General features: G+C 63.7%; 95 protein-coding genes (2 of these 95 cut by a window edge). 31 read left to right on the plus strand and 64 right to left on the minus strand.

The features are described 5' to 3' along the window. The 10 genes from IRI77_RS19720 to IRI77_RS19765 form a co-directional block, all read right to left on the minus strand. On the minus strand, positions 1–582 hold the 5' portion of the coding sequence (locus tag IRI77_RS19720; protein WP_194446741.1) for a CheR family methyltransferase. 255 nt of this gene lie to the left of the window's left edge; the window shows 582 of its 837 coding nt (coding positions 1–582); its start codon is at positions 580–582; its stop codon lies off the left edge, out of view. Continuing rightward, on the minus strand, positions 570–1,739 hold the full coding sequence (locus IRI77_RS19725; RefSeq protein WP_228486218.1) for a protein-glutamate methylesterase/protein-glutamine glutaminase: 1,170 nt from the start codon (positions 1,737–1,739) through the stop codon (positions 570–572). Before IRI77_RS19725 ends, IRI77_RS19720 begins: the two co-directional genes overlap by 13 nt. A gap of 4 nt (positions 1,740–1,743) precedes the next feature. Continuing rightward, on the minus strand, positions 1,744–2,118 hold the full coding sequence (locus IRI77_RS19730) for a response regulator (protein WP_194446742.1): 375 nt from the start codon (positions 2,116–2,118) through the stop codon (positions 1,744–1,746). A 78-nt stretch (positions 2,119–2,196) separates the two neighbouring features. After that, the gene (locus IRI77_RS19735; protein WP_194446743.1) at positions 2,197–5,658 is read right to left on the minus strand and encodes an MCP four helix bundle domain-containing protein; all 3,462 of its coding nucleotides are present in this window, start codon (positions 5,656–5,658) and stop codon (positions 2,197–2,199) included. A 344-nt stretch (positions 5,659–6,002) separates the two neighbouring features. Then, a complete protein-coding gene (locus IRI77_RS19740) occupies positions 6,003–6,617 on the minus strand; it encodes a CheR family methyltransferase (protein WP_194446744.1) in 615 nt (204 codons plus the stop codon). Between the two features lie 219 nt (positions 6,618–6,836). Continuing rightward, positions 6,837–8,936 (minus strand): methyl-accepting chemotaxis protein, encoded by a 2,100-nt coding sequence (locus IRI77_RS19745; RefSeq protein WP_194446745.1) that lies wholly within the window; start codon positions 8,934–8,936, stop codon positions 6,837–6,839. Positions 8,937–9,005: 69 nt separating this feature from the next. After that, positions 9,006–9,521 carry a chemotaxis protein CheW gene (locus IRI77_RS19750; RefSeq protein ID WP_194446746.1) on the minus strand — a complete coding sequence of 172 codons (516 nt, stop codon included), beginning with the start codon at positions 9,519–9,521 and terminating at the stop codon, positions 9,006–9,008. Positions 9,522–9,525: 4 nt separating this feature from the next. Beyond that, positions 9,526–12,177, minus strand: a complete 2,652-nt coding sequence (locus tag IRI77_RS19755; RefSeq protein WP_194446747.1) for a hybrid sensor histidine kinase/response regulator — start codon at positions 12,175–12,177, stop codon at positions 9,526–9,528. A gap of 11 nt (positions 12,178–12,188) precedes the next feature. Then, the gene (locus tag IRI77_RS19760; RefSeq protein ID WP_194446748.1) at positions 12,189–12,683 is read right to left on the minus strand and encodes a hypothetical protein; all 495 of its coding nucleotides are present in this window, start codon (positions 12,681–12,683) and stop codon (positions 12,189–12,191) included. Beyond that, positions 12,680–13,045 carry a response regulator gene (locus IRI77_RS19765; protein WP_194446749.1) on the minus strand — a complete coding sequence of 122 codons (366 nt, stop codon included), beginning with the start codon at positions 13,043–13,045 and terminating at the stop codon, positions 12,680–12,682. Before IRI77_RS19765 ends, IRI77_RS19760 begins: the two co-directional genes overlap by 4 nt. A 412-nt stretch (positions 13,046–13,457) precedes the next feature. Here IRI77_RS19765 and motA point away from each other — a divergent pair, with 412 nt between their 5' ends. From motA to IRI77_RS19800, 7 genes are all read left to right on the plus strand, one after another. Then, positions 13,458–14,330: a flagellar motor stator protein MotA gene (motA, locus tag IRI77_RS19770; protein WP_194446750.1), complete on the plus strand. Its 873-nt coding sequence runs from the start codon at positions 13,458–13,460 to the stop codon at positions 14,328–14,330. After that, positions 14,327–15,169, plus strand: coding sequence for a flagellar motor protein MotB (locus IRI77_RS19775; protein WP_194446751.1), 843 nt, complete (start codon positions 14,327–14,329; stop codon positions 15,167–15,169). The genes motA and IRI77_RS19775 overlap by 4 nt, the downstream gene beginning before the upstream one ends. Before the next feature lie 33 nt (positions 15,170–15,202). Then, entirely contained in the window at positions 15,203–16,078 is an 876-nt protein-coding gene (locus IRI77_RS19780; protein ID WP_194446752.1) for an SGNH/GDSL hydrolase family protein, read from the plus strand. A 129-nt stretch (positions 16,079–16,207) separates the two neighbouring features. Continuing rightward, a complete protein-coding gene (locus IRI77_RS19785) occupies positions 16,208–16,969 on the plus strand; it encodes a tyrosine-protein phosphatase (protein WP_194446753.1) in 762 nt (253 codons plus the stop codon). A gap of 172 nt (positions 16,970–17,141) precedes the next feature. Next, on the plus strand, positions 17,142–17,609 hold the full coding sequence (locus tag IRI77_RS19790; protein WP_194446754.1) for a hypothetical protein: 468 nt from the start codon (positions 17,142–17,144) through the stop codon (positions 17,607–17,609). Between the two features lie 199 nt (positions 17,610–17,808). After that, on the plus strand, positions 17,809–18,636 hold the full coding sequence (locus IRI77_RS19795) for a PEP-CTERM sorting domain-containing protein (protein WP_194446755.1): 828 nt from the start codon (positions 17,809–17,811) through the stop codon (positions 18,634–18,636). A 224-nt stretch (positions 18,637–18,860) separates the two neighbouring features. Further along, positions 18,861–19,610: a YdcF family protein gene (locus IRI77_RS19800; RefSeq protein ID WP_194446756.1), complete on the plus strand. Its 750-nt coding sequence runs from the start codon at positions 18,861–18,863 to the stop codon at positions 19,608–19,610. Here the strand turns inward: IRI77_RS19800 and IRI77_RS19805 are convergent. The 23 genes from IRI77_RS19805 to IRI77_RS19915 form a co-directional block, all read right to left on the minus strand. Continuing rightward, positions 19,589–20,545, minus strand: a complete 957-nt coding sequence (locus IRI77_RS19805) for a GDP-L-fucose synthase family protein (protein WP_194446757.1) — start codon at positions 20,543–20,545, stop codon at positions 19,589–19,591. The two genes, IRI77_RS19800 and IRI77_RS19805, sit on opposite strands and share 22 nt — an antisense overlap. 11 nt (positions 20,546–20,556) lie before the next feature. After that, on the minus strand, positions 20,557–21,594 hold the full coding sequence (gene gmd, locus IRI77_RS19810) for a GDP-mannose 4,6-dehydratase (RefSeq protein WP_194446758.1): 1,038 nt from the start codon (positions 21,592–21,594) through the stop codon (positions 20,557–20,559). A 44-nt stretch (positions 21,595–21,638) separates the two neighbouring features. After that, positions 21,639–22,997 (minus strand): O-antigen ligase family protein, encoded by a 1,359-nt coding sequence (locus IRI77_RS19815; RefSeq protein ID WP_194446759.1) that lies wholly within the window; start codon positions 22,995–22,997, stop codon positions 21,639–21,641. A gap of 100 nt (positions 22,998–23,097) precedes the next feature. Then, on the minus strand, positions 23,098–24,573 hold the full coding sequence (locus IRI77_RS19820; protein ID WP_194446760.1) for an MraY family glycosyltransferase: 1,476 nt from the start codon (positions 24,571–24,573) through the stop codon (positions 23,098–23,100). A gap of 254 nt (positions 24,574–24,827) precedes the next feature. Continuing rightward, complete coding sequence (locus IRI77_RS19825; RefSeq protein ID WP_194446761.1) at positions 24,828–26,075, minus strand: glycosyltransferase family 4 protein; 1,248 nt, start codon at positions 26,073–26,075, stop codon at positions 24,828–24,830. A gap of 45 nt (positions 26,076–26,120) precedes the next feature. Next, positions 26,121–26,741, minus strand: coding sequence for an O-methyltransferase (locus IRI77_RS19830; RefSeq protein ID WP_194446762.1), 621 nt, complete (start codon positions 26,739–26,741; stop codon positions 26,121–26,123). 54 nt (positions 26,742–26,795) lie between these two features. Continuing rightward, entirely contained in the window at positions 26,796–27,839 is a 1,044-nt protein-coding gene (locus IRI77_RS19835) for a GDP-mannose 4,6-dehydratase (RefSeq protein ID WP_194446763.1), read from the minus strand. A 199-nt stretch (positions 27,840–28,038) separates the two neighbouring features. Beyond that, the gene (locus IRI77_RS19840; protein ID WP_228486219.1) at positions 28,039–28,965 is read right to left on the minus strand and encodes a glycosyltransferase family 2 protein; all 927 of its coding nucleotides are present in this window, start codon (positions 28,963–28,965) and stop codon (positions 28,039–28,041) included. Then, on the minus strand, positions 28,946–29,527 hold the full coding sequence (locus IRI77_RS19845) for an LbetaH domain-containing protein (RefSeq protein ID WP_228486220.1): 582 nt from the start codon (positions 29,525–29,527) through the stop codon (positions 28,946–28,948). Before IRI77_RS19845 ends, IRI77_RS19840 begins: the two co-directional genes overlap by 20 nt. 18 nt (positions 29,528–29,545) lie before the next feature. Then, positions 29,546–30,709, minus strand: coding sequence for a glycosyltransferase (locus IRI77_RS19850; protein WP_194446764.1), 1,164 nt, complete (start codon positions 30,707–30,709; stop codon positions 29,546–29,548). After that, entirely contained in the window at positions 30,685–31,821 is a 1,137-nt protein-coding gene (locus IRI77_RS19855; RefSeq protein ID WP_194446765.1) for a glycosyltransferase family 4 protein, read from the minus strand. The genes IRI77_RS19850 and IRI77_RS19855 overlap by 25 nt, the downstream gene beginning before the upstream one ends. Further along, positions 31,814–33,082 (minus strand): glycosyltransferase family 4 protein, encoded by a 1,269-nt coding sequence (locus IRI77_RS19860; protein WP_228486221.1) that lies wholly within the window; start codon positions 33,080–33,082, stop codon positions 31,814–31,816. Before IRI77_RS19860 ends, IRI77_RS19855 begins: the two co-directional genes overlap by 8 nt. Positions 33,083–33,136: 54 nt before the next feature. Beyond that, a complete protein-coding gene (locus IRI77_RS19865; protein WP_194446766.1) occupies positions 33,137–34,315 on the minus strand; it encodes a glycosyltransferase in 1,179 nt (392 codons plus the stop codon). Positions 34,316–34,320: 5 nt separating this feature from the next. Then, positions 34,321–35,685, minus strand: a complete 1,365-nt coding sequence (locus tag IRI77_RS19870) for a hypothetical protein (RefSeq protein WP_194446767.1) — start codon at positions 35,683–35,685, stop codon at positions 34,321–34,323. Between the two features lie 47 nt (positions 35,686–35,732). Next, a complete protein-coding gene (locus IRI77_RS19875; protein ID WP_194446768.1) occupies positions 35,733–37,130 on the minus strand; it encodes a lipopolysaccharide biosynthesis protein in 1,398 nt (465 codons plus the stop codon). A 15-nt stretch (positions 37,131–37,145) separates the two neighbouring features. Next, positions 37,146–37,958, minus strand: a complete 813-nt coding sequence (locus tag IRI77_RS19880) for a glycosyltransferase family 2 protein (RefSeq protein ID WP_194446769.1) — start codon at positions 37,956–37,958, stop codon at positions 37,146–37,148. A 48-nt stretch (positions 37,959–38,006) separates the two neighbouring features. Then, positions 38,007–39,386, minus strand: coding sequence for a protoporphyrinogen/coproporphyrinogen oxidase (locus IRI77_RS19885; RefSeq protein WP_194446770.1), 1,380 nt, complete (start codon positions 39,384–39,386; stop codon positions 38,007–38,009). Positions 39,387–39,447: 61 nt separating this feature from the next. Next, positions 39,448–40,341, minus strand: a complete 894-nt coding sequence (locus IRI77_RS19890) for an NAD-dependent epimerase/dehydratase family protein (RefSeq protein WP_194446771.1) — start codon at positions 40,339–40,341, stop codon at positions 39,448–39,450. Positions 40,342–40,353: 12 nt separating this feature from the next. Continuing rightward, the gene (gene rfbG, locus IRI77_RS19895) at positions 40,354–41,517 is read right to left on the minus strand and encodes a CDP-glucose 4,6-dehydratase (RefSeq protein ID WP_228486222.1); all 1,164 of its coding nucleotides are present in this window, start codon (positions 41,515–41,517) and stop codon (positions 40,354–40,356) included. A 5-nt stretch (positions 41,518–41,522) separates the two neighbouring features. Beyond that, complete coding sequence (locus IRI77_RS19900) at positions 41,523–42,254, minus strand: ferredoxin--NADP reductase (RefSeq protein WP_194446772.1); 732 nt, start codon at positions 42,252–42,254, stop codon at positions 41,523–41,525. A gap of 8 nt (positions 42,255–42,262) precedes the next feature. Further along, positions 42,263–43,585 carry a lipopolysaccharide biosynthesis protein RfbH gene (rfbH, locus tag IRI77_RS19905; RefSeq protein WP_228486223.1) on the minus strand — a complete coding sequence of 441 codons (1,323 nt, stop codon included), beginning with the start codon at positions 43,583–43,585 and terminating at the stop codon, positions 42,263–42,265. After that, positions 43,582–44,352 carry a glucose-1-phosphate cytidylyltransferase gene (gene rfbF, locus IRI77_RS19910; protein ID WP_194446773.1) on the minus strand — a complete coding sequence of 257 codons (771 nt, stop codon included), beginning with the start codon at positions 44,350–44,352 and terminating at the stop codon, positions 43,582–43,584. Before rfbF ends, rfbH begins: the two co-directional genes overlap by 4 nt. A gap of 104 nt (positions 44,353–44,456) precedes the next feature. Continuing rightward, positions 44,457–45,707 (minus strand): acyltransferase family protein, encoded by a 1,251-nt coding sequence (locus tag IRI77_RS19915; RefSeq protein WP_194446774.1) that lies wholly within the window; start codon positions 45,705–45,707, stop codon positions 44,457–44,459. 200 nt (positions 45,708–45,907) lie between these two features. Here IRI77_RS19915 and IRI77_RS19920 point away from each other — a divergent pair, with 200 nt between their 5' ends. Beyond that, complete coding sequence (locus tag IRI77_RS19920) at positions 45,908–46,630, plus strand: hypothetical protein (RefSeq protein WP_194446775.1); 723 nt, start codon at positions 45,908–45,910, stop codon at positions 46,628–46,630. A 15-nt stretch (positions 46,631–46,645) separates the two neighbouring features. Continuing rightward, a complete protein-coding gene (locus IRI77_RS19925; RefSeq protein WP_194446776.1) occupies positions 46,646–47,536 on the plus strand; it encodes a terminase large subunit domain-containing protein in 891 nt (296 codons plus the stop codon). Positions 47,537–47,787: 251 nt separating this feature from the next. On the opposite strand, the gene IRI77_RS19930 is transcribed toward IRI77_RS19925, so the two are convergent. Genes IRI77_RS19930 through nusG form a run of 4 tightly spaced genes read right to left on the minus strand, consistent with a single transcriptional unit; the run spans position 47,788 to position 52,046 of the window. After that, complete coding sequence (locus IRI77_RS19930) at positions 47,788–50,307, minus strand: polysaccharide biosynthesis tyrosine autokinase (RefSeq protein WP_194446777.1); 2,520 nt, start codon at positions 50,305–50,307, stop codon at positions 47,788–47,790. Between the two features lie 45 nt (positions 50,308–50,352). Then, positions 50,353–51,285 (minus strand): polysaccharide biosynthesis/export family protein, encoded by a 933-nt coding sequence (locus IRI77_RS19935; RefSeq protein WP_194446778.1) that lies wholly within the window; start codon positions 51,283–51,285, stop codon positions 50,353–50,355. Beyond that, the gene (locus tag IRI77_RS19940; RefSeq protein ID WP_194446779.1) at positions 51,285–51,542 is read right to left on the minus strand and encodes a ribbon-helix-helix protein, CopG family; all 258 of its coding nucleotides are present in this window, start codon (positions 51,540–51,542) and stop codon (positions 51,285–51,287) included. Before IRI77_RS19940 ends, IRI77_RS19935 begins: the two co-directional genes overlap by 1 nt. After that, entirely contained in the window at positions 51,543–52,046 is a 504-nt protein-coding gene (gene nusG, locus IRI77_RS19945; protein WP_228486224.1) for a transcription termination/antitermination protein NusG, read from the minus strand. 398 nt (positions 52,047–52,444) lie between these two features. On the opposite strand from nusG, the gene IRI77_RS19950 reads away from it, so the two are divergent. Further along, entirely contained in the window at positions 52,445–53,416 is a 972-nt protein-coding gene (locus IRI77_RS19950) for a tetratricopeptide repeat protein (protein ID WP_194446781.1), read from the plus strand. Here IRI77_RS19950 and IRI77_RS19955 read toward each other — a convergent pair. From IRI77_RS19955 to IRI77_RS19995, 9 genes are all read right to left on the minus strand, one after another. Next, the gene (locus tag IRI77_RS19955) at positions 53,413–54,834 is read right to left on the minus strand and encodes a sensor histidine kinase (protein ID WP_194446782.1); all 1,422 of its coding nucleotides are present in this window, start codon (positions 54,832–54,834) and stop codon (positions 53,413–53,415) included. The two genes, IRI77_RS19950 and IRI77_RS19955, sit on opposite strands and share 4 nt — an antisense overlap. After that, positions 54,827–55,510: a response regulator transcription factor gene (locus IRI77_RS19960; protein ID WP_194446783.1), complete on the minus strand. Its 684-nt coding sequence runs from the start codon at positions 55,508–55,510 to the stop codon at positions 54,827–54,829. Before IRI77_RS19960 ends, IRI77_RS19955 begins: the two co-directional genes overlap by 8 nt. 18 nt (positions 55,511–55,528) lie before the next feature. Then, the gene (locus IRI77_RS19965; protein WP_194446784.1) at positions 55,529–58,621 is read right to left on the minus strand and encodes an efflux RND transporter permease subunit; all 3,093 of its coding nucleotides are present in this window, start codon (positions 58,619–58,621) and stop codon (positions 55,529–55,531) included. 7 nt (positions 58,622–58,628) lie between these two features. After that, on the minus strand, positions 58,629–59,891 hold the full coding sequence (locus IRI77_RS19970) for an efflux RND transporter periplasmic adaptor subunit (RefSeq protein ID WP_194446785.1): 1,263 nt from the start codon (positions 59,889–59,891) through the stop codon (positions 58,629–58,631). Next, positions 59,888–61,123, minus strand: coding sequence for a TolC family protein (locus IRI77_RS19975; protein WP_194446786.1), 1,236 nt, complete (start codon positions 61,121–61,123; stop codon positions 59,888–59,890). Before IRI77_RS19975 ends, IRI77_RS19970 begins: the two co-directional genes overlap by 4 nt. A gap of 102 nt (positions 61,124–61,225) precedes the next feature. Then, positions 61,226–62,617 (minus strand): tyrosinase family protein, encoded by a 1,392-nt coding sequence (locus IRI77_RS19980; RefSeq protein WP_194446787.1) that lies wholly within the window; start codon positions 62,615–62,617, stop codon positions 61,226–61,228. Next, on the minus strand, positions 62,614–62,940 hold the full coding sequence (locus tag IRI77_RS19985) for a hypothetical protein (protein ID WP_194446788.1): 327 nt from the start codon (positions 62,938–62,940) through the stop codon (positions 62,614–62,616). The genes IRI77_RS19980 and IRI77_RS19985 overlap by 4 nt, the downstream gene beginning before the upstream one ends. 36 nt (positions 62,941–62,976) lie before the next feature. Continuing rightward, positions 62,977–65,961 (minus strand): protein kinase domain-containing protein, encoded by a 2,985-nt coding sequence (locus tag IRI77_RS19990; protein ID WP_194446789.1) that lies wholly within the window; start codon positions 65,959–65,961, stop codon positions 62,977–62,979. Then, the gene (locus IRI77_RS19995) at positions 65,939–66,514 is read right to left on the minus strand and encodes an ECF-type sigma factor (RefSeq protein ID WP_194446790.1); all 576 of its coding nucleotides are present in this window, start codon (positions 66,512–66,514) and stop codon (positions 65,939–65,941) included. Before IRI77_RS19995 ends, IRI77_RS19990 begins: the two co-directional genes overlap by 23 nt. A 199-nt stretch (positions 66,515–66,713) precedes the next feature. Here IRI77_RS19995 and IRI77_RS20000 point away from each other — a divergent pair, with 199 nt between their 5' ends. The 6 genes from IRI77_RS20000 to IRI77_RS20025 all read left to right on the plus strand — a co-directional run bounded on the left by IRI77_RS20000 (position 66,714) and on the right by IRI77_RS20025 (position 78,128). After that, positions 66,714–68,246: an acyl-CoA carboxylase subunit beta gene (locus tag IRI77_RS20000; RefSeq protein WP_194446791.1), complete on the plus strand. Its 1,533-nt coding sequence runs from the start codon at positions 66,714–66,716 to the stop codon at positions 68,244–68,246. Positions 68,247–68,266: 20 nt separating this feature from the next. Beyond that, positions 68,267–70,255 (plus strand): acetyl-CoA carboxylase biotin carboxylase subunit, encoded by a 1,989-nt coding sequence (accC, locus tag IRI77_RS20005; protein ID WP_194446792.1) that lies wholly within the window; start codon positions 68,267–68,269, stop codon positions 70,253–70,255. A 142-nt stretch (positions 70,256–70,397) separates the two neighbouring features. After that, complete coding sequence (locus tag IRI77_RS20010; RefSeq protein ID WP_228486225.1) at positions 70,398–73,811, plus strand: TonB-dependent receptor; 3,414 nt, start codon at positions 70,398–70,400, stop codon at positions 73,809–73,811. A gap of 215 nt (positions 73,812–74,026) precedes the next feature. Then, on the plus strand, positions 74,027–74,377 hold the full coding sequence (locus IRI77_RS20015) for a PadR family transcriptional regulator (RefSeq protein ID WP_194453734.1): 351 nt from the start codon (positions 74,027–74,029) through the stop codon (positions 74,375–74,377). Continuing rightward, complete coding sequence (locus IRI77_RS20020) at positions 74,377–77,019, plus strand: ABC transporter permease (RefSeq protein ID WP_194446794.1); 2,643 nt, start codon at positions 74,377–74,379, stop codon at positions 77,017–77,019. Before IRI77_RS20015 ends, IRI77_RS20020 begins: the two co-directional genes overlap by 1 nt. 104 nt (positions 77,020–77,123) lie before the next feature. Then, positions 77,124–78,128, plus strand: coding sequence for a YncE family protein (locus IRI77_RS20025; protein WP_194446795.1), 1,005 nt, complete (start codon positions 77,124–77,126; stop codon positions 78,126–78,128). 3 nt (positions 78,129–78,131) lie between these two features. Here IRI77_RS20025 and IRI77_RS20030 read toward each other — a convergent pair whose 3' ends face one another. The 5 genes from IRI77_RS20030 to IRI77_RS20050 all read right to left on the minus strand — a co-directional run bounded on the left by IRI77_RS20030 (position 78,132) and on the right by IRI77_RS20050 (position 85,966). Continuing rightward, the gene (locus IRI77_RS20030; protein ID WP_194446796.1) at positions 78,132–78,380 is read right to left on the minus strand and encodes a metal-sensitive transcriptional regulator; all 249 of its coding nucleotides are present in this window, start codon (positions 78,378–78,380) and stop codon (positions 78,132–78,134) included. Further along, entirely contained in the window at positions 78,377–80,536 is a 2,160-nt protein-coding gene (locus IRI77_RS20035; RefSeq protein WP_194446797.1) for a heavy metal translocating P-type ATPase, read from the minus strand. The genes IRI77_RS20030 and IRI77_RS20035 overlap by 4 nt, the downstream gene beginning before the upstream one ends. Before the next feature lies 1 nt (position 80,537). After that, positions 80,538–80,747, minus strand: a complete 210-nt coding sequence (locus IRI77_RS20040; RefSeq protein WP_194446798.1) for a heavy-metal-associated domain-containing protein — start codon at positions 80,745–80,747, stop codon at positions 80,538–80,540. 134 nt (positions 80,748–80,881) lie between these two features. Then, positions 80,882–84,193 (minus strand): TonB-dependent receptor, encoded by a 3,312-nt coding sequence (locus IRI77_RS20045; RefSeq protein ID WP_194446799.1) that lies wholly within the window; start codon positions 84,191–84,193, stop codon positions 80,882–80,884. Positions 84,194–84,490: 297 nt separating this feature from the next. Then, positions 84,491–85,966: a tetratricopeptide repeat protein gene (locus IRI77_RS20050; RefSeq protein ID WP_194446800.1), complete on the minus strand. Its 1,476-nt coding sequence runs from the start codon at positions 85,964–85,966 to the stop codon at positions 84,491–84,493. 70 nt (positions 85,967–86,036) lie between these two features. Here IRI77_RS20050 and IRI77_RS20055 point away from each other — a divergent pair, with 70 nt between their 5' ends. The 3 genes from IRI77_RS20055 to rpiA are packed head-to-tail and all read left to right on the plus strand — an operon-like array spanning position 86,037 to position 91,115. Continuing rightward, a complete protein-coding gene (locus IRI77_RS20055) occupies positions 86,037–87,662 on the plus strand; it encodes a CRTAC1 family protein (protein WP_194446801.1) in 1,626 nt (541 codons plus the stop codon). 41 nt (positions 87,663–87,703) lie between these two features. Continuing rightward, entirely contained in the window at positions 87,704–90,379 is a 2,676-nt protein-coding gene (locus tag IRI77_RS20060; protein ID WP_194446802.1) for an outer membrane beta-barrel protein, read from the plus strand. A 31-nt stretch (positions 90,380–90,410) separates the two neighbouring features. Then, positions 90,411–91,115, plus strand: a complete 705-nt coding sequence (rpiA, locus tag IRI77_RS20065) for a ribose 5-phosphate isomerase A (RefSeq protein ID WP_194446803.1) — start codon at positions 90,411–90,413, stop codon at positions 91,113–91,115. On the opposite strand, the gene bshA is transcribed toward rpiA, so the two are convergent. The 5 genes from bshA to IRI77_RS20090 all read right to left on the minus strand — a co-directional run bounded on the left by bshA (position 91,112) and on the right by IRI77_RS20090 (position 96,747). Continuing rightward, positions 91,112–92,215 (minus strand): N-acetyl-alpha-D-glucosaminyl L-malate synthase BshA, encoded by a 1,104-nt coding sequence (gene bshA, locus IRI77_RS20070; protein WP_194446804.1) that lies wholly within the window; start codon positions 92,213–92,215, stop codon positions 91,112–91,114. The two genes, rpiA and bshA, sit on opposite strands and share 4 nt — an antisense overlap. Positions 92,216–92,225: 10 nt before the next feature. Continuing rightward, positions 92,226–93,191, minus strand: coding sequence for a glycoside hydrolase family protein (locus IRI77_RS20075; protein ID WP_194446805.1), 966 nt, complete (start codon positions 93,189–93,191; stop codon positions 92,226–92,228). Then, positions 93,188–94,345, minus strand: coding sequence for a sensor histidine kinase (locus tag IRI77_RS20080; RefSeq protein ID WP_194446806.1), 1,158 nt, complete (start codon positions 94,343–94,345; stop codon positions 93,188–93,190). The genes IRI77_RS20075 and IRI77_RS20080 overlap by 4 nt, the downstream gene beginning before the upstream one ends. 22 nt (positions 94,346–94,367) lie before the next feature. Then, positions 94,368–94,916, minus strand: a complete 549-nt coding sequence (locus tag IRI77_RS20085) for an SAM-dependent methyltransferase (protein ID WP_194446807.1) — start codon at positions 94,914–94,916, stop codon at positions 94,368–94,370. Between the two features lie 61 nt (positions 94,917–94,977). Further along, positions 94,978–96,747, minus strand: coding sequence for a hypothetical protein (locus IRI77_RS20090; protein ID WP_194446808.1), 1,770 nt, complete (start codon positions 96,745–96,747; stop codon positions 94,978–94,980). Between the two features lie 292 nt (positions 96,748–97,039). On the opposite strand from IRI77_RS20090, the gene IRI77_RS20095 reads away from it, so the two are divergent. From IRI77_RS20095 to IRI77_RS20105, 3 genes are all read left to right on the plus strand, one after another. Beyond that, positions 97,040–97,840, plus strand: coding sequence for a FecR family protein (locus tag IRI77_RS20095; RefSeq protein ID WP_194446809.1), 801 nt, complete (start codon positions 97,040–97,042; stop codon positions 97,838–97,840). Positions 97,841–97,941: 101 nt separating this feature from the next. After that, positions 97,942–98,421, plus strand: coding sequence for a hypothetical protein (locus tag IRI77_RS20100; protein WP_194446810.1), 480 nt, complete (start codon positions 97,942–97,944; stop codon positions 98,419–98,421). A 187-nt stretch (positions 98,422–98,608) separates the two neighbouring features. Further along, on the plus strand, positions 98,609–99,379 hold the full coding sequence (locus IRI77_RS20105; RefSeq protein WP_194446811.1) for a PIG-L deacetylase family protein: 771 nt from the start codon (positions 98,609–98,611) through the stop codon (positions 99,377–99,379). Here IRI77_RS20105 and IRI77_RS20110 read toward each other — a convergent pair. Continuing rightward, the gene (locus tag IRI77_RS20110) at positions 99,347–100,600 is read right to left on the minus strand and encodes an MFS transporter (protein WP_194446812.1); all 1,254 of its coding nucleotides are present in this window, start codon (positions 100,598–100,600) and stop codon (positions 99,347–99,349) included. The genes IRI77_RS20105 and IRI77_RS20110 overlap by 33 nt on opposite strands. A gap of 108 nt (positions 100,601–100,708) precedes the next feature. On the opposite strand from IRI77_RS20110, the gene IRI77_RS20115 reads away from it, so the two are divergent. The 3 genes from IRI77_RS20115 to IRI77_RS20125 are packed head-to-tail and all read left to right on the plus strand — an operon-like array spanning position 100,709 to position 103,305. Further along, entirely contained in the window at positions 100,709–101,425 is a 717-nt protein-coding gene (locus IRI77_RS20115; RefSeq protein ID WP_194446813.1) for a hypothetical protein, read from the plus strand. A 30-nt stretch (positions 101,426–101,455) separates the two neighbouring features. After that, entirely contained in the window at positions 101,456–102,538 is a 1,083-nt protein-coding gene (locus IRI77_RS20120; protein ID WP_194446814.1) for a sensor histidine kinase, read from the plus strand. Then, on the plus strand, positions 102,535–103,305 hold the full coding sequence (locus IRI77_RS20125) for a LytR/AlgR family response regulator transcription factor (protein WP_194446815.1): 771 nt from the start codon (positions 102,535–102,537) through the stop codon (positions 103,303–103,305). Before IRI77_RS20120 ends, IRI77_RS20125 begins: the two co-directional genes overlap by 4 nt. Positions 103,306–103,320: 15 nt before the next feature. On the opposite strand, the gene IRI77_RS20130 is transcribed toward IRI77_RS20125, so the two are convergent. The 7 genes from IRI77_RS20130 to IRI77_RS20160 all read right to left on the minus strand — a co-directional run bounded on the left by IRI77_RS20130 (position 103,321) and on the right by IRI77_RS20160 (position 109,483). After that, the gene (locus tag IRI77_RS20130; protein WP_194446816.1) at positions 103,321–104,040 is read right to left on the minus strand and encodes a polysaccharide deacetylase family protein; all 720 of its coding nucleotides are present in this window, start codon (positions 104,038–104,040) and stop codon (positions 103,321–103,323) included. Positions 104,041–104,065: 25 nt separating this feature from the next. After that, on the minus strand, positions 104,066–105,313 hold the full coding sequence (locus tag IRI77_RS20135) for a mandelate racemase/muconate lactonizing enzyme family protein (protein ID WP_194446817.1): 1,248 nt from the start codon (positions 105,311–105,313) through the stop codon (positions 104,066–104,068). A gap of 137 nt (positions 105,314–105,450) precedes the next feature. After that, positions 105,451–106,422, minus strand: a complete 972-nt coding sequence (locus tag IRI77_RS20140) for a molybdopterin-binding protein (protein WP_194446818.1) — start codon at positions 106,420–106,422, stop codon at positions 105,451–105,453. 139 nt (positions 106,423–106,561) lie between these two features. Next, complete coding sequence (locus IRI77_RS20145; RefSeq protein ID WP_194446819.1) at positions 106,562–107,095, minus strand: N-acetyltransferase; 534 nt, start codon at positions 107,093–107,095, stop codon at positions 106,562–106,564. Next, the gene (gene argB, locus IRI77_RS20150; protein ID WP_194446820.1) at positions 107,092–107,874 is read right to left on the minus strand and encodes an acetylglutamate kinase; all 783 of its coding nucleotides are present in this window, start codon (positions 107,872–107,874) and stop codon (positions 107,092–107,094) included. The genes IRI77_RS20145 and argB overlap by 4 nt, the downstream gene beginning before the upstream one ends. Next, the gene (gene argC / locus IRI77_RS20155) at positions 107,871–108,878 is read right to left on the minus strand and encodes an N-acetyl-gamma-glutamyl-phosphate reductase (RefSeq protein WP_194446821.1); all 1,008 of its coding nucleotides are present in this window, start codon (positions 108,876–108,878) and stop codon (positions 107,871–107,873) included. Before argC ends, argB begins: the two co-directional genes overlap by 4 nt. Before the next feature lie 107 nt (positions 108,879–108,985). Next, on the minus strand, positions 108,986–109,483 hold the full coding sequence (locus tag IRI77_RS20160; protein ID WP_194446822.1) for a zinc-ribbon domain-containing protein: 498 nt from the start codon (positions 109,481–109,483) through the stop codon (positions 108,986–108,988). Positions 109,484–109,549: 66 nt separating this feature from the next. Here IRI77_RS20160 and IRI77_RS20165 point away from each other — a divergent pair, with 66 nt between their 5' ends. The 6 genes in view from IRI77_RS20165 to IRI77_RS20190 are tightly spaced (at most 54 nt apart) and all read left to right on the plus strand, a layout consistent with a single transcriptional unit that may run on beyond the window. After that, complete coding sequence (locus IRI77_RS20165; protein ID WP_194446823.1) at positions 109,550–110,560, plus strand: ComEC/Rec2 family competence protein; 1,011 nt, start codon at positions 109,550–109,552, stop codon at positions 110,558–110,560. Positions 110,561–110,614: 54 nt separating this feature from the next. Further along, complete coding sequence (locus IRI77_RS20170) at positions 110,615–112,024, plus strand: MBOAT family O-acyltransferase (protein WP_194446824.1); 1,410 nt, start codon at positions 110,615–110,617, stop codon at positions 112,022–112,024. A 9-nt stretch (positions 112,025–112,033) separates the two neighbouring features. Beyond that, the gene (locus IRI77_RS20175) at positions 112,034–113,425 is read left to right on the plus strand and encodes a GDSL-type esterase/lipase family protein (RefSeq protein ID WP_194446825.1); all 1,392 of its coding nucleotides are present in this window, start codon (positions 112,034–112,036) and stop codon (positions 113,423–113,425) included. Further along, a complete protein-coding gene (locus tag IRI77_RS20180) occupies positions 113,426–114,790 on the plus strand; it encodes a GDSL-type esterase/lipase family protein (RefSeq protein WP_194446826.1) in 1,365 nt (454 codons plus the stop codon). Continuing rightward, entirely contained in the window at positions 114,765–114,998 is a 234-nt protein-coding gene (locus IRI77_RS20185; RefSeq protein WP_194446827.1) for an acyl carrier protein, read from the plus strand. Before IRI77_RS20180 ends, IRI77_RS20185 begins: the two co-directional genes overlap by 26 nt. Positions 114,999–115,006: 8 nt before the next feature. Continuing rightward, positions 115,007–115,343: the 5' end (the start) of a 3-oxoacyl-ACP synthase III family protein gene (locus tag IRI77_RS20190; protein ID WP_194446828.1), read on the plus strand. 596 nt of this gene lie beyond the right edge of the window; 337 of the gene's 933 nt are visible here — the first part of the coding sequence; the start codon lies at positions 115,007–115,009; its stop codon lies off the right edge, out of view.

Raw genomic sequence — 115,343 nt, forward strand, 5'->3', positions numbered from 1 at the left:
GATCTGGTCGTTGAGTTGCCAGTCCAGTGCGACACGGCGGAAGTATTTCAGCAGCAGGGACACGGGCAGACCGCGGTTGACCTCAATCTGGAGGTATTTGCCCTGACGCGCTTTTTCGACGACGTGGGAGGTGAGGTCGGTGCCAAGAATCTGAACATTCCACCCGCCGAAGCCCTCCTCCATCAGGAGTAGCGCGAGGCTGTAGGCCTCCTGGCCGGTGGATGAAGCCGCGGACCAGCAGTTCAACTTGCGCGTGGCGTGGCGCAGCTCCTTCACTTCCGGCAGCAGGACGCGGGTAATGGCGTCGTACTGGCCGGGTTCCCGGAAGAAGTAGGTCTCATTGGTGGTCATCGCCTCGATGACCTGTTTGCGGACCTCGTCTCCTCCGGTTGCCCTGATGAGCGAACAGAGGTCATTGATCGACTGCAAGCCGCGGGCGCGGGCGACAGGAGACAGGCGCGACTCGAACAGGTAGTGCTTCTCGTGATCCAGGACAATGCCGGACCCGCGATACACGACGTCCTGGAGGAAGTTGTAGTTGCCCGGATCTATGCTGCCCAGGGCGGACGTTAATGTGGCCATGGGGCCTCCGATGGAGAAATCTGATTCTGGGCCGCCAAAGGGCGGCCGGTACGGGCGGTATGGGTAACCATTGCCTTGGGGATGAAGTCGAGCGGCAGAGTCTCATTGGCGAGACCGGCGTTGACCACTGCCCCGGCCATGCCCCAGACCACGCTGGTGGCCTCGTCCTGAGCGAGGATACACGCCCCCTTGGACCGTAGCGCGCGAGATCCGTTCAAGCCGTCCTGGCCCATGCCGGTGAGCATCACAGCCAGCACGCCGGCGCCGAAGACCGTGGCCATGGATTCAAAGAGCGCGTCGACGGACGGGCGGCAGGAGTTGAGAGGCGGTTCCTGATCCAGCCGGATCATGGCTCCCTGGCGGTGCGCTTCCACGCGCATGTGGTAGTTGCCGGGTGCGATCAGAACCTTGGGCTGGTCGAGCGGCTCTCCGTCGGACGCCTCACGAACCTCGAGCGGACACAGCGTGTTGAGACGTTCGGAAAGCAGATGTGTAAACAGCGGCGGCATGTGCTGCACGATGAGAATCGGGACGCCGAATCCGGCGGGAATGGCTGCCAAAACCTGAGCCAGGGCGGAAGGCCCGCCGGTGGAGACGCCGATGCCGACGATGCTGGATGTGGACGAAGAGAGCCGGACAGGTGAGTCCGGCCTGCCGGAGATAGAGGACCGGGCTACCACAGGAGGAGGCAACAGCCTGGCCGGCTGCGGCACCGGGGCGAAAAACTGCCGGATCTTGGGGATGAGTTCATCGCGCAGGCTGGCCAGCGAGCGGTCGAGACCGCCGGCATTGGAGGCCTTCGCCACATAGTCGTCGGCGCCCAGGGAGAGAGCCTCCAGAGTGGTGGCGCCGCCGCGCTCCGTGAGGGTGCTGAACATCACGACGCGCACCTGCGGATACTGGCGGCGGATGACACGCAACGCATCCAGGCCGTTCATTTCCGGCATTTCGATATCGAGCGTGACGACGTCGGGTTGGGTTTCCTGCACCTTCTCAATGGCGGCACGGCCGTTGGCGGCCACGCCGACGATCACCATATCCGCCGCCTCTTCCAGCACATGCGAGACCAGCCGCCGGATGACTACGGAGTCATCGACGATCAGGACCCGGATCTGCTGTCCCGGACGTAGCGTCTTGCGTAAAAGCGTCGACATCATGCCCCTACATCTGTATTCCGGCCAGGCGTAGTTTGTCGCGCAGCACGTCGGTGGTGAAGGGCTTCATCACGTACTCGTTCGCGCCGGCCTGTACGGCGGCGGCGACGTGCTCCATCTCGGTTTCCGTGGTGACCATGACGATGGGCAGCGAGTCGTAGCGGCGGTCCGCGCGGAGCCGCAGCAGAAGGTCCATACCGTTCATGCCTGGCATGTTCCAATCCACCAGGGCCAAATTGAAGTCGCTGGGCTGGCTATCCAGGATCGCCAACGCCTGGTTGCCGTCGCCGGCTTCCTGTACGTCGTAGCCCAACTGTCCCAAAGTACGTCCGAGGATCATTCGGATCGCCCGGGAATCATCCACGATTAAGGCCTTGCTCACGTTGCCACCTCTCCTTAAGCTTCCTGTGCTTTGGCGGAGGCCCGGCTGGGGATGCCGGCCGAGCCTCCACACCCGGTGTTAGAACCGGTATTTGCTGACCACGCCTTGCAGCTGCGCCGCCATCCGGCTGAGTTCCGCCGCGGCGCGCTGAGTCTCGGTGGCACCCTTCGTCGTGCTCTTGGCAGCTTCGGCGACCCCCGAGATGTTGCTGGCGATGGCGTTGGTGCCCTTGGCGGCTTCGTTCACGCTACGGCCAATCTCATTCGTGGTCACTGTCTGCTCCTCGACGGCGGAGGCGATGCTGTTCGAGATGTCGTTGATCTGGTTGATGATGGCGCCGATGTCACCAATGGCCTTGACGGCTTCCTTGGTGTCGGTCTGGATTGCCTCGATCTTGCCGCCGATCTCCTCGGTGGCCTTGGCAGTCTGCTTGGCGAGTTCCTTCACCTCGTTGGCGACCACCGCGAAGCCCTTGCCGGCTTCTCCGGCGCGGGCGGCCTCGATGGTGGCGTTGAGCGCCAGGAGGTTGGTCTGCTGAGCGATGGAGGTGATGACCTTGATCACCTTGCCGATCTCCTGGCTGGAGTCGCCCAGCTTGTTGACGGTCTCATTGGTTGTCTGCGCCGCACTGACTGCGTTGCGGGCCACGCGGGCGGCTTCGTTGGCGTTCTTGGCGATTTCCCGGATGGACGCCTGCATCTGCTCGGCTCCGGCTGCCACCGCTGTGACGTTGCGCGAGACTTCGTCGCTGGCGCTGGCCACGACGTTGGCCTGTGTGGCGGTCTCTTCGGCATTGCCGGCCATTTGATGGCTGACCGCCGTGAGCTCTTCGGCAGAGGAAGCCATGCTCTGGGTATTCTGCGAGAAGCTGCGGATGCTGTCGTGCAGATCCTGGGCCATTCGGCCGATGTCGTCCTTGAGACGCGCATGGTCGCCGCGGTAGTTGCCCTGGACGCGAGCGGTGAGATCGCTTTGGGCGATCTTGGCCAGCACGGCCGAGGACTCCTGCATGGGGGCGATGATCGCATCCAGCGTCTGGTTGACGCCTTCCACGATCTTGCGGAAGTCACCCTGATGGCGGGTGGCGTCGGCGCGGACGCTGAGTTCGCCAGCCACGGCGGCGGTCACCAGTTTGGTGCTGTCGTCCGTCACGGCCCGGATGGCATCGACCATCAAGGTGAGGCTGTCGTTGATCTTGGCGAACTGGGCCTTGGCTTCCGCGGTGAATTCGTCCGCATCCGCCAGCTTCATGTTCACTTCCATGTTGCCCTTGGCGATTTGCACCAGGTTGGAAGCCACGCGAACTACTTCGGTGTTGGTGTAGTCCTTGGCCTTGACGATGCCGGTGAGGTCCTGGACGACTTCCACGAAGCCGATATGCTCGCCCTTGCCGTTGGTCAGCCTGGACGATTGCTGCTTGCACTTCTGCCCGTTCCAGTCAAAGTATGTCTCGCCGACACCCTTGGAGAGCTGAACGAGGCCGCAGTTGTCGGTGTTGCAGATGTTGGCCCTGGCCGAGGAACAAGGCATGCCCGGCGCGTCCGCCCTGCTACGGATGATGTTGTTCTGCACCATCAGGACTTCAAACGCCTTGTTGAGGAAGACCCACTTCATGTTCTTGTCGATGACGTGAATGGGCGACGGCACAGCGTCGATGATGGCCTGATACCAGTTGACCTTGTCCACGACGACATCGAGTGTTGCATTGACACCTTCGACCACCTTCCGGAAGTCGCCGCGGTGTTTGCCTGCGTCGGCGCGGGTGTCAAACTTGCCATCCTCCGCCGCTTTCACGAGCATGCCGGCATCGGCGACCATAGCCTTGATGTTGTCGATGCAATTGTTGAGGTTGAGCTTGATCTCGTTGAAGTCGCCGCGGTAGTCGTCGGTAATCTTCGGCGGGATGTCGCCCTTCGAGATGCGGTCGACATATTCGGCCGCGACGTTGAGCGGACCGATGACGGCATCGAGGGTCTTGTTGACGCCCTGCACCACGCGGCGGTAGTCGCCCTGGTGCCTGGAGGCATCGGCGCGGGTGGCGAGACGGCCGTCGATGGCTGCCTCGACCAGCATGCCGGCGTCGTTGACCAGCGCCTTGATGTTGTCGATGCAGTTGTTGAGATTGAGCTTGATCTCGTTGAAGTCGCCGTTATAGCTGTCGGTGATCTTGGGCGGCATGTCGCCCTTCGAGATACGGTCCACGTATTCAGCAGCGACGTTGAGCGGCCCGATGACGGCATCGAGAGTCTGGTTGACACCTTCGACGATGCGGCGGTAGTCGCCCTGGTGCCTGGAGGCATCGGCGCGGGTGGCGAGACGGCCGTCGATGGCGGCCTCGACCAACATGCCGGCGTCGTTGACCAACGCCTTGATGTTGTCGATGCAGTTATTGAGGTTGTTCTTGATCTCGTTGAAGTCGCCGTTATAGCTGTCGGTGATCTTGGGCGGGATGTCGCCCTTCGAGATGCGATCCATGTACTCGGCCGAGACATTCAGCGGCCCGATCACGGCATCAAGAGTCTGGTTCACTCCGGCGACGATTTGCCGGTATCCACCCTGGAACTGTTCCGCGTTGCCGCGTGTGGCCAGTTGGCCCGCGATGGCGGCCTTGGCCAGCGAGTCGGCCTCGGCGATCAGCCGGCGGAGAGCGTCCACTACCTGAATGAAGCTCTTGCCGAGCAAGTCCTTATCTGAGCGGGCCGTCACCTCGACCGACACGTTGCCGGCGGCGATCTGTTGAGCCAGTTCGGCTCGCTCTTTCGTCACGGCGGCCATGGTGCGGAACGACCGCGCCAAGGCGCCCATCTCGTCATTGGTGTCCAAGTCGATGTGGACATCGACATCACCCGCGGCGAGCTGCTCGGCTGCATGCTGCATGGCCATCAGGGGCGTGCCGATGACACGAGAGAGGATCCAGCCCAGGAAGAGAGCAATCGCGATGCCTAGGATCACGATCCCCAACATCTTTTTCGTGGCGGCGGATGCGGCGGCCGTGGCCGCCTTCTGCTCTTTCTCTCCAATCTGGGCGTTGATATCGATGAGCTTCCGCAGCAACTTGCGGGTCTCAATCTGCGCGGGCTGCACCGGTCCCTTGAGGACCTCCCAGGCCTGGGCGTCCTGACCGGCGAGAGCGTGCTCGATGACCCGGGATCGCAACTTGACATACGTCGCGTAGCTGGACAGCATCAGGGGCAGCGTTTCCTGCTCTTCCTGCACCAGGACCGTCTTGGCATAGCCTTCCAGGTAGGATTCGATTTTCTTAGTTTCCGTCTCGATGACCGCGGCATGCTCACGGCGTTGGGCCTTGTCGGTTGTCCCCAACATCTGCCAGAGTTCCGTGCGGGTCAGCAGGAACGACGCGTTCGCGTACCCGAGGTCGCGGATGGGGACCAGCCGGTCCGCGTAAATTGTTTCGCTGCGGGCTTCAATCTCTTTCAGGCCTGAGTAACCGACCCAGCCGATAAGACCTGCGATGGCCGCGACGATCACGAAGCTGATCATGAGCTTCGTGCGAACGTGTTTATCATTGAGCCATTTCATAGAACACCTTCCCTAACCCACCGAAACTTTCTCCACGGACGCACCCGCGTCCGTCCTTGTCAAATCGCGCAGCCGCCCACCGGCCGCGCCAGCCGTCGCTGAACCTCGCGCTCAGCTACTTCCGCCATCTGGGGGCGATGACGCAGGCCCAGCTCTCCAAATCCGATCGGACCATGGCACCGTTGCCGGCAATGCCCCCGGGACACCGGGCCGCACCGGGGTTCCGGTGGCGGTGTACTGCAGCGCCTGGAGCTGAACATATTGCCCGGGCCCTCCGCGGGGCCCTTTGCACACAAAACTCGAATCACGTTTCCGTGCTGCGCGGCATGAGGCAGACCGGCGGATCATGCGCAGCCTCCCCGCTTCTGGAACACGGGCCCATCCGGCGACACGCGCTCAAAGAGAGGCGCCAGTTCGGCGGGCATCTCCTGGGTCTGCTCAGTGGCGAGGAGACCACCCGGCGCCAGCGCGCGGTGAAACATCTTCAGCACTTCGATCCGCTCAGCGAGCTGGAAGTGCAGCAGCACGTTTTTGCAGAGCACCACCGAGTAGCCCTGGCCGATCTCCTGGTAAGACAGAAGGTCGTGGTGCTGGAAGGTGATGCGGCGGCGCAGCTTCTCCGCGGCACGCAGCTGCCCGGGTTCCCCGCCCGGTTCAAAGTATTTCTCAAGGATCCCTGCCGGCAGGCGGGCGAGTTCGGCTTCGGGATAAAGCCCGGCCTGAACCGTCTGCGCAAACTGGCCGGTGGCCTCGCTGTCGGTGGCGTCGATGCGCAGGTTGCCGAAAGCGAAGTGCCCCATCTTCTCAGCGAACAGGATGGAGAGGGTGTAGGGCTCCTGTCCGGTCGCGGCGCCGGCATCCCAGATGCGGGGATGGCTGCGGCCGGCAATCCGGGGCAGGCTGTGCTCGACCAACTGGTTCAGCACGTGCAGATCGCGAAAGAAGAAAGTGAACGCCATGGTCAGTACCCCGCTCCCTGCCGAAGCGCCAGGAACAGGCGGTTGACCCGCCGTGACTCGCTGCCGGCGGCGAGGGCGCCCCGAAAGGGGAACCAGGCGCCCTTCAGCCCCCGCCAGCGATCGTGCCGTACTGCTGTTACTGCTTCGACGTTCACTGTCTTCACTTCTCTGTTCGGAACACCGGGCGTACACCCGGGATTTGGGTTGGCGCCGGCCGGATTACAGCCGGTACTTACCGACGATGGACTGCAACTGCGCCGCCATGCGGCTGAGTTCCGCCGCCGCGCGCTGGGTCTCCGTGGCGCCCTTCGTGGTGCTCTTGGCCGCATTGGCGACCCCGGAGATGTTGCTGGCGATGGATTCGGTTCCGCTGGCGGCGACTCCGACGCTGCGGCCGATCTCATTGGTCGTGACGGTCTGCTCTTCCACGGCGGAGGCGATGCTGTTGGAGATGTCGTTGACCTGGTTGATGATCTCGCTGATCACGCCGATGGCCTTGACGGCATCCCTGGTGCTGGTCTGGATGGCATCGATCTTGCCGCCGATTTCTTCCGTGGCCTTGGCGGTCTGCTTGGCCAGTTCCTTCACCTCGTTGGCGACAACCGCGAAACCCTTGCCGGCTTCTCCGGCGCGGGCCGCCTCGATGGTCGCGTTCAAAGCCAGCAGGTTGGTTTGCTGAGCTATGGAGGTGATTACCTTAATTACCTTGCCGATCTCCTGGCTGGAGCCGCCCAGGCGGTTGACGGTGTCGTTTGTCGACTGTGCCACGTTCACGGCGTTTTTGGCGACGCGCGCGGCCTCGTTGGCGTTCTTGGCGATCTCGCGGATGGAAGCCTGCATCTGCTCGGCTCCGGCGGCCACGGCGCTGACGCTGCGCGACACTTCGCCGCTGGCTCCGGCGACGATCTCGGCCTGGGTTGCGGTCTCCTCGGCGTTGCCGGCCATCTGGTGGCTGACGGCGGTGAGTTCTTCCGACGAGGACGCCACGGTCTGCGTGCTCTGCGAGAAGCTGCGCATGTTCTGGTGCAGGTCCTGCGCCATGCGGTTGATGTCGTCCTTCAGGCGGGCGTAGTCGCCGCGATAGGCGCCTTCGACACGGGCGGTGAGGTCGTTCTGGGCGATGCGGGCCAGCACGGCCGAAGCTTCGTTGAGCGGTTCGATCACCGCGTCGAGCGTCTGGTTGAAGCCCTGCGCTACTTTCCGGAAATCGCCTTTGTGCTTGTCCACGTCGGCGCGTTTGCTCAGATGTCCCTGAACCGCGGCTTCGGCCAGTGCGAGCGAATCCGCGATGAGGAGGTTCAGCGGAGTGACGATGGCGTCGAGCGTCGAGTTGAACCCGGTGACAATTTTGCGGAAGTCGCCGCGATGCACGCTGGCATCGGCGCGGACATCCAGCCGCAGGTTGGCGCCGGCGTCGGCGAGCTTGTCGACATCCACCATCAGCCGTTGGAGGTTGCGGCGAACTTCCTCAATGGTCTCGTTGATGAACGCCTTTTTGCCGGGGAAGCGCTCCAGGGACGCCTCAAAGTTGCCCTTGCCGAATTCGGCGATACACGCCATGGCCTTCTTCTTGACGGCGATGTGGCCGCCGACCATTTCGTTGACGCCGCGGGCCATTTCCAGGTAGGCACCCGCGAACTGATCTTCCGGGATCGCCACGTCGATGTCGCCCTTAATGTGCTCTTCCGACATGTGCTTCATCTCCTTGATGAAGCGGAAGAGCGGCTGGGCAATGGCGTCGAGAATGGCATTGACGCCTTCGATGCGAAGGCGGGCGACTTCGGTCGCTCCAGCCAGGTTCGTGTCCAGGCGGGTGGAGAGCTCCGAGCGCTGCTGGGCAGCGGCCACCCGGGCTACCTCCTCGTGCACCACGAAATCTTCCTCGGCCGACGGGTCGAAGATCTGGCAAACGCCGACGACTTCACCCGACTCGTCGAACCACGGGACTGAATGCACCTTCAGATGGAGGGCCCTGCCTCTCACCTGGGCGCAGGCGATGGTGGTCGCCGGCTGGCGGGTTCTCATCGCGTTTGAAGCGGAGCAGGTGCCCTGGCGGCAGGCGGGAATATCGAATAGATCCCAGACCTTTAGGCCAGCGCACTCATCCACTCTCCGTCCGCCCAGCCGGGCCGCTTCCTGATTGATGATCTGGATCGTGTGGTATTTGTCCGCCATGACCAGCGGAAGCGGAAAGTTATCAAAGAACACTCGCTTCGCTGCGTCGGTGGCCGCCGCTTCCGGCCTGGTTAGTACCGCGGAACCCGTTTGGCCTCCAAACTGGTTGCCGAGACTTCTACTATCGTCAAATGCTCGTTCCATTACCGCTCTCCTCCACTCCTACTTCGTGGCTTGCGACCTCGAACTGATTCTCCAAATCAGGGGCACCGGCTATGTCAGCGCCTCAGAACTCCGTTTGTGCGGACCCATCACGGCCACGGGGCCGGATGCAATTTCCACCGTCTTCTCGGTGTCAAGGATCAGCAGAAGCCGGCCCTTGAGTTTGAACACACCCTGGATCAACTCCCGGGCCTCGGGGGCCAGGTTGTCAGGCGGTTTCTCATAGGCGGACTCTTCCACTTCCAGGACGTCGCCGATCTCGTCGACCAGCAGGCTGACCGCGCCTTCCTGGACGCGCACCACCATGTTCATGGCTGTCTGTTCATCGGCCCGCGAGGGCAGTCCCAGGCGCCCGCGCATGTCCACCGCCGTCACGATCTGGCCGCGCAGGTTGATCAACCCCTTGACGACTCCGGGGGCCAGCGGCACGCAGGTCAATTCCTGGTGGCGCAGCACCTCCTGCACATTCAGCACGTCAATGCCGAAGAACAGGCTGTCGACAAAGAAGGTTGCGAACTGTGTTCGGGTGAGCGTGCCCGCGGATGAATTCGATGCTGTTTCGTGCATGGATCTACCTCCTCACTCCGGGCCCAACCTCTTCCAGTTCATTCAGTGCCGCCGCGAGCCGGGCCACGGACCGCACCATCGAGGGGCTGTCGAACTTCTTCAGGCACTCCTCGAAGCCGCAGTTTCCATTGCCGCCGGCGGGCGGTTCGCCCGGGGTGAGGGAAAGGAAGGGCAGTGTTTCCAGCCCGGGCTTCTCGCGTACGGCCTGCAGGAGCGAGCGTCCGCCGGAGGGAGGCAGGTCCATGGAGGCCACAATCACGTCGATGCGGCGTTGATCCAGGGTGCGCAGCACGTCGTGCTCGTTTTCGGCCTCGACCACGCGATAGCCGGCCGACTCGAGGTCGGACCGCAACAGCGTGCGGGAGAAGGCTGAACCGTCGGCGAGCAGGACGATCGGCATGCTGGCGGAGGGCTTGCTCTCCTCGAACCAGTCGGAGCAGGTCAACTCCAGAATCGCGTGCAGGTCCAGGAAGTCGGTGACGTTGTTGCCGACGACGGCCGAGCCCAACAGGCCCATGCGGCCGGCGCGATGCTGAATCACGGCCGAGTCCTCGACGATGTCGATGATCTGGTCGACGACGACGCCGACACTGCGGTCCCTATCGGTGAAGACGATGGCTTGCACGGGATCGCGGGAAAGCGAGTCGTCGGGCATGCCGGGCTCCAGGATGGAGGCCAGCGAGACCAGCGGCAGAATGGAGTCGCGATATTGGATGACCTTGTGGCCGCCCGTATTCTCGAGGGCCGAGGCGCGGAACTCTTCCAGCCTGGCGACGAGAGTAAGGGGTACGGCGATGCGCTCCAGCGAGCCGGCTTTGAACAGGACGAGCCGCTTCAACTGGGAATCGGCGGCCGCCTGGCTCTTCTGGGATTCGCCGTGATTCTGTTCGGCGGAACCGGTGAGCACGCCGGACCGCTGGCCGATGCCGACGACATCCAGGATGAGGACGACTTTGCCGTCGCCCATGATGGTGGCTCCGGCGTAGGCGGTGAGCCCCTTGAGCTGTTTGCTCAGCGGCTTCACTACGATTTCCTGCGTGTCGCTGATGCCGTCCACCACCAGGCCGAACTGACGGTCTTCCGCCTGGAGCACGACGATGTTGACCGCCTCGGGGTTCTCCGGAGCACGCAGTTGGAGCACCTCGTTGAGATAGGCGATGGGCAGCAGTTGCTCGCGCCGCCGGTACACCATCGTTCCGTGGATTCTTTCGATCTGCTTGCCGCCGGCATCGCCCTCCAGCCGGATCAGTTCGAGCAGGTTGACCTGCGGAATCACAAAGCGTTCGCCGCCGCTGGTGATGACAAGCCCCGGGATGATGGCCAGGGTGAGCGGGATCTTCAGGCGGACGGTGGTGCCGAAGCCCACGCGGCTGGTGACATCGACCAGGCCGCCGATCTTCTCAATATTGGAACGGACGACGTCCATGCCGACGCCGCGGCCGGAGACCTTGGTGACCTGCTCCGCCGTGGAGAAGCCGGGATGGAAGATCAGGTTCATCGCTTCGCGATCGCTGATCCTGTCCATCTGCTCCAGACGCAGGATGCCGCGCTCGACGGCTTTCTGCTTCAGGCGGTCCAGGTCGATGCCGGCGCCGTCGTCGCTGATTTCGATATTGACGTGCCCGCCTTCGTGATAGGCGCGCAGGAAGACGACTCCGGCCGGTTTCTTGCCGGCGGCCACGCGTACGGCGGGTGACTCCACTCCGTGGTCGCAGCAGTTCCGCACCAGATGGGTGAGAGGATCCTTGATCGCCTCGATGATGGTCTTGTCCAGCTCAGTGGAGGTTCCGTCCATCTCCAGCCGGATCTGCTTGCCGAGGGAATAGGCGATGTCGCGGACGACACGCGGGAGTTTGTTCCAGACCACGCCGATGGGTTGCATGCGGGTCTTCATGACGCCTTCCTGCAACTCGGTCGTGATCAGGTTCAGCCGCTGGGAGGTCGAATTCAGGGACGCGTCGTCGTTCTGCGTGTTGTATTGCAGAACCTGGTTCCGGGCGAGCACCAGTTCGCCCACGAGATTCATGAGCTTGTCGAGCAGGACGACATCGACGCGGATGGCGGAGTCGGCCACGGACGAGGAGTGCTCCTGCTGATCGGTGGTGGCGGCAGGCTCCATCTGCTCCGGCGCACTGTCCGCGTAGGACGGGGGTGCTGCCGGCATGGCCTCGGCGCTGGCCGGAGCTGCCTCGGGTGCTTTCTGCTGAGGAAGGGGCGGCGGCGGTGCTGCCACGGCAACCGGTGCTTTCGCTCCGTTCTGGGACGGCTCCTGCTGCTGGTAGACCTTCTTGAGTCTTTCAGTCAGGTCGGAATAGAGACAGTCGTTTTCTTCGCCGGTGACCTCGATGGCCGTCAGGATGGCCCGTACGGCGTCAATGACTTCCAGGATGAGCGAGATGATGTGGCCATTGGCATCGAGTTCGCCGGCGCGCAGTTTGCTCAGGAGGCTTTCGGCCGCATGCGTTACGGTTTCCAGATGTGCGAACCCGAGGAAGCTGCACGTCCCTTTGATTGTGTGAAACGTGCGAAAAATGCTGCCGAGCAGCTCCACATCCTTAGGCCTGCGCTCCAACTCGACGATCTCGTTGTCGAGCCTTGCCAGATTCTCGTTGCTCTCAATGAGAAACTCGCGAATCACTTCCTGGTCTTCCATCATCGGATCCCCCCCTATCCTTGGACTGGTTTGCCCAACATCAGAGTCAGGCGCCCCGCTGCGTACCCGGTAATGTCCGCCGAAACGTCGAAACGGAGAAGCGGAGCCTTCATCATCTGAAGGACATCGGCGGGTACGGAATTAAGGTCACTACACACTTCCGCGAGCACCACGCGGGCCTCGTCGTGGAAGCAGCGCGAACAGATGTTCAGGATTTCCCTGATCGTCTCCATGAGGTCGTTGTCCAGCTTCCCGGCCCGGATCGCAGTGGCGACGGCATAGGGCGGGAAGACCAGCATGGCGCCGGCGGCGTTGGCGGCGAACACGAGGTCGACGACACAGAGACAGATACGGCCGGTGGCGGCCTCGCGGTAGACGCCGAAGACTTTCGCCACTTTGGGTCCGAGGTCAAGGGGTGGCGCCTTGGCGACCACGACCTTCCTGCCCAGAATACCGGACAAAAGAGTCCCAATTACAGTCACATCCGGGAGTTTGGGTAGCGCACTCATGGCTTGAGCACCGTATTCAGGGCAATCTGGAAGTGTTCCGCGGTGAACGGCTTGCTGATCAGGTAGTCTGCGCCGGCATCCGCGGCTTCGAGCCTCATTTCGTTCGTGCATTCCGTGGTGACGAAGACGAACGGCAAGTACCTGCCTAGTTCGCGAATGCTGCGCAGGAGCTCGATTCCGGACATGCCCGGCATATTCCAATCGCAGAGCATCAGGTCTGGAACACTGCCTTTGACCATCTCGAGAGCTTCATGACCTGTTGAAGCTTCCAACACATTCTCACTGCCGTAACCGATCTGACGCAGGGTCCGGCGCACGATCATGCGCATCGCCTTGCTGTCATCAACAACCAAGATGTTCATCTTCTATCCTCATCCGCACTTGGTGAAGCGTGCGCGCGCTCCTACCCTGGGACTATCACTTGCCGGGCACTGGGTAGGTAAGTACCCCGATGCCATTTATTCGGCGCTCTCTGCAAATCTCATTAGGGTGGAACCGATAAATGTAGATTTTCTCATACACCAGCTCAGCAACTATACCGTATTGTCCTGATTGGTTTGCGCCTTATCTGTTGACTAGCTTGACTTTATGCAGAACGAGCTACCTCAGGCCATCTGTAGCCGGCATTACCTTTCAGGCTCGCCGCCCTAATGAAAACTCCTAGCGGTGCCGATCATATGACTTCAAGTCTCGAGGCAAGAAACGGCGCGTGCCGTCCTAAAGCGTCGCGGGCATATCGAGATGCCTGGCGAATACTATACGTGAAGGTATTCTATGTTTGTGATTATCGGCATCATTGTTGTATTTGGCTGCATAGGCGGGGGTTACTTTTTAGAAAAAGGTAATTTCATGGTTCTGCTGCAGCCGGCTGAACTCCTGATTATTGGTGGGGCGGCCGTGGGGTCGGTACTGATTGCCAATCCGTTGAGCATCTTAAAGAAGTTGGTAAGCAGCGGCCTGCAGGTCTTCAAAGGATCGCGCTACACCGCGACGGTATACCTGGACACGTTGCGTTTCCTGAGTGAGTTCTTCGACGCGGCGACGCGGCGCGGCCTGGTCAGCCTGGAGGACGACGTGGTGGATCCTTCGAAGAGTGCCCTCTTCCAGAAGCACCCCACGATTACCAAGAACCCCGAGGCGCTCTACTTCTTCTGCGACACGATGCGCAGTGTCCTGATTGGCGGCATCGCGCCGCATGACATCGACCACATCATGGAAGCGGACCTTGAGATTCTGCAGAAGAAGAGCAAGGCGCCGGCGGCGGCGCTCTCGACGATGGCCGACAGCCTGCCCGGGTTGGGCATTGTCGCGGCGGTGCTGGGTGTCGTCATCACCATGGGCGCCCTGGGCGGACCGCCCGAAGAGATCGGCCACAAGGTGGCGGCGGCGCTGGTTGGCACGTTTCTGGGCATCCTACTTTGTTACGGATTTGTGGGACCGATTTCGCAGAACATCAAGAAGCAGGTGGACGACCAGAGCGAGTATTTCTCGTGCCTGCGGATGGCCCTGCTCTGCTATGTGAAGGACATTCCGCCGGCTCTTGCGCTGGAGGCGGCGCGGCGCTCGATTCCGCACAACGTGCGTCCGACCTATGAGGCGATGGATAAGGCCTGCCGTGCGGCCAGGGGTGCGGGAGTCGCAGCATGAGTGGCCATGGCAAAGATCAGCCGATCATCATTATTCACAAGCATGCCGAGCATGACGAAGAACATGGCGGCGCCTGGAAGGTGGCTTACGCCGATTTCGTGACGGCCATGATGGCGCTCTTCATCGTGCTGTGGCTGCTGAGCTCCAGCGAGAGCGTGAAGAAGGCGGTGGGCGGGTATTTCCTGGATCCGACGGGCAAGGGCAAGCAGGTTGGCTCCAGCAATGTCGGCGCCGGTGAAGTGGCACGGTTGAACCGCAACGACATGCATCAACTGAAGGACAAACTGGAGCAGGCGATGAAGCAGACTCCAGCCTTCGAGAAAATGGAAAAGCAGGTAAGGATTACACAAGGCGCGGAGGGGTTGCGGATCGACCTATTGGAGACGCAGAGAGGCGTCTTCTTCCTGACGGGATCGCCCAGTCCGACCAAGGAGGGAGTGGAACTCGTCCAGATGCTCGCCTCCGAGCTCAAGAAATTGCCTCACAAAGTTGCGATTGAGGGTCACAGCGACTCGGCGCCGTTCGGGGAAGGCGAGTATTCCAACTGGGAGTTGTCCTCCGACCGCGCGAACGCCGCCCGGCGTATTCTGAGCGCCAACGGAATTTCGGACGACCGGTTCAGCCAGGTGCGTGGCTTTGCCGACCGCAGGCTGCTGCTGAAGAACGAGCCGATGAATCCGACCAACCGGCGCATCTCCATCATTGTCCGCAACATCGGACTGGATGAGATGGAGGAGATGGGGCGCGAGGTTCCACTCTCCGGCGCTGGAGCGGCCGTGGGTGAGAAGAAAGAGGCGGAAGGCGCCAAGAAAGAACCGGAAGCCGCGAGCCATCATTGACCGGGGCCCGGCCGGGCCATCGAGACCTGTAAGATGATCTTGATTCCCATGCCTCCGCGGTCTCTGTTCCTCGCTTCTCTCCCGCTCGTTTCCGTGCTGTTGGGCGGAACGGCCTTCGGCGCTCAACCGGGTGTGCCGGGCTACGACCGGCTGTATGTCTTTGGCGACAGCTACTCCGACTCGGGGGCGGGCTATATCGACGGCGATGGGCCGACCGCGGTGGTCTATCTGGCCCGGCACCTGGGCCTGAACCTGGTACCGGCCCCCAGCCGCGAGAATCCTCAATCCAGCCTGAATTTCGCGGTCAGCGGGGCGCGGACAGACCGCGGCGCGGGCCACCGGATCGAGGGAGCCCTGCTCGGCTACGGCATGCGCAACCAGATCGAGGACTTTGAGGCCGGAGTCCGAGCACACAGGATCGAGTTCAACCCGGGGCGCGCGCTATTCTTCATCGCCGGGGGGCTGAACGACTCGCGCCTGGCGACCACCACAACGATCGAGAACCTGAAGGAGGAGATCAGAATTCTCCACTCCGTGGGCGCGCGCCGCTTTATGCTGGCGCTGCTGCCCATGTCCCTGCCGAACTTCAGCCAGGTGGGGCGGCGCCTCAACCCGGACCTGGCGCGGATCCCGCAGGAGATCCGGACGGAGTTCCCGGACGTACAGATCGCACTGAGCAGTTGGGGCCTATTCATGGACTACGTGATGCGCGATGCAGTGGACTACGGCATCGAGAACACCACGTCGGCCTGTGCCGGCCGGGCGATCTTCCATGAAGACGCTACCCCCTGCCAGCAGCCGTCGACCTATTTCTACTACCACGCCGGGCATCCGTCGACCGCCGTCCACCGCATCGTGGGCGGCCAGTTGTACGAGGAACTGCTCAGCGCGGGGCCGAAACCGGAGTAGGCGGACGTTTGGGGGCCGGGCGGTAGCCAGCCGATCCACCATGGATTAGCCCCGCATTACAGCTGTATATCACATGTCACACCTGGTAATTCGAACTCAATGGCACCCGGCGGCTAGACTGAAATCGTGGTGGACCTTCACTCACATATCCTGTTCGGCATGGACGATGGGGCCCGCACGATCGACGACAGTCTTGCGATGGCGAAGATGGCGGTCGCGTGCGGAACTACCGACATCGTCGCCACTCCTCACGCCGACAGCCAGTACCGTTACGATCCAAAGCTGGTGGAGGAGCGGCTGGAGCAGGTCCAGAAACTCATCGGCACGTCCCTGCGGATGCACCGTGGCTGTGACTTTCACCTGAGCTACGAGAACATCCGCCTGGCGTTGGAGAAGCCGAATCGCTACTCCATCAACGGCCGCGGCTATCTGCTGGTGGAGTTCTCCGACACCCTGATTATGAGCTCCACGGAACAGATCTTCTCGGAACTCATGTCCGCCGGCCTGGTCCCGATCGTCACGCATCCTGAGCGCAATCCGCATCTGGTCAAGGACATAAAACGCCTCACCCGCTGGGTGGAGCGGGGCGCCTTCCTGCAGGTGACGGCGCAGAGCCTGCTGGGCAAGTTCGGGCCGGCCGCACACCGCTGCTGCGTCAGCCTGCTGGATGCCGGGCTGGTGCATTTTGTCGCCAGCGACGCCCATGATACCCAACGGCGGCCGCCGCGTCTGGATCTCGCCCGCAACTACCTGATGCAACGCTACGGCCCCGAGTACGCGGAACTCCTGCTGGAGATCAACCCGCGCAGCGTACTGGACGGCCGGGCGCTGGACCCGGGCCCCCTGGTCCTGCCGGAAGCGCCGAAACGCTGGTACCAGTTCTGGCGTTAGACCTTCGCGCGGAAGTCTTTCATTTGACGGAGCGGGCCTGTCTTACGCTCTCCCGTATGACATATGAAGGACACTAAAGTCTTTAGAATCTGCAATTTATAGCTTGCAGCAACCCCTCTCTGAACGTAAGATTGAGTCTGTTGTTGATTTCTTCTATAAGGAGGACGTGTCGATGCGCAATTGGGCAGTACTGGTACTGCTATCGGCCGCTGCGGTGATCGCACAGGCGGCGGCTCCGGTCGCAACGGCGTCTAGCGGGGAAGATTTTTCGCTGAAAGGCGCGGCGGCTCCGGTCGCTGGTGTGCCTTCGTACCCTGTCATGGCAGGTGATGAGATCCAGGCAGGCAGCGCTTCCACCGTATTGAAGTTCAAGGATGGCAGCACCGTCACGCTGGCTCCGCACGCCAGGGCTCGCGTGGAAGATGGCGGTTCACAAGTGGCTGTACGCCTCCTGTCCGGCGGCGGCACTTACTCATTCAGCCAGGCGGGTTTCGTACAGCTCTACGCCGGCAGCAAGTCCGTGCCGACACCTGGATCCACCGGGCAGTTCGCGCTGGAATCAGCGCGTGTTTCCACACCTTCGGCTCGCATCGCGGAACCCTCGTTGGTGACTCCGCCCGCCATCAGCCGTCGACGCTAGTTCCCGTCGTTCGCCCGGCTTTCCCCAGCCGGGCGGCGGCCAACCCTTGAAGCGGCAATTACAAAACACAATCGCAGTTGGTCGAGAGCGTTAGACGGGCCCAAGGGACATCGAATCCCGGGGCAATCCAGTCGGCGGCCGGCCAACACAGCAACAAGCAATTGAGGCTTGGAGATTTCTGATCGGGAGGAGTGAATTCATGATTCGTTTCGCTTTGGCGTTCCTGCTTGCCCCCATGGCCATGATGGCCGCAACCATTTCCGTGAACGTCTACGCTGCGCTGGGCCCGAGCCCTTACCCCGGCGAATCGCCCTCGTATGGCACCGCTTATCCGCAGGCCGGCACCTATGCCACCACGGTACAGGACGCATTGCAGGCGGGCGGAACCGACAGCGGAGACATCAACACGTCACCGACGGCGTTCAACAAAGTCACTTCGGTGAATGCGTCGGAGATTCTGACCAGTGCCGGCGCTTACAACATGTGGCGCGGCAACCTGAATCCCACCGGCAATTTCGCGAACGAGACGGGCACCTTCCTGTTCTTCCCGTTTTCGATCACCGTAACGGGCGGCCAGGTAGCGCTCTCGGATATTACGTTTACGCAGACCTTCAGCAACCCGACGCTGCAGGCGGCTTACGGAGTGAATTACGTCTACTCCGCCGCCGATATTTACTCGTTTGAAGAGATGGGCTTCGTGAACCCCAGCACGTACTTGACCGGCGGTGAGGGCGCCAGCACACCGGTGGATGGCATCTTCAATACCGGCGGATTCTTCGCTTTCGCATATAACGCCACCGCCAACGGCGGCGTAACGCCCAATCAACAGGTCGCCAATACGCTGGCCGCCATCGCGGCCTTCGGCAACTACACGATCAAGACTTGCGTTTCCGTCGGCACCCAGGCTTCGAGCTGCGCGGAGGTCGCGGTCAACGCGCCGCCCCAGGCGATCCCGGAACCGGCCTCCTATGCGCTGATGGGCGCAGGACTGCTGAGCCTGCTCGCTTTCCGCCGCAAGCGCGCCTAGCGGGCGGTTGCCGACCGGAAGGGTCTTCACCTTCCGGATGTCCGCCGGACGATCCCACCAAGGGGTGTCCACCGGCGGTGGCAAAGCGGCCTGGTCGATGCGAATCGATTCTCCCAAAAAGAAAGGGTCTGCCTTCCGGGGCAGACCCTTTTTTGTACCCTGAGATCGAGGGCGCGATCCCGCCCAGACTGTTACTTATTCCCTAAGACCCCGGAGGAGTCAGTTTGCCGCTCTGGACCCACAAGGTTCTGATAGTCCCCTTCCTGCCCCTCGGCTTCTGTTTCTGGACAGTCCTGCTGGGTCTCGTGCTCCGCCGGCGGTGGCTGGCCTGGATGGGCGCAGGGGTGCTTCTGCTGAGTTCGCTCGGCGTCGTGGGGGACCGACTGCTGGTCGCGCTGGAAGATTCCTACCCGCCGGTGAGTATCGCGAATTGCCCCGCGGCCGATGCCATTGTCGTGCTGGGCGGCATGGTGCGGCAGGAAGCTCCGGCCGGCGCCCTGGAGTGGAACGATTCGGCCGACCGGTTCGAGCGCGGGATCGAGCTCTTCCAGGCGGGCAAGGCCCCGGTGATCGCGTTTACTGCGGCCCGCATCGCGTGGCGGCCGGAGGTCACCGAGGGAGAGTTATTGCGCGGCGAGGCCTTGCGCCGCGGGTTGACCGCGGAGCAGGTCGCCGTCACCAGCGATCGGGTGGAGAATACGGCGGGCGAGGCTCGGGCGATCAAGTCGATGATGGGCCAACGCGGCTGGCGGCACGTCATCCTGGTCACCAGCGCCTTTCACATGCGCCGGTCGATGCAGCTGATGCGGAGCGCGGGCGTGGAGTGCACGCCCTTCCCTTCCGACTACCAGGCGCGGCGCCTGGCCCCGCCCGAGGCGGCGGATTTCCTGCCGCAAGCCGAGTCGCTGGCCAAGACGGAACGTGTGCTGCGGGAGTGGTTCGGGATCCTGTTCTACGCGGTACGCGGCAAATAGCCGGCTTGCTCCAGCAGCCCCTGGTACCAGCCGTAGGTCTCACGCAGCCCCTGCTCCAGCCCGATCTTTGGCGCCCAGCCGAGTGAATGAAGTTTCGAGCTATCCAGCAGCTTACGTGGTGTCCCATCCGGCACGGAGGTGTCGAACCGGATGGGCGCCGCGCAGCCCACAACCTGCCGGACCATTTCAGCCAGGGCGCCGATGCCGATCTCCTGGCCGCTGCCGACGTTCACTGGTTCCTCGCCGTCGTAGCTTCTCATCAGGAAGAGACAGGCGCTGGCGAGGTCGTCGACATGCAGAAACTCGCGCTTGGGTGAGCCGGTACCCCACACGACGACCTCAGTGGCTCCAGCCAGCTTAGCTTCGTGGAATTTGCGGATGAGGGCCGGCAGCACGTGCGACGCCTGCAGGTCGAAGTTGTCTCCGGGGCCGTAGAGGTTCGTGGGCATGAGGCTGATGGCGTCGAAGCCATACTGCCGCCGGTAGGCCTGGCACATCTTGAGGCCGGCGATCTTGGCGATGGCATACCACTGGTTGGTGGGTTCCAGCGGACCGGTGAGCAGATGCTGCTCCTCAATCGGCTGCGGCGCCAGCTTGGGATAGATGCAGCTGGAGCCCAGAAACAGGAGCTTCTTCACGCCATGCCGGCGCGCCGCCTCAATGACGTTCGTCTGGATCTGTAGATTCTCGGTCAGGAACTCGGCCGGGCGGGTATTGTTCGCCATGATGCCGCCCACGCGGGCGGCGGCCAGAAAGACGTACGCGGGCTTGCGCGTCTCAAAGAACCGCTCCACCGCCTGCTGATTGCAGAGATCGGTCTCCTGCCGCGTGGCAGTCAGGAGATTGGAGTGTCCGGCCGCCTGCAGGGCCCTGACAATGGCCGACCCCACCAGCCCGCGGTGCCCCGCGACAAAAATCGAATCAGTTGAGTTCATCTCTGTCCGCCCTATCCCAATACGGTCGCGCCCACATGGCCGGCCTGCCGAAGGGTCTCTTCGCGGCGGGCCAGTTCCAGGTCGTTGGAAGTCATCATCCGCACGAGTTCGCGGAAGTTCACGGCCGGTTTCCAGCCCAGGCGGGTGCGCGCCTTGGTGGAATCGCCGAGCAGGTAATCGACCTCGGCCGGGCGGAAGTAGCGCTGGTCGATCTCGACGACGGACTTCCAATCCATGTCCAGTTCCTCAGCCGCCGCGTCCAGGAATTCGCGGACCGAATAGGCTTCCCCGGTCGACACGACAAAATCGTCCGGCTGCGACTGCTGCAGCATCATCCACATCGCCTTCACATAGTCACCGGCGAAGCCCCAGTCGCGCCGGGCTTCCAGGTTGCCGAGAAACAGTTTCTCCTGCAGCCCCAGCTTGATGCGCGCCAGCGCCCTGGTGATTTTGCGCGTCACGAACGTCTCACCGCGGCGCGGCGACTCGTGATTGAACAGAATCCCGTTGCACACGAACATGCCGTACGACTCGCGGTAGTTCACGCCATACCAGTGGGCCGCCACCTTGGACACAGCGTAGGGGCTGCGTGGATGAAACGCCGTGCCCTCGCTTTGCGGAGGCGCCGCCGCGCCGAACATTTCGGATGAGCCCGCCTGGTAAAACCGTACGCGGCGCCCCGTATTCTCGCCGTAGTCGCGTACCGCCTCCAGCAGCCGCAGCGTGCCGGTGGCCACGACATCGGCGGAGTACTCGGCCTGATCGAAGCTCACACGGACGTGGGACTGGGCCGCCAGGTTATAGATCTCGTCGGGCATCGACGCCTCGAGTACGCGGCGCAATCCGGTGCCATCCGTCACATCACCGTAGTGCAGCTTGAGCCTCGAGCCGCCGTCGTGCGGATCTGAGTAGATGTGGTCCAGCCGCCCCGTGTTGAAGGTCGACGCCCGCCGGATCAAGCCCGAAACGTGATATCCGGCGCTGAGCAGAAACTCGGTCAGATACGATCCGTCCTGCCCCGTGATGCCCGTAATCAATGCTCTCTTCAAGTCGATCTCCTCAATGAGTTAGTGTCGAAGAACATCCAGCCTTCTCAAGAAGCTGTTCCTGGCCGGGAACGCAGGCCGGGGCTGGCCGCCAAACCGCACAGCCACCCCGCGACCAGAGCGTTCGCCGGAATGTACATATTGAAATCCACCAGGCTGTGCAGCAGCAGTGTGCTCAGTGCGCCGGCCAGGCCCACCGCCAGTTCCCAGTGGGTGGAGCCCGGTTCCAGCACGACCACCCGCACAAGGCCTGTCGCGATCCACAGCAGCAGTGCCGCTCCGATCGCGACGCCCACGGCGCCCAGTTCGGCGGTCGCCTGTAAATAGTCGTTATGCGCGAAGTCCACGGTCTGCATGGGCGCCACCTGCTTGTACCGCAGGAACGCCGTTTCGTAGGTACCCAGCCCGCTGCCGGTCACCGGGTAGGCCGCGATGAGGGTCCGGGTATCCCGCCATATTTCGCGCCGCGTGTCCTTGGAGATCTCATCCGTCTCGGCGAAGCTGGCGAACCGGCGGATCAACTCGTCCGTGGGCAGATAGACCGCCGCCAGCGCCGTACCCAGGCTCACAATGACGACAGGCGCCACCCAGCGCAGGCTGCGCTTCCGGCCGTACCCGGGCTCGGCGCTTGTACCCAGCACCAGCACGCCGGCCAGCAACAGGCCCATCAGGGAGGCCATGAAGCCCATGCGCGAGAGCGAAAACACCACCCCCACCAGCAGGCACGCCGCGACGCCAAGCAAGCCGCAGGCCGCCAGCGCCGGACCGGCCGGCCGCTCATGCCGCGTCTGTCCCCTGCGCCACACCGACAGGGCCCACAACGCGGCCAGGGGCAGCGCCATCTCCAGCAGCCCCGCGAAGTGATTGCGGTTGACATACGTCCCTACGGACGAATCCGCCACGCCGGTTTCGCCTCGCCCGATCGACCACTGCGCCAGCCCCAGGACGCTCTCCAACCAAGCCACCCCGATCACGGGTGCGGCCGCCAGCCACATCCGGTCTCTCCACTGCCAGCCCAACTCCCTGGCCAGGACAAAGGCGGCCAGGGCGGGCAGCATGTTCAGCAGCCACTCCCAGGTAGCCCGCGGAGCCACGCTCAACGGCAGCCAGCCCGTCACGCCCGCAGCCCGGGCGGTTTCCAACCGGGCGGGACTTAGGGCTCCGACAAAGCCGGGGGGCAGCGGGAGGATCTGGAATACCATCCAGCCCGCCAGCGCAGCGGAGAGGGCCAGAATGACTCCGCCGCCGGGCGCCAGGTCTCTTCGCGGGGTTGCCAGCAGGTAGACAGTGGAGAGTACGCCCATCGCGGCCGCACACCAGATCCACTGCGCCGGCCACACTCCGCCCTGCAGAAACACACCGGCCGCCAGCACTGCGGTCAACCCGATCAGCAGGACCAAGCGCATACACGCTCCCTTGCTCCAGCTTGAGCCCAATACGAAAAGGGCCCTCCCGGCGGGAAAGCCCATCGTAACAGGTCAGAACTTGCGTGGAATTCCGCCGACATCAGTCCGCGGCGATCTCGTCAATGCCGCCGACCACCGCCGCGCGAGCCCGGTGTTTGCCGGCCTCTACCAGCACCCGCACCCCTGGCCATTCGCCCACGGGGAACTGCCCCAGGGTGCTCCAGAGCACCTCGGCGAAGGGCGCCAGCAGTTGCACGGTCTTATCCGATCCATAGCCGTGCCAGATCTTCACCTCTCCTCGCTCACCCAGCGGCACCGTCACCCACCAACCCGGCTGATGGTCGACGTCGCTCATAAACTCCTGCCCATCGACGCGCAGGCAACTACCCTGGAAACCCATTTCCAGGCAGCTCGCCTCCAGTGCGACCCAGTACTCTCCGGCTGAGCGCGCGGACTCCAGCCGCAGCCGGGCCGACCGCAGCGCCAGTTCCGCATTCAGCACACGCCGGAACGAGCCACGAAACAGCAGGCGGCTGGCCATGTTCAGCTCGACGTAACCCAGGCTCTGGATGCCGACCCACGCCACGGCGCAGAACAGCACCAGCACCAGGCCGGCGAAAGGATTCGTACTGGTGCTGCCGATCAGGGCGCAGCCCGCACCGACGCCCGCCGCGCCATAGAGCACCAGGACCGCCCGGCGGGTCGTCATACCCATGTCCAACAATTTGTGGTGAATATGCCCGCGGTCTGCGCCGAATATCGGCTGATTTCTCAGGAATCGTCTGACAATCGCCAGACTCGTGTCCAACAACGGCACGGCGAAGGCCATCAGCGGAGCCGTGATCCCCAGGATGGTGGCCGCCTTCTGGCTCCACAGAATGCCGTAGCAGCCCAGCAGGAACCCGATGGTGTAGCTGCCGCTGTCACCCAGGAAGATCGAAGCCGGGTTGAAGTTGTAGCGCAGGAAGCCCGCCAGAGCGCCGGCCAGCGGTACCGTGGCCAGCACGAGGGCGTAGTTGCCCTGCATCAATCCGGCCGCCAGCGTGGTGAGGGTCGCGAACAGACCCACGCCGGTGGCCAACCCGTCCACACCGTCGATCAGGTTGAACGCGTTCGTGCAGAACACCAGCCAGAAGAGCGTCACCGGGATGCTCCACCACCAGGTATCCAGCCCCCGTCCGTGCAGCGCCATCACGCGCACACCGCCCCAGAAGGCGAGGCCCGCCGCCGCGAATTGCAGTGCGAACTTCGGCCACGGCTTCATGCCGCGCAGGTCGTCGTACAAACCAACGGCGAAGATCAACCCCGCCGCCGGCAGCAGCCGGATCACCTGCCACAGCTCGTTCCAGACGATGGCCCCTCCGTGGAACCGCAGCAGCAGAAGCGCGGAAAAGGCGACCAGGTAACCGAAGGCGATCGCGATGCCGCCTACCCTTGGAATGGCCTCTGTATGGATCTTGCGCCCACCCGTGGGCGAGTCCACCATGCCATTGCGCCGGAAGACGTCCCGCACCACCGGAGTGGTGAGCAGCGCAACGAGAAACGACACGACTGCCAGAAAAAGGATGGAGTACATTTTCTTGAAGAACCGCCGCCTGAGAAGTACCGCGCGGGTCTCCTCCGAGGCGCGGCTGCCGGGCAATCCCTAAAGAAACTATAACCTGAAAATCTTTAAATGAACCTAGTAAATCGAAGTAACCGGCACCGTATTTCACATTAATTCAGAGGCTCGTCTGTCACCTGCGTGACGCTCGTCATGCCGCCGTTCAAGTAGGCGGAAAGTCACACGGCGCAGGACAGGGATTCTCCCAACTGTGACACGCCGTACATCTAAACGAGCTCTTCCGGCTCCGTCACGGCGCTGATCAACTTTCGCCGTTCCGCTTCGGCCCGGATTTCCGCCTTCACGGGCAGCCCCAGGTAGTCCAGGACTCGCGTCACGCCGATGGGCAGGTCATAGTTGCGCTCGAATACCGCCCGGGCACGCCGGCCCGACGCTTCGACTTCCTCGGGATGCGCCTGCAGCCAGGCCAGCAACGCGGCCAGCGACGCGGCATCGCCCGGCTCCACCTGCCAGCCCACACGGTGCTCGGCAATGATCCGCGCGGGTGTCGCCGCCGCGGGCCCCACAAAGAGCACAGGCCGGCCGGCCGCCAGAATTCCGTAGGTTTTGCTGGGCACCACCGTCCCGCATGTCTCCGGGATCTGCGTCACCAGCCCGACATCGCTGGCGCCGAATGCAGTGGCCAGGTCGCCGCGCGCCGCATAGCCGCCGAACTGCACATTCGCGAATCGCCCTTGCGCCCAGTTGCGCAGCGCGCCCATGCGCGGGCCGCCGCCGCTGAAGCGAAAGCGGTACCGCTGCGGGAAATCGTCCTGCTCGCCGGCCATTCGCTCTACCGCCCGCTGGAAGGTGTCGAAATCGTGGGCCAGGCCGGCATTGCCGGAGTAGAACACCTTCAGCCGGCCGTCGCGCGCAAACTCCATCGGCCGGATCTCCGCGCCGTCGGCCCAGTTGTCCGCCTCAAACATCAGCGCCCGTGGAATCCCACGCGCCGCCAGCCGGTCCGTCATGCACGGGCCCAGCACCAGGATTCCGTCAGCCCGCCGCCGCGGGCCATCGGCGAACCAGCCCACCATGCGGTCGAACGCGCCGCCGGACCGGAACAACCCGAGGGAGGTCGCCACGTCAGGATAGACGTCCATCTCCCAGAGGAAGTGCCGCGAACCGCGCAGCCGTTGGGCCGCCCACCCGATGAGCCCCAGCAGCGGAGGCGTCGTCATCGTGATCACCACATCGGCGCGTGGACCGGACAGGATCCGCCAGGCGGCGCCGGCATAGAACCCGGCATAGCTGGCCAGCTTCTGCAGCTTGCCGTGGCCAAACCGCGAGGTGCCGACACGGACCACGTCGACACCCTCCGGCGGCAACCCTCGAGCTCCGCCATCGGGTGTGTAGCCGCCGGCCGCGCAGACGACGGAGACCCGGCCATCGACGGCCCGCACCAGATCCGTCAGAATCTGGCTCGTCGCTGCCTCATCCGGCCAGAAGAACTGATTCGCAAATCGGATATTCACTGTTTCGATCCCGCATCACGCCACCCGGCTGGACGGCGCAGGCGCTCACTTCTCGAACACAACGATGCTGGTCTCCTGCGCAAAGAACGATCCGGCGGCGTAACCGGGAAAGCGGAATACTCTCGCGTCCGGCAGCTTGTCCAGATCGCGGTCGACCTCCAGCAGATCGCCGCCATGCCGGTCCTTGTCCGTGTTGTCGATGATGGCGATCAAGCCCGGCCGCCGGCGCTCGAGCAGTTGCCGGTAGCAGGCCAGCCGGTGACGCCCGTCGACCGTGATGATGTCGAAGTAGTCCTTCTCGAACGCCCCGATCTTCTGGACGTAATCCTGGCCGGAGAGATGATAGAGGGAACCGCGCCGCAGCTTCTTCCTGACGATGTCCGCCCATTGCGCGTTGTCTTCGACCGCGTGCACCTCGAAGCCCTGCTGGTCATACCAGAGGGTGGACATCCCGCTGCCCCATTCAAACACCCTCATCCCGGGCCGGACCTGCTTCTTCAGGAACCGGAAGGCATCGCTCGTAATCCATGGCCGCACCAGCAGGTGCGAACAGACGACCCGGCTGATCGCCGTGCCCAGCGCGAACCCGGCATCGGTGACACCGCGCACCGACTGCACTCCGCACTGCCCTTTTTCGTCAAAGATCCGCCTGCGCAGATTCAGCATAGTTCCTCCATTTCCACTCCGTCTCGTCGACCCTCTTCGCCAAAGCAGACAACCCTACTTCGGGCAGCCCTTGCGGACCGGAACGCTGGCGGCGGACTGCCCGCACTGGTCCGCCAACGCCCAAATGTCCGCGGCACTGTCTTCCGACTCGATCTTCCATTGCCGGTACCACTCGACCGTGCGCCGGATCCCTTCGCCAAAACGCACCTTTGGCCGGTAGCCCAACATGGATTCCGATTTCCTCAGGTCGGCGTAGGTGATCGGAACGTCACCGGCCGGAACCTCCATCCGCTTGAGCTTCGCCCGCTTGCCCGTAGCCTTCTCGATCTCCGCCACCATCTCGTTCAACGTCACCGGGGAGGAATTGCCGAGATTGAAAACCTCGAAGCTGCACTCCAGTGAAACCGCGGCGCGAATGCCGTCCACCGTATCGGAGACGTACGTGTAGTCGCGGCCCATCGTGCCGTCGCCGAAGATCGGGATCTCCCCGCCCTCTTCCACCAGTTGGATGAACTTGCGAATCGCCAGGTCCGGACGCTGCCTGGGTCCGTACACCGTGAAGAACCGCAGGCACACCAACTGCATTCCATAAAGATGGGCGTAGACGTACGCCAGCTTTTCACTCGCCAGCTTCGTCCCCGCATAGGGCGAGATCGGCCGCAGGTCCGGATCGTCCTCCTGGAACGGGACGCGCTCTGTCACGCCATACACGGAACTGGACGAGGCCAGCACGAACTTCCGCGTACCCGCCCTCTTCGCGGCTTCCAGCAGCAGGACCGTCCCTGCGCAGTTCACTTCCGTATACAGCACGGCCTGCTCCAGCGAGGGACGCACGCCGGCGCGCGCCGCCAGGTGCACCACCGCTTCAGGCCGGAACTCCTCAAAGGCCCGTCCCACCAGCGCCGCGTCGCGGATATCCCCGCGGTACACGGCCGCATTGCCACTCCTCTGCACGATCGCCAGGTTTTGTTCCTTGAGGCGGGGATCGTAGTATTCGTTCAGGTCATCCAGAATGGCCACTTCCTGCCCTTCCTTCAGCAGGCGTTCAGCGACGTGCGACCCGATAAATCCCGCTCCACCAGTAATGAGAATTCGCATGGTCCTCAGCTTTGTTTTGATTTGAATGTCATCAACAACAGCGCACTTCTCACCGCATCTCCGCGTCCCCAAAACGCTGAGGTCAACAACTTCCTCCTCCGAGTACCCCGTCCCTCCTTCGTACCGCCCGTCTCCGAAGCCGCCCCGGCCCCAACCACCGGCGCAACGACCAATTGCGCCTGCTGACCGCCGCCGCCCGCTACCGTGCGCCGCCGGCCCTCAACTGCAGCTCATACAACTTCGCTCGTGCTTCCCGGATGTAGTTCGCCCGCAACTGGCTGGCGATCAGGCCGCGCCGGCCTTCCAGAAAACCCAACCGCACCACATAGTGATAGAGGAACCACATGGCCCCTTCGCCCGGCATGCGGATCACCAGCGACTTCACAAACCGCCGGAACTCCTGCGCGTTGCCGGTCGCCCGAGCCGCAATCGCCTGATGCCCCCAGCGGCCGGACTGCAGATACTGGTGCCGCACGGCCGCCTCCCAACTGGCGTAGTGCGCGTGCTTGAGCGAGTAGGCATCCAAGCCCTTGAAATCCTCGTGAATCAGGGGCGTGTGAAACCGGCCCACCGCGCCCTGCACGATCAGCCGCTCGTGCACCTCCATGTCCTGCGCCTTCGGCGGATTCGAGAGCAGATCCTCAAAACGCGCCTGCCCTCGCCTGAACAGCAGAACCGCCGAGTGGGAGAATCCGCCAAACCGGAAGCGCCGCCCCAGGAAGTGGAACTCCTTCTTCGCGAGGTAAGCCGTGGCCGGCGCCGCGGAGTTCATGGCCGCTCGAACCTCGGCCCACAGGGCCGGCGGCATCACTTCATCCGCATCTACCAGCAGCACCCACGGAGTCTGGATCCTGTCCTGATCCAGCACCCACTGCCGCTTCTTGGGATAACCGCCCGGATACTGAAACTGCACCACCTCGGCGCCCATCGCGGCCGCAATCCTCGCGGTGCCGTCGGTGCTGTTCGAATCCACCACCACGACATGCGCCGCCGGCGCCAGCGCTTCCAGGCAGCGGCGCAGGTTCGCCTCTTCGTTGCGCACGGCGATCAGCGCCGTCACCGGCAACTTGTCCGCCGCCAGCGAGCCCGCGCTGCTCTTCACTGCTTCAGTCCAGGTCATCTTCATACGCCCTCGCCTTGATCACGCGCGCCGGATTCCCGGCCGCCACCACCCACGGCGGCACATCCTTGTAGACCGACGACCGTGCCCCCACCACCGCGCCTTCGCCCACCTTGATCCCCGCCGTGATGAAGACATCCGCCGCCACCCAGGCACGGGCCCCGATCTCAATCGCGGCCGGCCGCAACGGCATCGATGATTTCGTGTGGTCGTGCGTAGCTCCGCACAGGTAGCTGTATTGCGACACGGTGGCGTATGCCCCGATGCGGATGCCGCCCACGTTGTAGCAGTCGACCGACGGCCCCAGGCAGGCATGTGGGCCCATCTCCAGCAGCCACGGCGCCCATACTTTGGCGGTGGGATAGACGTGCACCCCCGGCCCCAGCTTCGCGCCGAAGCAGCACAACACAAAACGCCGCCACCCATGCAGGATCTTCGGCGTCGGCCGGACCAGCAGGTGCCAGGCGACGCCCCACACCGCCCGCATCACCTTGTTCCGCAGGCCATGAGGACTCGGAAAGGGATCCTTCCCCGCCGTCCGCTCCATCTGTGGTGCAGCGCTGCGCACTGAGATTCCCTGCGGCACTTATGCGTCCATCACACACGCGGGCCGCGGGGCACGGCCCAGAATCCACTCATAGACACCCACCATCTCCCGCGCCACGCGCTGCCACGTGAAGCGCTGCTCCACCAGCACCCGGCCGCGCGCGCCCATCTGCGACCGCGACTCGTCGCTCATCTCCAGCAGTTGCTTCAGCCCTTCGCCTTCCGTGGTGATGCGCACGGCCGCGCCGGTTTCGAAGCCTTCCGTCAGGTTGCATTCGTCCGTCATGGCCACGGGCACACCGTACGACCAGGCCTCCAGCACAGCCACAGGCAGGCCCTCGCTGAACGACGGCAGTACAAATGCATCCGCGTTGCGGAAGGCCGCTGCCTTGGCCGCACCGAACGTCGGCCCCGCGAATGACACCCGGTCCGCTATGCCCAGCGACTCGCTCAACCGCCGCAACTCCGCCTCGTGCCCGTTCTGATCCCAGCCCGCCACCACCAACCGCCAGCCCGCCGGCCGTTCCCGCCCCCACATGCGCAGCAGGCCCGGCAGTCCCTTCTTCGCATGCAGGCGCCCCAGGAACAGGCAGGTCCGGTCGCCGCTGCCGTGCCTCGCCCCAGCAGTCGCTTCCACTTCCGCGGGGCTGCCCTCTTCCGGAGCATCGACCCCATTCGGAATGACGCATACCGGGTTCTTCAAACCGAACGACCGCATCGCGGCGGCCTCCTGCAGATTCAGGGCTCGCAGGCAGGTGGCATTCTCCAGGTGCTTCCGCTCGTAAAGCAGGGACACCAGTTGCTTCTTCCACCCCGAGTTCCTCACCGCCCACGGGTCCAGCATGCCGTGGGTCGAGATCACATAGGGCCGCCTCGTCCTCCGGTGCCACGTCAGGGCAGCCACAGACGGATACATCCATATCCCGTGGACATGCAGCAGGTCCGGATGCCAATCCTCCAGCCGCTGCTCCCACCCCGGGCTGTAGCCGAAAGACTTCGGCCCCTTCAGGTCGCTGGTAGCCACCGGAATCGTCGACCAGGCGGAGGAGTCCTCGCGCGAGAACTCGTCGGCCGTCGCCAGCACCAGCGTCTGCCACGGCTCCGGTGCGGCATGTACATACTCGGTCAGCCGCCTCACTGAGTGGTGCAGCCCCCCCGCGTTCCTCGAAATCGACGCAGTCAGTACCCCAATTTTTCGGCGCATATCAGCTTCGAAACCTCTTCCGCAAAGTGATCCGGCGTGAACTCCGCAATAATCTCCCTCGACCTCTGACCCATGGCGGCCCGCTCTTCCGGTGACAACTGCGTCACCGCCCACAACTGCTCAGTCAGGGCCTGTACATCCTCGGGGTTAAAGAGCCAGCCATTCCCGCCGGGCTCCACCAGGTCGTCCACACAGCCGCAGCGGTCCGACACGATCACGGGCAACCCGGCGGCCATGGCCTCGTTCACCACCAGGCCCCAGGGCTCGCTCATGCTGGGCAGCACGAAGCACTGCGCCCATGCGTAGCAGGGCAGCAGGTCGGCAGCCGGACGCGGGCCGAGGAAATGGACCGCATCGGCAACTTCCGACTGCTCCACCCCTTCGTGCAGGGATTTCGCATCCGGACCGCCGCCGACAATCACCAGCTCCCACTGCCCGCCGCCCAACCGGTACCGGGCAAACGCCGCCAGCAGCCGGATGAGATTCTTCTCCTTCGACAGCCGGCCGACGTAGAGAAAGTAGTCTTGCGGCAAGCCCTGCCCAGCCCGATCGCCCAGCCGCCGGATCCGCTCGCACCCGCTGGCGAAGAAGTCGTTGTCGACAACGTCATAGCGGTAACACATCTTGAAACCCGCACCGGCCAGGGTCCGGACATAGGCGGCGGCTCGCTTGCCGGCCACAAATCCGCCCGCGAACAACGCACGGACGATCGCGCCTTTCACACTCTCTTTCCAGCCCTCACGCCCCCGGTCCACTTCGGTGGAGTCGCTCATCAGCACCGCCGCCGCGCCGTTGCGTTTGGCCCACACTGCCGCCGTCAGGGCCGCCGCGTTTGAGTAGCCCGGCACCAGCACCACTTCGGGCCTCGCTTCGGAAAGCGCGCGCCACACGCCGGCCACCACGCCGCGGGCCACTCCGCCTTCCGCCACTCCGGGAAACACCGTCCGCACCGGAAGCCCCTCGGGCTGTACCTGCCCCTGCCATCCGCGCAGGCTCTCGCGATCGTAGAGTTGAATCGCGCTCAGCTCGAACACCCGGTTCAACGCCCACAAGCGGGCCACGTGGTAGGGACCGAACGTGCTCCACAACACGGCCAGCCGCCGCTTACCCAAGCAGGGCCTCCGTCAGCCGTTCTCCATATTTCGCCACCGTAAAACTCTGCGCCCGCAGCAGGGCCTGCTTCGACATCGATTCCAGCAATCCGTCATGCTTCATGAACTTCTCCAGCCGCCCCGCTATGGCGTTGCCATCGCGCACAGGCACCACAAACCCGTCCACCCCATCCCGCACCACGCTGCCCGCGTTCGGCGTGGTGATCACCGGCAGCCCCGCGCCCAGCGCTTCATAGCAAACCGTGGCCGACCCCTCGCACAGGCTTGGCAGCACAAAGACATCGGCCCAATCCCAATGCCGCTTCATCTCCGCCCGTGGCACGGAACCCAGCACCTGCACGTGCCCCGGCAGGCCGGCAAGACGGTCGGCGCTGACATCGATGGAGCCAATCAAACGGAACTCGCAACTGTCCGCGCCAAACAGTTCGGCGGCGGCCAGCAGATAGGGGACTCCCTTCCTCAACCCGACGGTCCCCACGAAGAGCACACGCAGCGGGCCACGCGGCTTCTGCCGCACCCGGCCCGGCGGGCAATCCACACCGTAAGGCACAACTACGCACTTCTCCCACGGGCCGCCCGCTTCGCGGATCCCTTCCCTGACAAATTCGGAGCCGCACACAATCACCTGGGCGGCGTTCCATTCGGCGGCTTCCAGGGCGCCAAATTCCCGCAGCAGCCCGTTCTCCTCAAAGCCGCCGGAACCCCATTGACCGTGCCGTGTCCACTCTTCCCGCATGAGCCTCGCTTCCACTTCCGTCGGCGCAATCGTCTGCTCCATCACGGCTCGCAGGCCGCGCTGCCGCGCCGACTCCAGCACGCTCAACCCAGCGGAGTTGAAGGTGTACACACCCCGGGCTTCACCCAGCCCCTGCCGCAGCACCAGTTCGTTGAAACGCGCGCCGGCCCACAGGTGTGCGGCGGTCATCTGCTCCGCGCTTCGTGCCTGCCTGCGCTTCTGGACGTACTCCCAGCCAAAGCCGGTAAACGAGGTCAACTGCTCGTGCGGCACGCCGCGCGGAATCCGGCCCTTTAGCCTTCGGACGCCCGGCGGCAGCACGCCGTTCGGCAGCCATTTCAGTAGCCGCGGCCAGCCTTGCACCGCGCAAATGTCCGTGAATAGCCGCGCCAGTTGCCCTTCCGCCGCCAGGATGCGCGGCACCGCATAGTGCATCCTCGCACCCAACTGGGCGACCACAAACGGAGCCCGCACCCTGCCCGCGCCTGCCGTCGCGCACGGCTCCGTACTCTGCGTTCGAATCATCGCTACCAGATCTCCCCGAGACCAATCGCTGCGCCGCTATCCAGGCCGCTCCGCTTAGCCGTCCACCAACACGGCTCGCCCCTTCGCGATGCCCGGCGCCGGCTGCGTCAGGCGGGTCAACACCGCGTCGGCCTGTGCTTCATACGCCAGGTCGGTGCTGGCCACGTGCGCCAACCGAGCGCGCCGGGCCGCCATCTCCGCATCCGGCACCCCGCCGATGCGCGTGATCCGCGACGCGATCTCCACCGGGCTGTAAGGATCCGCGACCTCACCCAATTGGTATTTCAGGGTGAGCAGTTCAAACCCCGGAAAATTGCTCGCGATCACCGCCAGCCCGCAGCGCAGATACTCTGTCAGCCGGCCTGGCGCCTGGTGAAAGTGCCCGATGCCGCTGTTGGGGTAGAGCAGCACACCGATGTCACTGGCCGCATAGAGCTTCAGCAACTCCTCAAAGGTCAGCTCCGGTAGCTGCAGGATCCGGCCCTCCAGCCCGATGCGCCGGGCGTGCTCAGCGCACTGCCGGCCCTCCCGGTCGTTCTCATCGCCTCCGCTGAAGATCACGCGATAGTTGAGCGGCATTCGAGCCAGGGCGTCCAACAATTCCGGAGACATCCGCCCCGGGCTGTACGGCCCGCCCGCCACAATCAACCGCGGCTGCTCCGCGCCGCGCAGGCCGGACTTCTCGATCAACTCCTGGCGGTAGGCTTCGTCCCGTTCGGGCACGGGCCACCAGCGGGGCAGCGCCGTCCGGATCACCTCGGTCATGCGGTTCAGCCGGAAGATGCTGGCCAGCGCCCGCCCGCGTCCGGGATCGTTGCTGATCACCCAGTCGCTGTTGCGCGCCATCAGCCGCTCGAACGTCTCATAGAACAGGTGCTGTCCCGGCCCGACGAAATCCTGCGTGTGATAGATGGTCGTCCGCTCGCCGTGCCCCAGCGCGAACCACAGCGCCATCGGTGTCTGCTGGGCGCCTTGCACATACAGGACAGCCGGCCGGAACTCCTTCAGCGCCCTCCGCACAGCCGCCAGGTAGCGGGGGACCGCAAGCGGGCCGCCCTTCGGCACCAGTTCGTAGCGGATCCGCCCGTCCTGCAGGGCCCACTCCGGAACGCTTTCGCGGCCCCACTGCACACACAGTACTTCGTGACCGTTTCTGGCAAACCAGAGCGCGGCCATATGATGATGGGGCGCCCGCACCCCATCCAGGGAGTAACCAAGAAACAGGATCCGCATTGGCTTCATGGGCGCACGGCACCCGCCAGCGCAGGACTGTGCAGCCCATTCGGCGGGTACAGATTCCTCGGCCGCCCCGCCCCTTCAGCCGGACGTACACGCCGCAGCGGACGCCGCACCGTGCAATAGCGGCAGGCCAGCCATAGGATGAGGAACTGCGGCACCTGCATCGCCAACCCCAGGAAGATCGCTCCATACGCAATGGCCGCCGGCACGGTCACCAGGAAGCACATGGCGATCACGGCCCGGCCGCTCTGCCGCTCGTTCGCCTGGTCTCGAATCCTCCGGAAGGCGGCACCCAGGCCGTACATCACCAGGAACCCCGCGAAGGAGAACTGCGAAAAGACGTCCGCATAGCCGTTCTTCGTCGTGTAGAACGTGACCGGGACTCCGTATACTTCCGCCACCCAGTCGTTGCTCACGCCATCGCCGATGCGCAGCTTGTCTTTCAAATCGTGGCCAATCAGCGATCCGGGCACGTAGAGTTCCACCAGGCTGTTGTAGATGGTCTCGTACCCCCACTCGTAGCGGCCGCGCTGATACCGCGCGCCGATCACCAGCATCGATTCCGCCACCTCCAGCACCTTGTCCTGCTTGCCGCTGAAGATCTCCTCGACAATCTCGCCCAGGGGCTTGTCGCTGATCGCCTGCGCCGCACCGCCCGCTTCGCTGAAGCGGTCCCTCCAGAAAGGGAATGCGTACACGACAACAAAACAGGCTGCCCCCGCCAGCACGAGCATGGAGCGCGGCGGCCGCACATGGCGGCGCTGCAGCATCCACGGAACCACATAGATCAGCGGCAGGACGATGGTGGCGGAACGGCGTCCGGCATTGATGATGGAGAGAAAAGGAAACACAGAGGCGCACAGCGCCATGACCAGTTGATAAGGACGCCGCGACCGCACAAACGAGATCACCATCAGGCTGATGCCCGGCAGCGCAATGGTCGACAACGTGTACCAGTAGACGGGCCAGCCGCGCCACTCCTTGATGTCGCCCATCCGGTAAAGCTGGAAGGATCCCAGCGATCCGGTGGCTCCGCACGCAAACCCGAGCCAGAACAGGCGGCGGTCCTTGATCTCCCAATACCAGGGCATCTTGCGGGGCGCTTTCGTCTTGCCGCCGTACCCGTAGTAGAGCGCCAGCGAGCACAACAGCACCATCACGCTATGCACCCAGAAGGCGTCATCCGGCACCTTCGTCGGGTTCGCCGCCGTCACATACATCTGCGGGCACAGAATCAGCACCATGCCCGTCGCATACAGGAACGGCGCCTCGATGATTCTGCGGGTGTCGATCAGCCCCCAGATGATGCCCCATGCGGCGAGTCCGCAAATCAGCACCAGCCAGGCGAGTCTGTCAGGTGGCACGGCGGCACGCCTCCAGGGTTGGAATCCACGTCATGGAAATCTCGCAATTACGCATTGGTCGGCTTCGCGGAAAGGCGCCGGGTGGCCCGCCCGACCTGATTCTGAACATCCCGCAGAAAACTGCGGCCATCCACCCACTGGCTCAGGTAGTCGGCAAAGCGATGCTGAAACCGCGAACAGGTGATCGCCGCCAGCATCGCGGCCGTGCAGCATTCCCAGGCCACAACGCCCAGTGCGGCGCCTGTCAGGCCGCCGATGCGGCCGCCCAGTCCCACCGCGGCCACCGAGACCAGCGCAGTGCCGATCAGGGGCAGTATCGCGAAGTGGATCTGATTGCCGGCCTGCAGCAGAACCGCGAAGGAGGCGCCCACCACATAGGGCAGCAGCGATGCCAGCAGGATCGCGATCACCGCCGCATCGTAGGGAGCATTCGGCCCCAGCCACCAGCGGAAGATCCGGCCGCCCTCCGCGCTCATGAAGAGAATGCCTGGAATCACGACTAGGAAGCCAATCTGTGTGTTGCGCACCAGGATCCGCTGGATCAGCTGGCTCTTCGCCTGTCCCAGCAGGGCGGGCACTTCCATGGCGATCGCCGTCGACAATTGCCCCAGGATGCTCTTGATCCCGTTCACCACCACGCGCATCGTCTGAAACGCGCCCACCGACGCGGAGCCCAGCACCACGCCCAGCACCAGCAGCACACCCTGGTTCTGCAGGGCGTTCACCAGCGGCATCCCCGCGTGCCCCAGTCCCGGGACGATATACGCCCGCACTCGCTGGAACGACACGCCATGCAGCGACAACGTGAACGCCGGCATCACGCGCCGGCTGTCGCGGCACAACACACAGAACCACAGGAACTGCGTTGCCAACTGGGTGAGCAGGCACTGCAGCGGCATCGCGCCAAACGTCAGGGCAGCGGCGCCCGCCGCCAGGCTGAGCGCCGAGCCGATGCTGACCATCAGGCTCCAGCGCGGATTCTGCCCGGCGCTGCGATAGATACCCGATAGCAGGAAGCCCTGCTGCGCCACGAAGATCTGCATGCACGACCAGCCGATGACGGCCGTTGCCGTCGCGTGCGGCAGCGTCTTGACGCCGAAGATGCGCCAATCCACCAGCCACGCCACGCCCCAGCCGATGCCTACGAAAGTGCAGGCCGCGCAGAGCAGCACCAGCCACGAACTGCGGTAGAGGTACACGGCCTCCTGCTCGTCCCCTTGCGCGGTCAGGAACGCCATCCGGTTCACCACCGCGCCGGCCAGTCCAAAGTCAGGAGCCATCATGATGTACGCCGGAATGGCCGTCACAATCAGCCACTCTCCATACACGGCCATCCCCCACGCGCGGATCATCAGGGGAACCACCACTAACGGACCAATCGAACCCACCACGCGGCCCAGGATGCCGCTGAGAAGATTCCCGGTAATTGCCTTGGCGATCTGCATCTCAGGGTTCGCCGGCTACAGGTAGTTGGGCAGCAGCCGCAGCGTTTCCTTGAACACGCTGCGGTCCTTCGCCGTTCTTCGCAGCATCCGCAGCAGGTAGAGGTACTTCGCGGTTTGGATGCTCAACGACTTATATCGCCCGAACAGCAGGTGCATCTCGCGGTAGTTGCGCAGGCCATCCGTATTCGCCGCCGTGCTCGACTCGGGCCACACCCGGAACGCACAGCCCACGTCCGGCAGCAGCGTGAACCCGAAGCGCATCTGGGCATCCATCGCGAACATGTAATCCCAGATGTAGTTCACGTTCGCGTTATAGGGTCCAACGGTCGCCCACACCCGCCGCGTGAACATCGTGCAGGTGGGCGCAATGGCGTCGACGATGTCATACTTCTGCCGCCAGGTGAGCTCGCGATCGGCGTTGGCGGTATAGCGCCCGCTCCACTGCAGTTCGCTGGTCTCCACAAACGCCTTGTCCCGGATGCGCAGGAACGGATGCCGCTCCAGCGCCGGAATGCAGCCCGCCACCAGACCGGGGTGCATCAGGTCGTCATCACACAGCGGCTTGATGATGTCGCCCGACGCCCACTCCAACGCCTTGTTGAAGTTCATCGGCATCGACACCCGCTCGGCATTCCGCTTAAACTTCAGCCGCGGATCGTCAAATCTGGGCCGCAGCCGCTCTTCCAGCGGTATGGCGCTGGCGTTGTCCACCACCAGCACTTCAATGTCCGTGTGCGTCTGGTCCAGCGAACACCGGATCGACTCCGCCAGTTTTTCCAGCCTGATCTCTGAACTGCACAAAGTGGGAATGCAAATACTGACAAGCATGGTTGGTTCCTGTCCGCTCCGCGGCTCTCTGTTCTCGTCGACTCTTTGCTACTGAAAACGCCCGCTTCGCACCCCGGCGGCCAGCGCCTGCCCCCGCAGCACGCAATCGTCGCTCCAGTAGTACTTCCACTGGCCGAAGCGGCCCGCGAGGATCAGCTTTGCCTTGCCGGCGACCGGCCGCTCCTCAATGCTCCAATCGGAGAGAGGATGCAGGTCGTCCGGCTCCCGCTCCAGCCCATAGCGGGTCATCCACTCGAAGATCGTGTCTAGCGCGCCGCGCTGATTGTGGTCAAACAGCACGTTCGCCCATTCCACCCACTTGGTCGAGACGCGTACCTTCGGCACGGCCTCCTGCAGAATGAGGCCCATCTGCACCAGCTCCTGCAGCACCCGCTGCCGCATCTCCTCGATGCTGCAGTCCATCGCCTTGTACTTGCTGAAATAGACCTCAACCTGAATACCCGTGCAGCCCTCGGGCGCGTTCTGGTCCGACATTCGTTCCGTGAAGTGCACGCGGGTCGTCAGCATGTCGCGGTCATAGACATAGAGCCAGTTTTCGGGCCGCTGGGCCGGGTGGGGCACCTCGAAGCTCAGCAGTAGCAACTGCGTGCAGCACAACTGGCTGGCCGCGGCCGCTACCTCGTCGGGCACCTCGCCGCAGCGCCGCACGAACTCCGGCAGCGGCATCGTCGACACCAGCGTCGTGTACGGGAAAACTTCGCCGGTGTTGCACTCCACCGTCTGCTCGGCCAGGTTCACCCGCTCCACCTTCCGGCCGTACAGGATGTTCGCATCCTGGGCCAGCAGCTTCCCGAACCCTTGGTACCCGCCCGACCGCGGATACCGCACCTTCGTGATGTAGTGCGTCTTCTTCGGCAGCGGACCCACCGCGCCTTCCAGCACATCGGAAACGGCCGGACGAAAGACGCGGGAGCCCACCCAGTCCACCGACAGCACCTCCGGCTCCGCCGTCCAGTACTTCCTGGTGTATTGCGCCGCAAACTCCTCCGCGAAGACTGCGCCGAAGGCATTCGTGAGCCACTCGGCGTAGTTCTCCGGATTCGCGCCATCGGCGTCCGCGCCGCGGCTCTTCAGGAACGCTTCGACGCACGCGCCGCGCAACGGCTCCGGCACCTGGTAGAGGTTCGACTGCGCCGGATGGTCGATCCACGCGCCCTGGTAGTAGTTCCCCACCAGTACCTCGTATTCACAGAAGGCCTGCCCCACGCTCTGCGCGAACAGGTCCCTGACGTACTGGTGTTTCGTGAACGAGACATGGGGGCCTTCATCCCACGTGTAGCCGCCTTCCATCACAGAGGCCACGTGGCCGAAGGCGTGGTCCTTCGCCTCCAGCAGGACGCACTGCTCGCGCCCCGCGTGATAGGAAACCGACAGGCCCGCCAGGCCCGCGCCAAGAATGACAATCATACGTTCCGTCTGCTCCGGCTCAAGCGAATCACTCCCTCGCCACCCCGCGTCCATCCCCGCCTCATTGCGCCGCCGCGCAGACGGCGGCCTGAATGGTCTGGGTTAATCCGTCTTCGAGTCGGACCCTTGGACGCCACCCCAACTGCCGCAGGGCCGCGGTGTTGCTCTCGGAGCACATGAGCTCATCGCCCCGGTAGGGCACCGTGCCGAAGCGGAGCTCCGTTCTCGCCTGGCACAACCGGTGCACCAGTTTCACGACCTCCGCCAGGGCGGGCGCCTCGCCTGTACCCACCTCGAACTCTTCTTCCGCCATCTGCCCCTCCGCGAACCTTTCACCCAGCAGCAGGAAGGCGTCGACAACATCCTCGACATAGACGAAATCGCGTCTCTGCCGCCCTTCCGTCAGGTCGAGTGACGCGGCGCCGCCCAGAAAGGCGCCGATCAGCCACGGGATGAACCGCGTTCCGTCGTCGCCAGGACCGTACAGATGCTCCAACTTCACGTTCACCAGCCGCGTCACACTATCCGCGGTCATGCGCCGGCCATACTCCAGGAACTGCTTCTTCGTCGTGGCGTAGTAGCTGAGCCCGCCCGGCAGCACCGTATCGGCGTTGAAGAACGCGCCCACCTGGAACTCGGCAGCCAACTCCAGCAGTTCCATCGGCAACAGCAGGTTCGTCCGCAGGATCTCGCTGGGCCGCTCACCCCGCCGCCCATACGACGTCGCCGTGTGAATGATGCTGTCCACTCTGTGTGCCTCGAAAATCGTCCTCAATGGAGCCCCATCCGCATCGTGGAGGGTGATTTCGGGGAGGAGTCCCCGGAGCCTCGCCAAATCTGACCCGGCCCGCTTGAGCACAACCACCCGCTGGCCGGCCCTGTTCAATGCCCTGGCCAGGTGGCTGCCCAGGAATCCAGTGCCGCCGGTGACCAGGACAGTCCTCGCGGAGCTCATGATCCCGCCTGCTTATACATGTTCGTGGACGGCCCCTGACAGACTGAGTTGCGGGCTGAACTCGGCCAGGTCCGCCCTGACCAGGGCCCGCGCCGGCAGTCCGAGATGCGCGCTACGATACCACGCCGCCGTCCGGCCGACGGTCTCTTCAAAGCCCCAGCGGGGCGCCCACCCCAGCAGATGGAAGGCCTTGTCCCACACCAGGTTGAGCAACCCCGCCTCATGTGGCGCGCCGGGATTGTGTGAGTCTTCCCACTCGCCCGGCCAGTGCAGCAGCAGGGCGCGCACCAGGTCGGCCACGGGCCGGTTGGAGCTCAGCGCGGGTCCAAAATTGTAAGCCGAGCTGTAGCGCGACAGTCTCTCGGCGTCGCCAGCCGCCAGCGCTTCGAACTGCTTCATCCCCAGCAGCAGGTAGCCGCTCAAGGGCTCCAGCACGTGCTGCCACGGCCTCGTCGCCCGTGGGTTCCGCACCCGAATCACTTCCTCGCGGGAGAGATGCCGGATGCAGTCCGGCACGATCCGGTCCAGTGCCCAGTCTCCGCCGCCGATTACGTTGCCGGCGCGTGCCGAGGCGATGCCCACCCGGCTGGCGCCCCTCGCCCGCGCCGCCTGAAAGAACGACTGCCGGTAGGATGCGATCGCCAGTTCCGCCGCCGCTTTGCTCGAGCTGTAAGGATCGTGTCCGCCCAGCGGATCCTCTTCGCGATAGCCGTGCAGCCACTCCTTGTTCGCATAACACTTGTCCGTGGTGACCATCACCGCCGAACACACCCGGCCCGGGCCGGCGGCGTACTCCCGGTTCAGCCGCTCCAGCGCCTCCAGCACATGGACTGTGCCCATGACGTTCGCCTCGTAGGTCCCCACGGGGTCGGCGTACGAAAGACGCACCAGCGGCTGCGCCGCCAGATGAAAAACATAGTCAGGCTGCACCGCCAGCATCAGGTCCAGGACGCCCCGCCGGTCCCGGATGTCCAGGACATGGTGCTCCAGCCGGCTCTCCAGGCCCAACTGATCGAACAGCGCGGGCTCTGTATTCGGCGGCAGGGCCGCCCCCACGACTTCTGCTCCGAGCTCCAGCAGCCACTCCGACAGCCAGGCGCCTTTGAACCCCGTATGCCCGGTCACCAGCACCTTCCTGCCGCGGTAAGCCTGTGCCCACAAGGGAGTCTGCATCATCGTCTCTACTCCCACGCGTCGATCACCACCTGCGACGGCTCGGCCCGGAACTCCTCGATCAGCGTCCGCTGGAAGCTCTTGATCATCGCCATCGGGCCGCTCAGGAAATACAACATTCCCTGGGCCCCGCCTGTCTCACGCACAATCTGCTCCACATTCAGCCGCCCGGTCCGCACGTCTCCGCCGCCGCCGCGCTCGGCCATCAGCTCCATCCGGAAGCCCGGCAGCTCCGCCGCGCACCGGCGCGCCAGTGCCTGGTAGATCAGCAGCTCCGGCGTCCGCGCCCCGTAGTAAAGCGTTACCTCTTTCAGCGGCAGCACCCGCTCGTGTAGCGCATCGTCCATAAAGGCGCAGAAGGGCGTAATCCCGGTCCCGCCCGCGATCAGCACCGCCCGCTCGCTGCCGTTCCGTCCGTCGATGCTGAACTCGCCATACGGCCCCTTGCCCCACACCGTGCCGCCGGCGTGCACCTCGTCCAGAATCCGGCGCGTATAGCGACCCTGCCGGCTGATGGTCAACTCGAGCGTCCGCCGGTCCGCCACGGCGTTGGCCACCGAGAACACGCGGCTCTCCGGCCAGAAGCCTGACGGGTCGTACTCGTCCAGCGTCAGGTGAATGAACTGGCCGGGCGTGAACCGCGGCAGCCGCTTTTCAGAGATCAGCCGGAAGCTCGCCACATCCGCGTCGTGCTGCTCTACGCGGTCCACGACAGCCTTGAAGTGCACTGGTTGCGCCATGGCTGTGTCTACCCCGCGACCCTCTGCATCACGTCCACCACGTGCGCGATCATCCCGGGCGTCAACCCTGGATACACACCCAGGAAGAAGGTGTTGCTGGTGATGACATCCGTGTTTGTGAGGGAGCCCGCCACCCGGTGCTGGATGGCCTCGTACGCCGGATGGCGCAGCAGGTTGCCGCAGAAGAGGCTGCGCGTCTCGATCCGCTCCCCTTCCAGCGCGGCGACAACCGTGTTCCGTGTCAGGCCGCATTCGGGCCTGACCGTGATCACATAGCCGAACCACGACGGATCGGCGCCCTCTGGGCACGTGTGCAGGATCAGCTTCTCCTCCAGGTTGGCGAGGCCGGCGGCCAGCGAGGCGTGGTTGGCTTTCCGCTGTTCGATGAAGCGCGGCAGCTTGCGCAACTGCGCCGTGCCCACCGCCGCCTGCATGTCGGTGATCTTTAGGTTGTAGCCGATGTGGCTGTAGACATACTTGTGGTCGTAACCGAAGGGCAAGCTGCCAAACTGCTGGCTGAACCGCTTGCCGCACGTGTTGTTCTCGCCACCCGAGCAGTAGCAGTCCCGGCCCCAGTCGCGGAAGCTCCTCGCAATGCGTGCCAGGCCGTCATCGTTCGTGGCCACCGCGCCGCCTTCGCCCATCGTGATGTGATGCGCCGGATAGAAACTGAAAGTCGCGAGATCGCCGAACGTGCCCGTCAATTGCCCGTCATAGCGGCTGCCCAAGGCATCGCAGTTGTCTTCCACCAGCCACAGGCCTCGCCGTTCGCACAACTCCTTCAACTCGCGCAGCTCGAACGGCACACCCATCGTGTGCGCCATCATCACGGCCTTCGTGCGGGGTCCGATCGCCGCCTCAATCTTCTCCAACGCGGGCACATAGGTGCCCAGCTCCACATCCACAAAGACCGGCACGGCCTGGTTCTGGATGATGGGATTTACGGTCGTCGGAAACCCGGCCGCCACCGTGATCACCTCGTCGCCCGGCACAATCCGCCGGTCCTTCAGCGCAGGGCTCGTCAGCGTCGAGAACGCCACCAGGTTCGCGGATGAGCCGGAATTCACCGTGAGCACGTTCTCCACGCCCAGGAACTCGGCCAGGCCGCTCTCAAACGACTCGGTGTAGCGTCCGGCCGTCAGCCAGAAATCCAGCGACGAGTCCACCAGCGTGCGCAGTTCGTCGGCGTCGAATACCCGGCCCGCATAGTGGACCGTCGAATGCCCTGGTGCGAAACCAGCCCGGCCTGATTCGCTCGCCTCGTGGTACTCGCTGACCAGTTCGAGAATCTGCCGGCGGATGCCCGCCTTATCGCGTGTCTGTACGTTCACCAGATTTTCCAAGGTGCCTCACCCTTCTGCCACAGCTCTTCCAGCAGCGTTTTGTCGCGTAGCGTGTCCATCGGTTGCCAGAATCCGTGATGGTCGTAGGCCATCAGTTGGCCCCGCGCCGCCAGTTCCGACAGCGGCTGCGCCTCCCAACTGATTCGGTCGCCTTCAATCAGCTCGATGCACTTCGGCGACAGCACGAAGAAGCCGCCATTGATCACGCCGCCATCGCCCGCCGGCTTCTCCTGGAAGCCGTCCACGCCGTTTCCATTCAGCTTCAGCGCGCCATACCGGCCGGGGGGCCGCACGGCCGTCACCGTGGCCCACTTCCCATGCTGCCGGTGGAATTCAATTTCCGACCGGATGTCGACATCCGCCACGCCGTCACCGTAGGTGAAACAGAACGACTCCTCGTCCTGGACATAGTCACGAACCCGTTTCAGGCGTCCGCCCGTCAAGGTCTCCTCGCCCGTATCCACGAGAGTCACCTTCCACGGCTCCGCCTTTCGCCGGTGGACCTCCATGGTGTTGTGCGCCATGTCGAACGTGACATCGGACATGTGCAGGAAGTAGTTGGCGAAATACTCTTTGATCAGGTAGCCCTTGTAGCCGCAGCAGATGACGAAATCGTTGATGCCGTGGGCCGAATAGATCTTGAGGATGTGCCACAGAATCGGCCGTCCTCCAATCTCCACCATCGGCTTCGGCTTCAGGTGGGTCTCTTCTGAAATCCGGGTGCCCAACCCGCCGGCCAGGATAATGGCTTTCATCGGCCGGCTACCACTTCGCGTTCAATTCTCGACATATGAGTCATCCCAATCCCTCCCGGGCGCCTGCTGCGCTCTCCTCCGGCGGCGGTTCTGCGCCGCGCCATTCAACTCGCAAGCTCGGCCCTGCGCTCCTGAACCCCGCTGCCCTTCACTGGCGCCATCGCCGGGAAGTGCCGTTTCAGGCGCAGGAAATGTTTCTCGATCAGATGCCACGACAGCAGCGCGATGCCGTAGGTGACCGCCACGCCCAGCGCCTTCGAGGCGCCCCACAACAGGACCTTGCCCTCCACCGGGAGCGGAACCGCCAACTCCATCAGCAGGCTGTTCTGCAGATTCGAAATTGGAAAATGGAAGACGTACGCCGCATAGGAGTACATCCCCAGCGACATCAGGAACGGCCGCCGGAGCTGGGTGGAAATCCAACTGCTTGATCCGGATTCGACATAGGCATGAAACACCAGGCACGCGTAGAGAATGCCAAAGGCGGTGAACCCGGCTGTGCCCATGAGCGCGGTGTCGTGACTCGGATTCCTCGTGATCGCCAGGACAGCCAGCAGCAGCGCGGCGCCGCCGGCCGCGATCTGCCCCAACCGGCGTTTCACCTTCGCCCGCCAGGCCTCGTTTCGAACCGCCAGCGCGGTCAATCCACCCAAGGCAAGAGGCTCGAGCCGGAAAGGAGTGAACCCGTAGAGAACACCCGGGTGCGAGGCATTGAAGGGCACAAAGGCGATCCGTAATGCGAACGACAGTGTCATGACTCCGAGGCAGACGGCCCACATCCGCTCCCGCTTCACCAGGAAGACGACAGCCGGCCAGACCAGGTAATACTGCTCCTCGATGGCCAGCGACCAGAGATGATTCAGCCCACTGTTATCTTTCCCGAGCGGGCCCAGCCAGTTCGCCGAATACAGCCAGTACCAAAGCTCGGCCGAACTGTCGGAGGTGAGCCACAGCCCCCGGCTGTGCGCCAGCGGCAGCACGAGGTGGAAATAGGCGAAGACGGCGATCAGGTACAGCGGGAAGATCCGCAGCGCCCGTCTGGCATAGAACGACGAGAAGTAGTTGGTAGACCAGCGTGTATCCAGCAGAATCCCCGTGATCAGGAACCCAGAGAGAACAAAGAACAGGTCGACGCCCGACCAGCCCAACGCGAACGGCCCGGTGAGGATCTTTGGAACACCTTCCGGCCGTGCTCCGAAATGCAGCAGCAGCACCATCAGGATGGCGATGCCACGAACCCCGTTCAGCTCCGGAACGATCCGTTCGCTGGCCCGGCCCGGTGCGCGCGGGGCGGCCTCTGCCTCGTTCGAACCCGATTGCCCTGCCGTCGTGGAGTTCAGAATTCTCGCCTGCATCCCGTGCCTGCCCTACTCCGCGCCGCCGTCCCCTGCCCTCGCCGGAAGGCCATTTGCCGGGCTCCGATTTGGCGGTCACCACAACTCAAAGTATTTTTTCTCCCCGCAACTAACTGAAAAACAAGAACCTGCAAAATCCAGAGCCGCTTCCCTGAGCCGATCTTTCAAAACGTGGTCTACCGTTTCGAGCGAGGTGAAACATGTTGAAACTGACGAGATCCGAACAGGCTCGAATCAACGGGGCGCGGTCGCGCGGCCCTGTCACGGCGGAGGGCAAGTCTCGTTCCGCCCACAACTCGTATAAGCACGGCCGCTACGCCAGGCCAGGGGCTGGAGCGGTCCACACGGTTCTGCTCGGCAACGAGGACGCAGGCGGGTTCAACGATCTCCTCGCCCGCCGCATGCAGGACCTGCTGCCGACCAGTTCCTTTGAGATCACTCTGGTCCGCGAACTCTGTGCCATCGAGTGGAAACTCGACCGCATGCAGGCGGTCGAAACCCGTGCGCTCAATCTGCAGATCACGGTCGAATCCGACGCCATCCGCAATGCCGCCGGCTCGCTCCGCGGAGTTGCTCCCATCGACACCATCTGCGCGGCCTATGCCGGGCTTCTTGGCTCTTCGCCCCTGCTCACGCACGCGGCCCGCGAGTTCACCCGCCTGCAGAAGGCGCGCCGCGATGCCCTGAATGCGTTCGTCTCGCTCAGGAAGCATCCGAAAATCTTCAAACAATCCCAGGAACCGTCTGTTTTTCAAGAACTTGACTTCTGGAACGAACCCGCCAATCAACAGCTCGAACCCACTGCGCAGCAGCCGGCTGCGGCGCCGGGCCCTCTCGAACCCGCGGCTGGAACCATGGCGGACACCCCGCCCGCGCGGAGCAGTGCTGAACCGGGGCGGATCGAAGGGAGCCCGGCCGCCTGACGCGGCCGCCTTGGCATGCCCTCCTGGATACACCTGACGCAAAACGTGGAGACGGCCGGACAGGCCCGGGATGCTGTCCTCAGGCGCTTCCACACCAGGCCGAAGCATGGCCGGAGTGTGTCTGCCGCCAACCCCGGCAGCCTCATCGTGCCGCCCGCCAGCCTGACGCAATGGGCTACGGAATCGCTCGGCTTCCAACCCTTCCCGGCGCAGGCCGAGATCCTGGACTGCCGCGATTCGCACGTCATGCTCTGCTGCTCGCGCCAGTTCGGGAAGACCACGCTCACCGCGCTGAAGGTCGCGCACCACGCGCTCACCACACCCGGGACCAGCGTGGTCATTGGGTCGCCCAGCGAGCGGCAGTCCGTCCTGCTTGTGCGCAAGGCCGTGAACTTCCTCAAGACCGCGCAGGTCGCCACCAGGAGTGTAGGCGGCGGCACATACGGGGTCCGCCTGCCCAACGGCAGTTGCATCTTCGCCTTGCCGATGAAGGAGGTCACCACTCGTGGTTTCGACGCGGTCTCGCTGCTCATCTTCGAGGAAGCCGCCTATGTTCCGGATGTCTTTTACCATATGGCGACGGCCTTTCAGGCCATCGTGCCCAATCGCATTCTTTGGCTTCTGTCCACGCCCGCGGGACAGTCCGGCTTCTTCTACGAGGAATGGGCAGACCAGGCCCGTACCCATTGGCGCCGTTTTCTCGCCCCCGCCTCGCAATCGCCGCTGATTGACGCGGAGTTTCTCGCCAGGGAGCGCGTCCGCAAGGGCGACGCGGTCTTCCGCCGCGAATATGAGTGCGAGTTTGTGGCCGACAGGTTACAGATCATTGGCCGGGAACTCTGGGATAGCGCGCTCGATCCGGACGACACACCGTTCAATGGAGGTAGACCGCTGTGGCCCGACTGAAGTGCGTCCGGCAGTCCGGGCCGGAATCCTGTTGCGCCATCCAGGCTGCACTTGGCCTGGCATGCGACCAGCCGCTGGTGCCGGCCGGTCTCGTTCAGCGCGCGCCGTCATGGTGCGAGAGGCACGGTCCATCGGGGACCGCCTCCTGCGCGCCTCGGCTACCTGGCCCTTGCGCCTGTTGCAGGCTGCCTCGCCGGAAACGTGCGGCGATGCCCTTACCGGGTCAGATCGGCAGCGCGCTATTGGCCTCTCTACGCGCTCTCGCCCTCGGTCGTCGGCCCGTAGTAACGCTTGTAGTACTTGCCGTAGTGGCCGTCGTAGTAGCCGTAGTAGCCGCCCGGGGACTGCTTCGGATTCCAGTCGTTCAGCACCGTGCCCACGACATGGATACCGTCATCCCGCAGCCGGCCGCGCGCCGCAATCGCAGCGTCACGCGTCGTCTGGTTCGCGCGCACCACCAGCACAACGCCGCTGGTCAGCCGCCCGATCACACGTGCATCCGGGATCTGCAGCATCGGAGGCGTGTCAATGAAGATCATGTCGAACTCGTCCTGCAGGTGCTCCAACAGCTCCGGCAGTTGCTGGGAGTACAGCAGGTTCGTCGCGCCGGCCACCCCAGGTCCGCTTGGCAGGACGTACAGCCCGTCCACCTTCGTCTCCACGACCATCCCGCTCAGCAGGGTCGCGAGTTCGCTGCTCAACAGCGCCGGCTTGTGGCCGCCGGCTCCATTCAGGGACTGCTCATCGCCCGGCAACTCCGTGGCAACTTCCCTGTGCACTTCACCAGTGAAGGCGCTCGCCGCGACGCCATTGGTCCTGCCGTTGCCCCGCGAATCGCCATTCCGGTAGGGACGGCCATAACGCGACGCGGTGCCGTTATGGTTGTTGCCCCGCAGGATCGTGGTCAGGCCTCGCTCGTTCACCAGCCCGAAGATGGAATGGATACGCGGCTTCCTCGTATCGGCGTCGATCAGCAGCACCCGCTGCCCCGTCTCCGCCAGCGCGATCGCCAGGTTGGTCACCACCGTTGTCTTGCCTTCACCCGGCGAGGGGCTTGTCACCACCAGCAGTTTCGGTCTCCGGCCATCCTGCCCCGTGAAGAGAATGCTGGTCAGCGTCGCCCGGAAGCTCTCCGCCAGCAGACTCGGCTTGCGCTGGTAGGTGACCAGTTCCAGTCTCTGAATGTCCTCATCGCCCGTGTCGTCGGAGCTGTCGTCCTTCTTCTTGTCGCTCCGTCCGAAGTACTTCATCCGCTTACCCGTCATCGACGATTCGGCCGGGATCATGCCCAACTCGGGGACGTTCAGGTAGTACGCGATGTCCGCCGGTTCAGTCAGGGTCCGGTTAGCCCGGTCCGTCATGACGACGAAGGCCACGCCCAGAAACAGGCCGGTCACCAAGCCCAGTGCCGCGTTCGTCGCGAAGCTGGGCTTGTAGGGCTTGGTCGGGATCTTGGCCGGATCGACCACGCGCACGTTGCTCGCCTTCAGGGCGCTCGAGATCGCGCTCTCCTTCACCCTCTGCAGCATCGAGTCGTAGAGCTGCCTGTTGGTGTCAGACTCACGCTTCAGGATATTGTAGGTGATCGCCTTGTCGCCCTGGTCCGTCACCAGCCCCGCCTGCTGCCGGTAGTCCGCCTCCAGCAGCTTTTCGCGGCGCAGCGCCTCGTCGTACTCGTTCTTGATGCGCTTCAGGATGTCGGTGCGCTGCCGCTCCAACCGCCTGGTCACAGTGACGATCTGCGCTTCCACCCGCTTCACCTTTGGATTGTCCGAGGTGTACGTCTCCTCAAACTCGGCTTTTTGCCGCCGAAGGTCCGTCAGCCTCGTCTCATACTCCTGCAGGGTCTTGTCGTCCAGTACATCGGGGAGTGTGTCCGATGGAGCAGTCGTCGCCATCTCCCACCGGCTCTGTTTTTGCACCCTGTCGGTCTGGGCTTTGGTCAGGGACTCCTGCACCTGCTTCAGCTTGTCGGTCGTGACGTTGGTCTTGTCGTCGGAGAACAGCAAGCCGTTCCGCCGCGCGTAGACCTGCAGCGCGTCCTCGCTGCGTTCCAGCTTGACCCTCATCTCGTCAATCTGCTTGGACAGGAACTCCCCGGTACGTTGCGACATCTTCCACCGGGCATCCATGTTCTGCTCGATGTACTCCTGGGTCAGCCTATTGGCGAAATCGGTCGCCAGCCTGGGATCCGTCGAATCCACCAGAATCTCGACGATGCGCGTCTGCCCGCTGGCACGAACCTTCATGTCCCGCTGAGCCATCTTGAGAGCCGCGGACTGGGCATCCGCCCCGCTGGGCTCCGGCAGGTTCAGGGCCCGGCGCCAAGCCGAGATCCGGCTCTTTCCGCGCCCCAGGTCAGACACTTCCTTTGCCTTGAACGACGCCACCACCCTGTCGAGCAGGCTCTCGCTTTGCAGGATCTTGATCTGCGTCTGGATGTCCGTCATCAGGTTCGACGTCCCGCCGTCGGCCACCTGCTGGACGTTCTTCATGTTCATGAAGTCCTGGTTCAGTTCCAGAATCTCCAGTGTCGTTTTGGCCTGGTAAACCGGCGTCTGCGGCAATGTCACCAATACCGCCAGCAGCAGCCCCAGCCCGGAGATCAGGATCAGAGTCCCTTTCCTCCGGCGCAGGATGCGCCAGTATTCGATCAGCCCTCCGTGGTCCGGCTCTTCCATCTCCGCCGGATAGCCAGTGTGTTGGAAACCCCGATCCCCCGCCGAATAGCCGGAGGCGTCGATTACCTGTTGTCTTGCGGGAAGGTTCATGCCACCCCGTCCTGTAGTGAATTCGCGATTCTGATCTTCCATCTGTTACCGCCGGTAGATTGCCAGGCCGGTGCCGATGCCGATTGCCGCTTCGGCCGACCGGGCCATCACTTTCTTCGTGCCGCTGACTGGGACAAACAGGATGTCATCCTGCTCCATGGCCACGTCTTTCTGCTTACCCTCCAGGATCTTGCCCAGGTCCAGGGCAATCTCCAGACGCTGATCCACCGTGTCGGTCTTGCGCAGGATCTTGGCGCCGCCCCGCTTGGCGAAGTTGTCGCACCCTTCCGCCATCGAAAGCGCTTCCAGTACGGTGGTCTTCTCCTTTTCACCCAGGACAAAACCTCCGCTCTTCTTCACCGCGCCCATGACATAGACCATCTGCCCCTTGGGTACTGTCACCACATCCTGGGGCTTGACTGGAATGTTCTTCTCCGGCGAGCGGGCTTCCATGATCTCTTTCACCCCTACTTCCGCCACCCAGTATTGGCCCGTCTCGTCGAGCTTCGCGCCCGGCAGCGGGATGGGACCCCACTCCTTCCTGCGCGCGATCCTCACCGAGTAACCAGCCTCTGGCTGAAGTCCGCCGGCCAGGCTCAGCACTTCCAGCAGGCTCTTCTGTCCCTGCAACTGGTGGACACCGGGGTTGCGTACGGAACCCAGCACACTCACCGGCTGGCTCCGCATCTCATGCAGGGTTACCGACACGTCGGGCTGCTTGATGTAGGCTTTCAGCCGGCCGGAGATCGCCTCTTCCAGTTGCTCCACCGTCATGCCCTTGGCTTGAATCCGGCCCACCATCGGCAGGTTGACATTGCCGCGCATGTCGATCTGGAAGGCGTCCTTCGACATCTCTTCCATATCCAGCACGCGCACCAGAATCTGGTCGCCCGGGCCCAGCACGTAAGTGGAGCGCTCATCGATCTCCTGCTGGCCCCACAGCATGGCGGACAACAGCAGCAGCAGAATGACTCTCATCACGTGCCTTCCACCATCTGCGCCAGCCGGTCCAGGCGCGCCTGCAGACTCGTCAGTTTCTGGTCCAGTTGCTCGATTCGCGATTCCATCGGCGCATGTCCGTTGTGCGGCATGTCTACCAACCGGTGCATCGCCTCACGGGCCAAGTCGCTGATACTGCGCGCCCCCGTGGCCTCACACACTTCACGCAGCCGCCGGAATTCGTCGTCCGACAGCCGGATGCTCACCATCTTGCTTCGCTTGTTGAACAGGGTCATCTACGTCAGGGCCTCAACACTTTCCGGGTCTATTTCAACCTCCACGCTCCTTTGCAGCATGTGTACCGACAGCCTCAGCCGGTATTGGTTTTTGATCTCAATCAGCCGTCCCTCCACGCCTTTCATCGGCCCGCTCCGAATCCGGACCAGGGCGCCTTCCTTCAGGTATGGACAGGGCGACGCCGGCAGCTTGCTCTTCACCAATTGCCTCACCGCTTCAATCTCAGCCTCAGGAATTGGAGCGGGCGCGCCGTCGAAAGACACTACATGAACCACTCCAGGCGCACTAAGAACGGGCACCATTTGAGTGTCATCAAAACGACAAAAGACGTAGCCGTCGAACAAAGGCACATCGACCACCTTCACCCGGTCGCTCCAGCGCCGCCGCACCTGGTAGAGAGGCAGGAATTCCTCCAGGCCGGTTGCGCTCAGGTATCTGGACACGACTTGCTCCTGTCTGGATCTGGTGCGAATGGCGAACCAGGAAATAGGAAGAATTGGCATGCGGATTATAGGGCAGGCTTCGCCCCCTTCAGTCCCAATCTCAAATTGAGACAGGCGCGAAGCGCAAAGGGGAACTCAACGGGGGTTCGGTATATCGCCGCTCTGTTCATTGAGAGGTGATATCCACCGAAAGCTACAAGACGATGCTTGTTCTCTGATGCAAGAAACTTAATAATGGACTAGTGTCAGGCGACTGTCAATCAAAAAATCGCCGTCAATTCGGTCAATCATCCATGAATTCCACCTCTCCTTCGCGGCCATTTTCAGTTCGCCTTATAGTCCCTTCGATGCTCGTCATTACAGCGTCTGTAACGCTTCTGCAGGACCTCGGTAAACTGCCCCCTATTGCAGTACTATGCGGAATTGGATTTTGCCGTGAGGACCAATCACATTCCGGGTTGTCATACACCGCCCTGGATCCCGCAAACCCCTACAAATGGGCAGCCTACGCCGAATCGCTGGACAGTTCAGGCGACACTGGCGGCGCCTCAAAGGCCTTCGATCGGGCACTTGCGCTGGGGCCGGCCATTGCCCCCGTTCACATGCGCGCCTTCAACTTCCATCTCATTCATGAACACTCGGGGCAGGTCCTGGCTCTCGGCCATCGCATACTGGAGCTGACAACGGCCTACAACGACCTGATATTTGCCGATTTTATCGGCACTCCAACATTGGATATCCTGCGAATAGGAATCCCACCCCAGTCCGTACCCGCCTACCTTGCCTGGGCCCAGGGCGCGCGTCCGACTCGAGAACTGCTGGAGATCTGGCGATGGATGAGGGAGCGCGGCCTTACCGGCGCCAGCAGCGCCAGCAGCCTCACCACCACGCTGTGCAGGCGCGGAGAGTATGCGGCCGCGGCCCGCCTCTGGGCGGACTGGCTGCCCGCGCAGCGGCGGGCCGGGTACCTGGAAGGGAACTTCCTCAGCAACCCGCGTTTCGCAGAGCCATTCAAGACACCGCTGGACTGGTCGCTGGACTCCGCGGGCGGCCTGGAGAGCCTTCAAAAAGAGGGCCTCATCGTAGCCTTCCCCGGAACAGACAACCTGGCATACAGAAATGTCAGACAGCTGTCTTATGTAATTCCCGGGCGCTATATCTTCTCCGCCGTCATCGAAGGTGTCGGAATTACGACAAATGAAGGCCCATTCTTCCACGTGTTCGATGCGGACCATCCCGACCGGTTCGGAGTGGCCACGGAGCAGGTTCGCGGCACCTCGGCGCGGCGGACTGTCGAAGTCCGCTTCGTGATCCCTCCGGAGACCAGGGCCGTTGTCACGCAGTTGGAGCGCAACGTCTCCGACCGGCTCGACAACAAGATCGCGGGCACGCTCAAGGTGTATGAGGTATCGCTGCGGAAGGACAACTAGGAGAACGACGCGGGCAATGTCGCGCAGAATACAGTTCCGGCCGGACTTGTAGCGTCCAGGCGCAGTTCGCCGTGGTGCATTCCGGCGATCCAGCGGGCGATGGACAATCCCAGGCCCGCGCCGCCGGAAGTTCCGGACGAGCGGCTTCTGGCGGTATCGGCGCGATAGAAGCGGTCGAAGATGAGTGGCTGGGCTTCGGCTGGGATACCCGGCCCCGTATCCTCGACGAAGATATCGTAAAGGTCCTCGCGGCGCTTCAGCCGGATCGTGACGCGGCCACCGGGCAAGGAGTACTTCACGGCGTTGTCCAAGAGGATCATCACCATCTGGCGCAGCAGCGATTCATCGGCGTGGCAGAGGGACTCCGCCATATGGTCTAGCTCCACCCTCACAGAGAGTTTCTCGCCCAGCACGCGGGCGGCGGTGGCGGTGTCCGCCAGGAGTTCGTCCAGGTAGAACTTACTCAGCCGCAGGGGGACGGCGCCAGAGTCGGCCCGGGCCAGCAGGAACATATCCTCCACCACGCGTTTCAGGCGGCGCAACTGTCCATCGATGATCTGGAGGGCCTCCCGATACTCGGCCTCGGTGCGGTTCGGCTTCTCGAGAGTCACCTCCGTGGCGGTGTGGGCTACGGAGACGGGGGTCCGGAGTTCGTGCGAGGCATCGGCCATGAAGCGGCGCTGCTGGTCGAAGGCGTGCCCCAGGCGCTCCAGGAGGCGGTTGAAGGTCTGGGCGAGGAGCCCCAATTCGTCGCCGGGGTTCAGAATGGGGACGCGCCGGTCCAGGTTGCGCGAGGTGATGGACTCCACCGTCTGCGAGATCAGGACGACGGGGGCCAGGCTCTTGCGCGCGAGCCAGTAGCCGCCCAGCGCCGACAGGAAGACCGCAATGGGTACGCCCAGAAGGAACGACTGCCGGAGTGTGGTGACTTCGCGCTCAGTATCCAGCTCCGATTCGCCGGAAACAAACAGGTACGCGCCGTGATTCGGTAATGACAGCCGCAGCGCGGAGTAGCGCCAGCCATGGCCGGACCAGCGGGCCGGATTCGATTGGAGGGTAAGCCGGGCGGACTGCTGAACGGCATCGGTGGCAACGGTGCGGGCCTCCGAATCGGGCTTCAATCCGACGATGCGATCGCCCTGCACGATCGTCACGGCTTGGGCCGGGAAGGTGAGCTGGTGGATGCTGACCAGCACCGACCGGAAGGAGACTTCGCCGGGCTCCTTGCCCTCGTGTTCCTCGATCTCATGCTTCAGTGAGGCAGCCAACACTCGGCCGGCCAACTCCAGACGTGAGTCCAGCCGCTGGTAGCGGCTTTCCACCAGCTGCGAAAAAACGGCGAAACCGGAGACGGCCAGAATGAGGCTGAAGACGGCGACGTACCAGAGGGTCAGGCGGGCGCGGATGGACTTAATCATCCTCGTCACGCCCCCCAATGCGGTAGCCCTCACCGCGGCGGGTGTGGATGAGCCTGGACTCTCCGGATGTGTCGACCTTGCGCCGCAGGCGTTGAATATAGACCTCGATCAGGTTGGAGAAGGGATCGTAGGATTCGTCCCAGACGTGTTCAGAGATCTCGGGCCGGGTGACCACCTCACCCTGCCGTTTACTGAGGTACTCAAGCAGAGCGTATTCCTTGGCGGTGAAGTCGATACTACGGTCGCCTCGACGGACAGAGTGGTTGCGGGTGTCGAGGGTCAGGTTGGCGACACGGAGCACGGGGTCCTGCAGGGCGGGGCCGCGGCGCAGGAGGGCGCGTATGCGGGCCGACAGTTCCCCGAAATCGAATGGCTTCGTCAGATAGTCATCGGCGCCGCTGTCCAGGCCTTCAATCCGGCTCCAAACCTGGTCCTGCGCGGTCAGCATGAGGACCGGAGCGACGGCACCCATGCGGCGCATCTCGCGGCAGATCTCGAAACCATTCCGGCCGGGCAGCATGATGTCGAGGATGACCAGGTCGTAGGTGTTGACGGACAGCTTCTCGATGGCGGCGTCGCCATCGAAGGCGATGTCCACGGCATAGGTTTGTTCCCGCAGGCCCTTTGCGAGCATGCGGGCCGCGTCCTGTTCATCCTCGACCAAAAGAAGCCGCATTGCCGCCAACTCCCCTCGTCATGATATTTCGACGGGCGCCATGGCAGCCACCGTTGCGTCAGCGGGCCTGGGTGGGGCAAACCAGGGGAAGACCACCGGGAGGACCAGCAGGGTGAGCATCGTCGCGGTGAACAGGCCGCCGATGACGACGGTGGCCAAGGGACGCTGAACTTCGGCGCCGGCGGATTGGGAGAGGGCCATGGGCATGAAGCCGAGGCTGGCGACCATGGCGGTCATCATGACCGGGCGCAGACGGGTGAGGGCGCCTTCCCGGATCGCGCGGTGCAAGGGCAAGCCGGCCTCCAGCATCTGGTTGATGCAGCTCACCATGACGATGCCGTTCAGCACGGCGACACCAAACAGGGCGATGAAGCCGACCATGGCCGAGAGGTTCAGGTTCAGCCCGCGAATCCAGAGCGCGGCGATGCCCCCGACCAGGGCGAAGGGGACCGCGCTGAAGATGAGCAGGGCCTGGCGCACCGATGAGAATGTAGCGAAGAGAAGCCCGAAGATGATGGCGATGGAGAGGGGCAGGACGATCATGAGGCGGCGCACGGCTCGATCCTGGTTCTCGAATTGCCCGCCCCATTCGAGGGTGTAGCCGGATGGCAGCTTGAGGGCGCGGTTGAGATGTTGCTGCGCTTCACTGACGAAGCTGCCCAGATCACGGCCGCGAACGTTGCACTGCACGACGATGCGGCGCCGGGCGCCTTCGCGGTTGATGACCTCGGGACCCTGTTCGACCGCGATGCGGGCGATCTGGTTGAGCCGCACGCGCTCACCGGCCGTGGACTGCAGTTGCAGGTTGCCCAACGCCTGGAGGTCATTGCGATAGGCCTGGGGCAGGCGGACGACAATCGGCACCTGCCGTTCGCCCTCGATCATTTCGGAGACCGTGGTTCCGCCGGTAGTCGAGTCCAGAAGGTCCCGGACATTGCGGACGTCCAAGCCATAGCGGGAGAGCCTGTCGCGGTCGACGGCGACGCGAAGCTCGGGCACGCCGGTGAGGATCTCGGCCTGCGAGTCGGCCGCCCCGGGGATGGCGCTGATGACCTTGAGGGCCCGATCGGCCAACTGCTCGAGTGTAGCCAGGTCGCTTCCAAAGATCTTCACCGCCACATCGGCTTTGATGCCGGAGACCACTTCGTCGAGGCGCATGGCCATGGGCTGCGTGAAGTTGCAGACCAAGCCGGGGATGCGCTCCATCCGTTTGGACATCTGGTCGACCAGCGCCTCTTTGTCGAGCCCCTTGCGCCATTGCTGGTGCGGCTTCAGCAGGACGTAAACGTCGGCTTCGTAGACGCCCATCGCCTCGGTGGCCAGGTCCGGGCGGCCCAATTTGCTCACCACGCCGCTGACCTCTGGAAACTCCATCACGGCCTTCTCGACGTGGCTGCTGATGGAGATGGACTCCGGCAGGCTGACGCCGGGCAGTTTGCGCGTCTGAATCAGGATGGAGCCTTCGTCCAGTTTCGGCATGAACTCGGTGCCGATGTACTTGAGAGAGCCGAGGGCCACAACCATGAGGAGGAGGGAGAACGCGACGATTGCCGTCCGGTGATGCATGGAGTAGTCGAGCACACGCGCATAGTGGTGCAGGATGACCTCGAACCAGCGGGCATGGCTCTCTTTGTCCGAAGCGCGCAGGCCGAACGTACTGGCCACCGGAACGACAGTTAAGGAGAGAACAAGTGCGCCCAGCAGAGCGGAGCAGACGGTGATGGCCATGGGCCGGAACATGCGGCCCTCCAGCCCTTCCAGGGTGAGGATGGGCAAGTAGACAGCGACGATGATCGCCACGCCAAAGACGATGGGGCGGCTCACTTCGATGGCCGCGTCGCGCACGGTGCGGCGCACGGGCTGGCCGCCGGACTCGCCGATGCGGCGCACTGAGTTCTCCACCATGACGACCGCGCCGTCGACGATCATGCCGAAGTCGATGGCGCCGAGGCTCATCAGGTTGGCCGAGACGCCAAAGGCCGCCATCCCGATGAAGCCGAAGAGCATGGCGACGGGGATCACGCAGGCGACCAGAAGGGCTGCGCGGAGGTTGCCGAGAAATACAAGGAGGACCACGATGACGAGGATGCCAGCCTCAAGCAGGTTGCGCTCCACGGTGTGGATGGTGCCGTAGATCACTTCGCTCTGGTCGTAGAAGGGGACGACCTTCACGCCCTCGGGCAGGTGCATCGCGGCAAGCTTCTGCTTGGACTTCTCGATGACATCCAGGCCGTTGGCGCCCTTGAGGGCGATGATCATGCCGGAGACGGTCTCCCCTTTTCCGTCGCGGAGCACCGCGCCCTGCCGGGGCATGGCTCCGGGGACGATATTCGCCACGTCGCTGAGGAGGACGGGGACGCCGGCGCGAGCCAGCAGGACGGTTTTGCCCAATTCGCCGAGGGAGGTGGCCCGCCCCAAGCCGTAGACCGTATATTGCTGGTCGAGGTGCTGGATGAAGCCGCCGCCGAAGTTCTCGTTGTTGTCCTGGACACGGAGGAAGACATCACGGAGTGTCAGGCCATAGCGCTGCAGGGCATCCGGGTTGACCTCGATGACGTACTGCTTTGTGTCGCCGCCCCAACTGTTCACCTCGTTGACTCCTGGAATGGTGCGGAGCTGGAAGCGGAGGCTCCAGTCGTGGAGGGTCTTGCGGTCCATCAGGGAGAGGCCATTGCCATCGACGGTGTACTGGAGCACCTCGCCGAAGGCCGTGGCCACGGGCCCGAGAGTGGGCTCCAAGCCCTGGGGCAGACGGGAGCGGGCCTCCTGCACGCGCTCATTCACCAACTGCCGGGCGAAATAGGTGTTGACCTGATCTTCAAAGATGACGGTGGTCATGGACAGCCCGAGCTTGGAGGTGGAGCGGATCTCGAGTGTTTTGGGGAGTCCCATGAGAGCGGTCTCGATGGGGAAGGTGACGCGGCTTTCGACCTCCAGCGGAGGCATGGCCGGGCACTCGGTGATCACGACGACCTGATTGTTGGTGAGATCAGGGAAGGCGTCGATGGGCAGGCGGAGCATGACCACCAGACCCACGATAATGACCGCGGCCAGGAGCGCGGCGACCAGGAGCCGGTTGTTCAGCGCGGCGTCGATGATGCGATTGAGCATGACGCCGTTATTCCCCCTGCAGCGAGCTCTTGAGGAGTTCGCTCTTCAGGGCAAACGCTCCGCGAGTGACGACGCGTTCCCCCTCGCTGATGCCGCCCGTGACCTCCACCATGCCGTTTGTGGTGGCTCCGATCCTGAGAGTGCGCACCTGGAAGCTGTCGCCGCCTGTCTGCACGAAGGCCACCTTCTGGCCGTTGACGTCTTCGATGGCGGATTCGGGGATGTACAATGCCGCGCGGCTGGCACCCTGCTCCAGATCCACCTGGGCGAACATCTCCGGCTTCAGGTTGCCCTGCGCATTGGGCAGATTGATGCGGACTTTGAGGGTGCGGGTGGCGGGGTCGAGCTCTTCGCCCAACTGGAGGACCGTGCCGGCGAAGGTGCGCTCCGGGAAGGCGCGGACACTGATGCGGGCCTGCATGCCGGGGCGGACGGCCGCCAGGTCGGCTTCGTTCACGCCGGCAATCACCCAGAGGCTGTTGAGGTTTGAGATGGTGAAGGCTTCCTGTCCTACTGAGAGGACGCTACCGCTGCTGACGAGGCGGCGCAGGATGACCCCGGCATTCGGCGCTTTGATGGGGACGGCATCGGGATCTTCCGTGGCGTCTCCAGCGTGTTTGGCCCCGTGGGGATCGATCTCCAGGAACTCGGTCATGTGCTGGGTCTCTTTGTCGAGGTCGGCGCGGGCCTTGACGATGGCGGACTCGGAATTGCGCACGTCGTTGGCAGCCTGATCGGCCTGCTCCTGGGAGATGGCTTCGACTTTCAACAGGCGCTGGGCACGGTCCGCCACGCGGCGCGCCATCTCCTTGTGCGCGATGGCCCGGTCGAGTTCCGCCTGCGCCTGAATGAAAGCGGCGCGGGTCTCGTGGACGGTGTGGCTGTGCATCAGGGCCAGGACCTGGCCCTGTTTGACGTGATCGCCGATGTTGGCCAGCACCTGGGTCACCTTGCCTTCGGCGAGGGCGCCCACATGCCAGGTTTCGTTCTCGTTGACGGTGATCTGTCCATTGGCGCGGATGGTGTCCTTTTCCACGCTGCTGGCGGCGAGCACCATGCCGAGGTTGGCTTCCTTCTGGGCCTGCGGGTTGAGGTGAATCACTCCGGCCGGGGCTTTGCTGCCGGTGGTCTCAGTGGCGGCCGGCAGGGGAGGAGCCTCGCCTTTGCGCGCGAGGAGGATATAAGCCGCCAAGGCGATCACCACGGCGGTGAGGGCTACGGCGAGCATCTGCAGGCGAGTTCTTTGCTCGACGAGCTCGTTTTCGGTCATGGGTTCGCTCCAGCGGCGACTTCGAGGGCTACGGCGCTCTGCTGGAAGTCGGCCAGCGAGCGGGTGTACATCAATTGGGTCTCGATGCGGATCCTTTCGGCGTCGAGCAGGCGGAGGACATCCACACCGCCCTCGCGAAACGCGAACTGGGCGATGCGGGCGGAGTCACGGGCGCGCTGGACCATGCTGGGCAGGTCGCCACTGACGAGTTTGCGTTTGAGCTCATAGTCGCGGAGGGCGGATTGAAGTTCCGCGGCAACCTGTGTTTCCACCGCGCGAGCGGTTTCCCGGGCGGCTCGCAACTCGGCTTCGGCGGTGGCGATGTTGCCCTGGTTGCGGTTTCGGACGGGCAGGTTGATCTGCACGCCGGCGATGACGGAATCGAAGCCGGCGGTGCGTTTGTAGCCGAAGAGGTAGTCCGGATCGGGCTTCGCGTTGGCCAGTTGCAGCTTCACCTGCGCTTCGGCCTGGGCGACGCCGCGGCGGGCGAGCACAACCTCGGGGCGGCGTTCGACCGCAGCGGCAGGCTCGGGAACGGGGACATCGCGTAGCGCCTCCAGTGCGTCACTGAACTCGACCAGCGGGGGCGGACCGACTCCGATCTCGCGATAGAGCTCCAGGCGGCTGCGGTCAGCATCCTGCTGGGCGACGGCGAGAAGCGCATCGACGCGCTGGGACTCGAGTTGGATGCGCAGGAGATCGGCTCCGGCCGCTGCGCCCTCCTTGACCCTGGATTCGGTGTAGCGGACGACCTGGAGGAGGTTCTGGCGTTCCTCATTGAGGAGGGCGACGACGCGCACGGCTCCGGCGGCGGCCCAGTAGGCGGCGGCCACGCGGGCGGCGACGTGACGGCGCAGCAGAGCCTGATCGGCTTCGACGCGCGCGGTATTGGCGGCAGCGTATTCGACGCGTTTGGCGAGTTTGCCGCCGCTCTCGACGGTGTAGCCGGCGTAAGCAAAAGTATCGGTATCCCGCCAGTAGACGAGTCCGGGGCTTTGCCAGAGGCGGGCATTCTCCTGCTGGAGGTACAGGCGGGGGTTGGGTTTCAGTCCGGCCTGCTGCCGCAGGCCCTGGGCCGCGCCGATGCGCTCCTGCCCGGCGGAGAGGTACGCGTTCTTATCGAGCGCCAGGCGGACGGCATCCTGCACGCCCAACCGAACCTGCGCCTCGGCCAACTGGCAGACAACTGCGGCGAGCAGGACGGGCAGGGTGAAGACTGGGGGCCATCGCATGAGGTGACCCCAGGATAGTCAAAGCGAGTTAAACAGAAGATAAATGCCCGGGTGCGAGGACGGCCGGCAACCGTGTGACTGCCGGGGAAGAGCTGACGTCCTTCAAAGGATGCTGGAAGCGAAGCTGCTGTTGATCCGGAGGCTGGCTCCGATTAGGACGAGATCGGTCCATTTGGAGTTGGCGGGGGCGCCGGATGGCCGGTAGACGAGGCGCAGGGTTTTCCAGTCGAGCTTCAGTTCGGGTTGTGCGAAGGCGCGCAGGGTGGCGAGCTTGAACGGGAGGGCGATTTGGAGGGTTTGCGGAGCGGAGTCCGCGCAGGCAAAGACTGAGAATGCGCCTAGGATGATCGGATCAGCGTTTCCATTCGCAGGCTTAATTGCCACCTGATAGAGGAATCCCGGGTGGGCGTCGGGCACCTGCACAGTCACTTCCAAGGGAGACAAAGCCTCCAACCAGGCAGGTGGAATGGTTACCGTGTCGATCGAATTGGAGAGCACGCTGATTCCCGAGGCCGCCTGTGCGATGACCCTGGCGACAGCAGGGGGCAACTCAAGGGAGCCATCGGACACGCGAAGTTGCGTCACGACGCTCCGGAACAGGTCGAGCGAGGGAGGTTTGTAGGTATAGCCCAACTTCTCAGTGGAGAGAAAGTCTTTCGCCTTGACCCGGACGTGGTTGGCATTCTCGTCGTAAAAACCGAAGACCTGTTCATCCCAGTTCTTCTGGAGTGCGGGGTCTGGCTGACTCTGATAGAAACTCCGCCACTGCTCCCAAAGACGGTCGACGTTTGCATGGTGGGCGAAGAAGAGGGGGTCGCGGGCCGCGGTTTCCAGATTGCCGAGATCGCCGCCCACCGCGGTGTGAATGCGGATATGAGGGCCATCAGCGGCCGCACCAGCGGTTTTCGGCCCGCCGCAGAACTCCGCGAAAGATGGGTTCCCTAACCAAGCCCTGACGCCGTCCCGATTGGCGGCTTCCTGAATCTTCGGGGGATCATTCCAATTCGCCTCTCCCCGCATGACTTGCGCTCCATTGGCGTATATGTCCGGAATCGTCTGGACGTTCTCCCAGTCCCAGACTGGAAGCCGGAAGTCCGGTTTCCCCAAGAGCTTCGCGAGGATACGTTCATGGAAGTGCAGGAATGCGCGATGCCATGGCAGGAAGGCCCAGTTGTCATGAACACCGAGTATTTTGCACGCGTGCCCATGGAGGGCGGCGGTGGAACAGCGGCCGCGAGCGTCCTGGCAGTCGTGCCAGCGCTGGTAGGCAGTCCGAAGATCGGTCAGATACTGCTTGTCCTGATCGCCAAGCTCAGACGCGAGCCGGCGCTGAAGCACGGCGAGCTTAGGAGGCGACTTGTAGCTCCTGGCCCGGCCTTCCGGCGGAGACGGCGCCAGACCAGGTTCCAGGCACACCTCTGGCGGTTTCGCCGACAGGCGCACCTGCGCCGCGGACCATGCCGCGGCGCCGAGGAAGGCGCGCCGGCCGATCACGATGGAAGCTCCAAGGGCAAGCTATCCATGGCCTGGAGGATCAAATCGAGTTCTGCTCTCGAAGGGCAGGGGCCACCGCCATAGGGCCCCATCTCGGCAGCAAAAGCCTGCCGGATCGCCTGCGGATTGGTGTTCAGTTGTCCGTGGAAGATCAACTGGTTCCAGTTCACGCCGTTGGCCTCTGCCTCAGTGAGCGGTATGCGCGCCGCAACCGAATCCCTGATCTGGTCCGGTGTGGGCGCCGCGGATATAGACCGGCGCAGTTCTGAGTCGAATGCCAGCCCCATGGCGATGGCCAGGGCTTTGCCTTTGCTAAGTGCCATATTCACCTCTTGCGTTGTTGATTTTGAACGACGGACTTAATCCCAGCGGGGCAGCGACGGTGCGGAGAGGCCGGTTTTGCCCCGATCACGGTCTAGAAACTCACGTGCCTGGCGCACGAAGGCGATTTCGTTGTGATCCGCGTGGAGCCAGTAGTAGGCGGGCGCCGCGGCGAGGGCGGCCACCCAGCGGCGGGCCAGTTCCAGGGCTCCGGCGCGTACGGCGATCCGTACGGCATTGGCGGGCCAGGTCCAATCCCAGGGGTCGCGCAGATTGCGGACCAGTTCGAGCGCGGCGGCGTGACTGCCGCGCGCGGAGAGGATCTCTGCCTGCAGGCAGTGGGACCGATAGAGAAACACCGGCCATTTGCCGCACTCCGGCCAGCGGGCGGCCAGGGGTGAGTCCGGCAGCGGATTCAGACAGGCCTGGGCCGCATCAGGATCGCCGGCCCGGGCGAGCACGGCGCCGAGTTCCATTCGCAATTGCTGTCCCGGCTGTTCGGCCAGGGCCTGGAGGCACAGACGGCGGGCCTCGCGGGCGTCGCCTTCAGAGAGTGACAACTCAGCCAGCTTGCGCGTTTTGCCCAGGGAGTCGTCCTGCGGACGGCCGGTGCGGCGGTCGAAGTCGAGGCCGTGCTGGAGTGCGGCGCGGGCGGACTGGAGGTCGCCTCGCTCCGCGTGGAAGCAGGCCTGGAGCGTGAAGGCCTTGCTCTGGAACTCCTCGGAGCCGGCGCTCATTCGAGCGAGCGCGGCTCGCAGGGCGGCTGCATCCTGCCGGGCGAAGGCGAGGGCCGAGGAGAGCTGATCGGTCCAATCGCGGTTGAGAATGCGGCTTCCTGCCTCATTGCCGCGCTGGGCCTCGGGGAGCCGGTTGAGGGCGAGGAGACAGATGCCGCGGCCGATCAGGTAGGCGTAGGAAGCGGGCTCGATTGCGAGGGCACGATCATAGGATTCGAGAGCCTGCGGCCTGCGGCCGAGGCGGCTGAGGGCGGCGGCGCGATAGTAGAGCGGCAGGGCGTCGTAGGGGAACTCGAGGGCGTAGCGATAGAAGGTGCGATCAGCGGCATCGTTGTTGCCGGTGTCGAGCGCGAACAGCCCGCGCATCCGGTAGGACTCGCGATCGGAGAGATTCTTCCGCGAGAAGAGTTCGGCGGCCCTCAGGTAAGCGGCCATGGCGTCGTCGCGGTGCCCTCCCGCCAGAAGGAGGTCGGCGAGGCGACCGGCGGCCAGGGCGAACTCAGGATCAGCGGCGAGGGCGGCTTCGAGGTGGGCTTGGGCGGCGGCCAGGGGGGAGCGGTCGATCACCGGGTTGCGTCCGGACCGGGCGGCGGACCAGGCGTCCTGGGCGGCCATGTATTCCGTGAGCGCATTCCAGGAAGGAGTGGTGAGTTCCTCGGGCGTGGGACGAGGGACGGCCAGATCCTCGCGGCTCTCGCGGAGAACGCTGTTGCGCACCCAGAGGGCGGCCTGGCGCGCGATGGCGGAGGGGGTGGCGTCCAGCGGAAAGGACTCTTTCCAAATACCGGCGGGGGCCTGGGGTGAAGCGCCCATCAGCTCTACTTCAACTTCGAGGATGGGCCGGCCAGTGAACGTGGTGAGGCAGCGGCCGCCCAGCAGCAGCGCGGCGCCGGCGCGCATGGCCACCTGCCGGGCCTCGGCCCGGTCGCCCGGCGCGCCAGAGAGGCCCATGCGCTGCCTGACGGAGCTCACACGCTCCGGTGGCAGCAGGCGCAGGATGGCGGAGTTGTCGAGCTGTCCGGCGAGGAACAGGTCGAGGACTTTGGCCTTGCGTGCATCGGGTGCGTCTGTGATGGGAGTGAGCATCGCCTGAGGAGCCCTGGGCACTGGTGGGCTCTTGTCCTTGTAGCGTAACCAGAGGGCAAAAGAGGACAAAATTCCAGCCGAAGCGGTGCCGAGGACGAGCTTCCTGCGGGAGAAGACGCGCGGCCGGAGCGGCGCGGCGAGGCTGGAGTTCAGGGCATGCAGAAATGCGGAGGCCGAACGGATGCGGTCAGAGGGGGTGCGGGCCAGGGTCCTGGCGAGCAGATCGTCCCAGGGACGGGCCAAGTCTGGACGGGCATCCCCCAGGCGGGGCGGAGGCTCAGTGAGCCGGCGGACCGCGGTGCGGATGAGAGATTCCGTGGGCCAGGGGCGGTGGCCGGCGAGCATCTCGAAAAGTACGATGCCCAGCGCGTAGACGTCGACGGCGGGGGTTAGGGGCGCACCGCCGAACTGCTCCGGGGCCATGTACTCCGGAGTTCCCCCGATGGATGCGTCGCGCAGGGTGGGCTCCGCCAGGTGACCGAAGGCGGTGGCCAAGCCGAAATCGGTAATGACGACGCGTTGGCGCCCGGCGGCGTCGGGGATGAGGTGGATGTTGGCGGGTTTGAGATCGCCATGAATGATGGAAGCGTTGTGCGCCGCTTCGAGCCCGGAGGCCAACTGTGCGGCGATAGCGAGGACTTCCGGGCTGGGCAGGGCGCCGCGCTGTTTGAGGCGTTCCGCCAGGGTCTCGCCGGCCAGCAGCTCCATTGTGAAGAAGAGCAGGGGGCCTGACGGTCCCGCCGTGTGGGTGAAGACATCAAAGACCCGGCAGACATTCGGGTGGCTCACCTTGCGGGCCAACCGGATCTCCTGGCGGAAGCGCTCCACCATCTCGGGTTCCGAGCGCCAGACCGAGCGAACCAGCTTGAGGGCGACCTCTTCTTCGAGCAACTGATCGGAAGCCCGGTAGACTTCGCCCATGCCTCCGTCGGCGATGTGCGCGGTGATGCGGAACCGGTCACAGAGGAGGGATCCTGGTTCGAGCCGCGCCGCAGTGGCGAACGGCGCCGGCGAGGTCTCGAGGAAGGTGCCAAGACGGTCGAAGCCATCGAGTAGGCGGAAGACACTTTCGGCAAGGGAAGGGTCGGAGGAGCAGCGGTCGAGGACAAATTCCCGGCGAGCGCGAGGAGGCAGCTCGATGGCTTCGCTGAAGAGAAGTTCGGCTGACTCGTTCCGGCTAAGTGGCGGCCGGGGTGCCATCGATTGCTCCTTTGAGCCGGACTCGGGCCACCTGCCACTCCCGGCGGGCGGTGCGGGAAGAGATCCCCAGGACGGCGGCGGCCTCTTCGATGCTGTAGCCGGCGAAGTAGCGCAGTTCGACAATCTGGGCCTGGCGGGGCGCGCTGGCGGAAAGTTGCTCGAGGGCGCGGTCGACGGCGAGGATCGTATCGGCGTCCTGCTGGCGGGAGATCAGATTCTCCTGCATTTCGACCTGGACCTCGTCTCCGCCTCGTTTGGCGGTGCGGCGGGCCCGGGCATGATCGACGACGATGCGGCGCATGACGCGCGCGGCGAGGGCGAGGAAATGATTGCGGTTTACAATCTGCAATTCCGCACCAGCATTGAATCGAAGATAAGCTTCGTGAACCAGGGCGGTGGGACCGAGGGAATTGCCCGCACGTTCGGAGCGGAGGCAGGAGAGGGCGAGCTGATGGAGGCGTTTGTACAGCAGGTCGAAAAGGGTGCGCTCGGCGCTTTCGTCGCCGCGCTGCCAGTCCTGTATGAGCCGCGTGATTGCTGGATCCGACTGCATGTTTCCGAGGCGCCCGCCGTGTGTGATCGATTATAGCTAGGCCATTTGGACCGAACAAGCGACGGGGCAGATAAATGCGGCCTGGCTGCCGCCAGGAAACTACTGATCCATCAGGGATTTCCGCCGCCAGACAGGTGCGTGCGAGGCGGCCGGGCGAGTGCGGTTCATTCGAGCTATGGTTTTGGGGGAGAATTCCTGAATGGAAGATATCATTCGCCAGCTGGATCTGAAGCGGGCCGCAGCTCGGCTCGGCGGCGGCGAGGCCCGGATTGCGGCGCAACACGCCAAGGGCAAACTGACAGCACGAGAGCGGATCGAACTGCTGCTGGATCCCGATTCGTTTGAGGAGTGGGACATGTTCGTGGAGCACCGCTGCACGGACTTCGGGATGGCGGAGCAGCGTGTGCCGGGCGATGGCGTGGTGACGGGCTACGGCACGGTGAACGGGCGCGTCGTGTTCGTTTTCAGCCAGGACTTCACGGTGTTCGGCGGATCGCTGTCGGAGTCGCATGCGGAGAAGATCTGCAAGATCATGGACCACGCGATGAAGGCGGGGGCTCCGGTGATCGGGCTGAACGATTCCGGCGGGGCACGGATCCAGGAAGGCGTGGCGGCCCTGGGCGGGTATGCGGATGTCTTCCAGAAGAACGTCCTGGCATCGGGAGTGATTCCACAGATCTCGCTGATCATGGGGCCCTGCGCGGGCGGCGCCGTGTATTCACCGGCGATCACGGATTTTCTGTTCATGGTGAAGGACAGCTCGTACATGTTCGTGACCGGGCCGGACGTGGTGAAGACGGTGACGCACGAAGAGGTGACGGCCGAGGAACTGGGCGGGGCGGTGACGCATACGTCAAAGTCGGGTGTGGCGGACCTGGCGTTCGAGAACGATGTCGAGGCGCTGATGATGGTGCGGCGGCTGATCGGGTTCATTCCGTCGAGCAACCGGGAGAAGCCGCCGACGGTGCCGCCGTTCGATCCGACAGACCGGGTGGACCACTCGCTGGACACGCTGGTGCCGGACAACCCGAATCAGCCTTACGACATGAAGGAACTGATCGAGAAGACGGTGGACGACGGCGACTTTTTCGAACTGCAGCCGGATCACGCGAAGAACATCATCATCTGTTTCGCGCGGATGGACGGTCAGACGGTGGGCATTGTGGCGAACCAGCCGATGGTGCTGGCGGGGTGCCTGGACATCAAGTCGTCGATCAAGGCGGCGCGGTTCATCCGGTTCTGCGACGCGTTCCAGATTCCGGTGATCACGTTTGTGGACGTGCCGGGGTTCCTGCCGGGCACGGCGCAGGAGTTCGGCGGGATTATCAAGCACGGCGCGAAGCTGCTGTATGCTTACGCGGAGTGCACGGTACCGAAGGTGACCGTGATTACGAGGAAAGCCTATGGCGGGGCGTACGACGTGATGGCATCGAAGCACCTGCGCGGGGATGTGAACTTTGCGTGGCCTTCGGCGGAGATCGCCGTGATGGGCCCGAAAGGGGCGGTGGAGATCATCTTCCGCAAGGACATCGGCGATGCGGAGAAGATCGCGCAGAGGACGGAAGAGTATCGGGAGAAGTTCGCAAACCCGTTCATCGCGGGGCGGCGCGGCTTCATCGACGATGTGATTATGCCGCATGAGACAAGGCGCCGCATCTGCCGGTCGCTGGCCATGCTGAAAGACAAAAAGCTGGAGAACCCGTGGCGGAAGCACGGCAACATTCCGCTGTAGTTGAAGGGACAGGACCAGCCATGTTTACAAAGATCCTAGTAGCGAATCGCGGCGAGATTGCATGCCGCGTGATGCGGACGGCGAAGCGGATGGGCATCCGGACGGTGGCCGTCTACTCGGAGGCGGACCGGCGCGCCCTGCATGTCAAGATGGCCGACGAGGCTGTACTGATCGGGCCGGCTCCGTCGAAGCAATCGTACCTGTGCATGGACCGGATTATCGCGGCATGCAAGGCGACGGGTGCCGGGGCGGTGCATCCGGGATACGGGTTCCTTTCAGAAAACGCGGAGTTTGCGCGGCGCCTGGAGGAGGAAGGCATCGTCTTCATTGGCCCGAAGGCGTCCTCGATTGAGGCGATGGGCGACAAGATCGCTTCGAAGAAGCTGGCAATGAAGGCCGGCGTGAGTACGATTCCGGGCTATGCCGGCGTGATCCAGGATGCGGACGAAGCCGCGGCGATTGGGGAGCGGATCGGCTATCCGGTGATGATCAAGGCATCCGCCGGCGGCGGCGGCAAGGGGCTGAGGGTCGCCTGGAACGCGGAAGAGGCGCGCGACGGGTTCGTTTCGTGCACGACGGAGGCCCGGAATGCGTTTGGCGACGACCGCGTGTTCCTGGAGAAGTTCATCGAAGACCCGCGGCACATCGAGATTCAGGTGCTGGGGGATGCGCAGGGGCAACTGGTGTACCTGTGGGAGCGCGAGTGCTCGATCCAAAGAAGGCACCAGAAGCTGATTGAAGAGGCGCCTTCGCCGTTCCTGGACGCGGCTACGCGGCAGGCGATGGGCGAGCAGGCGGTGGCGTTGGCGCGAGCGGTGAACTACCAGAGCGCAGGCACGGTGGAGTTCGTGGTGGGCCGGGACCGGCAGTTCTATTTCCTGGAGATGAACACGCGGCTGCAGGTGGAGCATCCGGTGACGGAGAAGGTGACGGGGCTCGATCTGGTGGAGTGGATGATCCGCGTGGCGGCCGGCGAGCCGCTGGGTTTCAGGCAGGACCAGATCCGGATGGATGGCTGGGCTATGGAGTGCCGGATCAATGCGGAGGACCCCTTCCGCAACTTTCTGCCGTCGGCCGGGCGGCTGGTGAAGTACAGGCCGCCGGCGGATTCAGCGGGGGGCGTGCGGGTGGATACCGGCGTCTATGAGGGCGGCGAGATTCCGGTGCACTACGACTCGATGATCGCGAAGCTGATCGTGCATGGAGCAACCCGCGCAGAGGCCGTGGGGAAGATGCGGAGCGCGCTGAACGCGTTCTACCTGAGGGGCGTGTCGACCAACATCGCGTTCCAGGCTGCATTGATGCAACATCCGCGGTTTCTGTCAGGCGACTTCCACACGGGGTTTCTGGCGGAGGAGTATCCACACGGTTTTCACGCGGCGGATGCGCGGCCCGAGGATCCCGCGTTTTTGGCGGTGATTGCAGCGGTGGCGCGGCGGCGGTACATCGACCGGGCTGTGCAGATCAGCGCCCAGACTCGCGGCCTGCAACGGCGGGTGGGCACGGATTGGGTGGTAATGATCCAGGACGAGAGCTATGCCATCCATCTGAAGCCCGTGGACGGGGGCTATGAGGGACGATACGGGGACAAGACGTATGTCGTGCTGTCGGACTGGCGCTTTGGCAGCCCCGTATTCCAGGGGATTTGCAATGAGATACCGGTGTGCCTGCAGTTGGAGCGGATCGGACTGCGATTCCACATTGCCTACAACGGGGTGGCAGTGGATGCGATTGTGATGACCGCCCGGGCGGCGCAGCTTCTGTCGTTGATGCAGGCAAAACCGAAGCCGGACTTGTCGCAGTTTCTGCTCTCACCCATGCCGGGGCTGCTGACGCACCTGGCGGTCGAGGTGGGCCAGGAGGTGAAGGCGGGCGAGCGGCTGGCCGTGATCGAGGCGATGAAGATGGAGAACGTGATCAAGGCCGAGCATGATGTGGTCGTGGACGAGATTCTGGCTCGCAGCGGTGAGAGCGTGGCCGTGGATCAGCCCATCCTGAAGTTCCGCTGAGAGCCCACGCGCACGATACGGCGATGGCGCGGAGGTCATGGATTTGAGATCCATTGACACCGGTGCTTACTCCTGTTAGGTTCCCTGTCGGCTGGGTGGAGGCGACTCCACCGGCCGGGGTTCGTACGGAGGCTCATCGCTTATGACAAGTTTAAGAGGTCGTAATCTCTTAATTTTGACGCTGGCATGCCTTGTTTTGCTGCCATCCACAGCGTCCGCGCAGGTCACGGCGGGAACGATCCTAGGCGCAGTCCGGGATGGGAGCGGCGCCGCGGTACCTGGAGCGACGGTCGTCGTGAAAGAGGTATCGAAGGGCACCAGTGTTGAGTATCAGACAAATGAGGATGGCGCCTATACGGCACCATTCCTTTCCCCTGGCACATACACAGTGAACGTGCAGAAGGCGGGTTTCAAGCCACAGGCGACGCCGCCCTTCGAACTGCAGGTGGATCAACGGGCGCGCATGGATTTCACGCTGAATGTGGGTGACGTCACAGCCACGGTGGAAGTGACCGCGGCGGCTCCGCTGGTGAAGTCGGACAGCGCCGAGTTAGGACAAGTCATCACGGAGCGCCCCATCCGGGAGCTGCCGTTAAATGGCCGCAACTTCGCGCAACTGGTGTATCTGGCACCCAACGTGACGCCGGGACAGCAGGGTGAAAACCTCTCGGGCGCGAGCTCTTTCAATCCGCGCGGCGCCTCGAACTTCAATGCACTGGGCAGCCAGGCGAACATGAACGCGTGGCTGATCGACGGTATCGACAATAACGAATACACGTTCAATACGGTGATCCTGCAGCCGTCGATTGAATCCGTCCGCGAGTTCAAAGTACTGACGGGCAGCTTCTCGGCGGAGTTTGGCCGGGGCGCCGGCGTGGTGTCGGTGTCGTCGAAATCCGGAACGAACGAACTGCACGGCAATGCCTTCGAGTTCCTGCGGAACGATGTCCTGGATGCCCGCAATTACTTCAATCCGAAGTCGCAGCTGAAGCCGCCTTACCGGCGCAACCAGTATGGGGTGGCGGCGGGCGGCCCCATTGTCCTGCCGAAGATCTATGACGGTAAGAACCGAAGCTTCTTCTACATGGATTACTTCGGGATGAAGGAGCGCAAGGGCCTGACGTTTGTGAACACGGTACCGACAGCGGCAAATCGCACAGGCGACTTCAGCGGCTTCACGGACACGAGCGGCAACCTCATCCGGATCTATGATCCGCTGACGACCAGGCTGAATCCGGCCTACGATTCCACCAAGCCGGTGAGCACGACAAATCCGCAGTTCCTGCGCGACGCGTTTGCCGGAAACGTCATTCCTTCGGCGCGGATCAATCCGGTGAGCGCCAACGTGGCGAGCATATTCCCGCTGCCGAATGGCTCGGGCAATTTCAATAACTACACGTCCAGTATTCCCCGCACTGTGGACGACGACGGCTTCAACGTCCGTGTGGACCACCAGATCACGGACAAGGACAATTTCTTCGCGCGGTATAGCTATGAGACCTACCGCCTGAGTGCTCCGCAGGGGCAGGCGAACTGCTGCCTACCGACACCAGCGGCCGCGGCCAGCAAGTTTGAGCTTGGACCATACGTGGCCGGCCTGCAGGTGACGGACCTCACTACGCAGGGCATGGCGATCAACGAGACGCACGTGTTCCGGCCGAATATCGTGAACGAGTTCCGCGGCGGGTTCGCGAAGACCAATCCGTTTACGCGGCAGTCTGACTTCGGACGCAACGCGGCGACGTCGCTGGGCATCACCGGTGTGAATGTGAGTTCCTACAGCTCGGGCATTCCGAACATCAACATCACCGACTTCACCGGCCTCAGCGGCGGCCCGTCGTTCCTGCCGGCCAATCCGCGGGAGACGCACTGGCAGGCGGAAGACGGAGTTTCCTGGACTCTCGGCCACCACCAGACCAAGTTCGGCTACCGCTATGTCCGGCGCATGACGTCGACCTATACGGGACCTTCCGGGGGCGGCCCGCGCGGCGACATGACGTTTGGAAAGAACTTCACGAACGATCCTGTTACCAATACGCAGGGCACCGGGCTAGCCACCATGCTGGTGGGCTACATCAGCGGCGGATCAGGGCGCAGTATCCTGCTGGAGCCCTACTATGCAACGGCGCAGGATCACAGCTTCTATTTCCAGGACGACTGGCGGATCAACTCGAGGCTGACCATCAACATGGGGTTGCGGTATGACGTCTTCGTGCCCGACGTGGAGATCCGGAACCGGCTGGTGAACTTCGACTTCACAAATTTGAAGCTGGCCTATGCAGGTGAGGATGGCATCTCCACCGCCGTCGGAAAGGTGACGCGGAAGGGCAACATTGGACCACGCATCGGCGTGGCGTACAACCTGGGCGGCGGGAAGACCGTCATCCGGGCGGGCTTCGGACGCACGTACTTCCCTGTAAATCCGTCAGGCTCCAACATGCTGGGCGAGCAGGTGCCGTACACCATCTCACAGGCGCCGTTCGGCAACATTGCAACTAATCCGGTGGATTACACGGTGATCCCCACCATCGCCAAACCGTTCCCGGCGATCACCGTGGTCAAGCCCAAGACCACGGCAGAGCTGAATGCAGCGAATCCTGTCGTGCTGGGCCACGGCTTTGCGAATGAGACACCCTCCATGAACACGTTTACGTTCAACATCGAGCGGCAGTTGACCAGCACGATGATGGCGGAAATGGCTTATGCCGGCAGCGTCGGCTCGCACATCACGTTCGGCTACAACGCGAACGAGATCCAGCCGGGCACCGGTTCGAACGCCTCGCGCCGGCTGCTGCAGCCGCTCTCGAACGTGGCCACGATCAGCATGTTCGACCCGCGCAACTCCTCCTCTTACAACGGAGTGTCCGGCAAGCTGGAGAAGCATTTCTCCCACGGGCTCCAGTTCCTGGCAGCGTATACGTATGCCAAGAGCCTGGACTTCGGCGGGTCGGCGGCCAGCGGCGGCGGGTCGGTGGGTGGCCCCCAGACCATCACCAATATCCGGGCCGGCCACGGTCCTTCGGGCTTCGACGTCAAGCACCGGCTGGTGGCGAACTATCTGTACGAACTGCCGTTCGGAAAAGGCAAGAAGTGGATCTCGAACGGGCCACTGACGTGGCTGGCCGGCGGCTGGAATCTGGCCGGCATCACCACTATTTCGACAGGCCGTCCGTTCTCGCTGTCGCTGGCGAGCGGCGTGAATAACGGTGCACCTAGCTGGCCGAACCGCCTCGCCAGCGGCAAGCTCGACAACCCGGACCGCGCGAAGTGGTTCGATGCCACTGCCTTCGCGGCCCCTGCGCCGAACACCTATGGCAACGTGGGACGCGGCGCGCTGTATGCGCCCGGGCTCATCAACTGGGATATGTCGTTCATCAAACGCACCATGTTTAAGGAGCGTTATGGATTCACCTTCCAGCTGGATGCGTTCAACATCACCAATACGCCCGCCTTCGGCTTCCCGAATGCGAGCATCGGTTCGCCGACCGTGGCCCAGATCACGTCGACGAACTCAGACAATCGGGACTTGCAGTTCGGAGTGAAGTTCCAGTTCTAGGGTCGAATGGCCAGGCTCCGGAGGCGTTTCCCGAGCCTGGCCCTCTCCATTTCTCTCCCGCCTCCACCTTCCTCATTTCCCATACTTGTAAACTCTTGCCGCGGACTGCTATCCGCTGCCTCACCTAGAACGTCGAGTGGAGTATGCTCTCACATAGAACTTCTAGGTGAAGGAGATCGCTGTTGTCGCAAGGTAAAAAGCCGGATAACCGGGAGATGGTACAAGGCACGCTGGATATGCTGATTCTGCGCACGCTTGTTGGTGGACGGGCGCACGGGCACACCATTGCGCAGATGATCGAGCAGTCGTCCGATGATGTGCTGCAGGTGGAACAGGGCTCCCTGTACCCTGCCCTGCACCGACTGGAGGATCGAGGCTGGGTGGCTTCGTCATGGGGAACGAGTGAGAACAACCGGACGGCACGCTTCTATGAATTGACGAAGGCCGGGCGCCAGCAACTGACGAAAGAGGCCGACCGTTGGCGCGCGATGGCCGATGCGATTGGCCGTGTGCTGGGTGACTTCGGCCAGCGGAACCGCCGTAAGCCGACGGAGAGCGAAGGCTGATGTCACTGCGCCGGTTCGTGCTCCGCAGGCGCTGGGACGAGGAACGGTCGCGGGAACTTGAGGCCCACATCGACCATCTCACTGACCTGCATGAGGCCCAAGGCATGAACCGCGGCGAGGCCCGGCGGCAGGCGTATTTGCGGCTAGGCAATCCGACACGAATCAGGGAAGACCTTTACGAGATGAACACACTGACACTGCTCGACTCCCTCTGGCGCGACTTCCGCTATGCGGTGCGCACACTCTCGCGGACGCCGTTTTTCGCGGCGATCGCGATTCTGGTGATGGCGCTGGGCATTGGCGCGAACTCTTCGCTGTTTACGGTAGTCCGGTCAGTCCTGTTGAAGCCGCTGCCGTTCCCGGAGTCGGAGCGGCTGGTGTCGCTCTATGGCCGCAGCATCAAGGGAGAGACAGTTTACAACGTCGTGGCGTCCGGCGATTTCCGTTCCTGGCAGAAACAGACGCACGGCTTCGAGAGTATGGCGATCTGGAAGAACCAGCGCTTCAACCTGTCAGGCCAGGGGAACCAGATGCCCGAGGTGGTGAATGCCATCGCGAGCTCGTGGGAGTTGCTGGCAACCCTGGGTGTGCAGCCCGCCTTGGGGCGAGGCTTTACGGCGGAGGATGACCAGGTGCAGGCCGCGCCGGCGGCGATGCTGACATGGAGCCTTTTCGAGCGGCGGTTTGGCGCGGATCCCTCGATCCTGGGACGTACGGTCCTGCTGGACGCGAAGAGTTACACGGTGGTGGGTGTGCTGCCGAAGTGGCTTGCCTATCCGGATGTGCGGACGCAACTCTGGGTGCCTTACTACCACGTGGTCTCACGAGATGACGCGGAAAGCCATGGAAACCATATGTCGTCGGTGGTGGCGCGGCTGAAGAGGGACGTGACTCCGCAGGCCGCCATCCAGGAGCTGAACGCGCTGCAGGAGCGGATCCATCAGCAGTATTTGACCATTCCCGTCTCAAACGGGGCGGATATGCGCCCGCTGTTGGAAGACCTCTCGGGGAATTTCAAGCAGCCGCTGTATGTGCTGCTGGCGGCTGTGGGCTGCGTCCTGCTGATTGCGTGCCTGAACGTGGCCAGCCTGCTGGTGGCGCGGACAGCGTCACGCCGGCGCGAGGTGGCGATCCGGGCGGCGCTGGGCGGCACACGCTGGCGTCTGCTGCGGGAACACATGATGGAGAGCCTGGTGATTTGCGGCGCGGGCGGAGCACTGGGTCTCGTTTTGGGCAGTTGGGCGACAACCTGGCTTCAATCGGAACGGAAGGATCTGCCGCAGATCAATGCCATCACGGTAGACCTTCCCGTGATCCTGTTCGTGCTGGGCATCACTGCGTTGACAGCGGGGATCGCGGGCCTGCTCCCGGCGCTTTCGGCCACCAGCGAGAAGGTGATGGATGCGTTGAAGGATGCCTCGCGCTCAATGGGCGCGAGCCGTGCGCGGACGACGCTGAGGAAGTCGCTGCTCGCCGTGGAAGTCGCGCTGACGGTGATGCTGTTGGTGGGCGCCGGCCTGTTGCTGAAGGGATTTCTGCACTTGCGCGGTGTGGACCTGGGCTGCGAAACGGACAACATCCTGACGATGCGCTACGCGCTGCCGAAGTCCGGCTATGGGGACCAGGACAGGCTTACCGCCTTTCATGCGTCCCTGCTCGGCCGGGTGCGGCAGATGCCGGGAGTCGAGTCGGCCTCACTGGTCTCCGTGGTGCCGGGCGGAGGGTACTGGGGCGACAACATGTTCGAGATTCCCGAGCATCCTCCGCTGGCGCAAGGCGATCACGTGTTTGCGCTGTTCCGCTCCATCGATCCGGCCTACTTTCGGACGATGCGGATTCCCCTCAAGAAGGGCCGTTTCTTTCGCGATGATGAACGCACCACGCACACGCGGGTGGTGATCATCAACGAACAGATGGCCAGCCAGCACTTCCCGGGTGAAGATCCCCTGGGCAAACACCTGCGCTTCCTGGACGATTCAGAACCGAACGGGCAGAAGGACTACGAGATTGTCGGTGTAGTGGGCAATACGCGGCACCGCCTGGGCGCCGACCTCAAATCGATGATGTTCTTTCCCGTGTACGCAGACACACAAGGCGACAACCGGTCAGTCACCCTGGTCATACGGGCGAGGCATAACGTGGAAAGCCTGGCGTTACCCGTGCAGAAACTGGTGACGCAGATCGATCCAAACCTTCCGGTTTCCGACGTGCTGACGATGACGCAGATCATTGGAGAGTCGACGACCACCGCCAGCTTCAACGCCATTCTGGTGCTCGCGTTCGCGGTGCTGTCGCTGCTGCTGGCCAGCGTTGGACTGTACGGAGTGCTGTCGTATCTGGTGGCACAGCGCAGTGGCGAGATCGGGATCCGCGTCGCGCTGGGGGCCGGCCGGCAACAGGTGCTGAGCCTGGTGCTGATCGACGGCTTGGGTCCGGCGGCCATGGGACTGGCCCTCGGCTTGGTGGGGAGCCTGGCCGGAGCACGCCTGCTGCAGTCGATGCTCTACGGCGTGAGTCCGTTCGATTCGGCCGTCTTCGGCGGGGTAGTGCTGCTGCTGGCGATGGTCTCGTTCGCGGCAAGCGCGGCGCCTGCATGGCGGGCGTCACGGCTGGATCCGCTGAGAGCGCTGCGGATGGAGTAGGGCGGCCTGACTCATGATGGGATTGTCCTGGACCGCCGATCCTGCGATGTTCAGTAGGGCGGCCCGCGCGACAAGCGCTCTCCCGTCCCGGGAAGGCGGCTCGTATGAGAGCGTTGGCGATTTTGGCGTACCTGGCAGTGACAGGCGGATTGACCGCAGCCGATTATCGAGTAGTGGATCGGATTGCCGTGGGCGGAGAGGGGAGTTGGGACTACCTCACCGTCGACCGGGATGGGCATCGATTGTTCGTCTCACACGGCACCCACGTCGCCGTGATCGACCTGCAGACCGGCAAGCCGGTGGCGGACATCCCGAATACTCCGGGCGTCCACGGCATCACACTGGCCCAGCCGCTGCAGCGCGGGTTCATCAGTTGCGGCCGTGCGAATCACGTTCTCATTTTCGATTTGAAGACGCTGAAGCCGTTGGGTGAAGTGTCCACAGGCGAGAATCCGGACGCGATCCTCTTCGACGCGGCATCGGGACGGCTGTTCACGTTCAACGGCCGCTCAAAGGACTCGACCGTGATCGACGCAGCCAGCGGCAAGGTGCTGGCGACGATTCCCCTGGGCGGCAAGCCCGAGTTTTCCGCAGTGGATGGGCACGGGAAGTTGTGGGTGAACATCGAGGACACCCATGAGATCGTCGAGCTGAATACGGCCAAGGCGACCGTGACGCGACGCTATCCGCTGACTGGATGCGAGGAGCCATCGGGCCTGGCGCTGGATGCGAAGAAGCTGCGGCTGTTCTCGGTGTGCGGCAACGAAGTGATGGTGGTCTCCGACATCGCAACAGGCAAAGTGATCGCCAAGTTGCCGATTGGAGAGGGTTCGGATGGTGTGGCGTTCGATGCCGAGCGCGGCATGGCCTTCAGCTCAAATGGATCGGGCACGCTCACCGTGGTGGCGGAGGCCGGTGCAGGCTACAAGGTGGCCGCCACGTTGCCAACCGAGCGCGGCGCGCGCACGATTACACTGGATCCCGGCAGCCATAAGCTGTATTCGCCGACGGCTCAGTTCGGCCCGGTACCGGCGGCCACGGCGCAGCAGCCCCATCCCCGGCCCCCCGCGCTGCCCGGCACGTTTCACTTGCTGGTGATCGGCCAGTAGGGCTCAGCGCCAGTGGCGCGTGATGAGTTGCACGACCTCATCGATGGCGTTGGGGTCGTGCTGCGCGCAGTGCTGCAGATGGCTGGTCAACAGGACCTTGGAGACACCCGAGAGCGCCTGCTCGACCGAGGCCACCTGGTTGATGATTTCGGCGCAGGGCCTGTCTTCTTCCACCATTTTCTGGAGACCGCGAACCTGGCCTTCGATGCGGCGCAGACGCTGAATGGTGGATTTCTTCGTATCGCAATTCATACAAGTTTTCTCCTGGCCAGGCGGAGGCTATTCGTCAGCACACTGACAGAGCTCAAGCTCATGGCGGCGCTGGCGAGCACCGGGTTCAAAAGACCTGCGGCGGCCACGGGAATGGAGACCGCATTGTAGACCAAGGCCCAGAACAGGTTCTGGCGCATGGTACGGACGGTGGCGCGGGCCAGCTTCAACGCGGAAGGGACCATCGCCAGGCCCTCACGCATCAGGGTGACGTCAGCGGCCGCGATGGCGACATCGGCGCCGGAAGCCATGGCGATGCCGGTGGCGGCAGCCAAGGCGGGCGCATCGTTGATCCCATCACCCACCATGGCGACGTGGCGGCCCTCGGCGCGGAGCCGCTGCAGGACTTCCAGCTTGCCCGCGGGCAGGACCCCGGCGATCACCTCGTCGATGCCCAGTGCTGTTGCGACACCGCGGGCGGCCGGCTCCTGGTCCCCGGTGACCATGAGCAGGCGCAGCCCCATCTGCTTCAACTCAGACAGGACCGCCTTGGCTTCGGCGCGCGGCTTGTCAGCCAGGGCGAACAAGGCGGCGAAGCGGCCGTCGACCGCGGCCCAGAGCGTCGTATGTCCCAGTTTGGCGTGTTGTTCATCGGACGGAGTCTCGATGCCGCGCTCCTGCAGGAGCGATTGACGGCCGATCAGCACCTGATGACCATCGACTGTCCCTTCGGCGCCCATTCCGGGCAGGGCCTGGAAGTTGGCGACCGGAGTGGCCGATTGGCGGCCCGCCGCGAACCGGACCAGCGCTTGCGCCAGCGGGTGTTCGCTGGCATGCTCGAGTGCCGCGATCAACGGCAGCGGGTCGGGCGAAACCGCGGGTTCGTAGGAGACCACCTCAGGGTGCCCTTCGGTCAAGGTACCGGTCTTATCGAAGACGATGGTGTCGACCTTGTCGAGCCGCTCAATGGCCTCGCCGCCTTTGAACAGCAGGCCCAGGCCGGCGGCGCGGCCTGTCGCGACCATGATGGCCGCGGGTACAGCCAAGCCCATGGCGCAGGGGCAGGCGATGATCAGCACCGCTACGGCCGCCGCGAACGAACTGGCGGCAGTCTGCCCCGCGGCGAAATACCAGGCAGCCATGGTGGACAGCGCAATGAGTACGACCACGGGCACAAAGACGGCGCTGACGCGATCGGCCAACCGCTGCATCGGCGCCTTTTCCCCTTGGGCGTCGCGCAGCAGGCGCAGCACCTGTTCCAACACCGTCTCGGAGCCCAGGGCGGTGGCGCGATAGCGGAGCCGCCCCTGTTTGTTCAGGGTCCCGCCGATCACTTTGTCGCCAGCGGTCTTGTCGATAGGGATCGGTTCCCCGGTGAGCATCGATTCGTCGACGCTGCTAAACCCGTCAATGATCAAGCCATCAGCGGCGATGCGCTCGCCGGGCCGTGCGATGAGAATGTCACCCTGCTCCAGATCCTCGATGGGCAGGTCCAGTTCCTGGCCGAGCCGTTCTACGCGCGCAGTGGCCGGCTGCAACTGGGCCAGAGCCTGCAGGGCGGCAGCCGTCTTGCGCTTCGCCCGGGCTTCCAGTGTGTTGCCGGCCAGGACCAGCGCCAGGATGAAGACGACCGCCTCGTAGTAGACGTCGTGCGGAGAGAACGCGGAGTAAAGGAACGCCGAGCCCGTGCCAAGGGCGATGAGCGTATTCATGTCCGAGGTCTTGTGGCGTAGTGCGGCCCATGCCTTGCGGTAGAAGCGATGCCCGGCCCAGATCATCACGAACAGGCTGGCGGCCATCTGGACCAGGTTCATCGCCGTGTGGGGCAGGCTGTGCAGAAACGGCATGAGGGCCATGAGCGCCGCTCCGATGCCGAGGCTGACAGCGGCGCGCAGGCGCAGGCCGCGGTACTCCTCATCGGCCTCGCGATCGCGCTCCAACTGCTCGTCCGCGATGGAGCGGCGTGCGATGGGCAGCGCCGCCTCGTAGCCCGTGTCGTTCACCGCGTCGACCAAAGCCTGGGGCGTCACCGACGCCGGGTCGAAGTCAACGGTGGCGTTGTGGAGCATCAGGTTGACGGTGGCGTCGCGCACACCCGGCTGGGCCTGCAGCGTCTTCTGGACGAACGACTGGCAGGCGGCGCAGGTCATGCCGCGCACCGGAAACGTCAGCTTGTTCTCCACCACCGCGGCCGCCATGTCAGTTCTGCCTGGCGTTAAAACCGATCCTGTTGACTGACTCGGCGATCTGCTCCGGCTGTGTTTTGGTTTCATCGAACTCCACCTCGGCCGAACCGATGTCGACTTGCTTCACCTCGACGCCTTCCACCTTCTTCAAGGCGTTGGTGACGCGGTTGACGCAGGAGCCGCAATGCATGCCGTCGATGGCGAGTTTGAGTGTCTGGGACATGTTGATATACCCTCTGGCCCTATCCTATATACCCCCACCCCCTATGTCAAGCCCCAAACTGGTCCTCTGAACGCACGAATGGCGGTGAAGCCGGGTGGGCTCCACCGCCGTTCGATGTTCGAACTCGGATTCGATTAGAAGCCGAGGCGCAGGCCGAAGCGGATCTGGCGTTCGCCAGAGGAGCTCAGGATGCGCATGAAGTTGCCGCTGGTCACGTTGCCGCTGGACACGCCACCGAAGTGGGAGGTGTTCGGCAGGTTGTAGAACTCAGCGCGGAACGCGGTGGTGATGCGCTCGGTGATCTGGAAGGTCCGGTTGACCATCAGATCGGTGTTCCACATGCCAGGAGCGCGCAGGATGTTGCGGCCCGACGTACCGAAGCGGTATACGCCGCCGGTGGTGGTAGTCGTGACGTTGGCGAAGGCCGACGTGTTGTAGTAGGTTGAGCCCGCGCCGATCGCACCAATGCGAGTAACGGAGCCAACCTGATCGGCCGTCGCGGTATTGCTGGCGGCATTCAGAGCGCCGCTGGAACCGGAGACGGTGAACGGAGTGCCCGTGTAGTTGGACATGATGCCGTTAACCGACCAGCCACCGAGGATCTTCGAGCCGATACCATTCGTGACAAACTGCTTGCCCTTGCCCATCGGCAGTTCGTAGACCCAGCCCATCTGGAGGACATGGGTGCGATCGTAGCCGGCGGCCGCGCGGTTGCGACGGAACACCGGTCCCCAGTTGAAGCCCACGCTCGCCCAGCCATCTTCGTCGGTCATGTTGATGGCCTTGGACCAGGTGTAGGCGCCCTGCAGCATCAGACCCTTGCTGAGAGACTTGCGGACGCTGGTCTGCAGCGAGTGGTAGTTGGAGCTGAGGTAGCCATCCCACATGTTGGTCGCGAGGTTGCGGCCGAACTTGGCGTAGTAGGGACGCCGCAGGGAGGCACCGGCGGAATCGCCCGGCGAACCCGCATTGATGTCACGGTCGGCCAGCAGGTGCACCGAAGAGGTGCCGACATAGGCGATCGTGGACAGGACATCCATCGGCAGCTTGCGCTCAATCGTGAAGTTCCACGACTGCGTGTAGCCGCGGTGGATCTGGCCCAGATAGGGGCTGCGCATGTCAGCATTGATCGGCAGCGGCAGGACACCGGAGGTCAGGTCCGGCAGCGGAGTGGCGGGAATGCCCTTCTCCAGCGTGCCGGCGACTTCGCTACCCTGTGCGGTCGCAGCAATGTTGATGGTCAGAGGATAGAAACCACGCAAGGGGCGGGAGAACGGCAGCGGATCGAAGTTGATGCCGTAGCCGGTGCGGATCACCGTCTTGTCGTCGAGACGATAGGCGATGCCCAGGGTCGGGGAGATCAGCTTGTGGCTGACGGTCACACCGACGCCGGTGGGGTTGTTGCCGCGGCCGCCCATATACACGAGGTTGGTTTCGGGATCCAGCCGCTCGATGCCCTTGCCGGTGGCGCGGGTCATCAGCGGGTACAGTTCATAACGCAGACCGAGGGTCATGGTCAGCTTGCGGCTGATCTGCCAGCGGTCCTGCGCGTACCAGCTGAACTGGAATTCGCGCGGCGTCATGGTGATGTACTGGAAGCTCTTCTGGACGCTATTCGACTGGCCGAGCAGGAAGGAGCTATAGCCATTGAAGTTATCCGTCGAGCCACCAGCCAGCGAGGTCGGCCCGCCGGTGAAATCGAACGAACCGCGAGGACCGGCACCGAGTTCCGGCTGCCAGTGGGTCATGCGGTAGTTCACGCCGTTGAACCCAAAGCGGAAGTTGTGCTTGCCCTTGGTCCAGGTCAGGTTCGCGCTGAGAGTGTAGTTCTCCTCAACACGGGTCAGAGGCATCCAGCCGGGAACACCAAAGCCGTCATATCCGTTGATGCTGATGTTCGGGAAGCCCTGCTGGCGAGGATCAGATCCGCCGATGCCGGGGATGCCCAGCGTCGTGGAGAAGTCCTTGCCGTAGTCCACACCACGCACGGTCTGGTCCTGGCGCTGATAACCGATCACGCCGTCGAACAGCAGGTTGGTGGTGATGACACGGTTAGTGCCGATGGACATGTTCTGCACGCGGGTGTCGCCGGTGCCGGGGTCAGCGCCGGGAGCCGGGCCAACGCCGTCGCCAAACAGGTTCTTGCCGACCACCAGGGCCTTCATGATGCCGTAGTGACCGAAGATCTGCTGCTTGTCGCTCATGTTGTAGTTGATCTTGATGTCGTTGTAGTCGCGGTTGAAGGCGGGAACGGCTGCCGCGAAGTAGTTCGACTGGTAGCCCGACAGGTTGGTGTTGGGAGCCGGATAGTAGTTCTGAATCTTCAGAGCGGCGGGGCTCATGCGAGAAGTCGGAATCTTGTTGCCGGCAAAGGCGGTGCGGCCCGTGCCGTCCGGGGATCCGGTCAGCGGGTCGTAGATGACGGTGCTGATGGCGCTGAAGTCGCCGTTCTTCATGGCTGCAGTCGGCACGGAGTAGGTGCCCTGGTTGCCGTCACGCTGGCGGGTGCCGTCAAAGCTGTAGAAGTAGAAAAGCTTGTTCTTCTTGATCGGGCCGCCGATGGTGCCGCCGTAGTTGTTGTAAATACGGAGGGGCTTCTTGAGAGCGGAGGCAGCAGCGGGCGTCGTGGCCGTCGCCTTGGTGAAGTAGTTGAAGGCCTTCAGATTCTGGTTGTCGTGGTATTCGAACAAGCTGCCGTGAATCTGGTTCGTGCCCGACTTGGTCAGCACGGTGACGGCGGCGCCGCCGGCCATGCCCTGATCGGAGTCGCCAGCAGCAGTGGTGACGTTAACGGTGTCGACCATTTCGGCCGGCATGACATAGCCAGCATGGTGCGGCAGCCAGAGGTTCACGCTGGCCGCGCCGTCAATACGGGTGACGTTGTTGTTCTTGTTCGTACCGTTGATGTTGGTCGCCAGCGAACGGCCGGGCGAATCGGTGATCGAATTCTGGAAGCCTGCGGGCGTCGCGCCCGGGACCAGATTGATCAAGCTCTGATAGTTGCGGAAACCAGGCAGCGGGAGATTGGCCACCTGCTTCGAGTTCAACTCGGTATGCGTATCGGCCTTGTCGGTCTGCAGCGCAGTGGCCGACGCTTCGACGGTGATCTGCTCAGCAATTGCGCCAACTTCCATGCGGATGTCGGTACGGCTGATACCCGCGGCCGAGACGCGGATGTCAGTCCGGTTCTGGGTCCGGAAACCGTTAGCGGAAACCTTCAAATCGTAGTCGCCGGGCAGGACGTTGGAGACGGTGAAACGGCCACCCTCATCTGCCTTGGCTTCGTAGACTTGACCGGTACCTTTGTTGGTCAGGGTGATTGCGGCTTGAACGATCGCGGCGCCCGAAGGATCCTCGACCTGACCGACAACCGACCCGTAAAGGGATTGGGCCCATGACGGCATGGACCAGCTGACGATCATGGCGAAAGCCAGGAGCGTCAACATAAATTTCGAAGAGTTTTTCATTCGTTACCCCCTGCTTGCCTGAACTAACTCGCCCAAGCCGGTCCCGGCAGGTCTGCAACTCGGGTAAAAGTCGCTACTGCCATGGCCGACGCGTCGTAACTCTATGTAATTGGGCCGATAGTCCAAGACCCCACTTGGTTGAAACGGAGTAGGTTTAATCTAAAGCCATTAGGGGGTCCATGTCAAGGGGCGCGGGCCGAGGGCCTGGACAGAGAGACCCGGCGCAACCGCTTGCAAACAGGCGAGAAAACTACAGATGTAACCGTTTATTCACCGTCACGGTTGAGGCGGCGCAATCTCAATCTCCGCTACGGCGGTAGACTTTCGAATCTCCTGGTAGGCTTTGCGTACCGCTGCTGCCTCGCCGGCCTGTCCGGCGTCCTGATAAGCCCTGCTTAGCTGGAAATGCAGGCTCCCGTCCGTGTCGGCAGGAAGTGCCGCCTTCAGATGCGGTATCGCTTCGTTCCCGCGACCTAACTGTAGGAAGACACGGCCCAGAACCGCATGCGCCGCCGGGTAGTCGCGCCTCAGTTGCACTGCTTTTTCCAGCGCCGGAAGCGCCTGTTCCAGGTGCTGCTGATTCACCAGCGAGTCACCCAGGATGAACTGCAGTTCCGGCACTTCGGGATCCCTCGCCAGCATGTCACGAGCATTACGTTCCGCGGCGGCGTAGTCGCGATTCACGTAAAGCGACGAGGTTACTTCCATCTCCAGGCGCGGGTCGCCGGGCGATAGGGCGAGCGCGGCCCGCCATTCGTTCAGTGAGTCGGAATTCCGGCCCTGGTTCCGGTACAGTTCAGCCAGCACCTGGTGCGACTCCACCGACGGTGGCAGCTTCTCCAGTTCGGAGAGGGACAACCGCGCCAGCTCGTTGGCCGCCTTCGACTGCCAGTAAAGCGACTCCAGCGTCTTGCCCGCCGAGGCCAGCGCCAGGGCCTTCTCAAACCGCCCCCTGGCGAACTCGCACGCGCTGGAAGGCACCGTACACGCTTGAGGCGGCAGGGCTTTCTCCTTCGCCAACTCTAACTGTGCCCAGTCAGGGTGATTCGTCCGCCGGTAGACTTCGGCCAATCCTGCATGGGCGCCTCGAAGCTGGGGCTGCTTCTCGATCACGGCCTTGTAGAGGGCGTAAGCGGCGGTGTTGCGGTTCAGCTTCAGCCGGACCTCAGCCGCCAGCATCAGCCACCAGGGCGAATCCAGCCCTTTCTTTTCAAGCTCATCGAAGGCCTGCTGGGAGACCGCTTCATACGCCTTGCCCAGGGCGTACCAGGGTTTCGGGTTCTGTGGAGTGGCGGCGGCCAGCTTGCGAAGGTGGGGAATGGCGGCCCCAAAGCGGTCGAGCATGATCAGGGCGTCCGCCAGCATGGCCCGGCCTTCCAGATCCTCCGGCGCCTGGGCCATGGCCTTCTCCAGCGGTCCGACAGCCTTGTCCGGATGGCCCAGCCGCATCTGGGAAGCACCCAGTAACATCAACGCCGGCAAGGTGTTAGGTTGCTGCTTCAGCACGAGTTCAAACTGCGGAACGGCCTTCTCGTCATTGCCCGACAAGTGTAGTGCCATGGCCAGGTTGAGGCGAAGACCGGGGTTGCCGGGCATCGCCTTCACCAGTTCTTCGTAGTACGGCACCGCGGCGCCATACCGGCCCGCGGCCATGTGGTCCCTGGCGCGGCGGGAGAGCTCGGCCGGATCCGGCGGCTGGGCGAAGACGGAACCTGCCAGTACGACGGTGCAGCACAGAATGGCGGTCCTCAATGTCATCACTTCCACAGTCGCTTTCCCTCGCGGACAACACCAGGCAGTGATCGTGCGCGATAGTATAATCATGCTACGTTCCGCTTGGGTGCTGCCGGCCTTTCTGTCGCTGGCGGCGGCTCAGGCCCCGCCCGTCCAATTCCGCAATGCGGCTGAATCCGCGGGGCTCAAGTTCGTCCTGGAGAACGCGGCTTCGCCCGAGAAGCGGATGATCGAAACCATGGCCGGCGGACTGGCCGCTTTCGACTACAACAACGACGGGCGCACGGACATCTTCTTCACCAACGGCGCGGCATACCCTTCCAACCGCAAAGCCGACCCCAAATACTTCAACCGGATGTTCCGGAACGACGGCAACTTGAAATTTACGGATGTAACCGCGGAAACAGGTCTCGCGGGCGAAGGTTATGGGATGGGCGCCTCGGCCGCCGACTACGACAACGACGGCTTCGTCGATCTGTTCGTCGCCAACGTGGGCAACAGCCGGCTGTACCGCAACCTCGGCAACGGCAAGTTCAAGGACGTCACCCAGGAGTCGGGCATTGTCGACAACGAGTGGGCCGTGGCCGCCGCCTGGTTCGACTACGACAACGACGGGAAGTTGGATCTGTGGGTCACCCACTACGCCAAATGGCCCCCGGCCACCGACAGGTTCTGTGGCGATTCCCAGAAGAACATCCGTGTCTACTGTCATCCGAAGTACTTTCAGGGACTGCCCAACCGGTTGTTCCACAACCTGGGCAACGGCAAGTTCGAGGACGTGACGAAAAGCGCCGGGCTGCTGGTGTCCCCTGGGCGCGGCATGGGTGTAGCCGTGGGTGACTATGACGCCGACGGGCGCATGGATGTCTTCGTGACCAACGACAACGAACCCAATTCGCTGTTCCACAACCTGGGCAACGGCAAATTCGAAGAGGTCGCGCTGATCGCCGGGGTCGCCATGATGGACAGCGGCAAGCCCGTGGCCAGCATGGGCGCCGACTTTCGCGACTACGACAACGACGGCTGGCCCGACATTGTCGTGGTGGATCTGTACAACGAAACGTTCCCCCTGTTCCGCAACACCGGCAAGGGCGGCTTCCGCGATGCGACCTATGCCAGCGGCCTGGCCCGGCTGAGTTCTAAGTTCAGCGGCTGGGGTCCTGGCTTGGCGGACTTCAACCTGGACGGCTGGAAGGACCTGTTCGTCTCCAGCGCACACGTCAACGACATCGTGGAGCAGTTTGAACACACGGAATACAGGCAGCCCAACCGCATCCTTCTCAATGAGAAAGGCATCTTCCGCGATGTTTCCTCGACGGCCGGAAGCGATTTCCAGGTGGCCCGCGCACATCGCGGCCTGGCGTTCGCCGACTTCAACCAGGACGGACTGCTGGACGCCGTGGTCTCTTCGCTGAACGATCCGGCCGAACTCTGGATCAACTCCACCATCACCGATGGCGAATGGCTGATCGTCCAACTGGAGGGCGTCAGATCGAATCGCGACGGCATCGGGGCACGCCTGCAGTGGGGCAACCAGTACAACGTCATGACCACGGCCATGGGGTACTCATCCTCCGCGCACTTTGGCGTGCATTTCGGAGCGCCCAAAGGCCAGGCTCCGGCGGCGCTGGAGATCCTATGGCCGTCAGGCAAGCGTCAGGCTGTGGCCACTCCGAAAGCCGGGCAAGTGATCAAGGTTAAGGAAGAACAGTAACCACTCAGGGGCCAACCGACCCTTATACTGAGAGTTCTCCCTTGTCACGAATCAGAACCAATCTCCCCAGCCTCCTGCTATCCTTACCCCTTCTGTTGCCGGCGCAACAGGCGGCGCCGAAGCCGGAGACACCGGAAGCGGCACAGGCCGCGACGCCCTCCAATGGGACCGCTCCGTCCGCAGCAGCCGCGCCCGCCTCCGCGCCATCACCGGCCGACGACACCAAGCGTGTCGAGCTCAACCTGCTGGGCAAAGTGAACAGCGCCGCCGGTGAGAGCCGCCGCAACGAGAACGTCCAGTTCAACCTCGTCGACAACAACGCCCTGAAGGAGCTGAATCTGCGGCTCGGCGTGGTCGCCACCATCGTCCAGGACTTCCGGGTCGATCGCGGCTACTTCGGCTCGGAGTTCGGCAATGCGCCGACGGCTGTCCTGCACGTCGCGCCCGCACGCTGGAACGGCTTCCACGGCAGCCTCTACTACACGCATCAGAACTCCGTCTTCAGCGCCCGCTCGTTCTTCCAGGTGGGCGGAGTGAAGCCGGCCCGCGAAAACGACTACGGCTTCCGCTTTCAGGTGCGGCCCTGGCGCGGCGGGTTTCTGCAGTTCGACGGCAGCCAGGACCGCATGCGCGGCAATGTGAACGGCAACGTGCTGGTGCCCAAGCCGGATGAACGCACTCCGCTGGCGACCGATCCGGCGGTGCGCGCCCTGGTGGCCCGCTTCCTCAGCGCCTACCCCACGGAACTGCCGAATCGCACCGACGTGAATGCCCGGGCGCTCAACACGAATTCGCCGCAGGTGATCAACAACAACAACGGCGGCATCCGGCTGGACCAGACCCTGAATACACGCGACCGCCTGGTGGCCCTTTACCAGTTCACTTCGCAGCATGTAGAGGCGTTTGAACTCGTGGCCGGCCAGAACCCCAATACGGACACGAAGTCGCACCGCTCGCGGCTCACCTGGAATCGCACGTGGAGCCCCACGATGGTGACGGAACTCTCCGCCGGCTTCGACCGCATCGGCTCGCTGCTGGTACCCGAGAAGAATGCCGTCGGCGTGATGGTCTCCATCTCCGGTCTTGAGACCCTGGGTCCGCAGGGCTCCATCCCCATCGATCGCGGGAACAACATGTTCCGCTACGCCGGCGCTCTCAGGCGTACCGACGGACAGCATCAGTGGTACGCGGGCTTCGGAATTCTGCGGCGCCAGTTCAATGGCGTCGAATCCGATGCGCACCGCGGGGTCTTCTCCTTCGCGAACGATTTCGGACGCGACGCCATTACGAACCTGCGGCTGGGCATTCCCACGCAGTACATCGTGTCGATCGGCGAAGTGAACCGCGGCTTCCGCAACTGGGATCTGCAGTTCTACGCCGGCGACAACTGGAAGGTCTCGAAGACGCTCTCGCTCAACTACGGCCTGCGGTACACGCCCGCCCCGGCTCCGCATGAAGTGTTCCATCGCAACCCGGTGCCCTACTCCTGCGACTGCAACAATTTCGCGCCGGAGTTCGGGTTTGCCTGGAAGGCTCCGGGCCGCCTGGGCATCGTGCGCAGTGCCTACGCGCTGCAGTACGGCGAGATCTATCCTGTGACGTTTCAGCAGACGCGATTCAGCCCTCCGGGCAGCGAGAAGATCGTGGTGCCCTCGCCTAATCTGCTCGACCCGTTGGGCGGAGTGACTTCCGTGGGTGGCCGGCCCGATGCGCTGGGCAACCTCTACCTGCTGGCGCCGGACCTGCGGACCCCTTACTCGCATCAGTACAACTTCTCGTGGGAGCCGGAGCTGAACAGCAACTGGAAGCTGCAGTTCGGCTATGTCGGCAGCCGTTCGCACAAGCTGCTGATCATGTGGTACCTGAACCGCGGGCAAGTTGTGCCGGGCATCCCGCAGACCTCATCGACGCTGAACCAGCGCCGAGCGGATCCAACGCATGCCGAGATCCGCTACGTCACAAACGGTTCGCGCGGCTACTACGATGCCTTCCGCGCTTCGCTCTTTGCGCCGCGTTGGCACGGCCTTTCGATGGACATGCAGTACTGGTTCAGCAAGGCGATGGACCTGGGCGCGGCCTATTCGAATACAGCGTACGACAACGACTCGCGCATCTCCCGCAGCCAGAACGAACACGAGACCCACGCCGATATGCGCGGCCGGAGCTCGTTCGACCAGCCGCACGCTTTCCTGTGGCGCGGCTCCTACGCCTTGCCGGGCTGGAATCAGAAGCCCCTGCTGAAGAACACCCTCGCCGGCTGGAATCTCGCGGGCGTGGTGCTGATCAAGCAGGGCACGCCGTTCACGGTAATCACGGCCGACGGTCCGGGCTTCGGGAATGTCGATGGCAACGGCAACGACCGGCCGAACCTGGTCGACCCCAGCATCCTGGGCCGCACGGTGGGCAACCCGGACGACTCGCGCGCGCTGCTGCCGAAATCGGCTTTCTCGTTCATCAAGCCGACCGACCCCAGCGGCAACCTGGGCCGCAATACCTTCCGCAAGGGCGTCATTCACAACGTGAATGCCAGCCTCTGGCGTTCGTGGGTGGTGACCGGCGAAAAGCGCCTCACGCTGCGCGCGGAATCAGTGAATCTGTTCAATACGCCACAGTTCGCCGATCCCGGCTTGGACGTCACGAATGCGAACTTCGCGCAGATCACCAACACGTTGAACGACGGCCGCACTTTCCGGTTCCAGTTGCAGTTCGGCTGGTAGCCGGGCGCATGATGGAAGCAGGGAGAGGGCCATGCAGCGCGAAAGCCAATTGCTGAAGCAGTTCCACTGGTCGGCGGAGATCGCCAACTACGAAGCCAAACGCCGTACGGCGGAACGCATCGCCAAGGAAGTGAAGGACGGCCAGGTGATCGGCGCCGGCAGCGGCTCTACGAGCTTTGTCGCGCTCACGACGCTAGCGGAGCGGGCTCAGCGGGAAGGGTTCCGCTTCAGCGCGATCCCAACCTCGCATGAAGTCGCGATGGCGTGCGTGGCGCTGGGCATTCCGACCCTGCGCCCCATGGATGCCGTGCCCGACTGGTATTTCGACGGCGCGGACGAAGCGGACCCGGCCGGCAATCTGATCAAGGGCCGAGGCGGCGCCATGTATCAGGAGAAGCTGATCCTGCGCAGCAGCCCGAAGACGTTCATCCTGGTCGACCGCTCCAAGCTGGTGGAGCGCCTGGGCACCCGCTTCCCCGTCCCCGTGGAAGTGCACCCGATGTCTGTCCGCCTGGTGGAAGCGGAGCTCCTGAGCCTGGGCGCGACCGAGATCCGCATCCGGACCGGTTCGGGCAAGGACGGACCGGTGATCACCGAGAACGGCAACATGATCTTCGACGTGCGCTTCGCGTCCATTGGCGCGGGCCTGGAGAAGGACATCAAGTCGATCACCGGCGTGCTGGAATCGGGCCTCTTCTGGGGCTATGGTGTCGAGATCGTCACACCCGACAGCTAGCGGGCCAGCACTTCCTGGTAGAACGCCTCGTACCTCGGAATGATATGCGAGGTGCAGAAGCGCGATTCGGCGGTATCGCGCGCGGCCCATTTCATGCGATTGCGCAGCTCCGGATTGGACAGCACTTCCACCACACGCTGGGCCTGCGCGGCGACGTCGGCCACCTCTTCCAGGAAGCCGTCCACCCCGTGCGTGATCACCTCCGGCACGCCGCCGACCCGCGTAGCCACCGGAATCACGCCGCATGCCATGCCTTCCAGTGCGGCCAGTCCGAACGACTCCATGCGGCTGGGCAGCAGCATCATGTCGCACTGCGGGATCAGCCGCTCGATGTGATCCTGCTTCCCCAGGAACTCGACGTGCTCGTGGATGCCCAGCTCGAAGGCGAGGCGCTCGGCGGCTCCCCGGTCAGGCCCGTCGCCGGCCATCCAGAGTTCGCAATCCACGTGCTCACGGACCAGTTTCAGGACCCGCACGCAATCCGTGATGCGCTTCACTTCGCGGAAATTCGAGATATGCAGCAGCCGCGGCCGGCCTTCGTGCGGCGTCTTCGCCATGCGGTAGAGGTCGCAGTTCACGAAGTTGTGGATGACCCGGACCTCGTTCTTCACGCCGAACACATCGAGCGTCTGCTGCTTCAGGTGGTCACTGATGGAGGTCACGCCGTCGGACTGCTCGATGGAGAACTTCGTGATGGGGAAGTACGAACGGTCGGTCCCCACCAGCGTGATGTCGGTGCCGTGCAGCGTGGTGATGTAGGGCAGGCGGCGCGTCGGCTGCGACATGGCTCGCGCCAGGTAGGCGGACGCTGAGTGCGGAATGGCGTAATGAACGTGCAACAGATCGAGATTCTGCCACTCGGCAATCTCCGTCATCCGCGAAGCCAGCGCCAAGTCATAGGGCGGGTACTGGAAGAGCGGGTAGGTGGAGACTTCCACCTCGTGGTAGTGGATGCGCGGCGTGCCCGGGTCCAGCCGGATGGGATTCGCGTAGGTGATGAAGTGGACCTCATGCCCCCGGACGGCCAGTTCCAAGCCCAACTCCGTGGCGACGATGCCCGACCCGCCGTAGGTGGGATAGCAGGTGATTCCAATCCTCATGACGCTCCGTTCAGGGCTTCCAGATTAGTTCGCCGTAGCCGAGTTGGCCGTGGACATTCTCGGCCGGGTGGGCCACATCACCGCCACCGTACCAGACCCGGACACGGTCCGGCTCGACAATTACCGTCGGGTCGCACATCACCTTGCTGTTCCAGGGCTCGCTGCCTTCGATGACCAGGCCGGTGCGCCTCCATTGCACCCCGTCGGTCGAGCGGGCCAACCCCAGCCGCCGCACCTCGTTCCGGGCGCGGCCCGTGTAGAGCATCCAGTAGCTGCCGTGCGCCTGCCAGACGGCCGGCTCGCCGAGCCCGTTTTCGTCGAAGGCGTTTTCTTCGCCCAGCTCCAGAACCGGGCTGGAGCGCAGCTTCGTCCAGCGGGTTCCGTCATCGCTCGCGGCAACGCCGAGGCGCTGGCGGCGCGCACGATCCTCGCCGAGATAGTACAGATAGAGGCGGTCGCCGGATATAAAGAGGTACGGGTCGGCCGTCGCGCGTTCATCCCAGGCGCCGCGCGGGCCGAAGTCGACGACCGGCGACGGGTCCTTCCGCCAGGTTTTCGCATCGTCAGATCGCGATATGCCGATGCGTGGTGGCGAGCCGGCCTGGTAGAGATACAGCAACTGGTTGCGCCAGAGGACGGCTGCTCCGTTGGCCGCGATGTAGTCCCCTTCCCAGGTCTTGGGGTCGGGCGACAGGATCCGTTGGGTGCCAGTCCAGGTCAGGCCATCGGAACTCGTGGCCGTAGCAGTGTGCCAGGTCTTGCCGTCATACACCGAGTACAGATTGAGCAGCGAGCCGTGCCACGCGAGGACACTGGGGTTGAGTGTATCGATGGCCTGTTCGCGGTAGATAGCGCCGGTGTGCGGAGACCACTCGTAATGCCCTGATTCCACAGGCCCGGCGGGAGCGAGTTGGAAGTCGGAGTAGCGGCCGCAGGCGGCCAAACCCAGGGCGGCCAGGAGGAGGGAGCGCTTCATATCGGCAGGCGGATCTTGAGTTCGGAACCACGGCCCGGGCGCGAAGAGAGAGCCAGGTCGCCCGCCAGTCCGCGGACCCGGCGCTGGATGCTAAGTGGTCCGATTCGAAGGAGTTCCAGCTCGTCCAGAGAGAACGTGCCGGCAAACGGGAAGCCGGTGCCGTCGTCCTCGACATCGATCAGCAGGGTGTTCTCGGCACGGGCCAGGCCGACGGCCACGCGCGAAGCGCCGGAGTGCTTGCGCACGTTGTTCAACGCCTCCCGCACAATCTGGACGACCTCGGTGGAGCTGTCAATGTCGTCGTGCATGGCGCCGGGATTCACCTTGAAGGTGGCCGGGATCCCGGAGTCTTTCTGGAAGAACCCAACGGTGGAACGGAGGGCGGCGGCGAGTCCGGCTCCATCGACTTCGACGGGCCGCATACTGCGTACAAAAGTACGGACTTCGGTCACCTGCTGGCCGCAGATCTCGCGCAGTTCCTTCAGCTCCGCCATGCCGGCGTCGAAGTTGCGCTCCAGCATTTTGCGGACGATCTCCAGCCGCATCTGGATGCTGATGAAGCTCTGCAGCGGGCCGTCGTGGAAGTCGGCTGCGATGCGCTCGCGTTCGGCTTCCCGCGCCTGCTGGGCCTCTTTACGATAGAGCACCGCCTGGCGCGACGTGTTCGAAAGGCGGTCGATCAGGCTCTGTTTCTGTAGCGCGACGACGCAGCCAAACATGCCTAGAATCAACAGCAAAGGCTCGAGCGTGTCGGCGTTGGGCGGCTGGGCGCTGATGACGAAGGCCAGGGACAGGACCGTGGTGAGCAGGACGTCGCGCCAATCCTGCAAGGTGGCCATGGCCAGGAACAGGTAGAGAGCGGCGACAGAGGCGAGCCACAGACTGTTGGCATCGCTCAGGGCGACACACAACAGGAACGTCACGACATCCAGGATCAGGTTGAAAATGTCCAGCCTGTCAATGCGTTCAGGCCAGCGCCAGAAGATCGACACCAGGCTGTAGATGGTGAGAACGACGACGAAGATGACCCAGGTGCCGGTCGCGACGGCTGTCGAGGCCAGTACGACCCACAGGCAGGCCGCCCCCACCAGCGCGCGCAGAAAGCTCAGGTAGCGGCGCCAGAGGTACGGCAGGACAATCTGATCGGAAACCACGGTAGCGAGCCTCAGCTACACCCTAGCGAATGTAGAGATACAACGTGTGGCTGCGGCCTTCACCGTCATCGGGGATGTGCTCTTCCTTGTCGGCCGTCCAGCCTTTGAACATGAAGTCGTGCGCGACGATCCGTGTGCCCTTCTTGAGCTGTTTCTCCAGCATCGGCCGGATCTTCTCGTTGGAATTCGGCAACAGATAGACGGTGAGGAGGTTAGCGCTGGAAAAGTCCTGCTGGGTGATGTCGCCGTTGATGATGTGCGCGTGCTTTTCCAGGCCCAGGGACTTGATGCGGTCCGTCGACTGCTTGTAGAGATCCTGGTCGAGCTCGATGCCCGTGGCTTCCGCCTTAAACTGCTGAGCCGCCATGATCACCACGCGTCCGTCGCCAGAGCCGAGGTCGAAGATCTTCTCCCCGCGTTTCAGGCCACCGAACTTCAGCATCCGTTCCACCACGCTATCCGGCGTGGGGTAATACGGCGCCAGCTTCTCGCCCGTCGGCTTCGGCGTGGCTTCCTGGGCCGAAACTGCCAGCATGAATACGGAAAGAACAAGGGGGAGTCGGCGGATCATGAGGGCTTCTCCTGATGTTATGGTACTTGCTTTCGCCTGGGGTGCGCTGCCCATTTCCGCGTCACTGCGCAACGTATAAGCGTACTCGATTGCTGGCTTTACCACCGGCCTCGATGGACAACTCAGAAGAGCCGGAATCAACAAACTCCGGCAACTGCACTTCGACCAGGTAGTAGCCGATGTAGCCGGGCGCCAACGTGGCGCGAACCACGTCAAGGGAAGTGCCGTCCAGCGAGGCCTGGACCCGGGCCAGGACGCGCGGAGCGTCTTCCAGGGGCGCGGCCATGCCGGTGGGCCAGTCAGGTTGGACACGGCCGAGGCCGCTCATCAGAACCTGGACCCGCATGCCAGGGCGTGCCGGATGCATGGCATCCAATTGAACACCGGAATCGGCATCGATCAGAACGGGCGTGCCGTCACGGTCGACGAGCACAGCGGGCGCGGTGCTCTGCAGCGGGAGCCCAAACACGACCGGGCCTTGTGCTGCGTTTAGAATGAGTTGCAAGGTGTCGCCGGAGACTTCGTACGGCACCTGGATCTGCGATTCGGCTTCGTTTGAGGAAAGAACGGGGACGGAGGTCCGGTTCGCGGAGGCCGTGCCGACGCTGGCGCCGAGCACGCTGAGCAAAGCGCCGGGCGCGGCGGCCCGCTGGCCGTAGTCGAACGTATGCACCACCCGGGGCTGGCGCAAACGGTGGGGCGCCAGGGCCGCATAGACTCCATAGCCGTCGACCGCTGCGATCAGCAGATTGCCATCGTCGTCCAGGCGGACGTCGCGGACCGCGGCCTCGGGCAGGCCGGCGCTGAGGGGCTGCCAGGCCGTGGGCATGGCCGGGGCCCGTAAGTCGGCCATCGTGTAGTAGATACCGCGGGAAGTGGCGAGATAGAGGGCACCGGTGGAGCGCTCGGCGGTTACGCCGTAGGCGGCGCCCTCGGCCAGATTTGCGGAGAGGTCGTCCCAGAAGCCGCCGCCGTTCAGAGTCCTCAACACGCGGGGCCCTGTGCCGGCACTGGAGAGTGCGGCCAAGGCAAACGAGCGGTCGGCGGGATCGAGCCAGACTCGCTCCACGGCGCCGGAACCAGGCAGAGCCGGAAAGAGCCGCCAGGAGCGGCCGGCGTCGAGGCTCGCCCAGAGGCGGCCGTCGGACGCGCCGGCATAGATGGCATCGCTGTAGGCGCCGGCGGCGGTGATCGTCGCGTTCAAACTGAGAGAAAGACTGCGCTTGAGCTCGGTCTCGACGGTAGCGGCGGCGTCTTTCACGGGCAGCCAGCCGCTGTTCTGGCCGGGCATCCATTCCAGGTCGCGCGGGGCGGGATCGGAGCCGGAGTCGACGGCGATGCGGACTCCACGGCTGCCGGAGGGAGCGGAGAGGATGTGGCGTACGGGCAGGTTCGGCAGGGCTTCGTTCAATCCCTGCCAGGAAAGTCCGGCGTCAACCGTGTACCAGACACCGGTGGCGGTGGCGGCCACCAGACGCTGGTCGTCGGCCGGATCGACCGCCAGATCCTTCACCTCCGAGCCGAGAAGAGACTGGGTGCGGTATTCGGTGAGGTTGTGCCAGTTCAGGCCACCATCTTCTGAGCGCCAGGCATTGCGACCGGCGGCATACACCACGGTACGGTTTGAATTTGCGGCGACGAGACGGGCGGAGGCTTCGGGCGCAACGGCGCCGGCCGGGGCCGCTGCAAACGCGGGCGGCTGGGCTGTGTCAGGCGACCACTGCTCCAAATCGGCCGTGGCATACACCCGTCCGTTCGACAGGCGAACCAGAATGCGGCCGTCCTGGCTGAACCAGACGCGATCCGCCGCGCCGCCTGCAGGCGAAGGCAAGCCTAACAATTGGCTGGAGTTACCAATCCTGCGCCAATCTAGAAGAGAACGGGAAGATTGAGCCGCGGCGGGCCAGGCAAAGGCGGCACACGCCAGCACCGTAACGGCTGTGGCGGTTCGCTTGGTCAGAATTGTGTACCGGCGACCCATGGCCTGCGTCTATTCTACCCTGAGAAGATCGACTACTCCTTGCAGTAAGTTCACGTACCCCGCTGATTTTTCAACTAAATTCGCAATCGGGCCACTACTTGCTTTGCATTTTTGGTGATAAAGTAGAGTCCTGTGGGTCTGTATGTTCGCTCGTAGTGGGTTGAGCTTCGGCAAGGTCATCACAGCGTTACTGCTGGCAACCCTTTCTCTGCCTGTTCTCAGGGCACAATCCCTCTTCCAGACTGACACCGCCGCCAAGGCCATTACCGTACAGGGGAATGTGTCGCTGGTGCGGGATACGGAACTCTGGGCGGTCAGCATGGGCGATTCGATCCAGGCGCGACAGGTGATTGTGACCGGCCCCGACGGGTATGCGGCATTCCGTGTGTCGGACGGCAGTACGTTCGAAGTTTTCCCCAATTCCCGGGTGACGTTCCGGGCGAATCCGGGCAACTGGCGCGACATGGTGGACGTTTGGCTGGGCCGCATCCGGGTTCACATCCAGAAACTGGGCGGGCAGCCGAATCCGAACCGGGTCCACACGCCCACGGCAGTCATTTCAGTACGCGGCACGATTTTCGACATTGTTGTAGAAGACGACGACGAGACCACGCGGGTTGCCGTGGAAGAAGGCCTTGTGGCCGTGGAGCACCGGCTGATGCCGCGCGATGGGGATCCCCGCCTGGTGGGCGCCGGCGAGGAACTGGTGGTCTACCGCAACGCTCCGCTAGCCGCGGAGAAGCGCCTCGACCGCGGCCGCATGATGCAGTATGTGGCTGACGCCATTTATCAGATTCTAATGCGCACGCCCCGCCTGGGTGGCAGCGGCACTGGTGGCGGAACCACTCCGCCCCCGACCTCCGGTGGTGGTGTTCCTGGCGATACAGGCGCGACTCCGCCTCCTCCTCCTCCGCCGCCCCCTCCTCCGCCTCCGGGCGATTAGCGTCGCATATTCCCACGCCAGAGTGCTGCTCCAGCTAAACTGTGAGTAGAGTGTCTCACGGCATAATCACGCTGCTACTTGCGCTCCAGGCTGCTGCTCCCGTGCCGAGCATCGCACCGGATTGGGATTTGAAGCCGAAAGTGCAGAAAATCGGTCCGGAGGTAGAGAAACTGCGCCCCGTCCTTGTGCAGTTGCAGCCTGAGAAGTGGACGGCCGCAGGCGCGCCTGAGGCGTACGAGAAGCAGTACAAAGATTGCCTGACGGCGATTGGGTATGTGCAGAACGCAGCCGGGCGGCTGGCGGAACAGCCGGCCAAGCTGTCCCTGGCCGTGGAGACGCTGGTGCGCCTGGAAAGCCTCGTCCAGATGGCGTCCAGCGTGAGTCAGGCAGTGCGGCGGTACCAGAATCCGGCGATTGCCGACCTTCTGGATGGGGAGATCAGCGCGGCTGGGGCCAGCAGAGACTGGCTGCGGCAGCACGTTACCGATCTGTCCATACTGAGGGAAAAGGAGCTATCCGTGGCCGAACAAGAGGCGCAGAAATGCCGTGCACAGACGTTGCACCAGGGGAACCGGAAGTGAGTCCACAGACCCCGACGACGACGTCGACGTCGAAGGCGCTGGCCTGCAACATCTGCAGGGAGCCTTCCCAGAGGATTTGCGTCTGGTGCACCAAGGACACCTGCAACAATCACCTGTGTGCCAAGTGCGGCCGGTGCAGCGACTGCTGCGAGTGTGAACAGATCAGGGAGCGCGGTACAAGCGAATCATGAAGAAGCGGATTCTTTGCCTCCATGCCCATCCGGATGATGCGGAGCTGCTGGCTGGGGGCACACTGGCGCTGCTGGCAGCGCGCGGCCACGATGTGGTGATTGCGACGATGACGGCAGGCGATTGCGGATCAGTGGAGTACGGTCCGCAGGAGATCGCCCGCATCCGGCAGGTGGAGGCCGCCAACGCGGCGGCGATCATCGGCGCCGAGTATCAGTGGGTGGGCTTCAGCGACCTGGCGATCTTTTCCGACGATGGGTCGCGGCGGCGGGTGACGGCCGCCTTGCGGCGCCTGCGTCCCGACATTGTCCTGACCGCCTCGCCCCGCGACTACCACTGCGACCACGAGGCCACTTCGGTCCTGGTGACCGATGCCTGTTTCGGCGCATCCGCCCCGAATTACCTGACGCAGGCCTACGACCAGTCCCCGGCCCTGCCGGCGATTCCGCACCTTTATTATGTCGATCCCGCGGAAGGGATCGACCGCGAGGGCAACACGATCGCCCCTCAATTCCTGGTGAATGTGGGCGGTGTGATGGAGCCCAAGCGGAAGATGGTGGAGGCGCACGAGAGCCAGCGCAACTGGCTGCGCAAGCAGCACGGCATGGACAATTTCGTGGAGACGATGGAGACCTGGTGCCGGTCGCGCGGAGCGTTGGCGGGCATCGAGTTTGGAGAAGGCTTCCGCCAATATGGCGGACACGCTTACCCGCGGACTCCCTTGCTGCAGGAACTGCTAGCCGACCTGGTGCTGCCCGTGCGCCGGTAGCGCGGCGTCGTTCGAGCCGCGATTGATCCAGAGCCAGCCGGAGTAGCCCACCACGGGCACCAGCGTGGCGCCCAGAAATGCGGCGTCCCACGAGCGTGCGTCCATGAGGTGTCCGAACCCGGGCATGGAAAGGGCGACAAAGGCCGACCACGAACCGGCGCCCAAGCCGGCGATCAGCCCGGCATTGGCGGTGGTAAACGTATGCGTGGCATAGCTGATGGCGACGATCACGTTGCCGCCAGCCACGAACATCGTCCAGAACAGCAGGAACAGCAGCACGGGGAACGACTGGATGCGCGCCCCCAGTGCCAGCGGCAGCGTCATCACCAGGGCGGCCAGCGTGAGGGCGCGATAGACGGGCATGGGATCGGGCCTGTTCTTCCGCAGACGGTCGGCAAACCAGCCCCACAGGAAGTAGCCGCACTCCCAGCCGAGCGGCGGGATCCACAGCACGTGCCCGATCTCGACCTGCGACTTGCCAAGAGCCCGCACGAAATAGATGGGCGCCTCGTAGAGGACGAAGGCCAGCGGCAGGCAGCCCAGGGCGTAGGAAGACATGAAGCTCCAGAGGCGGGGATCGGACCATTTCATGGCGGGCCGCGAGGCCGGGCTGGGGGTGGCCGGATCCACCGGTTGCGGCTGAGTGGCGCGAAGTTCCGGGCGACGGCTGATGAACAGCCAGGCCACCAGCCAGAGCGCTCCGACGAAGCCGGTGAAGAGGAAGGCCGCGCGCCAGCCATAGGCCTGATAGATGGGCGTGACGATGAGCGGCGTGAGCACGGCGCCCAGCGATCCGCCGCTGTAGGCGAGGGCCACGCCGCGGGAGCGCAGGCGATCGGGCAGGGTTTGGACGACGGTTCGCAGACCTCCGGGGAACGTGGCGCCTTCTCCAAAGCCCAGCGCGGCGCGAGCCACGGCGAAGCCCAGGAAGCCCGAGACGAAGGCGTGCGCCGTGGACGAAAGGGTCCAGAACGCCACGGCGGCCAGCATGCCCACGCGTACCCCCCAACGATCGAGCCAGCGGCCCCACAGCGGATTGCCGAGCATGTAGGCGACCGAGAATGAGGAGATGATCCAGCCGTACTGCTCCGCTGAAAGCTGGTTGTCGCGCAGGATGGTGGGCGCCAGCAGGGCCAGCGTATTGCGGTCGATGTAGCTGATGAGAGAGACCAGCAGCATCGAGGCGGCGGGGACCCAGTGTCGCCAGGGCGTCGAAGGCATTCCCCGTAGTGTATCGACTCGTCGCACCGCAGCGCCGCTTTGTCCGGTCATTCTCCGTTTCATCGGATTCCCGGTGCTTGCCGCGGCGCCACGCCGCACACTGGACCCATGAAGAAATCACTGTGGCTGACGTTTGCCGCGGGCTCGTTCGCACTGGGGTTGATGACGGCGCCCGGCCGCGGCCAGGATCCCAAACCAGAGGGACAGAAGGTCCGGTTCGATCACATCGTGAGGAACGACTTCTTCGCCGGTTTGAGCGGCGACCGGGAGGCGTTCGCGCGGGCCATGAGGGCGGCCGAGGAGACCATCAAGGAGAATCCGAAGCATGCCGAGGCGCTGGTCTGGCATGGCGCGGGGCTGTTCTCGCAATCGGGCCAGGCGTTTCAATCCGGCGATTTCCAGAGGGGGCAGGAGATGTGGGAGCAGGGTCTGGCCGAGATGGACGAAGCCGTGAAACTGCGCCCGGACACGGCGGCCACGCGAATCCCCCGGGGCTCCGCGATGCTGATGGCGTCACGCTTCGTACCGCAGGAACGCAAAGCGGCCTTGCTGGAGCGGGCCGTCGCCGATTTCTCGCATATGTACGACCTGCAGAAAGACTCGCTGGACAAGCTCGGCACACATCCTCGCGGCGAGCTGCTGATGGGCCTGGCCGACGGCTATGACCGCAGCGGAGAGAAGGAGAAGTCCAAGGCGCTGCTGGCGAAGGTCGTGAGCGAGATGGGCGAATCGGTGTACGGCAAGCGGGCGCAGAAGTGGCTGGAAACCGGCGATCTGCCGGCGGTGCAGCGCAACTGCATCGGCTGCCACACGGCGGGGCACTGAGCGGCGCCGTGAGTACACTGGAGTTCTGAGATGCAGTGGGTTTATTCCGACAAACCGGGCCTGACCTGGCGGCATGTAGGCATGGTGCTGCTGTTCAATGGAGCCATCGGCTTTGTGCTGTGCCTGTTGAACTTCGCCTACAATCCGCAGGCTCGCAACTCGCAGTTCGGGCTCTACCTGCTGGCCAACATGATCTACGCGCAGCTGATCGGCTGCACGGCGGCATTCACTATCCCCTGGCTGGCCGTTCGCATCTGGCGGCTGCCTAAGCTGGCCATGTGGCTGGTGTACGTCACGTCGCTGGTGGCGATCGCGGCCATCGGCACCCTGTTGGCGGTGGGCGGATTGCTGCTGGTGGGCATCATTTCCGCCCGCGAGTTCTGGCCGCAGTTCGTGGGCAGTGTGCGGACGGCGACACTGATTACGATCATCGTCGGCATCGCCAGTTTCGTCATCGAAACCCTGCGGCACCGGGTGGAGCACACCACGCTGGAGCTGAAGCAGCAGCAACTGGAACGGGAGCGGGCCCAAAAGCTGGTGCTCGAAGCACGGCTGAGCTCGCTGCAGTCGCGGCTGCAGCCGCACTTCCTGTTCAACACCATCAATTCGATCCTCTCGATGATTCGCGACGAGCCGAAGGGCGCCGAGGAGATGCTGCAGCGCCTGGCGCGCCTGCTGCGGTATGCGCTGGACTCGCAGGACCGGTCCACCGTTTCGCTGGGCGAAGAGATGAAGCTGGTGAGCGACTATCTGGAGATCGAGCGGACGCGCTTTGGCCAGCGCCTGGCGTTCTCGATCGATATGGATCACGAGGCGATGAATTGCGAGTTGCCGCCGTATGCGCTGCAGACGCTGGTGGAGAACTCGATGAAGTATGCCATCGCACCAAGGCGGGAGGGCGGGCGCATCGGGATCGTGGTGCAGCGCGAGAACGGCTGGCTGGAAGTGACCGTCCAGGATGACGGACCGGGGTTCAGCCATGACGACCTGAGCGAGGGGCATGGCCTGGATACGCTGCAGAAGCGGCTGGCGCTGCTCTATGGCGCGGCCGGCGCGCTTTCCATTGAAGGGAATCTCGTGCGCCTGCGAGTCCCGGTGGGGGTGCCGGCATGAGTTTGCGCGTCTATCTGGTCGACGACGAGGAACTGGCGGTGCGGCGCCTGGATCGTATGCTGCGGGAGACCGGCCGAGTGGAGATCGTGGGCAGCTCGACCGATTCCGTCCGCGCGCAGCAGGAGATCGAACTACTGGTACCGGATGCGCTCTTCCTGGACATCCAGATGCCCGGCATGACGGGTTTTGACCTACTCGCCAGCCTGAGTTTCCAACCGCTGGTAGTCTTCGCCACCGCCTACGACCAGTACGCTTTGCGCGCCTTTGAGGTGAACTCGCTCGACTACTTGTTGAAGCCGGTGGAAGAGGCGCAGCTCGACCGGGCCCTGGGCAAGCTCGAACGGATGGCCGGAGGCGAGATGCCGCGGCCCGCGCTGAAGACGCTGATCGATCAAGTGCAGGCGGCGCTGCAGGGACAGGCTCGCCAGGAGGGGTTGCAGCGCATCTCCTCGCGCATCGGCGAACGGGTGCACTTCATCGAGCTGTCGCGGGTGACGCACTTCTTCGCGGAGGACAAGCTCACCTATGCCGCCACGCCGGAGAAAAACTGGGTGGTGGACAAGACGATCGCCGAGCTGGAGCAGAAGCTGGATGCGCAGCAGTTTGTGCGGGTACACCGGTCGACGCTGGTGAACCTGAGCTTTGCCGATGAACTCTATCCGTGGTTCGGGGGCAAGATGATCCTGCGGCTGAAGGATCCCAAGAAGACCGAGATCACAGTGGCTCGGGACCGGCTGAAAGAACTGAAGGACCGTTTGGGAATCTGAGGCGCCGGCCTGGACTCACTCGGCGCCGGGTGCCGCGTGCAGGTTCAGTAACTCACTGACCGTGACGAACTCATAGCCCGCCTCGGCCCACTTGGGCAGCAACTGCCGGAGCGAATCCAGGGTCGAGTCAATGTTGGGGTGATGGGTGAGTTCGCGGCCGTCGTGGAAGCAGAGAATCGCGCCGGGATGGGCGCTGGCTTCCATTCGGGTGGCCACATCGGTGGCGGACAGGCGCCAGTCGCGCGCCAGGGTGGTCCACATCACACCGAGCAGGTGCAGCCGCTTCTGGGCGGGGCGCAGCCCAAACCAGCGCGCACCGAAGGTGGGCCGCACGAGCGTGGGTGTCACGCCGCAGGTTTCGGCGATGGCCTGCTGGGCGCGCTCCAATTGCTCAAAAATAAACTGCGAAGACCGCAGGTAGAGAGCCGGGTGCGTGTCGGTGTGATTACCGATCTCGTGTCCATCGGCAACGCAGCGGAGAGCGACCCGCGGCAGGCGGCGGACGTGGTGGCCGCATTGGAAGAAGGTGGCGCGGGCGCCGTAGTCGTAGAGCAGGCTGAGGAGATCGGGGGTCGATTCACTGGGCCCGTCGTCGAAAGTCAGGGCGATGGCGCGGCGGGTGGCCGGGCCTTTCCAGATCGAGGGTCCGAACAACTGCGCCGAGCGGCCGCGCACACCGTAAGCGGTGACGCCAGCCGCCGCCAGACCCGCGGCGCCTAGGACTTCGAAGACCATTGAAGGGGAGTGTATCAAAACGGGGTCAGGCGCCGGTGGACGCCCAACGCTGGCTGTGATCCCCGGTCACGGCCCAGGTCTCGGCCGGCGAATGGAGCTTGAAGAAGGACCAGGGGCCCGGGATCCAGGGGAAGCGGTCGAGCGCCGAGAGATTGATGTCGACGCCGAAGCCCGGGCGGGTCAAATCCAGCTCCAGGACGCCTTTGCGGATGGGCAGCGGCTCGGACAGAATATCCTCGGCGAGGGGGAAGGGGTACATCCCGGGCTGGGTGATGGAGCGGTAGCAGGGATACTCCAACCACGGCACGACGGTGTCGGGCCAGCAAACGCCCAGATGGGCGGCGGCGAGGATCTCCAGATTGGTGCCCCAGGAATGAAAGGCGAAGGAGAGGCCGGCGCGCGCGACGGAGGCGAGCAAACGCCGTCCGAGGTTGTAGCCGCCCTGGCAAACCAGGTCGGCCTGCACGTAGTCGACGCAGCGGGTGGCGATGAGGTCATCGAAGCCTGCTTCGTCGGGCTCGTGTTCTCCTGAGGCGAGCGGCACTTCGTCGAGATCCTTCAGCCGGCCGTAGGCGGCGTGGTCGTGCGGCGGCAGCGGTTCCTCAAGCCAGGTGACCTGCAGGCGGCCCATCTCCCGGGCCAGGTGATGAACGGTCTCTTCGCTGTAGCTTTGATCACCCATGCGCCACCAGGTGTGGGCGTCGACCATGATCTCAAAGCCCGGGCCGGTGGCTTCACGGATGCGGCGAATGGTCTCCAGGTCTGCCTCGGGTCCCAAGGCGGGGCGCAGCTTGTAGGCCGAGAAGCCGTGGGCCGCCAGTTGTGCGGCTTCATCGGCATAGCCCTGCGGGCTCTGATACATGCCGGCACTGGCGTACAGGCGGATCTCGTCCCGCACGCGGCCCCCCAGCAGGTCGCAGACGGGGACATCGAAGGTGCAGGCGGTGAGGTCAAAGAGGGCGATCTCGACCGCGTCGTAGAAGCGGGAGAGCGCGCGGGTGATGCCGGGCTGCTGGTGGAAGAGAATCCTCAGGACATCGGGGTCGAGTAGGGTGCGTCCGACGAGAAACGGCGCGATGAAATCACGAATGCCGGCCAGCGCTTCCTCGTGGGCGGGCCCCGGCGCATAGCCGCGCAGGCCGTGTTCGCCCTCGACACAGATCAACATGGCGTCGCGCTTGACGATCGTGCGCTCGCCCCCGTGATAAGGGAGGACGAGAGGCTCCGCCAGCGGCGAGGACAGCAGGAAAGCCTGCACGGAACGAATCAGCATTCGACCTTCAGGGTTCCGCAATTGCAGAGCGAAGTCAAATCACAAGGCATGCGGCGAAAAAAGGGGCCGGCGCTGGTCAAGCGTCCGGCCCTGAGTATTGCTTACCCGATGATGGGTAGCGTTTGGAGGAGAACGTTTCAGCCCAAGAGCCCGCCGTGCCCGAGGCACGCGATCTCCCAGCCGGAGACCCGGTAGCGGGCCAGCATCGGAGGAAGTATGAGGTCGACGACGTTGCGCTTGGCCGAGCGGAAGCAGCCTGGCGCCGAGACGACAGGGATGTCGTCTTTGTAACCAAGGAGGAGGAGGTTCCCCGGCTCCACCGGCGCCAGAAATCGTTCGAGATGACAGCCGCAGTCGAGCATGGCGCGGCCGATCACATCGTCGGGGCCCGCCGGTGCGGTGGTCGAGGCCACGAGAATGGCTGTCGGATTGGCGCGCAGCAGATGGCCAAGAGCCTTAGTGACGGTCGCCTCTTCCTCGACGCAGGCCAACGAGAAGCGGCAGCTTAGCCCGAACTGATCGAGACGCTGGCGCATGACGCTTTCGAACAACTGGCGGGCGCGGTCACCGGAGCAGGGATCGGTGTAGAGCACGGCCACCGCGGGGTCGCGAATGGGCCGGGCCTGGAGAATGGGGCCGCGTTCCTTGAGGATGGAGAGCACGGCATCGAGCTGTTGCTGGGAGACGGCGAACGGAGAGCTCTTCACCGTGGCGACACGGTCTCCGGCGCGGGCGAAGCTGAAATTCTGCGTGGTGGCGATGACGACGCTGGCGGTGCAGTTGATCTGTTTCAGCAGTTCATCGTCCACCAGAATGCTGGTGTTTTCCGTGGCGATAAGATTGGCGCGGCCTCCGGCGGCCAGGCGGATCTCCAGGGAGCCGCAGCCGATGAGGGAGCCAACCTGGGCCACCGCGTCGTCCTCGCCCACCTCTCCTTCGTCCAGTTCGGTGACCCAGACCTTGCGCATGCCCTCGGTTTCCAGCAGGCGCACGTCTTCCTCGCTGATCAGGTGGCCTTTGGCCAGCAGCTTCTTGCCGCAAGGCCGGAAGATGGTGCAGCAAAGCACTCGGCCGTTGGCTTCTTGTACGTCGATGGTCAGGGCGCGCATGGGACTCCTATGCCAGGGAGATTTCAGTCTGGAATTCCGCAGTTCGCAGGTGGCCGGTTCGGCCCACCCGGCTGCGATCTTCACAGGAGTAGTGCGCGGCAGGCGGAGAATCTCTCCACCGAATATTGAGATAAAAGAATCAGTTGTGCCGGAAAACCGGAATCTGAATCAGCGTCTCTTCCACCACAGGCCGGCTGAGCGAGGGGAGGGAGGTTTCGGGCTTGAGCGCCTTGAAGACGGCGATTTCATCACAAGCCTGGAACTTGGGACAGCGCAGGCAGTCCTTCCAGGCCTTCAGCGGGAGCTCGCCGCGGTCGACTTCGTGATAGCCCATCTTGTCGAAGAAGCGCGGTACGTAAGTAAACGCAAATAAAGCGCCAAGGTCGTATTCCCGGGCTTCATTCTCAAGCGCGTCCATCAGGGCGCGGCCGGCTCCGGTGCCCTTGGCGTCAGGTAAGACGGCCAGCGAGCGGACCTCGGCCATGGTGGGGCCGTAAAAGTGGAGCGCGGCGCAGCCCAGCAGGCGATCGCCCTCATAGAGAACCGTGAAATCGCGGATGCCCTCCGAGAGTTCGAATTCGTTGCGCGGCAGCATAATGCCTTGCCGGGCGTAGTCGTTAATGAGCTTCAATATGGCGGGGATATCCACCATTCTGGCTTTGCGGAGAGTCATTGTTGAGCCTCCTTTACGATCCGCGTCCCAAGCACTTCCCCATTCAGGAGCCGCTCAATCACGCGCGGCGCCGAACCGGGCGCAATGATGACTTCGCCGACGCCCTGGGCGAGTGCGGCGCAGGCAGAGTTGAGCTTGGCCTGCATGCCGCCGGTGGCCACGCCCTGGGCGATCAATTCCTGACAGCCGGCCACGTCCAGGACGGGCAAAGTGGTGCCGTCGGCCGCACGCACGCCGTCCACATCGGTAAGGAACAGCAACCGGGCCGCTTCGTAGCCTGCCGCGCAGGCGACAGCCATCTGGTCGGCGTTGACGTTGTAGATGCCGCCCTGCCGGTCGCCGGCCACGCAGGCCACCACAGGGATGAAGCCGTGCTCCACCAACGCGTTCAGCACGGCTGGGTTCGTTTGGACAATTTCGCCGACCGCGCCCAGTTCCGGGTTGAGCTGGCGCGCCTCGGCCAGGACGCCGTCGATCCCGCTCAAGCCAACGGCTGGGGCCCCGGCGGCCACGAGAGACGACACGAGCTCCTTGTTCACACTGCCGGCAAAGACCTTCAGGACCGCGTCGATCACGTCCGGCGAAGTGACGCGCAGGCCGTTCACAAAGCGGCTTTCCACGCCGCGCTCAGTCAGAAACCGGGTCATCTGCTTGCCGCCGCCATGGACGACGACCGCCTCCACGCCAGTGGACGGCAGGGCCGCGATCTGGGCGGCCAGTGCCGCGCGCGAATCGAGACTATCGAGTAAGGTACCGCCCAACTTGACGAGAACTCTCATAGCAGCCCCTCGGTTTCGTTGAACCCGAGCATCAGGTTCATATTCTGAATGGCCTGGCCGGCGGCGCCCTTGCCCAGGTTGTCGATGCACGACACCACCACGGCCCGGCCGGTCTTGGAATCCAGCCTCACTCCGATGTCGCAGAAATTGGTGCGGTTGACGCCGCGCAGGTCCGGCACGGCGCCGGCGGGGTAGAGCCGCACAAACGGCTCATTCCGATAGGCATTCACGTATACGTCGAGCAGCTCGGCGGAGGTGGTCACGCCTTTCGCCCGGAAGTAGATGGTCTCGAGGATGCCGCGGTGGATCGGAATCAGCTGCGCCGTGAAGCTGAAGTCCTCTTCCTGGATGGCGGAGTTCATCAGAACTTCGGGCACGTGCCGGTGGTCGAGCAGGGAGTAGGCCGAGAAGTTCTCGGTCACCTCGGAGAAGGCGGTCTTGAGGCTCGCTTTGCGGCCGGCGCCGCTGACTCCGCTCTTGGCGTCGCAGACGATGCCGCGGGTGAGGTCGATCACACCGGCCTGGACCAGCGGCCGCAGAGCCAGGTTGGCGGCGGTGGGATAGCAGCCGGGATTCGACAACAGCCGGGCCTGGGGCACAGCCGCACGGTTGAACTCGGGGAGCCCATAAACGGCTTCGCGCAGCAGCTCCGGCTGGGTGTGGTCCGACTTATACCAGTGCTTGTAGTTCTCGGGCGTGACCAGGCGGAAGGCGCCGCTGAGGTCGACGACACGGATGCCGGCCGACACGAAGGCCGCGGCCAGTTCCATCGAAACTTCCGGCGGGGTGGCGAGAAAGACGATCTGGATGCCGGCATCGCTGGCTGCTTCGGCGGTGCACGGGATACGCGGCGGTCCAGAATGGCCGATGGGCTGGGGCTCCTGCGTCGAATCCGCGCGATGCTCCAGCAGCCACGGGGTCACACCGGAGTGCGCCGTGAGAATCCGTTCCAACTCCATTCCGCTGTAACCGCGGAAACCGACAATTCCGACATTCGTGGTCATGAGTCTATCCTGGCCTCGGCGATGGTTAATTATGCATCGCTATGTATAAATATACCAAAATCGCCCGGGCAAGGCGGTAGGTCTTATCTGATGGATGCGGGCTGCGGCTATTTCTGTTCCGAAACGCTGCGGTCGGCCAGTTCGCCCAGGATGGGCAGGCGGAAGTTGTCACCCTGGCTGGTCTTTACCATCATGAAGATCCAGGCGCCAAAGACCACGGCTTTGAGGGCCTTGGCGATGTAGTGGGGGGCTTCGATGGAGTAGGAGAACGGGGCAAAGACCCAATCCACGAACAGCCAGAGAACGAAAAGGTAGAGTCCCTGGAACGCATGGAAGCGGACCTCGCGTTCCGCACGAAACCGGTCCGAGGCCAGGATGATGATGGAGATGATCCAGCCGGCGACCGGGATGTAGCACATCAGAGAGGCGTTGCGCGAGGTCAGATTCTTTAGGAAGTCGTTGGCTGGATTGTGCGGAGGAGGGGGCGTGGCAGGGCGCGACGTGGGGCCGGGGGCGCCGGCGGCGTGCGCCTGGCGGGCTCCGCAGGAACCGCAGAAGATATCGGCCGGTTGGACTTCCGTGCCGCATTGAGTGCAAAAGGGCATTGCTGACTTCCCCGTAGTTTACTACGACGATTCAACACGTTCCGTTCCCTATGATAGGATCACGCCATGCGCTGGACGCTTGTCTTCCTCATGGCTGCAGCTTTGTCGCTGCCGGCGGCGAACCGCAAGAACCTGGAAATCTCCTTTATCGATACGGAAGGCGGGCAGGCGACCCTGCTGGTGACGCCGTCCGGCGAGTCGTTACTGGTGGATGCCGGCTGGCCGGGCAACAACGGCCGGGACGCCGACCGGATTATCTCCGCGGCGAAGAAAGCCGGGCTGACGAAGATCGACTACCTGCTGGTCACCCACTACCACCTGGATCATGTGGGCGGAGTGCCGGACCTGGCGGCGAAGTTTCCGGTGGGCACGGTGATCGACCACGGCGCCAACATCGAGACCGGGCGCGGCGCAGATGCTTTGAACGCGGGCTATCAGAAAGTCCTGGCGGCCGGCACCAAGCGGCTGACGGTGAAGCCGGGCGATGTGCTGCCGCTGAAAGACCTGCGGGTGGAAGTGGTTACGGCGAATGGAGAACGGATCCCCAAGGCGCTGAAGGGCGGCGGCCAGAAGAACGCGGTGTGCGCAACCGAGAAGCGGCGCGACGATGATCCGTCGGAAAACGCGCGGTCGATCGGGGTGTTGATGACCTTTGGCAAGTTCCGGTTTGTCGACCTGGGCGACCTCACCTGGAACAAGGAATTGGACGCGGCCTGTCCCGAGCACCTGATTGGGCCGATTGACCTGTTCATCACGACGCACCACGGCCTGGACCAGTCAAACTCGGCTTCGATGGTGCACGGCCTGCACCCGCGGGTGGCGATCATGAACAATGGCGCGCGGAAGGGCGGCTCGCCCGCCGCATGGAGCATCATTTCAGCTTCACCGGGACTGCAGGATCTGTGGCAGATCCACTACGCCGTGGCCGGCGGCAAGGACCACAACGTGGCGGAAGACCGGATCGCGAATCCGGAGGAGAAGTGCCAGGGTGTTGGACTGGAAGTATCCGCTACCAAAGGCGGTAGTTTCACGGTCACGAATCCGCGCAACGGGTTCAATAAATCGTACAAACCCTGAGGGCGGACGCGCGCGCGGCAAGTATAATGGACTTTTCGCTCCGCGTGCGCCTGCATGCTCCTCTCCAGTTCTGTCTATTTCGTATTCCTGACGGGCATCTTTCTGCTCTACTGGCCGCTCCAACGCTGGCGCATGGCCGGTCTCGCTGTATTGCTGTTCGCGAACTACTACTTCTACGCGAAGTGGGATCTGTTCTATCTGGTTCTGATTCCAACCGCATCCCTGGTGGACTACCTGATTGGCCTGGGCTTGGGTGCGTGGAGCGATAAACGGGTCCGGCAGCTGCTGGTATCCACCAGCGTTCTCATGAACTTGGGCATCCTGGCGACGTTCAAGTACATGCCGTTCTTCCTGTCCTCGTGGGCCGACTTCCGGCATGTGAAGCCGGCTGAGTGGCACTGGACCTTCCCGCTGGGCATCTCGTTCTACTGCTTCCAGTCACTGACGTACACGATCGATCTGTACAGAAAAGACGGCAAACCGGTCAAGAGCCTGCTGGCTCACATGACGGCCGTCAGCTTCTTCCCCACCACGTTGAGCGGCCCGATCACGCGGGTGCTTTCGCTGGCTCCGCAGCTGGAGAAGAAGGACAAGCAGCTCTCGATCGACGATAGCGGCAAGGCCCTGTTCCGCATCGCTTTAGGGCTGATGAAAAAGTTCCTGATTGCCGATTACCTGGCGGAGAACCTGGTCAACCGGGTGTTCGATACACCGAACCTGTACACGGGGGTCGAGGTTCTGATCGGGGTCTATGCGTACGGGCTGCAGCTCTACTACGACTTCTCCGGCTATTCCGACCTGGCCATCGGCAGCGCGCAACTGCTGGGCCTGAAGCTGCCCGAGAACTTCAACCGGCCCTACCAGGCCTTGAATATCAGTGAGTTCTGGCGGCGCTGGCACATCTCGCTTTCCAACTGGCTGCGCGACTATCTGTACTTTTCCCTGCCCGGGCTGCGCTCGAAGTGGAAGATCTTCACGTACACGAACCTGTTCCTGACGATGCTGCTGGGCGGGCTGTGGCACGGGGCGAGCTGGAACTTCATCATTTGGGGCGCTTTACACGGCGGCGCCCTGGCGGTGCACCACGGATTCCGGACCTGGCGCGGCAACCCCAAACCCTCGACGAATCCCTGGGTGAGAATCGCCTCGCAGCTGGCAACCGCCCATTTCGTGGTCTTTGCCTGGGTCTTCTTCCGGGCCACCACGCTGGCCAATGCGTGGGAGGTGCTGGGGCGGATCGCATCGCTGACCGCCAGCCTGGCCAACATTTCGATGCCGCTGGCCGTGGTGCTGCTGATCGGGGCCACCATGCACTATCTGCCGCGAAAGGTATACGACCTTTCCACAAAGACGTTTGTGCGGGCTCCTTTCTATGCCCAAGCTACGGCTTTGGTGCTGCTGGTGCTGGCCATCGAGTACATCGCGGTGACCGGCGCCGCACCGTTCCTGTATACGAAGTTCTAGAGAGTCAAGATGAAGTCGCCCTGGCCATTGAAACCGTTCCTCGTCATCGCGACGTTCGCGCTGGGCATCACGCTGCCGCAATACATCCCACAGTGGTACAACTGGCGGATCTACGAGTGGAGCGCGGCACCGGCGATTCTGGACTTTCAGCCCCGGTCTCGGGCAGCGGCCCCGATGCAGGAGGAGATGGAACGGCTGCGCCCGGATACTGTCCCGGTGAAGGCGGATGATTCGAAGATCCACGATCCCGGCGGGGCGATGGACAACTTCTATGCGGCGCTATTGAAGACGGAGCGCCGGCAGGGCAATGCGGTCACGCGGATCCTGCACTATGGCGATTCGCCGACAACGGCCGATCTGATTACTGCGGACGTGCGCAATTTCCTGCAAACACGGTTTGGCGATGCCGGGCACGGCACTTACCTGATTGCGAAGCCTTGGGCCTGGTACGCGCACCGCGGCCTGGATGTCACGGCATCGGGCTGGAAGATGGATCCGGCGACGCTGCACGGGCAGAAGGACGGGCGGTACGGGTTGGGCGGGGTGAGTTTCACGGGCAGCGCGGGCGCCGAGAGCAAGATCACGCTGCGCAATGCCGGCCATACGCGGCTGTCGCTCTCCTATTTTGCGCAACCGGATGGCGGCGAGGTCTCGATCGACGCCGGCGACGTGCACATCACTACGCTCGATACGTCTTCACCCGAAGCGGCGGCCGTCGAGCAGACCTGGCCGATCCCGGCCGAAGCGCAGAAGTTCCAGATCAAGGTGACGCGCGGGACGGCCCGGCTGTTTGGCGTCACGTTCCGGAAGGACTCGCCGGGCGTCATGTACGACAGTATCGGCCTGAACGGCACGTGGGCGGGGGTGCTGGCGTCGCACGTGAATGGGCAGCACTGGATCGAAGAGCTGCGGATGGCGAAGCCGAATCTGGTGGTGATCAATTACGGCACGAACGAGAGCGGCTACCGGAATTACGTCGACACCACGTATCCCAAAGACGTGAAAGAGATTCTACGCCGGGTGAAGACCGCGGTGCCGGAGGCGTCGATCCTGATGATGAGCCCGATGGACCGCGGCGCGCGGGAACAGGGCGGCACGATTGGCACGATGCCGACGCTGCCGCAACTGGTCTCCGTCCAGGCGCGGCTGGCGGCCGAGAACGGCTGTGCCTTCTTCAACACCTTCCAGGCGATGGGCGGACCCGGGACTATGGGAAAGTGGTATATGGCGGAGCCGAGACTGGTGAGTGCGGACTTCATCCATCCCCTGCCCTCGGGGGCGCGCATCGTCGGAACGCTGCTGTATCAGGCACTTGTGGACGGCTACAACAGCTACAAGCTGAAGCAACTTCGCCAGAATATGGCGGCGGTGCCGAAGCAGACCGTGGGTTCGAAACCATAAATGAGGAATTTGGCACTTATCTTCGCGGCGGCGCTAGTCGCCCTGCCGGCATTGATGGCGGTGGCGCCGGTGCCCGCGGCCAGCGCCAAGAAGAAGGCCAAGACCTCCAGTAAGAAAACGGCCGCCAGGAAGCGGACAGTCCCCAAGCCGCCGCCGGCCAGCCCGGAGCAGAGGGCGGAGGCGACCGAAACCGTCCAGACCCACATGGCCGAGGCGGTGGACCTGGGCATCCAGAATGCCGCCGCGATGGTGCCGTTCTACGAATTGCTGTACCGCCAGCAGCAGCAACCCGGCGGTGAGCCGTTGAGAGTGCTGCACTTCGGCGATTCGCACACAGCGTCGGACGATTGGGCGGGCGAGCTCCGCGCACGGTTCCAGCAGAAGTTTGGAGACGGCGGCCCCGGCTTCGTTCAGGCAGGCCGGCCGTTCGCGGGGTTCCGCCGGTTTGATGCCAAGGCGACGATGTCGCGCAACTGGAAGCCGGAAGGCCTGCTGGCGCGCGAAGGCGACGGGCTGTACGGGCTGGCGGGCGTGAGCCTGGCCACGGCGCGGGCCAATGAAACCATCACGTTGGAAGCGGAAGGCCAGACGCTGGAGTTCTACTACCTGCAGCAGCCCGGCGGTGGCTCGTTCACGTTGGAAGACAACGACGTGGTGCTGGACACGGTTGCGACCGATGGTACGGTGGGGCCCGGCTTTTACCGCAAGGAACTGGCCGCGGGCGGGCACCACCTGGTGCTGCGGACGGTGAACAACGCTCCGGTGAGGGTGCATGGCTGGGTACTGGAGAAGCGCGGCGGCATCACGTGGGAACCGTTGGGGATCAACGGCGCGCAGGCCGATCTGCTGCTTTTGTGGGACCAGCAGGTGCTGAGGAAAGAGATTGAGCGGCGGAATCCGGCTTTGGTCGTCCTGGCTTACGGGACGAATGAGGCGCGGCGGCCGGACTGGACCAGCGAGTCGTACGCGCAGTCGCTGGGCCAGGTGGTGAAAACGATCCGGGCGGCTTCGCCGACGACGAGCATTCTGATCATTGGAGCCCCGGATCAGGCAATCTATTCACGGCGCCGTGTTGTGCCGTACGAAGCGGTTGATAAGATCTTAATAGCGCAACGCGACGCCGCACTGGCCAACGGATGCGCGTTTTGGAATTTGAGAGCGGCCATGGGCGGCAAGGGATCCATGAAACAATGGGTCCAGGCCGGCCTGGCACAAGGCGATTTCGTACATCTGACTTCGCCAGGTTACCGCCTGGTGGGGGATTCTCTATTCGAGCTCATCATGGGCCAGTACGGAGTCTTTCAAACCGTGCGACGCCAGGTTTTAGGAGCTAACGAAAATGGACCGTCGATCAAAACTCATTGAAATCCTGAAAACGGTGACGAAACAGGACACCTTACCGGAGCCTGGCGATTCCCTGTTCGATTCCGGATTGCTCGACTCGTTCGCATTGCCGGACCTGGTGAGCGCCCTGGAACAGGAGTTCTCCATTCAGATCCCCGACGCGGACCTGAACCCTCGCAAGTTCGACTCAATCGAGCGGATCGAAGAATACCTCGACTCTAGGAATTGACTGGGGCAATGGCATTTATCAAGGAATTCGGAAGCTGGCTGCCCGAGCGGGTGGTAACCAGCCAGGAGGCTGGCAGCTGGGTTGGCGCAGACTCCACCTGGGTGGTCAATGTCTCAGGGATTGAAGAGCGGCGGTTCGCCGTGGACGAAGATACCGTGGCCGACCTGGCCGCGCGGGCGGGCCGGGATTGCCTGGAACGCGCGGGCGTAGCTCCGGGCGACCTCGGAATGGTGATGGTGGCCAGCGGTTCGGCGGAGCGGTCGTTCCCCGGGCCGGCCTGCGTCGCGGCGCAGAAGATGGGCGCAGCCGGGGTTCCGGCCGTCGACCTGCCGATGGCGAGCGCGG

Origin of the sequence: Paludibaculum fermentans, from assembly GCF_015277775.1 — a bacterium.
GTDB lineage: Bacteria > Acidobacteriota > Terriglobia > Bryobacterales > Bryobacteraceae > Paludibaculum > Paludibaculum fermentans.

What these genes read in the sequence shown, in the direction of transcription:
- IRI77_RS19725 (WP_228486218.1), bottom strand. Translation starts at nt 1,739, where the DNA reads ATGATGTCGACGCTTTTACGCAAGACGCTACGTCCGGGACAGCAGATC.
- IRI77_RS19735 (WP_194446743.1), bottom strand. Translation starts at nt 5,658, where the DNA reads ATGAAATGGCTCAATGATAAACACGTTCGCACGAAGCTCATGATCAGC.
- IRI77_RS19740 (WP_194446744.1), bottom strand. Translation starts at nt 6,617, where the DNA reads ATGGCGTTCACTTTCTTCTTTCGCGATCTGCACGTGCTGAACCAGTTG.
- IRI77_RS19745 (WP_194446745.1), bottom strand. Translation starts at nt 8,936, where the DNA reads ATGGAACGAGCATTTGACGATAGTAGAAGTCTCGGCAACCAGTTTGGA.
- IRI77_RS19750 (WP_194446746.1), bottom strand. Translation starts at nt 9,521, where the DNA reads ATGCACGAAACAGCATCGAATTCATCCGCGGGCACGCTCACCCGAACA.
- IRI77_RS19755 (WP_194446747.1), bottom strand. Translation starts at nt 12,177, where the DNA reads ATGATGGAAGACCAGGAAGTGATTCGCGAGTTTCTCATTGAGAGCAAC.
- IRI77_RS19760 (WP_194446748.1), bottom strand. Translation starts at nt 12,683, where the DNA reads ATGAGTGCGCTACCCAAACTCCCGGATGTGACTGTAATTGGGACTCTT.
- IRI77_RS19765 (WP_194446749.1), bottom strand. Translation starts at nt 13,045, where the DNA reads ATGAACATCTTGGTTGTTGATGACAGCAAGGCGATGCGCATGATCGTG.
- motA (WP_194446750.1), top strand. Translation starts at nt 13,458, where the DNA reads ATGTTTGTGATTATCGGCATCATTGTTGTATTTGGCTGCATAGGCGGG.
- IRI77_RS19775 (WP_194446751.1), top strand. Translation starts at nt 14,327, where the DNA reads ATGAGTGGCCATGGCAAAGATCAGCCGATCATCATTATTCACAAGCAT.
- IRI77_RS19780 (WP_194446752.1), top strand. Translation starts at nt 15,203, where the DNA reads ATGATCTTGATTCCCATGCCTCCGCGGTCTCTGTTCCTCGCTTCTCTC.
- IRI77_RS19790 (WP_194446754.1), top strand. Translation starts at nt 17,142, where the DNA reads ATGCGCAATTGGGCAGTACTGGTACTGCTATCGGCCGCTGCGGTGATC.
- IRI77_RS19795 (WP_194446755.1), top strand. Translation starts at nt 17,809, where the DNA reads ATGATTCGTTTCGCTTTGGCGTTCCTGCTTGCCCCCATGGCCATGATG.
- IRI77_RS19805 (WP_194446757.1), bottom strand. Translation starts at nt 20,545, where the DNA reads ATGAACTCAACTGATTCGATTTTTGTCGCGGGGCACCGCGGGCTGGTG.
- IRI77_RS19815 (WP_194446759.1), bottom strand. Translation starts at nt 22,997, where the DNA reads ATGCGCTTGGTCCTGCTGATCGGGTTGACCGCAGTGCTGGCGGCCGGT.
- IRI77_RS19820 (WP_194446760.1), bottom strand. Translation starts at nt 24,573, where the DNA reads ATGTACTCCATCCTTTTTCTGGCAGTCGTGTCGTTTCTCGTTGCGCTG.
- IRI77_RS19830 (WP_194446762.1), bottom strand. Translation starts at nt 26,741, where the DNA reads ATGCTGAATCTGCGCAGGCGGATCTTTGACGAAAAAGGGCAGTGCGGA.
- IRI77_RS19835 (WP_194446763.1), bottom strand. Translation starts at nt 27,839, where the DNA reads ATGCGAATTCTCATTACTGGTGGAGCGGGATTTATCGGGTCGCACGTC.
- IRI77_RS19840 (WP_228486219.1), bottom strand. Translation starts at nt 28,965, where the DNA reads ATGAAGATGACCTGGACTGAAGCAGTGAAGAGCAGCGCGGGCTCGCTG.
- IRI77_RS19850 (WP_194446764.1), bottom strand. Translation starts at nt 30,709, where the DNA reads ATGCGCCGAAAAATTGGGGTACTGACTGCGTCGATTTCGAGGAACGCG.
- IRI77_RS19860 (WP_228486221.1), bottom strand. Translation starts at nt 33,082, where the DNA reads ATGATTCGAACGCAGAGTACGGAGCCGTGCGCGACGGCAGGCGCGGGC.
- IRI77_RS19865 (WP_194446766.1), bottom strand. Translation starts at nt 34,315, where the DNA reads ATGCGGATCCTGTTTCTTGGTTACTCCCTGGATGGGGTGCGGGCGCCC.
- IRI77_RS19875 (WP_194446768.1), bottom strand. Translation starts at nt 37,130, where the DNA reads ATGCAGATCGCCAAGGCAATTACCGGGAATCTTCTCAGCGGCATCCTG.
- IRI77_RS19880 (WP_194446769.1), bottom strand. Translation starts at nt 37,958, where the DNA reads ATGCTTGTCAGTATTTGCATTCCCACTTTGTGCAGTTCAGAGATCAGG.
- IRI77_RS19885 (WP_194446770.1), bottom strand. Translation starts at nt 39,386, where the DNA reads ATGATTGTCATTCTTGGCGCGGGCCTGGCGGGCCTGTCGGTTTCCTAT.
- IRI77_RS19890 (WP_194446771.1), bottom strand. Translation starts at nt 40,341, where the DNA reads ATGAGCTCCGCGAGGACTGTCCTGGTCACCGGCGGCACTGGATTCCTG.
- rfbG (WP_228486222.1), bottom strand. Translation starts at nt 41,517, where the DNA reads ATGATGCAGACTCCCTTGTGGGCACAGGCTTACCGCGGCAGGAAGGTG.
- IRI77_RS19900 (WP_194446772.1), bottom strand. Translation starts at nt 42,254, where the DNA reads ATGGCGCAACCAGTGCACTTCAAGGCTGTCGTGGACCGCGTAGAGCAG.
- rfbF (WP_194446773.1), bottom strand. Translation starts at nt 44,352, where the DNA reads ATGAAAGCCATTATCCTGGCCGGCGGGTTGGGCACCCGGATTTCAGAA.
- IRI77_RS19915 (WP_194446774.1), bottom strand. Translation starts at nt 45,707, where the DNA reads ATGCAGGCGAGAATTCTGAACTCCACGACGGCAGGGCAATCGGGTTCG.
- IRI77_RS19920 (WP_194446775.1), top strand. Translation starts at nt 45,908, where the DNA reads ATGTTGAAACTGACGAGATCCGAACAGGCTCGAATCAACGGGGCGCGG.
- IRI77_RS19925 (WP_194446776.1), top strand. Translation starts at nt 46,646, where the DNA reads ATGCCCTCCTGGATACACCTGACGCAAAACGTGGAGACGGCCGGACAG.
- IRI77_RS19930 (WP_194446777.1), bottom strand. Translation starts at nt 50,307, where the DNA reads ATGAACCTTCCCGCAAGACAACAGGTAATCGACGCCTCCGGCTATTCG.
- IRI77_RS19935 (WP_194446778.1), bottom strand. Translation starts at nt 51,285, where the DNA reads ATGAGAGTCATTCTGCTGCTGCTGTTGTCCGCCATGCTGTGGGGCCAG.
- IRI77_RS19940 (WP_194446779.1), bottom strand. Translation starts at nt 51,542, where the DNA reads ATGACCCTGTTCAACAAGCGAAGCAAGATGGTGAGCATCCGGCTGTCG.
- nusG (WP_228486224.1), bottom strand. Translation starts at nt 52,046, where the DNA reads ATGCCAATTCTTCCTATTTCCTGGTTCGCCATTCGCACCAGATCCAGA.
- IRI77_RS19955 (WP_194446782.1), bottom strand. Translation starts at nt 54,834, where the DNA reads ATGATTAAGTCCATCCGCGCCCGCCTGACCCTCTGGTACGTCGCCGTC.
- IRI77_RS19960 (WP_194446783.1), bottom strand. Translation starts at nt 55,510, where the DNA reads ATGCGGCTTCTTTTGGTCGAGGATGAACAGGACGCGGCCCGCATGCTC.
- IRI77_RS19965 (WP_194446784.1), bottom strand. Translation starts at nt 58,621, where the DNA reads ATGCTCAATCGCATCATCGACGCCGCGCTGAACAACCGGCTCCTGGTC.
- IRI77_RS19970 (WP_194446785.1), bottom strand. Translation starts at nt 59,891, where the DNA reads ATGACCGAAAACGAGCTCGTCGAGCAAAGAACTCGCCTGCAGATGCTC.
- IRI77_RS19975 (WP_194446786.1), bottom strand. Translation starts at nt 61,123, where the DNA reads ATGCGATGGCCCCCAGTCTTCACCCTGCCCGTCCTGCTCGCCGCAGTT.
- IRI77_RS19985 (WP_194446788.1), bottom strand. Translation starts at nt 62,940, where the DNA reads ATGGCACTTAGCAAAGGCAAAGCCCTGGCCATCGCCATGGGGCTGGCA.
- IRI77_RS19990 (WP_194446789.1), bottom strand. Translation starts at nt 65,961, where the DNA reads ATGGCACCCCGGCCGCCACTTAGCCGGAACGAGTCAGCCGAACTTCTC.
- IRI77_RS19995 (WP_194446790.1), bottom strand. Translation starts at nt 66,514, where the DNA reads ATGCAGTCGGATCCAGCAATCACGCGGCTCATACAGGACTGGCAGCGC.
- IRI77_RS20000 (WP_194446791.1), top strand. Translation starts at nt 66,714, where the DNA reads ATGGAAGATATCATTCGCCAGCTGGATCTGAAGCGGGCCGCAGCTCGG.
- accC (WP_194446792.1), top strand. Translation starts at nt 68,267, where the DNA reads ATGTTTACAAAGATCCTAGTAGCGAATCGCGGCGAGATTGCATGCCGC.
- IRI77_RS20010 (WP_228486225.1), top strand. Translation starts at nt 70,398, where the DNA reads ATGACAAGTTTAAGAGGTCGTAATCTCTTAATTTTGACGCTGGCATGC.
- IRI77_RS20015 (WP_194453734.1), top strand. Translation starts at nt 74,027, where the DNA reads ATGGTACAAGGCACGCTGGATATGCTGATTCTGCGCACGCTTGTTGGT.
- IRI77_RS20020 (WP_194446794.1), top strand. Translation starts at nt 74,377, where the DNA reads ATGTCACTGCGCCGGTTCGTGCTCCGCAGGCGCTGGGACGAGGAACGG.
- IRI77_RS20025 (WP_194446795.1), top strand. Translation starts at nt 77,124, where the DNA reads ATGAGAGCGTTGGCGATTTTGGCGTACCTGGCAGTGACAGGCGGATTG.
- IRI77_RS20030 (WP_194446796.1), bottom strand. Translation starts at nt 78,380, where the DNA reads ATGAATTGCGATACGAAGAAATCCACCATTCAGCGTCTGCGCCGCATC.
- IRI77_RS20035 (WP_194446797.1), bottom strand. Translation starts at nt 80,536, where the DNA reads ATGGCGGCCGCGGTGGTGGAGAACAAGCTGACGTTTCCGGTGCGCGGC.
- IRI77_RS20040 (WP_194446798.1), bottom strand. Translation starts at nt 80,747, where the DNA reads ATGTCCCAGACACTCAAACTCGCCATCGACGGCATGCATTGCGGCTCC.
- IRI77_RS20045 (WP_194446799.1), bottom strand. Translation starts at nt 84,193, where the DNA reads ATGTTGACGCTCCTGGCTTTCGCCATGATCGTCAGCTGGTCCATGCCG.
- IRI77_RS20055 (WP_194446801.1), top strand. Translation starts at nt 86,037, where the DNA reads ATGCTACGTTCCGCTTGGGTGCTGCCGGCCTTTCTGTCGCTGGCGGCG.
- rpiA (WP_194446803.1), top strand. Translation starts at nt 90,411, where the DNA reads ATGCAGCGCGAAAGCCAATTGCTGAAGCAGTTCCACTGGTCGGCGGAG.
- bshA (WP_194446804.1), bottom strand. Translation starts at nt 92,215, where the DNA reads ATGAGGATTGGAATCACCTGCTATCCCACCTACGGCGGGTCGGGCATC.
- IRI77_RS20075 (WP_194446805.1), bottom strand. Translation starts at nt 93,191, where the DNA reads ATGAAGCGCTCCCTCCTCCTGGCCGCCCTGGGTTTGGCCGCCTGCGGC.
- IRI77_RS20085 (WP_194446807.1), bottom strand. Translation starts at nt 94,916, where the DNA reads ATGATCCGCCGACTCCCCCTTGTTCTTTCCGTATTCATGCTGGCAGTT.
- IRI77_RS20095 (WP_194446809.1), top strand. Translation starts at nt 97,040, where the DNA reads ATGTTCGCTCGTAGTGGGTTGAGCTTCGGCAAGGTCATCACAGCGTTA.
- IRI77_RS20105 (WP_194446811.1), top strand. Translation starts at nt 98,609, where the DNA reads ATGAAGAAGCGGATTCTTTGCCTCCATGCCCATCCGGATGATGCGGAG.
- IRI77_RS20110 (WP_194446812.1), bottom strand. Translation starts at nt 100,600, where the DNA reads ATGCCTTCGACGCCCTGGCGACACTGGGTCCCCGCCGCCTCGATGCTG.
- IRI77_RS20115 (WP_194446813.1), top strand. Translation starts at nt 100,709, where the DNA reads ATGAAGAAATCACTGTGGCTGACGTTTGCCGCGGGCTCGTTCGCACTG.
- IRI77_RS20120 (WP_194446814.1), top strand. Translation starts at nt 101,456, where the DNA reads ATGCAGTGGGTTTATTCCGACAAACCGGGCCTGACCTGGCGGCATGTA.
- IRI77_RS20125 (WP_194446815.1), top strand. Translation starts at nt 102,535, where the DNA reads ATGAGTTTGCGCGTCTATCTGGTCGACGACGAGGAACTGGCGGTGCGG.
- IRI77_RS20130 (WP_194446816.1), bottom strand. Translation starts at nt 104,040, where the DNA reads ATGGTCTTCGAAGTCCTAGGCGCCGCGGGTCTGGCGGCGGCTGGCGTC.
- IRI77_RS20135 (WP_194446817.1), bottom strand. Translation starts at nt 105,313, where the DNA reads ATGCTGATTCGTTCCGTGCAGGCTTTCCTGCTGTCCTCGCCGCTGGCG.
- IRI77_RS20140 (WP_194446818.1), bottom strand. Translation starts at nt 106,422, where the DNA reads ATGCGCGCCCTGACCATCGACGTACAAGAAGCCAACGGCCGAGTGCTT.
- IRI77_RS20145 (WP_194446819.1), bottom strand. Translation starts at nt 107,095, where the DNA reads ATGACTCTCCGCAAAGCCAGAATGGTGGATATCCCCGCCATATTGAAG.
- argB (WP_194446820.1), bottom strand. Translation starts at nt 107,874, where the DNA reads ATGAGAGTTCTCGTCAAGTTGGGCGGTACCTTACTCGATAGTCTCGAT.
- argC (WP_194446821.1), bottom strand. Translation starts at nt 108,878, where the DNA reads ATGACCACGAATGTCGGAATTGTCGGTTTCCGCGGTTACAGCGGAATG.
- IRI77_RS20160 (WP_194446822.1), bottom strand. Translation starts at nt 109,483, where the DNA reads ATGCCCTTTTGCACTCAATGCGGCACGGAAGTCCAACCGGCCGATATC.
- IRI77_RS20165 (WP_194446823.1), top strand. Translation starts at nt 109,550, where the DNA reads ATGCGCTGGACGCTTGTCTTCCTCATGGCTGCAGCTTTGTCGCTGCCG.
- IRI77_RS20170 (WP_194446824.1), top strand. Translation starts at nt 110,615, where the DNA reads ATGCTCCTCTCCAGTTCTGTCTATTTCGTATTCCTGACGGGCATCTTT.
- IRI77_RS20175 (WP_194446825.1), top strand. Translation starts at nt 112,034, where the DNA reads ATGAAGTCGCCCTGGCCATTGAAACCGTTCCTCGTCATCGCGACGTTC.
- IRI77_RS20180 (WP_194446826.1), top strand. Translation starts at nt 113,426, where the DNA reads ATGAGGAATTTGGCACTTATCTTCGCGGCGGCGCTAGTCGCCCTGCCG.
- IRI77_RS20185 (WP_194446827.1), top strand. Translation starts at nt 114,765, where the DNA reads ATGGACCGTCGATCAAAACTCATTGAAATCCTGAAAACGGTGACGAAA.